The organism is Kribbella lupini (genome assembly GCF_039529595.1).
GTDB lineage: Bacteria > Actinomycetota > Actinomycetes > Propionibacteriales > Kribbellaceae > Kribbella > Kribbella lupini.
The window spans coordinates 335,384-446,649 of record NZ_BAAANC010000002.1; the positions used below are offsets into that span (position 1 = coordinate 335,384).

At 69.2% G+C, this 111,266-nt stretch carries 111 protein-coding genes and 1 other RNA gene (2 of these 112 running past the window's edge); 42 read left to right on the plus strand and 70 right to left on the minus strand.

Annotation, left to right across the window (positions count from 1 at the left end; all coding sequences use genetic code 11):
- Positions 1 to 1,432: the 3' portion of a fibronectin type III domain-containing protein gene (locus tag ABD235_RS14785; RefSeq protein ID WP_344174440.1), read on the plus strand. It extends 80 nt beyond the left edge of the window; only the last 1,432 of its 1,512 coding nucleotides appear in the window; its start codon lies off the left edge, out of view; its stop codon occupies positions 1,430 to 1,432.
- A gap of 112 nt (positions 1,433 to 1,544) precedes the next feature.
- Here the strand turns inward: ABD235_RS14785 and ABD235_RS14790 are convergent, their stop codons facing one another.
- Genes ABD235_RS14790 through ABD235_RS14800 form a run of 3 tightly spaced genes read right to left on the minus strand, consistent with a single transcriptional unit; the run spans position 1,545 to position 4,493 of the window.
- Complete coding sequence (locus ABD235_RS14790; protein ID WP_344174442.1) at positions 1,545 to 1,712, minus strand: hypothetical protein; 168 nt, start codon at positions 1,710 to 1,712, stop codon at positions 1,545 to 1,547.
- Complete coding sequence (locus ABD235_RS14795; protein WP_344174445.1) at positions 1,709 to 3,004, minus strand: hypothetical protein; 1,296 nt, start codon at positions 3,002 to 3,004, stop codon at positions 1,709 to 1,711. Before ABD235_RS14795 ends, ABD235_RS14790 begins: the two co-directional genes overlap by 4 nt.
- A 40-nt stretch (positions 3,005 to 3,044) precedes the next feature.
- On the minus strand, positions 3,045 to 4,493 hold the full coding sequence (locus ABD235_RS14800; protein WP_344174447.1) for a flavin-containing monooxygenase: 1,449 nt from the start codon (positions 4,491 to 4,493) through the stop codon (positions 3,045 to 3,047).
- 66 nt (positions 4,494 to 4,559) lie between these two features.
- Here ABD235_RS14800 and ABD235_RS14805 point away from each other — a divergent pair, with 66 nt between their 5' ends.
- The 5 genes from ABD235_RS14805 (at position 4,560) to ABD235_RS14825 (ending at position 8,646) form a co-directional block, all read left to right on the plus strand.
- Positions 4,560 to 5,183: a TetR/AcrR family transcriptional regulator gene (locus ABD235_RS14805; protein WP_344174449.1), complete on the plus strand. Its 624-nt coding sequence runs from the start codon at positions 4,560 to 4,562 to the stop codon at positions 5,181 to 5,183.
- A gap of 69 nt (positions 5,184 to 5,252) precedes the next feature.
- Positions 5,253 to 6,152 carry an ABC transporter ATP-binding protein gene (locus tag ABD235_RS14810; RefSeq protein ID WP_344174451.1) on the plus strand — a complete coding sequence of 300 codons (900 nt, stop codon included), beginning with the start codon at positions 5,253 to 5,255 and terminating at the stop codon, positions 6,150 to 6,152.
- Positions 6,149 to 6,883: an ABC transporter permease gene (locus tag ABD235_RS14815; protein WP_344174453.1), complete on the plus strand. Its 735-nt coding sequence runs from the start codon at positions 6,149 to 6,151 to the stop codon at positions 6,881 to 6,883. The genes ABD235_RS14810 and ABD235_RS14815 overlap by 4 nt, the downstream gene beginning before the upstream one ends.
- 24 nt (positions 6,884 to 6,907) lie before the next feature.
- Positions 6,908 to 8,041 (plus strand): histidine kinase, encoded by a 1,134-nt coding sequence (locus tag ABD235_RS14820; protein ID WP_344174455.1) that lies wholly within the window; start codon positions 6,908 to 6,910, stop codon positions 8,039 to 8,041.
- On the plus strand, positions 8,038 to 8,646 hold the full coding sequence (locus tag ABD235_RS14825; RefSeq protein WP_344174458.1) for a response regulator transcription factor: 609 nt from the start codon (positions 8,038 to 8,040) through the stop codon (positions 8,644 to 8,646). Before ABD235_RS14820 ends, ABD235_RS14825 begins: the two co-directional genes overlap by 4 nt.
- Here ABD235_RS14825 and ABD235_RS14830 read toward each other — a convergent pair.
- Positions 8,643 to 9,434, minus strand: coding sequence for an aminoglycoside adenylyltransferase domain-containing protein (locus ABD235_RS14830; RefSeq protein ID WP_344174460.1), 792 nt, complete (start codon positions 9,432 to 9,434; stop codon positions 8,643 to 8,645). The two genes, ABD235_RS14825 and ABD235_RS14830, sit on opposite strands and share 4 nt — an antisense overlap.
- 82 nt (positions 9,435 to 9,516) lie before the next feature.
- On the opposite strand from ABD235_RS14830, the gene ABD235_RS14835 reads away from it, so the two are divergent.
- Positions 9,517 to 10,614 (plus strand): sulfite oxidase, encoded by a 1,098-nt coding sequence (locus tag ABD235_RS14835; protein ID WP_344174462.1) that lies wholly within the window; start codon positions 9,517 to 9,519, stop codon positions 10,612 to 10,614.
- A 91-nt stretch (positions 10,615 to 10,705) separates the two neighbouring features.
- Positions 10,706 to 10,921 (plus strand): cyclin family protein, encoded by a 216-nt coding sequence (locus ABD235_RS14840; protein ID WP_344174464.1) that lies wholly within the window; start codon positions 10,706 to 10,708, stop codon positions 10,919 to 10,921.
- A 10-nt stretch (positions 10,922 to 10,931) separates the two neighbouring features.
- Here the strand turns inward: ABD235_RS14840 and ABD235_RS14845 are convergent, their stop codons facing one another.
- The 4 genes from ABD235_RS14845 to ABD235_RS14860 all read right to left on the minus strand — a co-directional run bounded on the left by ABD235_RS14845 (position 10,932) and on the right by ABD235_RS14860 (position 13,664).
- On the minus strand, positions 10,932 to 11,375 hold the full coding sequence (locus ABD235_RS14845) for a hypothetical protein (RefSeq protein ID WP_344174466.1): 444 nt from the start codon (positions 11,373 to 11,375) through the stop codon (positions 10,932 to 10,934).
- A gap of 69 nt (positions 11,376 to 11,444) precedes the next feature.
- Positions 11,445 to 12,872 carry a multicopper oxidase family protein gene (locus ABD235_RS14850; RefSeq protein ID WP_344174468.1) on the minus strand — a complete coding sequence of 476 codons (1,428 nt, stop codon included), beginning with the start codon at positions 12,870 to 12,872 and terminating at the stop codon, positions 11,445 to 11,447.
- Positions 12,865 to 13,272, minus strand: a complete 408-nt coding sequence (locus ABD235_RS14855; RefSeq protein ID WP_344174470.1) for a hypothetical protein — start codon at positions 13,270 to 13,272, stop codon at positions 12,865 to 12,867. The genes ABD235_RS14850 and ABD235_RS14855 overlap by 8 nt, the downstream gene beginning before the upstream one ends.
- The gene (locus tag ABD235_RS14860; RefSeq protein ID WP_344174473.1) at positions 13,269 to 13,664 is read right to left on the minus strand and encodes a DUF1707 SHOCT-like domain-containing protein; all 396 of its coding nucleotides are present in this window, start codon (positions 13,662 to 13,664) and stop codon (positions 13,269 to 13,271) included. The genes ABD235_RS14855 and ABD235_RS14860 overlap by 4 nt, the downstream gene beginning before the upstream one ends.
- A 319-nt stretch (positions 13,665 to 13,983) precedes the next feature.
- Between ABD235_RS14860 and ABD235_RS14865 the strand changes: the two genes are divergently transcribed.
- Genes ABD235_RS14865 through ABD235_RS14875 form a run of 3 tightly spaced genes read left to right on the plus strand, consistent with a single transcriptional unit; the run spans position 13,984 to position 16,345 of the window.
- Positions 13,984 to 14,790 carry an ABC transporter ATP-binding protein gene (locus ABD235_RS14865; protein ID WP_344174475.1) on the plus strand — a complete coding sequence of 269 codons (807 nt, stop codon included), beginning with the start codon at positions 13,984 to 13,986 and terminating at the stop codon, positions 14,788 to 14,790.
- Positions 14,787 to 15,578: an ABC transporter permease gene (locus ABD235_RS14870; RefSeq protein ID WP_344174477.1), complete on the plus strand. Its 792-nt coding sequence runs from the start codon at positions 14,787 to 14,789 to the stop codon at positions 15,576 to 15,578. Before ABD235_RS14865 ends, ABD235_RS14870 begins: the two co-directional genes overlap by 4 nt.
- Complete coding sequence (locus ABD235_RS14875) at positions 15,575 to 16,345, plus strand: ABC transporter permease (RefSeq protein WP_344174479.1); 771 nt, start codon at positions 15,575 to 15,577, stop codon at positions 16,343 to 16,345. Before ABD235_RS14870 ends, ABD235_RS14875 begins: the two co-directional genes overlap by 4 nt.
- Positions 16,346 to 16,374: 29 nt before the next feature.
- Here ABD235_RS14875 and ABD235_RS14880 read toward each other — a convergent pair whose 3' ends face one another.
- The 5 genes from ABD235_RS14880 to ABD235_RS14900 all read right to left on the minus strand — a co-directional run bounded on the left by ABD235_RS14880 (position 16,375) and on the right by ABD235_RS14900 (position 22,761).
- Entirely contained in the window at positions 16,375 to 17,730 is a 1,356-nt protein-coding gene (locus tag ABD235_RS14880; RefSeq protein ID WP_344174482.1) for an extracellular solute-binding protein, read from the minus strand.
- A gap of 7 nt (positions 17,731 to 17,737) precedes the next feature.
- On the minus strand, positions 17,738 to 18,619 hold the full coding sequence (locus tag ABD235_RS14885; RefSeq protein WP_344174484.1) for a carbohydrate ABC transporter permease: 882 nt from the start codon (positions 18,617 to 18,619) through the stop codon (positions 17,738 to 17,740).
- On the minus strand, positions 18,616 to 19,524 hold the full coding sequence (locus tag ABD235_RS14890; protein ID WP_344174486.1) for a carbohydrate ABC transporter permease: 909 nt from the start codon (positions 19,522 to 19,524) through the stop codon (positions 18,616 to 18,618). Before ABD235_RS14890 ends, ABD235_RS14885 begins: the two co-directional genes overlap by 4 nt.
- Positions 19,525 to 19,538: 14 nt before the next feature.
- Positions 19,539 to 21,659 carry an alpha-galactosidase gene (locus ABD235_RS14895; protein WP_344174489.1) on the minus strand — a complete coding sequence of 707 codons (2,121 nt, stop codon included), beginning with the start codon at positions 21,657 to 21,659 and terminating at the stop codon, positions 19,539 to 19,541.
- A 187-nt stretch (positions 21,660 to 21,846) separates the two neighbouring features.
- Positions 21,847 to 22,761 carry a nucleotidyltransferase domain-containing protein gene (locus tag ABD235_RS14900; protein WP_344174492.1) on the minus strand — a complete coding sequence of 305 codons (915 nt, stop codon included), beginning with the start codon at positions 22,759 to 22,761 and terminating at the stop codon, positions 21,847 to 21,849.
- A 58-nt stretch (positions 22,762 to 22,819) separates the two neighbouring features.
- Here ABD235_RS14900 and ABD235_RS14905 point away from each other — a divergent pair, with 58 nt between their 5' ends.
- The 4 genes from ABD235_RS14905 (at position 22,820) to ABD235_RS14920 (ending at position 25,695) form a co-directional block, all read left to right on the plus strand.
- On the plus strand, positions 22,820 to 23,392 hold the full coding sequence (locus tag ABD235_RS14905; RefSeq protein WP_344174494.1) for an ArsR/SmtB family transcription factor: 573 nt from the start codon (positions 22,820 to 22,822) through the stop codon (positions 23,390 to 23,392).
- On the plus strand, positions 23,389 to 24,090 hold the full coding sequence (locus ABD235_RS14910) for an SRPBCC family protein (protein ID WP_344174497.1): 702 nt from the start codon (positions 23,389 to 23,391) through the stop codon (positions 24,088 to 24,090). Before ABD235_RS14905 ends, ABD235_RS14910 begins: the two co-directional genes overlap by 4 nt.
- A gap of 77 nt (positions 24,091 to 24,167) precedes the next feature.
- Positions 24,168 to 24,368, plus strand: coding sequence for a hypothetical protein (locus tag ABD235_RS14915; protein WP_344174499.1), 201 nt, complete (start codon positions 24,168 to 24,170; stop codon positions 24,366 to 24,368).
- Between the two features lie 133 nt (positions 24,369 to 24,501).
- Positions 24,502 to 25,695 carry an SGNH/GDSL hydrolase family protein gene (locus tag ABD235_RS14920; protein WP_344174501.1) on the plus strand — a complete coding sequence of 398 codons (1,194 nt, stop codon included), beginning with the start codon at positions 24,502 to 24,504 and terminating at the stop codon, positions 25,693 to 25,695.
- Here the strand turns inward: ABD235_RS14920 and ABD235_RS14925 are convergent.
- The 10 genes from ABD235_RS14925 to ABD235_RS14970 all read right to left on the minus strand — a co-directional run bounded on the left by ABD235_RS14925 (position 25,688) and on the right by ABD235_RS14970 (position 34,152).
- Complete coding sequence (locus ABD235_RS14925; protein ID WP_344174503.1) at positions 25,688 to 26,476, minus strand: LLM class flavin-dependent oxidoreductase; 789 nt, start codon at positions 26,474 to 26,476, stop codon at positions 25,688 to 25,690. The genes ABD235_RS14920 and ABD235_RS14925 overlap by 8 nt on opposite strands.
- Positions 26,477 to 26,569: 93 nt before the next feature.
- Positions 26,570 to 26,946: a transfer-messenger RNA gene (gene ssrA, locus ABD235_RS14930) on the minus strand.
- An 87-nt stretch (positions 26,947 to 27,033) separates the two neighbouring features.
- Positions 27,034 to 28,965 carry a hypothetical protein gene (locus ABD235_RS14935; protein ID WP_344174505.1) on the minus strand — a complete coding sequence of 644 codons (1,932 nt, stop codon included), beginning with the start codon at positions 28,963 to 28,965 and terminating at the stop codon, positions 27,034 to 27,036.
- Positions 28,966 to 29,046: 81 nt separating this feature from the next.
- Positions 29,047 to 29,607: a DUF1707 and DUF4870 domain-containing protein gene (locus ABD235_RS14940; RefSeq protein ID WP_344174507.1), complete on the minus strand. Its 561-nt coding sequence runs from the start codon at positions 29,605 to 29,607 to the stop codon at positions 29,047 to 29,049.
- 96 nt (positions 29,608 to 29,703) lie between these two features.
- Positions 29,704 to 30,174, minus strand: coding sequence for an SsrA-binding protein SmpB (gene smpB, locus ABD235_RS14945; RefSeq protein ID WP_344174509.1), 471 nt, complete (start codon positions 30,172 to 30,174; stop codon positions 29,704 to 29,706).
- 186 nt (positions 30,175 to 30,360) lie between these two features.
- Positions 30,361 to 31,638 (minus strand): peptidoglycan DD-metalloendopeptidase family protein, encoded by a 1,278-nt coding sequence (locus ABD235_RS14950; RefSeq protein ID WP_344174511.1) that lies wholly within the window; start codon positions 31,636 to 31,638, stop codon positions 30,361 to 30,363.
- 210 nt (positions 31,639 to 31,848) lie between these two features.
- A complete protein-coding gene (gene ftsX, locus ABD235_RS14955) occupies positions 31,849 to 32,760 on the minus strand; it encodes a permease-like cell division protein FtsX (RefSeq protein ID WP_344174513.1) in 912 nt (303 codons plus the stop codon).
- Between the two features lie 19 nt (positions 32,761 to 32,779).
- Entirely contained in the window at positions 32,780 to 33,469 is a 690-nt protein-coding gene (ftsE, locus tag ABD235_RS14960; RefSeq protein ID WP_077013482.1) for a cell division ATP-binding protein FtsE, read from the minus strand.
- Positions 33,470 to 33,610: 141 nt separating this feature from the next.
- Positions 33,611 to 33,775, minus strand: a complete 165-nt coding sequence (locus tag ABD235_RS14965; protein WP_344174524.1) for a hypothetical protein — start codon at positions 33,773 to 33,775, stop codon at positions 33,611 to 33,613.
- Positions 33,754 to 34,152 (minus strand): hypothetical protein, encoded by a 399-nt coding sequence (locus ABD235_RS14970; RefSeq protein ID WP_344174527.1) that lies wholly within the window; start codon positions 34,150 to 34,152, stop codon positions 33,754 to 33,756. The genes ABD235_RS14965 and ABD235_RS14970 overlap by 22 nt, the downstream gene beginning before the upstream one ends.
- Positions 34,153 to 34,248: 96 nt before the next feature.
- Here ABD235_RS14970 and ABD235_RS14975 point away from each other — a divergent pair, with 96 nt between their 5' ends.
- A complete protein-coding gene (locus ABD235_RS14975; RefSeq protein WP_344174529.1) occupies positions 34,249 to 35,295 on the plus strand; it encodes a carbohydrate kinase family protein in 1,047 nt (348 codons plus the stop codon).
- A gap of 4 nt (positions 35,296 to 35,299) precedes the next feature.
- On the opposite strand, the gene ABD235_RS14980 is transcribed toward ABD235_RS14975, so the two are convergent.
- A complete protein-coding gene (locus tag ABD235_RS14980; RefSeq protein WP_344174532.1) occupies positions 35,300 to 36,469 on the minus strand; it encodes an MFS transporter in 1,170 nt (389 codons plus the stop codon).
- 238 nt (positions 36,470 to 36,707) lie between these two features.
- Between ABD235_RS14980 and ABD235_RS14985 the strand changes: the two genes are divergently transcribed.
- The 5 genes from ABD235_RS14985 to ABD235_RS15005 are packed head-to-tail and all read left to right on the plus strand — an operon-like array spanning position 36,708 to position 41,584.
- Positions 36,708 to 37,991 (plus strand): ABC transporter substrate-binding protein, encoded by a 1,284-nt coding sequence (locus ABD235_RS14985; protein WP_344174534.1) that lies wholly within the window; start codon positions 36,708 to 36,710, stop codon positions 37,989 to 37,991.
- Positions 37,991 to 38,911: a carbohydrate ABC transporter permease gene (locus tag ABD235_RS14990; protein WP_344174536.1), complete on the plus strand. Its 921-nt coding sequence runs from the start codon at positions 37,991 to 37,993 to the stop codon at positions 38,909 to 38,911. The genes ABD235_RS14985 and ABD235_RS14990 overlap by 1 nt, the downstream gene beginning before the upstream one ends.
- Position 38,912: 1 nt before the next feature.
- Complete coding sequence (locus tag ABD235_RS14995) at positions 38,913 to 39,761, plus strand: carbohydrate ABC transporter permease (RefSeq protein WP_344174538.1); 849 nt, start codon at positions 38,913 to 38,915, stop codon at positions 39,759 to 39,761.
- Between the two features lie 25 nt (positions 39,762 to 39,786).
- On the plus strand, positions 39,787 to 41,172 hold the full coding sequence (locus ABD235_RS15000; RefSeq protein ID WP_344174540.1) for an FAD-binding oxidoreductase: 1,386 nt from the start codon (positions 39,787 to 39,789) through the stop codon (positions 41,170 to 41,172).
- 4 nt (positions 41,173 to 41,176) lie between these two features.
- The gene (locus ABD235_RS15005; RefSeq protein WP_344174542.1) at positions 41,177 to 41,584 is read left to right on the plus strand and encodes a cytidine deaminase family protein; all 408 of its coding nucleotides are present in this window, start codon (positions 41,177 to 41,179) and stop codon (positions 41,582 to 41,584) included.
- Here ABD235_RS15005 and ABD235_RS15010 read toward each other — a convergent pair whose 3' ends face one another.
- From ABD235_RS15010 to ABD235_RS15045, 8 genes are all read right to left on the minus strand, one after another.
- Positions 41,585 to 42,577 (minus strand): TIGR03842 family LLM class F420-dependent oxidoreductase, encoded by a 993-nt coding sequence (locus ABD235_RS15010; RefSeq protein WP_344174545.1) that lies wholly within the window; start codon positions 42,575 to 42,577, stop codon positions 41,585 to 41,587. It lies immediately after the preceding gene.
- 12 nt (positions 42,578 to 42,589) lie between these two features.
- Positions 42,590 to 43,996, minus strand: a complete 1,407-nt coding sequence (gene hydA, locus ABD235_RS15015; RefSeq protein ID WP_344174547.1) for a dihydropyrimidinase — start codon at positions 43,994 to 43,996, stop codon at positions 42,590 to 42,592.
- A gap of 16 nt (positions 43,997 to 44,012) precedes the next feature.
- Positions 44,013 to 44,852 carry a nitrilase-related carbon-nitrogen hydrolase gene (locus tag ABD235_RS15020; protein WP_344174549.1) on the minus strand — a complete coding sequence of 280 codons (840 nt, stop codon included), beginning with the start codon at positions 44,850 to 44,852 and terminating at the stop codon, positions 44,013 to 44,015.
- Positions 44,853 to 44,983: 131 nt separating this feature from the next.
- Positions 44,984 to 47,350 carry a glycoside hydrolase family 31 protein gene (locus ABD235_RS15025; RefSeq protein ID WP_344174552.1) on the minus strand — a complete coding sequence of 789 codons (2,367 nt, stop codon included), beginning with the start codon at positions 47,348 to 47,350 and terminating at the stop codon, positions 44,984 to 44,986.
- 8 nt (positions 47,351 to 47,358) lie between these two features.
- On the minus strand, positions 47,359 to 48,210 hold the full coding sequence (locus ABD235_RS15030; protein WP_344174554.1) for a carbohydrate ABC transporter permease: 852 nt from the start codon (positions 48,208 to 48,210) through the stop codon (positions 47,359 to 47,361).
- Positions 48,207 to 49,106 carry a carbohydrate ABC transporter permease gene (locus ABD235_RS15035; protein WP_344174556.1) on the minus strand — a complete coding sequence of 300 codons (900 nt, stop codon included), beginning with the start codon at positions 49,104 to 49,106 and terminating at the stop codon, positions 48,207 to 48,209. The genes ABD235_RS15030 and ABD235_RS15035 overlap by 4 nt, the downstream gene beginning before the upstream one ends.
- Positions 49,107 to 49,141: 35 nt before the next feature.
- Complete coding sequence (locus ABD235_RS15040) at positions 49,142 to 50,461, minus strand: ABC transporter substrate-binding protein (RefSeq protein WP_344174558.1); 1,320 nt, start codon at positions 50,459 to 50,461, stop codon at positions 49,142 to 49,144.
- 160 nt (positions 50,462 to 50,621) lie between these two features.
- A complete protein-coding gene (locus ABD235_RS15045; RefSeq protein ID WP_344174560.1) occupies positions 50,622 to 51,416 on the minus strand; it encodes an alpha/beta fold hydrolase in 795 nt (264 codons plus the stop codon).
- Positions 51,417 to 51,561: 145 nt separating this feature from the next.
- On the opposite strand from ABD235_RS15045, the gene ABD235_RS15050 reads away from it, so the two are divergent.
- A complete protein-coding gene (locus tag ABD235_RS15050; RefSeq protein ID WP_344174562.1) occupies positions 51,562 to 52,269 on the plus strand; it encodes an SDR family NAD(P)-dependent oxidoreductase in 708 nt (235 codons plus the stop codon).
- 43 nt (positions 52,270 to 52,312) lie between these two features.
- Positions 52,313 to 52,915 (plus strand): TetR family transcriptional regulator, encoded by a 603-nt coding sequence (locus tag ABD235_RS15055; protein WP_344174565.1) that lies wholly within the window; start codon positions 52,313 to 52,315, stop codon positions 52,913 to 52,915.
- 236 nt (positions 52,916 to 53,151) lie between these two features.
- Here ABD235_RS15055 and ABD235_RS15060 read toward each other — a convergent pair whose 3' ends face one another.
- A complete protein-coding gene (locus tag ABD235_RS15060) occupies positions 53,152 to 53,829 on the minus strand; it encodes a PhzF family phenazine biosynthesis protein (RefSeq protein WP_344174567.1) in 678 nt (225 codons plus the stop codon).
- 123 nt (positions 53,830 to 53,952) lie between these two features.
- On the minus strand, positions 53,953 to 54,147 hold the full coding sequence (locus ABD235_RS15065; RefSeq protein WP_344174569.1) for a hypothetical protein: 195 nt from the start codon (positions 54,145 to 54,147) through the stop codon (positions 53,953 to 53,955).
- Between the two features lie 136 nt (positions 54,148 to 54,283).
- On the opposite strand from ABD235_RS15065, the gene ABD235_RS15070 reads away from it, so the two are divergent.
- From ABD235_RS15070 to ABD235_RS15090, 5 genes are all read left to right on the plus strand, one after another.
- Entirely contained in the window at positions 54,284 to 54,700 is a 417-nt protein-coding gene (locus tag ABD235_RS15070; RefSeq protein ID WP_344174572.1) for an SRPBCC family protein, read from the plus strand.
- Positions 54,697 to 55,242, plus strand: coding sequence for a TetR/AcrR family transcriptional regulator (locus ABD235_RS15075; protein WP_344174574.1), 546 nt, complete (start codon positions 54,697 to 54,699; stop codon positions 55,240 to 55,242). Before ABD235_RS15070 ends, ABD235_RS15075 begins: the two co-directional genes overlap by 4 nt.
- A 185-nt stretch (positions 55,243 to 55,427) precedes the next feature.
- A complete protein-coding gene (locus tag ABD235_RS15080; RefSeq protein ID WP_344174576.1) occupies positions 55,428 to 56,120 on the plus strand; it encodes an Imm52 family immunity protein in 693 nt (230 codons plus the stop codon).
- Between the two features lie 249 nt (positions 56,121 to 56,369).
- The gene (locus ABD235_RS15085; RefSeq protein WP_344174578.1) at positions 56,370 to 57,494 is read left to right on the plus strand and encodes a serine hydrolase domain-containing protein; all 1,125 of its coding nucleotides are present in this window, start codon (positions 56,370 to 56,372) and stop codon (positions 57,492 to 57,494) included.
- A gap of 28 nt (positions 57,495 to 57,522) precedes the next feature.
- On the plus strand, positions 57,523 to 58,182 hold the full coding sequence (locus tag ABD235_RS15090; protein WP_344174580.1) for an alpha/beta hydrolase: 660 nt from the start codon (positions 57,523 to 57,525) through the stop codon (positions 58,180 to 58,182).
- 49 nt (positions 58,183 to 58,231) lie between these two features.
- On the opposite strand, the gene ABD235_RS15095 is transcribed toward ABD235_RS15090, so the two are convergent.
- Positions 58,232 to 59,410: a serpin family protein gene (locus tag ABD235_RS15095; protein WP_344174582.1), complete on the minus strand. Its 1,179-nt coding sequence runs from the start codon at positions 59,408 to 59,410 to the stop codon at positions 58,232 to 58,234.
- 175 nt (positions 59,411 to 59,585) lie between these two features.
- Here ABD235_RS15095 and ABD235_RS15100 point away from each other — a divergent pair, with 175 nt between their 5' ends.
- From ABD235_RS15100 to ybiA, 3 genes are read left to right on the plus strand one after another with little or no spacing between them, the layout of a single operon-like run.
- Positions 59,586 to 60,608: a permease gene (locus tag ABD235_RS15100; protein WP_344174584.1), complete on the plus strand. Its 1,023-nt coding sequence runs from the start codon at positions 59,586 to 59,588 to the stop codon at positions 60,606 to 60,608.
- Complete coding sequence (locus ABD235_RS15105) at positions 60,605 to 61,306, plus strand: TIGR03943 family putative permease subunit (RefSeq protein ID WP_344174586.1); 702 nt, start codon at positions 60,605 to 60,607, stop codon at positions 61,304 to 61,306. The genes ABD235_RS15100 and ABD235_RS15105 overlap by 4 nt, the downstream gene beginning before the upstream one ends.
- Position 61,307: 1 nt before the next feature.
- A complete protein-coding gene (gene ybiA / locus ABD235_RS15110; RefSeq protein ID WP_344174589.1) occupies positions 61,308 to 61,871 on the plus strand; it encodes a riboflavin biosynthesis intermediates N-glycosidase in 564 nt (187 codons plus the stop codon).
- On the opposite strand, the gene ABD235_RS15115 is transcribed toward ybiA, so the two are convergent.
- On the minus strand, positions 61,852 to 62,730 hold the full coding sequence (locus tag ABD235_RS15115) for an EamA family transporter (protein WP_344174591.1): 879 nt from the start codon (positions 62,728 to 62,730) through the stop codon (positions 61,852 to 61,854). The genes ybiA and ABD235_RS15115 overlap by 20 nt on opposite strands.
- Positions 62,731 to 62,803: 73 nt before the next feature.
- Between ABD235_RS15115 and ABD235_RS15120 the strand changes: the two genes are divergently transcribed.
- From ABD235_RS15120 to ABD235_RS15130, 3 genes are all read left to right on the plus strand, one after another.
- On the plus strand, positions 62,804 to 63,712 hold the full coding sequence (locus ABD235_RS15120; RefSeq protein WP_344174594.1) for a LysR family transcriptional regulator: 909 nt from the start codon (positions 62,804 to 62,806) through the stop codon (positions 63,710 to 63,712).
- Positions 63,713 to 63,873: 161 nt separating this feature from the next.
- The gene (locus tag ABD235_RS15125) at positions 63,874 to 65,301 is read left to right on the plus strand and encodes a cellulase family glycosylhydrolase (RefSeq protein WP_344174596.1); all 1,428 of its coding nucleotides are present in this window, start codon (positions 63,874 to 63,876) and stop codon (positions 65,299 to 65,301) included.
- 87 nt (positions 65,302 to 65,388) lie between these two features.
- A complete protein-coding gene (locus tag ABD235_RS15130) occupies positions 65,389 to 66,342 on the plus strand; it encodes a right-handed parallel beta-helix repeat-containing protein (RefSeq protein WP_344174598.1) in 954 nt (317 codons plus the stop codon).
- A gap of 41 nt (positions 66,343 to 66,383) precedes the next feature.
- On the opposite strand, the gene ABD235_RS15135 is transcribed toward ABD235_RS15130, so the two are convergent.
- Positions 66,384 to 67,238 carry a helix-turn-helix transcriptional regulator gene (locus ABD235_RS15135; protein WP_344174600.1) on the minus strand — a complete coding sequence of 285 codons (855 nt, stop codon included), beginning with the start codon at positions 67,236 to 67,238 and terminating at the stop codon, positions 66,384 to 66,386.
- Between the two features lie 113 nt (positions 67,239 to 67,351).
- On the opposite strand from ABD235_RS15135, the gene ABD235_RS15140 reads away from it, so the two are divergent.
- Positions 67,352 to 68,770, plus strand: a complete 1,419-nt coding sequence (locus ABD235_RS15140; protein ID WP_344174602.1) for an MFS transporter — start codon at positions 67,352 to 67,354, stop codon at positions 68,768 to 68,770.
- Between the two features lie 4 nt (positions 68,771 to 68,774).
- Here the strand turns inward: ABD235_RS15140 and ABD235_RS15145 are convergent, their stop codons facing one another.
- On the minus strand, positions 68,775 to 69,500 hold the full coding sequence (locus ABD235_RS15145; protein WP_425553178.1) for an SDR family oxidoreductase: 726 nt from the start codon (positions 69,498 to 69,500) through the stop codon (positions 68,775 to 68,777).
- Positions 69,501 to 69,582: 82 nt separating this feature from the next.
- Here ABD235_RS15145 and ABD235_RS15150 point away from each other — a divergent pair, with 82 nt between their 5' ends.
- The gene (locus ABD235_RS15150; RefSeq protein WP_344174607.1) at positions 69,583 to 70,428 is read left to right on the plus strand and encodes a LysR family transcriptional regulator; all 846 of its coding nucleotides are present in this window, start codon (positions 69,583 to 69,585) and stop codon (positions 70,426 to 70,428) included.
- Here the strand turns inward: ABD235_RS15150 and ABD235_RS15155 are convergent.
- From ABD235_RS15155 to ABD235_RS15165, 3 genes are read right to left on the minus strand one after another with little or no spacing between them, the layout of a single operon-like run.
- Positions 70,425 to 71,201: a pentapeptide repeat-containing protein gene (locus ABD235_RS15155; protein ID WP_344174609.1), complete on the minus strand. Its 777-nt coding sequence runs from the start codon at positions 71,199 to 71,201 to the stop codon at positions 70,425 to 70,427. The genes ABD235_RS15150 and ABD235_RS15155 overlap by 4 nt on opposite strands.
- A gap of 18 nt (positions 71,202 to 71,219) precedes the next feature.
- The gene (gene prfB / locus ABD235_RS15160) at positions 71,220 to 72,341 is read right to left on the minus strand and encodes a peptide chain release factor 2 (RefSeq protein ID WP_344174611.1); all 1,122 of its coding nucleotides are present in this window, start codon (positions 72,339 to 72,341) and stop codon (positions 71,220 to 71,222) included.
- A 51-nt stretch (positions 72,342 to 72,392) separates the two neighbouring features.
- On the minus strand, positions 72,393 to 73,007 hold the full coding sequence (locus ABD235_RS15165; protein WP_344174613.1) for a TetR/AcrR family transcriptional regulator: 615 nt from the start codon (positions 73,005 to 73,007) through the stop codon (positions 72,393 to 72,395).
- Positions 73,008 to 73,076: 69 nt separating this feature from the next.
- Between ABD235_RS15165 and ABD235_RS15170 the strand changes: the two genes are divergently transcribed.
- A complete protein-coding gene (locus ABD235_RS15170; RefSeq protein ID WP_344174615.1) occupies positions 73,077 to 73,901 on the plus strand; it encodes an NAD(P)H-binding protein in 825 nt (274 codons plus the stop codon).
- Positions 73,902 to 73,946: 45 nt separating this feature from the next.
- Here ABD235_RS15170 and ABD235_RS15175 read toward each other — a convergent pair whose 3' ends face one another.
- The 8 genes from ABD235_RS15175 to ABD235_RS15210 all read right to left on the minus strand — a co-directional run bounded on the left by ABD235_RS15175 (position 73,947) and on the right by ABD235_RS15210 (position 80,373).
- Positions 73,947 to 74,741: an SDR family NAD(P)-dependent oxidoreductase gene (locus ABD235_RS15175; RefSeq protein WP_344174617.1), complete on the minus strand. Its 795-nt coding sequence runs from the start codon at positions 74,739 to 74,741 to the stop codon at positions 73,947 to 73,949.
- A gap of 188 nt (positions 74,742 to 74,929) precedes the next feature.
- The gene (locus ABD235_RS15180) at positions 74,930 to 75,394 is read right to left on the minus strand and encodes a pilus assembly protein TadG-related protein (RefSeq protein ID WP_344174619.1); all 465 of its coding nucleotides are present in this window, start codon (positions 75,392 to 75,394) and stop codon (positions 74,930 to 74,932) included.
- Positions 75,395 to 75,711: 317 nt separating this feature from the next.
- Positions 75,712 to 76,128 (minus strand): hypothetical protein, encoded by a 417-nt coding sequence (locus ABD235_RS15185; protein ID WP_344174622.1) that lies wholly within the window; start codon positions 76,126 to 76,128, stop codon positions 75,712 to 75,714.
- A 314-nt stretch (positions 76,129 to 76,442) separates the two neighbouring features.
- Positions 76,443 to 77,069, minus strand: coding sequence for a TadE/TadG family type IV pilus assembly protein (locus tag ABD235_RS15190; protein ID WP_344174624.1), 627 nt, complete (start codon positions 77,067 to 77,069; stop codon positions 76,443 to 76,445).
- Entirely contained in the window at positions 77,066 to 77,263 is a 198-nt protein-coding gene (locus tag ABD235_RS15195) for a hypothetical protein (protein WP_344174626.1), read from the minus strand. The genes ABD235_RS15190 and ABD235_RS15195 overlap by 4 nt, the downstream gene beginning before the upstream one ends.
- 14 nt (positions 77,264 to 77,277) lie before the next feature.
- Complete coding sequence (locus ABD235_RS15200) at positions 77,278 to 78,216, minus strand: type II secretion system F family protein (protein ID WP_344174628.1); 939 nt, start codon at positions 78,214 to 78,216, stop codon at positions 77,278 to 77,280.
- A 13-nt stretch (positions 78,217 to 78,229) separates the two neighbouring features.
- On the minus strand, positions 78,230 to 79,090 hold the full coding sequence (locus ABD235_RS15205; protein ID WP_344174630.1) for a type II secretion system F family protein: 861 nt from the start codon (positions 79,088 to 79,090) through the stop codon (positions 78,230 to 78,232).
- Complete coding sequence (locus tag ABD235_RS15210; protein WP_344174632.1) at positions 79,090 to 80,373, minus strand: TadA family conjugal transfer-associated ATPase; 1,284 nt, start codon at positions 80,371 to 80,373, stop codon at positions 79,090 to 79,092. Before ABD235_RS15210 ends, ABD235_RS15205 begins: the two co-directional genes overlap by 1 nt.
- Positions 80,374 to 80,655: 282 nt before the next feature.
- On the opposite strand from ABD235_RS15210, the gene ABD235_RS15215 reads away from it, so the two are divergent.
- Both ABD235_RS15215 and ABD235_RS15220 read left to right on the plus strand, forming a co-directional pair.
- Positions 80,656 to 81,153: a SigE family RNA polymerase sigma factor gene (locus ABD235_RS15215; RefSeq protein ID WP_344174634.1), complete on the plus strand. Its 498-nt coding sequence runs from the start codon at positions 80,656 to 80,658 to the stop codon at positions 81,151 to 81,153.
- Between the two features lie 17 nt (positions 81,154 to 81,170).
- Positions 81,171 to 82,463: a hypothetical protein gene (locus tag ABD235_RS15220; protein WP_344174636.1), complete on the plus strand. Its 1,293-nt coding sequence runs from the start codon at positions 81,171 to 81,173 to the stop codon at positions 82,461 to 82,463.
- A gap of 37 nt (positions 82,464 to 82,500) precedes the next feature.
- Here ABD235_RS15220 and ABD235_RS15225 read toward each other — a convergent pair whose 3' ends face one another.
- Positions 82,501 to 83,244, minus strand: coding sequence for a GntR family transcriptional regulator (locus ABD235_RS15225; protein WP_344174638.1), 744 nt, complete (start codon positions 83,242 to 83,244; stop codon positions 82,501 to 82,503).
- Positions 83,245 to 83,297: 53 nt separating this feature from the next.
- Entirely contained in the window at positions 83,298 to 84,353 is a 1,056-nt protein-coding gene (locus tag ABD235_RS15230) for a Gfo/Idh/MocA family oxidoreductase (RefSeq protein ID WP_344174640.1), read from the minus strand.
- Positions 84,354 to 84,981: 628 nt separating this feature from the next.
- On the opposite strand from ABD235_RS15230, the gene ABD235_RS15235 reads away from it, so the two are divergent.
- Positions 84,982 to 85,983, plus strand: coding sequence for a Gfo/Idh/MocA family protein (locus tag ABD235_RS15235; protein ID WP_344174642.1), 1,002 nt, complete (start codon positions 84,982 to 84,984; stop codon positions 85,981 to 85,983).
- Between the two features lie 446 nt (positions 85,984 to 86,429).
- Here the strand turns inward: ABD235_RS15235 and ABD235_RS15240 are convergent, their stop codons facing one another.
- The 12 genes from ABD235_RS15240 to ABD235_RS15295 all read right to left on the minus strand — a co-directional run bounded on the left by ABD235_RS15240 (position 86,430) and on the right by ABD235_RS15295 (position 100,421).
- Complete coding sequence (locus ABD235_RS15240; protein ID WP_344174644.1) at positions 86,430 to 87,926, minus strand: CoA-acylating methylmalonate-semialdehyde dehydrogenase; 1,497 nt, start codon at positions 87,924 to 87,926, stop codon at positions 86,430 to 86,432.
- A gap of 163 nt (positions 87,927 to 88,089) precedes the next feature.
- Positions 88,090 to 89,100, minus strand: a complete 1,011-nt coding sequence (locus ABD235_RS15245; RefSeq protein WP_344174646.1) for a Gfo/Idh/MocA family protein — start codon at positions 89,098 to 89,100, stop codon at positions 88,090 to 88,092.
- Between the two features lie 355 nt (positions 89,101 to 89,455).
- Positions 89,456 to 90,301, minus strand: a complete 846-nt coding sequence (locus ABD235_RS15250) for an ATP-binding cassette domain-containing protein (protein ID WP_344174649.1) — start codon at positions 90,299 to 90,301, stop codon at positions 89,456 to 89,458.
- The gene (locus tag ABD235_RS15255; RefSeq protein ID WP_344174651.1) at positions 90,298 to 91,344 is read right to left on the minus strand and encodes an ABC transporter permease; all 1,047 of its coding nucleotides are present in this window, start codon (positions 91,342 to 91,344) and stop codon (positions 90,298 to 90,300) included. The genes ABD235_RS15250 and ABD235_RS15255 overlap by 4 nt, the downstream gene beginning before the upstream one ends.
- Before the next feature lie 8 nt (positions 91,345 to 91,352).
- Entirely contained in the window at positions 91,353 to 92,360 is a 1,008-nt protein-coding gene (locus ABD235_RS15260) for a substrate-binding domain-containing protein (RefSeq protein WP_344174653.1), read from the minus strand.
- Positions 92,361 to 92,441: 81 nt separating this feature from the next.
- A complete protein-coding gene (locus tag ABD235_RS15265; RefSeq protein WP_344174655.1) occupies positions 92,442 to 93,335 on the minus strand; it encodes a TIM barrel protein in 894 nt (297 codons plus the stop codon).
- Positions 93,336 to 95,246, minus strand: coding sequence for a 3D-(3,5/4)-trihydroxycyclohexane-1,2-dione acylhydrolase (decyclizing) (gene iolD / locus ABD235_RS15270; protein WP_344174657.1), 1,911 nt, complete (start codon positions 95,244 to 95,246; stop codon positions 93,336 to 93,338).
- A 72-nt stretch (positions 95,247 to 95,318) separates the two neighbouring features.
- Positions 95,319 to 96,206, minus strand: coding sequence for a 5-deoxy-glucuronate isomerase (iolB, locus tag ABD235_RS15275; RefSeq protein ID WP_344174659.1), 888 nt, complete (start codon positions 96,204 to 96,206; stop codon positions 95,319 to 95,321).
- Between the two features lie 33 nt (positions 96,207 to 96,239).
- On the minus strand, positions 96,240 to 97,112 hold the full coding sequence (locus tag ABD235_RS15280) for a Cgl0159 family (beta/alpha)8-fold protein (protein ID WP_344174661.1): 873 nt from the start codon (positions 97,110 to 97,112) through the stop codon (positions 96,240 to 96,242).
- Positions 97,113 to 97,402: 290 nt separating this feature from the next.
- Positions 97,403 to 98,344 carry a 5-dehydro-2-deoxygluconokinase gene (gene iolC, locus ABD235_RS15285; protein ID WP_344174663.1) on the minus strand — a complete coding sequence of 314 codons (942 nt, stop codon included), beginning with the start codon at positions 98,342 to 98,344 and terminating at the stop codon, positions 97,403 to 97,405.
- Positions 98,344 to 99,399 carry a sugar phosphate isomerase/epimerase family protein gene (locus tag ABD235_RS15290; protein WP_344174665.1) on the minus strand — a complete coding sequence of 352 codons (1,056 nt, stop codon included), beginning with the start codon at positions 99,397 to 99,399 and terminating at the stop codon, positions 98,344 to 98,346. Before ABD235_RS15290 ends, iolC begins: the two co-directional genes overlap by 1 nt.
- Complete coding sequence (locus ABD235_RS15295; RefSeq protein ID WP_344174667.1) at positions 99,396 to 100,421, minus strand: Gfo/Idh/MocA family protein; 1,026 nt, start codon at positions 100,419 to 100,421, stop codon at positions 99,396 to 99,398. The genes ABD235_RS15290 and ABD235_RS15295 overlap by 4 nt, the downstream gene beginning before the upstream one ends.
- Before the next feature lie 265 nt (positions 100,422 to 100,686).
- On the opposite strand from ABD235_RS15295, the gene ABD235_RS15300 reads away from it, so the two are divergent.
- Both ABD235_RS15300 and ABD235_RS15305 read left to right on the plus strand, forming a co-directional pair.
- Complete coding sequence (locus tag ABD235_RS15300; protein ID WP_344174670.1) at positions 100,687 to 101,424, plus strand: GntR family transcriptional regulator; 738 nt, start codon at positions 100,687 to 100,689, stop codon at positions 101,422 to 101,424.
- A 494-nt stretch (positions 101,425 to 101,918) separates the two neighbouring features.
- Positions 101,919 to 102,275: a hypothetical protein gene (locus ABD235_RS15305; RefSeq protein ID WP_344174672.1), complete on the plus strand. Its 357-nt coding sequence runs from the start codon at positions 101,919 to 101,921 to the stop codon at positions 102,273 to 102,275.
- Positions 102,276 to 102,527: 252 nt separating this feature from the next.
- On the opposite strand, the gene ABD235_RS15310 is transcribed toward ABD235_RS15305, so the two are convergent.
- The 7 genes from ABD235_RS15310 to ABD235_RS15340 all read right to left on the minus strand — a co-directional run.
- Positions 102,528 to 107,399 (minus strand): NAD-glutamate dehydrogenase, encoded by a 4,872-nt coding sequence (locus tag ABD235_RS15310; RefSeq protein WP_344174675.1) that lies wholly within the window; start codon positions 107,397 to 107,399, stop codon positions 102,528 to 102,530.
- A 158-nt stretch (positions 107,400 to 107,557) separates the two neighbouring features.
- On the minus strand, positions 107,558 to 107,761 hold the full coding sequence (locus ABD235_RS15315) for a ferredoxin (RefSeq protein ID WP_344174677.1): 204 nt from the start codon (positions 107,759 to 107,761) through the stop codon (positions 107,558 to 107,560).
- Entirely contained in the window at positions 107,758 to 109,008 is a 1,251-nt protein-coding gene (locus ABD235_RS15320) for an NADH-ubiquinone oxidoreductase-F iron-sulfur binding region domain-containing protein (protein WP_344174681.1), read from the minus strand. Before ABD235_RS15320 ends, ABD235_RS15315 begins: the two co-directional genes overlap by 4 nt.
- Positions 109,005 to 109,577: a hypothetical protein gene (locus ABD235_RS15325; RefSeq protein ID WP_344174683.1), complete on the minus strand. Its 573-nt coding sequence runs from the start codon at positions 109,575 to 109,577 to the stop codon at positions 109,005 to 109,007. The genes ABD235_RS15320 and ABD235_RS15325 overlap by 4 nt, the downstream gene beginning before the upstream one ends.
- A complete protein-coding gene (locus ABD235_RS15330) occupies positions 109,577 to 110,482 on the minus strand; it encodes an FAD:protein FMN transferase (RefSeq protein WP_344174685.1) in 906 nt (301 codons plus the stop codon). Before ABD235_RS15330 ends, ABD235_RS15325 begins: the two co-directional genes overlap by 1 nt.
- The gene (locus tag ABD235_RS15335; protein ID WP_344174687.1) at positions 110,479 to 110,757 is read right to left on the minus strand and encodes a hypothetical protein; all 279 of its coding nucleotides are present in this window, start codon (positions 110,755 to 110,757) and stop codon (positions 110,479 to 110,481) included. Before ABD235_RS15335 ends, ABD235_RS15330 begins: the two co-directional genes overlap by 4 nt.
- A gap of 104 nt (positions 110,758 to 110,861) precedes the next feature.
- Positions 110,862 to 111,266, minus strand: the 3' portion of a protein-coding gene (locus tag ABD235_RS15340) for a MarR family winged helix-turn-helix transcriptional regulator (protein WP_344174689.1). It continues 96 nt past the right edge of the window; only the last 405 of its 501 coding nucleotides appear in the window; the start codon falls outside the window, past its right edge; its stop codon occupies positions 110,862 to 110,864.

Consider the following 111,266-nt stretch of genomic DNA (forward strand, 5'->3'; position numbering starts at 1 on the left):
GGCCGCGTCGCCGGGGTTCGGGTCGGCGATCTCGGCCGTGGCGCGGCCGACGTGGCAGACCGACGACAGCGTCAACGCGCTCGCGTCCGCGGGCAACGTCGTGTACGCCGGCGGCCTGTTCACCCGGATCCGCCCCAGCGGCAAGGCGATCGGGCAAGGTGAGGCGATCCGTCCGTACGTCGCGTCGTTCAACCGGACGACCGGCGCGCCGAGCGGCTGGGCCCCGCGGCTGAACGGCGCGGTCTGGGCGATCGCGACCAGCGCCGACGGCAAGTGGGTGGTGATCGGCGGCGACTTCACCAGCATCGACGGCGTACCGCGCAACCGGGTCGCGATGTTCAACGCGGCCAACGGCCGACTCACCAGCTGGAATCCCTCGGTCAGCTACCGGGTCTCCGCGCTCGCGATCTCCGGCAACACCGTCTACCTGGGCGGTTCCTTCGGCCGGGTCGCCGGTACGACGCGCAACCGGCTCGCCGCGGTCTCCCTCAACGGCGCCCTGCTGCCCTGGAACCCGAACGCCGACGACGACGTGCACGCGATCGACCTCACCGACGACGGGAAGCGCATCTTCGTCGGCGGCGGCTTCACGAAGGTCGGCGGCGGCAACCACTACGCGCTGGCGATGCTGAACCTCACCAACGGCCGCGCGTACGCGATGCCCGCGGCCGCCGCGATCCCACCGCCGACCGACGAGTGCGTCAGCCGGGTCAAGGACATCGACACGCTCGGCAACCGCGTCTACGTCGCGAACGCCGGCAGCGGCACCGGCTGCTACGACGGCGTACTGGCCGCCGACGCCACGAGCGGCAAGCTCGTCTGGCAGAGCAAGTGCCTGGGCGCGACCGAGGCGATCAAGGCGCTGGGCGGCTGGCTCTACAAGGGCTCGCACGCGCACGACTGCCGCAAGGACGGCAGCTTCGGCGACGGCGCCGGCATCCGCCACCTGCTGGTCGAGAGCACGGCCAACGGCAAGTTCGGCCCCTGGTTCCCGAACACCGACGTCGGCGGTACGACGGAGGTCGGCCCGCTCGCGTTCGCCTCCGGCGGCAACGACCTGTGGGTCGGCGGCGACTTCACCAAGGTGAACGGCAAGCCCCAGCAGGGCCTGACCCGTTTCACCAACGCCGCCGGCGGCGCCCAGCCGGCCCGCCCGGCCGCCCCGAAGGTCGCCAGCCCGGCCCGCGCCCGGACCACCGTGACCTTCCCGGCCGTCGTCGACACCGACAACATCACGCTGACCTACACCCTGTACCGCGGCAAGACGAAGCTCGGCACCTGGACGCGCAACTCGTACCCGTGGACCCGCCCGACGGTCGCCACGTTCACCGACACCGGCGTCAAGAGCGGCCAGACCCCGTCGTACCACGTGGAGGTCACCGACGGCCGCAGCCGCACCAAGAGCGCGTCCGCGGCCGTCAGGGTCCGTTGACTCAGAAGTCGCGGTTGCTCATCGCGGCACCTCCCTCCCGTCGCGCAGCAGTGTGATCAGCCGCGCGACGGGGGCTCAAGCCTTTCCGGGACCCTCGAAAGGCTTGCCGCCGCTAGCCTCCGCGACGGTCGGCCGGGAGGTCGCCCAGGTCCGCGTCCCAGTCGTCGTCCTCGACGTCGGCTTCGTTGCGGCGGGCGATGCGGACGAACGCGGCGATCAGCAGAACCGGTCCGAGGAACATCGCCAGCTCGGGGATGCCACCCAGGTGCAGCGCGATCATGAGGCGGTCACCAGCGCGATCCCGCCGGCGGTGAAGGCGACCATCGCCGCCAGCATCGGGTACTGCGCGCGCCGCAGCTGCCGGCGCCGGAACAGCCCGGCCGCGCGATCGTGCGCGGACACGACCCCGAGTACGTGTCCGAGCACGATCGCGCCGATCTGGACCCCGGCGATCACCCCGGTCCCCAGCAGGCCGTAGTCGATCCCGGCCTGCCCGGTCCCGAGCAGGTCCCAGCCGCGACCGAACGGATCGGTCGCGAGCAGGACACCATCCTGCCCCTGGAACACCGCGAACGAGAAGTAGTGCGCCACGGCGTACCCGATCGCGATCGGCACCAGCGAGTGCGCGAACGCGCCCGGCAGGCCGGCGTTGCCCAGGGCACCGGGTCGCACCCGCGCGGAACCGGTCGCCCGCGCCGCGCCGACGAACAACGCGATCACGACCGCCACGGCGACCAGCAACCCCACCGTGTGCACGGCAACATGATCGAGCTGCCCGGTCGCCGAGGTCCACACCGACCAGCGCGAGATCCCGTCGAAAGCCGTTGACCCGAGCAACAAACACAACAACCCGACCAGTCCCGGCTCCTGCGGCAGCGTCGCCAGCCCGGCCAGCGGGTTGCGCAGCACCAGCCAGCGATCGGCGCCGCGACCGAGAGGGCTCAGTCGCGCCAGCACTTCGGCGTACACCTCGAAGCTGTCCCCGACCGCGAACCAGCGCGGTCCGTAGACGATGCCTGCGGCAACATTCACCAGCGCGTACGCCGTGACGAAGACCGCGACCACCAGTGGGTCGGATCCCTGCGGGTACGCCAACTCGAGCCAGAGGAATCCGAAGAGCCCGGCCACTGCCGGCCAGTACGCGATCCCGTCCGGCAACTTCCGCGGCGAAGGACGTGGGACGAGCGCCGCGAGCGTGCGCAACGGATTGGCCAGCCGCCACACCGGTCCGCAGAGCAGCGAGACCGGGATGATCCCGACCCAGATCCCCACGTACAGCCAGGTCGGCGCCGGGTTGAGCGTCGGCGACGTACTGCCGAACCACGCGGCGCCGAGCAGGAAGGTCAGCGCGAGAACACCCAGGATCTTGAGGGCCCACCGGACGACTCGGGAATCGACCAACCACGTGAGGGCGACCAGCGGCGTACCGGAAGCCACCTCGAAGCGCGGCTTCGACCAGAACGCCGCCAGCGCGAAGAACGACACGGCGACGGCGGCGGCCGCCGAGTAGATCGCCAGCCACAGCGGGACCGGCAGGTCCCCGCGCCCGCCGATTCCGTGCAACGGGATCATGGTCCCGAATGTAACACGACCTATGTCACATAGCGAGTGTTCAGTTCACCAGGTACTGCTCCCGGTCGAACCGCCGGGTCAGCTGCCGGAACCGGAAGGTGAACGACGGCCAGAGCGTCGTGTTGCGCCCCTGCGCGTCGAGGTACCAGCTCGTGCACCCACCGCGCGTCCACACCGTGTTCCGCATCGAGGAGCGCACGCCGTCGACGAACGCCCGCTGCACCTCCGGCCGCACCTCGACCTGCCGCAGTCCCTCCGCGTCCATCGTCTTCAGCGCGTCGAGGATGTACGCGATCTGCGATTCGATCATGAACACCATCGAGCTGTGCCCGAGGCCGGTGTTCGGGCCGATCAGCAGGAAGAAGTTCGGGAAGCCGGCGACCGCCGTACCGAGGTGCGCCTCCATCCCGTCGGCCCAGGCGTCGCGCAACGACTGCCCGTCCCGGCCGTAGAGCATGTCCATCACCGGCAGGTCGGTGACCCGGAATCCGGTGCCGTAGATGATCGTGTCGACCTCGTGCTTCACGCCGTCGTCGGTGACGATTCCGGTCGGCGTCACCTCGGTGATGCCTTCGGTGACCACCTCGACGTTGGGCCGCGCGACCGCCGGGTAGTAGTCGTCGGAGATCAGCACCCGCTTGCAGCCGAGCGTGAAGTCGGGCGTCAGCTTTGCCCGCAGCTCGGGGTCACGGACCTGCTTCTCGAGGTGCTTCTCGGCCACCTTCTGGGCCTGCTTCATGATCCCGGGCAGCTTGGCGAACCCGAGCACCATCGACTCGCGCCCCCAGTAGATCCCGGTCCGGACCGCCTTCTGCACCAGGGGAAACGCGCGGAAGACCGCCTTCTCCAGGCGGCTGATCTTGCGGTCCGGCCGCGGCATCACCCACGGCGGCGTGCGCTGGAACAGGTGCAGCTCCTCGACCTCCGGCTGGATCGCCGGCACGAACTGGATCGCCGACGCGCCGGTCCCGATCACCGCGACCTTGCGGCTGCTCAGGTCGAGCTCGTGGTTCCACTGCGCCGAGTGGAACACCTCGCCCTCGAACAAGTCGATCCCGTCCAGCTTCGGGTACGACGGCTCAGCCAGCGGGCCCATCCCGGACAGCAGGATCTCGGCGGTGAAGTCGCCCTGGTCGGTGTGGATCAGCCAGTGATCGTCGACCCAGTGCGCGGTCTGTACGGCGTGGCCGAAGCGGATGTGCGGGCGCACCCGGAAGCCGTCGGTGACCTGGCGCAGGTACGCCTCGATCTCGGGCTGCGGGGAGAACGTGCTCGACCAGTCCGGGTTCGGCGCGAACGAGAACGAGTACAGGTGCGAGGGGACGTCGCAGCGGCAGCCCGGGTAGGTGTTGTCCCGCCAGGTCCCACCGACGTCCTGGGCCCGCTCGAGCACCACGAAGTCGTCGTACCCGGCCTGCTTGAGCCGGACCGCCATCCCGATTCCCGCGAAGCCGGTGCCGATCACGACGATCCGGTGGTTCTGCAGCATGGTCTCGCCCTTCGTCCGAAGAACTTACTCCCAGTAAGTTACTCCAGGTCAGTTAGACTCGGCAAGGTGACGACGACCACGGACGGCGTCCCGGTGAAGCGCAAGCGCGACCGGGCCGCGCGCGAGCGTGAGATCCTCGACGCCGCCGAGCGGATCTTCGGCGACCGCGGCTACCAGGGCACCTCGATGGACGAGATCGCGGCCGAGGTCGGTGTCTCGAAGCCGCTGATCTACCAGTACTACGGCTCAAAGGACGGCCTGTTCCTCGCCTGCCTGTCCCGCCTGCGCGCCCAGCTCCTCGATGCCGTCTCCGAGGCCGTCCTCGCCGCCGCGGATGCCGAGCAGGCCATGTACGCCGGGTTCGTCGCGTGGTTCCAGTTCCTCGACGACCACCCCCGCGCCTGGTCGGTGATCGTCGACGAGGGCATGCTCTCGGCCGGCCCGGCCGCCCAGGCCGCCGACGAGGTCCGCGCCGACTTCGTCGAGCTGATCGCCACCATGGTTCGCCTCAACGCGCCGTCGACCATCGACGACGAGGAGATCCAGATCGTCGCCCAGACCATCTCCGGCGCCACCGAACGCCTCGCCATCTGGCGCACCCGCACCGACACCCCGCCGTCGGCGGACAAGACGGCCCGCACCCTGCAGGACCTGCTGTGGCAAGGCCTGCACACGTTGCGCGAGAGCTGACACATGTCATAGGTACGTCGTGACGCTCGATCCAGGGCCGCAACGGCTCCGGACCTGAGCATGGTGAGTATGACGACAACGACTGCGGTCACCCTCAGCGGAGTGACCAGGAGGTACGGCGAAGTGCAGGCCGTGGCCGGGGTGGACCTCACGATCCGGTCGGGCGAAGTCGTGGCACTGCTCGGCCCGAACGGCGCCGGGAAGTCCACCACGCTGGAGATCCTGCTCGGTCTGGTCCGGCCCGACCAGGGCAGCGTCCAGCTCTACGGCCAGTCCCCCGCGGACGCGATCGCGGCCGGCCAGGTCGGCGTGATGCTGCAGAGCGGCGGGATCATCGAGGACGCGAAGGTCGGCGAGCTGCTCGACCTGGTCGCCGGGCTGCACAAGGACCCGCTGCCGGTCACCGCCGCGCTGGAGCGGGCCGGGATCGCCGATCTCGCCGGCCGCAAGCTGAAGGCGCTGTCGGGCGGGCAGAAGCAGCGGGTCCGGTTCGCGATGGCGATCGTCCCGCAGCCCGACCTGATCGTGCTCGACGAGCCGACCACCGGGATGGACGTCGAGTCCCGGCGCGACTTCTGGGCCGCGATGCACGCCGAGACCGCGCGCGGCCGGACCGTGCTGTTCGCGACCCACTACCTGGAAGAGGCCGACGCGTACGCCGACCGCGTGGTGCTGATGCGGGCCGGCAAGATCGTTGCCGACGGCACCGCCGCGCAGATCAAGGCGAGCGTGTCGGGCCGGACCATCCGGGCCACGGTGCCCGGTGCCGACCTGGCCACGCTGGCGACGCTGCCCGGCGTACGGAACGTCGAGACGCGCGGCGACGTGGTGCTGCTGCAGTGCGCGGACTCCGACGACACGCTGCGGTACCTGCTGGCCAACACGCCGGCCCACGACATCGAGATCACCTCCGCCGACCTCGAGGACGCGGTTCTCGCCATCGGCGCCCAGCAGGAGAGTGCGGCATGAACCTCGACTACCTGAAGTTCGACATCAAGCGGACCCTGCGCAACCGGCGCGTGCTGATCTTCGCCGTTTTGATGCCGCTGGTGCTGTTCCTGATCTTCGGCGCCACGCTGCACACGAGCGACTCCGAGGGCGGGATCTCCGCGATCGCCTACGTGATGGTCTCGATGGCCATGTTCGGCTCGATGAACGCGGCGATGAGCAGCGGCGGCGTGATCGCGATGGAACGCGACGGCGGCTGGAACCGCACTCTGCGCCTGACCCCGCTCAAGCCCCAGGCGTACGTCGCGTCGAAGGTCATCCTGTCGCTGCTGCTCGCGGTGCCGCCGCTGCTCGTGGTCTTCGTCGCCGGCATGGTCATCGGCCACGTCGACCTGAGCGCCGGTCAGTGGATCACGGTCGCGCTGGTGTCCTGGCTCGGTGCGCTGCCGTTCGCCGGTCTCGGCCTGGTGATCGGGTACGTCGCCAAGCCGGACAGCGTGCAGCCGATCACCGGTCTGACGACGATGCTGATCGCGGCCTTCGGCGGGCTCTGGCTGCCGATCGAGCAGATGCCGCACCTGATGAAGACGATCGCGCAGCTGACCCCGGCGTACTGGACCGGCCTCAGCTCGCGCAGCGCGCTGACCGAGAGCGGGCTGGACATGCACGCCGTCCTGATCGTGCTGGTGTGGACCGTGGTGCTCGGTGCGATCGGGCTGCGCCGGTTCCGCGCGGACACGGCCCGGGCCTGATCCGAGCGGGTTACCGTGACGACTGTGAGCAGCAAGCAACAGCCCCTGCTGGAATCGCTGGCCGACCGCGACCGGACCCGGAAGGGACGGTCGTGGCGCTGGCTGGCCGGCGGGGTCTGGCTGTTCTACCTCGGCAGTCCGCTGCAGGAGATTCTCCGGCACAGTGACGGCGCCGCCCGGGTGGTCGGCGTGGTCGCGCTGCTGGCCTTCGCCACGGGCTACATGGCCTTCTTCATCTGGATGCGGCAGGTCGCCTGGCGGGAGGGCGGCCTGCCCCTCTGGAAGCGGTACGCGTACCTGGTCGGGCTGCTCGCCCTGGCCTCGCTGATGCTGCCGGCTGCCGGGCAGACAGCGCTGACGACGCTGGTCTACATCACCGCGATCTCGATGGTGATGCTGGACCTTCGGCAGGCGATCGCCGTCACCGTCGTGATCCTGGGCGGTGCGGAGCTGTCGATGCGGCTCGTTCCCGGCTGGCACGACGACAGCAGCTACGGCCTGGCGATCTTCCTCGCCGCGCTGGCCGTGTTCGGGATGCGGCGCGCGATCCAGCGCGGAATGGAACTGTCGGTCGCCCGCCAGGACTTCGCCGAGCTGGCCGTCCAGGAGGAACGCAACCGGTTCGCCCGGGACCTGCACGACATCCTCGGCCACTCGCTGACGGTGATCACGGTCAAGGCCGAGCTGGCCGGGCGCCTGATCGCCGCGAACCCTGCGCGGGCGGCCGTGGAGGTCGCGGACGTCGAGCAGCTCGCCCGCGCGGCGCTGGCCGACGTACGGGCTGCTGTCGCCGGTTATCGCGAGCTGAGCCTGGCCGGTGAGCTGGTGTCCGCCCGGGCCGCTTTGGAAGCGGCCGAGATCCGTGCCGATCTGCCGACGACGGTGGACGATGTGCCCGAGTCCCACCGCGAGCTGTTCGCCTGGGTGGTCCGCGAGGGCGTCACGAACGTCGTACGGCACTCGGAGGCTCGGAAGTGCACCGTTCGGATCAGTGCGCAACACATTGAAGTACTCGACGACGGCCGGGGACCGACGACTTCGCCAGGTGGTCACGGACTGATCGGACTGCGTGAGCGAGCCGACCTGGTAGGAGCGACCCTCTCCGTCGGCCAGGCGCCGGGTGGCGGGTTCCGGCTGGCTGTCAGAGTGGGCCCGTGAGCATCCGACTGCTGATCGCCGACGACCAGGCGCTGGTCCGCGGCGCCCTCGCCGCCCTGCTCGATCTCGAACCCGATCTCGAGGTCGTCGCCGAGGTCGGCCGCGGCGACGAGGTCCTGGAGGCGGCTCGTACGTCGAAGCCCGACGTCGCCCTGCTCGACGTCGAGATGCCCGGTCTCGACGGGATCGAGGCGGCCGCCGCGCTGCGTACCGCCGTACCGGCTGTGCGCATCCTGATGGTCACCACGTTCGGCCGCCCCGGCTACCTGCGCCGCGCGATGGAGGCCGGCGCCGCGGGGTTCGTCGTCAAGGACACTCCCGCCGCCCAACTGGCCGACGCCGTACGCCGGGTGCACCAGGGCCTCCGCGTCGTCGACCCCTCACTGGCCGCCGAGACCCTCGTCGCCGGCACGAGCCCCTTGACGGCCCGCGAGTCCGACGTACTCCGCGCCGCGCGCACCGGCGGAACCGTCGCCGACATCGCCCGCGAGCTGCACCTGTCCGAGGGCACGGTCCGCAACCATCTGTCCTCGGCGATCGGCAAGACCGGCGCCCGGACTCGCGCCGAGGCCGCCCGCATCGCCGTCGACAACGGCTGGCTCTAGCCGACGTACGTCCGGAAGCTCTCCAACGCCTTCACGTCCCACCCATGCCCGTCGGTTCCTCGGTCCTCCGGCGCGACCGGCCGCGCACTCCGATAGCACCTGAGCGCCTGCTCGATCAGCGGCTGGTGCTCTTCGGGCAGGTTGGCGAGCGCCCACTCGCCGCCTTCGTCCTTGCTCACCACCTGCGGCGCATCGCGCACCATCAGTACGCGGCACGCATTGAGTACGCCGTAGTACGGCTCGGCCACCAGATCCACGTCGTCGAGATCAGCTTCGATCGCCCGCAGATACTCGTCGTACGGCACCTCCGCGAACACCTCCACCGCCGGCGGCCCGCTCACGGTCACCCCGCGCGACCTGACGACACTCACATGAGCCGCGAGGTCCGGATCGACGCCCGGCCCGGCGTACTTTCCCGCGAGGATCTTCTCCGTCCAGTAGGCGGAGTAGTGCACCTCGTACTGCCGCGTCCCCTCCGCGGCCTGTTGCTCGGTCAGCACCGACAGCTCCAGATCCCCGAGCATCGGCCGCGCCTTCGACCGCTCCGCGAGCACCCGCGCCGCGCGCTCCCGCTGCCGCGCCGGCAACGTCCCGGGCACCACGACGAGCAGATCCACGTCACTCTTCGCCCGGTAGAAGCACCCCATCGCCAGCGAGCCGTGCACGTACACCCAGCTCGGCTGCAGGCCGGTCGCCGCGATTGCGTCCTCGACGTACTGCCTGAGGTCGGCGTCGCAGTCGGTCCACGACTGCGCACGGTCACGAGGGTGCGGTACGTCGTACGCCATCCTCCGACGGTAGCGAGGTCGTGCTCTTGCGTTTCCCACCGCCGCGCGGCTTAGGCTGATCCCCAGGGGAAGGGAAGTTGCCATGACGATCGAACAGTTCAGTACCAAGGGTCGCCTGGCCGACGTCGGCGAGGGCATCACCGCCGACGAGCTCCAGCTGGCCGCGCGCAACCACGGGATCCCGCTGGAGGCGTTGCGCTACGACCTGACCCCACCGGGGCTGCACTACGTGCTGGTGCACTACGACATCCCGCTGACCAACGCGTACGAGTGGCGCCTGACCGTGGGTGGTTGTGTCGAGCAACCGATCGACTTCGGCCTGACCGAGCTGCGCGCGATGGGTCGCCAGACGGTCCGGGTCACGCTGGAGTGCGCGGGCAACGGGCGCGCGAACCTCGATCCCCGCCCGATCAGCCAGCCGTGGCTGATGGAGGCCGTCGGCACCGCCGAGTGGACCGGCGTACCGCTGGCCGCTCTGCTGGAGGCCGCCGGGATTCGTGAGGACGCCGTCGACGTGGTCTTCACCGGCGCCGACCACGGCGTCGAGCGCGGCGTCGAGCAGGACTACCAGCGCGGTCTGTCGGTCGCCGAGGCCCTCGACTCCAACGCCCTGGTCGCCTGGGAGATGAACGGCATGCCGCTCCCACCCCAGCACGGCTACCCGCTACGCCTGGTCGTCCCCGGCTGGTACGGCATGGCGAGCGTGAAGTGGCTCCGCTCGATCGAGCTCGTCGACAAGCCCTTCACCGGCTACCAGAACGCCGTTGCCTACCGCATCCGCACCGAACCCGACGAGGCCGGCACCGCCGTCACCCGGATCGAGCCCCGGGCGCTGCTGATCCCGCCGGGCCACCCCGACTTCATGTCCCGCCACCGCTTCGTCCCCGCCGGCGAGGTCACGCTCCAGGGCCGCGCCTGGTCCGGCTGGGCCCCCGTCGACCGCGTCGAGATCAGCACCAACGCCGGCGCCACCTGGCAAGACGCCTCGTTGGATGCCTCCAGCAACGAGGACCTGGCCTGGCGCTCCTTCTCCTACGAGTGGCAAGCCACCCCAGGCGAACACGTCCTCACCGTCCGCGCCCACGACAAGTCCGGCCGAGTCCAACCCATCGAGGCCCCCTGGAACCGAGGCGGCTTCGCCAACAACACCGCCCAACGCCTCACTGTCCTGGTTCAGTAAATCCGCGTGTCGCTCCTGGTGTTCGCCACTGCCCGTCACATCATCAAACAGGGCAACGCACCGATTCCTTCTCCCAGGAGTGATCCGCGCGATGAACGACACAGAGCTCCACCTGCACGCCAGAATCTTCCGCACCGGCACAACTTGGTACGCCGACATCGACGACGCCGGCGACCCCCTCCCGGAAGACCCGTACTGGTACGGCCTCTACGACTCCCAACGAGCCGCCATAGACGCCGCCTGCACCCGAATCGCCGCCCTCCACCGAGGAAAGTGCAACCGCCTCAGCCTGAGCAACTCCGCCTGAACCCAGCGGGCTACTCGACCGGTCTGCGGCGGTGGGTGAAGGTGCCGGACAGGAGTGCGGCCAGTGTCAGCGCGGGGAGGGCTGTGGCGGCGAGGGTGGTGGTGTAGTCGAGCCACGTCGGGGCCCAGTCGGCGGTGGTGATGAGGACTTTGGTGCGGTCGTCCGGGTCGACCACCACCGGGACGTAGGTGTTGGCGGCGGGGAGAGCGAGAAGCTTGTCGGCGCCTTCGAGGTTGGTGGGGGCTCCTGTGTCGGGGTGGCGGACGAGGACTGTGGTGAGTTGGGTGTGAAGGGTGGGGGTGTAGACGGCTACGACTTCCACCTCTCGGACCGGCTGGGTTTCGACGAGGTGCTGGTTGTCGTCGAGGTGGGAGAGGGCGATGGGGGTGATGATCAGGCCCGCCAGGAGGACCGCGAGGGAGGCTGCGGTGCGGAGGGCGGACGGGCAGGTCATCTTTCAGGGATACCGCACGACGCCCGGGTTCGCTTGTTGGGGTGGTGGTTCGACACATAATCGATGCGATTACTCCGGCTGGTTGACCGAGGAGATCCGGTACGGCGTACTGACGCCCTCGTACATGAGGTGGGTCATCAGGCCTTGCGACGCGTGCGGGAGGTTGTGGCAGTGGTCCATCCAGACGCCGGGGTTGTCGGCGAGGAAGGCGATCTCGTAGGTCTCCTTGTCGTCGACCTCCAGGGTGTCCACCCACCAAGGCGTCCCTGACGCTGCGACGCCGTTGCGGGACAGGACGACGGCGTGGTGGCCGTGCAGGTGCATGGGGTGGGACTGGCCGCTGGTGTTGGAGATGGTCATCTTGACCACGTCCCCGGACGCCACCATGAACATCGGAACGTCGGGGAACTTGTGGCCGTTGATCGTCCACCACAGGCCGGGGACGCCGTCGAGGAAGGCGGGCCGGCGGCCGATGCGGTACTCGAACGAGCGGTCGGGATGCGCGACGTCGAGGCCCAGAGCGGCAGGCGTTCCGTAGGTCAGCAGATCGATGGTTGCCGAAGACAAAGATCCGCCAGGCGGATCGACACCGGGAGGTGCGATCACCAGTTGCACGCCGCCGGCATCCAGCCGTACGCCGCCGGCGGGGATCACGACTTCGAAGTCCGCTCGCGCGCCCGCGGCCAGTGGGAACGTGTCGCTGGTGGCTGTCGGGCCGTGGAGGTCACGGCCGTCAACGGCGACGACCTTGAACGGCGCACCGACCAACCCCGTGCGGATCAAGGCGTTGTCGGTGTTGACCACGCGCACGCGCAACGCCGTACCGGCGGCGATGTCGACGCGCGACGACCCGGTCGAGCCGTTGATCGTGCGGCGGTCGTCGTACGTGTGGATGGCCGCGACGAGATCGCGCCCAGGCGATCCGATCACGATCGTCCCGAACAGCCCGTTGCGCACCTGCTCGCTGGAGACCTGGTGCGAGTGGTACCAGTACGTGCCGGCCTGATCCGCCTTGAAGCGATAGACATGCTTGCCACCCACCGGTACGGCGTCCTGCGTGACCCCCGCGACGCCGTCCTCCGCGTTGGGGACGTCGATCCCGTGCCAGTGCAGCGTCGCGCCGTCGGGCACCGACTCGTTGACCAGCGTGACCTCGACCAGATCGCCGACGGCAGCCCGGATCAAAGGCCCGGGCGAGGAGCCGTTCAGCGTGTACCCGTCGACGGACTCACCGGACGCCAACGTGAACGACGACTTCCGTGCGGTCAGCGTCACCGCGACATCTGCGACACCCGTGCGCGGACCCGTGAGGTCCGCGACGCTCGTGCCGCCGTGATGCTGATGACCCGACGCCGCGCCGCCGCCGTAGTCGGCGTACCCCATCTCCACAGCCGAGTACGACGACGGCACGAGGCTGGTCGCCCAGAGGTACGCCAGCGGCACGAGGACCGCCAGCGCCACCCCCAGCGCGATCAACCGCCCACGAAACTCACGCACCGGCAACCACCGGCGTCGAAGCCCGGCGCGACGCCGCACCCGCCACTCCCGCGATCGCCAACCCGTTGATCCCGTGCAGAATCCCCAGCGCCGGAATCCCGAACGACACCACCGCCAGCAGGAACTGCAGCACCACCAGCCCGACCACCACCCCAGCCAGAAGACGCCCGCGCGGTACGTCGGTGAGGAACGAGACGATCAGGAAGATCAACGCGAGCAGCCCGATCGCCGTACCGGCCATGCTGTGGTAGCTCTCGCCGAAGTTGCTGTAGTCGGCCCCGATCGTGGCACCGTCCTCCGCGTCGGCCGCGATGGTGAATCCGGCCAGCGCGATCGACGCCACCTGGAGCACCACCGCGAGCGCGATCAGCGAGGCGAGCGCCCGGTACGCCGTCCTCATGCGTGGCGCCGCTTCTTCACGAACACGACCGCCGCGACGATCAGCAGCAACGGCAGCACCGGCGGATGCCCGCCGCCGACCGCACAGCCGACGGACAGGAGAACAGCAAGAGCCGCCAGAGCCATCAGCAAAGGCAGAGGAACCTTCCGGAAAGGACCCTTGGAAGCCCACGGCGGTCGCTGAGGCGGTTCAGCCCGTACGTCGGCCCGCTGCTGCTCCCCCGGCAGGTCAGCGAACAACCCCGCCAGATCCGCCGCCGTCCTCGCCTGCAGCGCCTGGCTGATCCGTTCGCTGTGCTCCTCGGCAGTCAACCGTCCGGCCTCGTAGTGCTCGCCGAGCCGTCTGACCGCCTCCTCCCGTTCCTGGTCCCCGATCCGCATGTTCTCGTTCATGACACTCCCTCGGTGGTTTGTTGATGCCACCGATCGTGTCCTCCGAGCACCCCTCACCGCGTCGCCTCGGCGGCGACACCTGATCTACCTCCGACGGAGCACAGCAGCCCCCTGACGTAGTACGGCGTACTCCCCAGGGCGTACGCCGACTCAGGGCCGTGCCCAGGGGCGACCCCCGAAAACCCCAGGCGCCCGACGACCGCCCGCGACTAAACTCGTCCGCGGCCGCCCGCCGTCATGTGGGCCGGCTGCCGGCAGACTCCGGCTGCTCCATCGACCCGGCTCCCCAGTCTGCGTGGGCCGGCCCTGGAGGCGTGGCATGTCCGCGATCACCGCGACCCGACTCACCAAGGTCTACAAGTACTCCGAGCAGGAACCCGGGATGAAGGGCGCCCTCAAAGGCCTCGTCAAGCCCGTACGCCGTGAACGCACGGCCGTCGATGCCATCACCCTGACCGTGCCGAAGGGCCAGGTGATCGGCCTGCTCGGCCCGAACGGCGCCGGCAAGACCACCACGATCAAGATGCTCTGCGGCCTGCTCCGCCCGACCGCCGGCGAGCTCGAGGTCCTCGGGCACCAGCCGCACCGACGGTCCTTCGACTTCCTCAGCCGGATCTCGGTCGTGTTCGGCCAGAAGTCGATGCTCTGGTGGGACGTCTCGACGTACGACTCGCTGCTGATCCACCGCGAGATGTACGCGATCCCGAAGGCGACCTTCGACGCGTCCGTCGCCGAGCTGACCGAGCGGCTCGACGTCGCGCACCTGATCAACATCCCGGTCCGCAAGCTCTCACTCGGCCAGCGGATGCGTTGCGAGCTCGTCCTGGCCCTGCTGCACGGCCCGGACCTGCTGTTCGCCGACGAACCGACCGTCGGCCTCGACGTCGTCGCCAAGCTTGCCTTGCGCAACTTCCTGGCCGAGCTGAACCGTGACCACGGGACGACGATCGTGCTGACCAGTCACGACATGAGCGACGTCGCCGCCCTGTGCCAGCGGATCGCGCTGATCGACCACGGCGTGATCGGTTTCGACGGCGATCTCCAGCAGCTCAGGCAGCAAAGCGGACAGCACGAGGACGCCGACCTCGACCAGGTCCTCGCCGCGATGTTCCGGAGCCGCTCGTGACCCGGCAGTTGCGGCTGCTCCGCATCCTGACCGTCCAGGAGGTCCGGATGATGATGAACCACCGCTGGTGGCTCTTCCTGCTCCAGATCGCCAACGTGCTGCCGCCGGCGATCGCGCTCCTGGTCTGGCACGGAGCCATCGCCCAGGGCGCCGACCCGCCGGTCTCCACGTCGTACCTCACGAGCTACCTGGTCCTGGTCAGCGTCGTCGCGATGGTCACGTCGAGCTGGACCTCCGGCTTCCTGGCGTCCTCGATCCGCCTCGGCGGCCTCAACTCCTGGCTCGTCCGGCCCTGCTCGACCCACCTGTCGTACCTCGCCAACAACTCCGCCGAGAAGTTCCTCAAGCTCGGCCTGCTGGCTCCCCCGGTCGTCGTGCTCGGTCTGATCTTCCGCAACGACCTCCGCCTGCCCGGCGAGCCGCAGCGCTGGCTCCTCTTCCTGCCGGCCCTGGTCATGGCCGCCGCGATGACGTTCGCCTTCGACATCCTGATCGGCTCGCTCGCCTTCTGGATGGAAGACATCGCGGCGATCGACCGCCTGCGCTACCTCCTGGCCCGGCTGCTGTCCGGAGGACTGGTCCCGCTCGCGCTCTTCCCGGCGGTCTTCCAGCCGTTCCTCGCCGCGCAGCCTTTCCGCTTCCTCATCTCGTTCCCGCTCGAGGTCCTGCTCGGTACGACGCGCGCAGTCGACTACGCCTACCAAGCGGGCTGGTTCGTCGTCCTCGTCGGCGGCGCTGTCCTGGTCTGGCGACGCGGTCTGCGCGACTACCAAGGAGCCGGAGCATGACGCCCCGGCTGTTCTGGGCCTGCCTGAAGCAGGCGATCCGCCGGGACCTGCAGTTCCGCAGCCAGACCGCGATCAACGCGTTCTCGTCGATCGGCGACCTCGTGCTCGGCGTCGTACCGGTCCTGATCCTGACCGGCGCCGGCGGTGCCGCCTGGACCGGTCCGCTCGCGGTCGTCGTGGTCGGCATCTTCGGCATCTCGACCGGTCTGATGGACTGCTTCGTCCGGCCGAACCTGGCCAAGATGCACGGCTACGTCCGCCAGGGCGATCTCGACCTGATCCTGATCCGCCCGGTCAACGCGCAGGTCTTCGCCACGCTGCGCTGGATGGAGCCCGCCGAGCTCGGCCGCGTCGTGTCCGGCGCGGCGATGGTCGCGGTCGGCCTGCACCTGGCCGACGTCAGGCCCGACGCCGATCTGGTCCTTCAAGCGGTCGCCTGGGCGGTGATCGGCTTCGTCGGGTTCAGCCTGCTCTGGGCCAACCTCGCCTACTCGGCGTTCTGGTTCGAGAGCGCCGAGCCGATCAACGAGATCGCGGCGCAGGTCCGCGAGGCGGGCAAGTACCCGATCAGCTACTTCACCGGCGCCGCCCGGCTCGCCTTGATGACGCTCGCCCCGGCCGGCCTGGTGGCCGCGGTGCCGGTCGAGACCCTGACCGGCACCGCGTCACCTCTGCTGCTCGCTCTCCCGGCGCTCGCCGCCGGACTCCTGCTCACCAGGCTCCACTGGCATCTCGCCAGCCGCCGCTACAGCTCAGCCAGCAGCTGACACAGCGTTTCAGAGGCTGGTACGCCGTTTCAGCTCGCCGCCGAGAGGATCTGGTTCACGTCGTCGTTGGCCTCGGCCAGCGACGCAGGATCCTTCTCGAACGCCATCACCGCGTCCATCGCCGGCACCATCACCGCGCTCACGTCGGCCGCGTTCGGGTTCGCCGGGTACGGGAACACGTCACCCGCCGCCACCGGCTCCAGGAACGGCGTGACGTCCCACCCGTCGGCCTCGAACGCCGCCTTCGCCAGCGGCAGCGACGCCGTCACCGCGGGGAACACGACCCCGGCCTTCGCGACGATGTCCTGCGCCGTCTGCGACCCGAGGAACTTGACCCACGCCCAGGACGCGTCCTTGCGGGTGGAGTCGCCCCAGATCGTGTCCGCCAGCCCGTTCATCATCGACATCCGCTTGCCGTTCGGCCCCTGCGGGAGCCGCGCGAGCTTCGTCTTCACCTGCTTCAGCCCGGCGTACGTCTCCAGCATCCAGGACCCGTTCGGCGTGATGCCGTACTTGCCGGCCCCGAACGCCGTCGTCACGTCGACACCGGACTTGGCCTGCGCGTACGTCGGCATGTAGCCCTTGCTGATCAGCCCGCGCCACCAGGCGATCGTCTCGGTGAACTTCGGGTCGCCGTAGAAGAACTTGGTCCCCCACGGCTCGCCCTCGGAGTACTTCCAGTCGTTGGTCGCGGCGTACCAGCTCCAGCTGGTCTGGCCGTCGGCGCCACCGGCGTCGCCGTACCCGAGCCCGAAGACCTTGATGTTGTCCTTGTCGAACCCGGGCTGGTCCCCGCGCCGGCCCTTGGAGTCGACGGTCAGCCGCGCGACGATCTGCTCGAACGTGCCGCCGTCCTTCGGGTTCCACGTCATCGAGTTCAGCTGGTCGGTGCTGATCCCGGCCGCCTCGGTCAGCGCCGAGTTGTAGAAGTACACCTCGGTGTCGAAGTCCTTCGGCAGTCCGTACCGCTTGCCGTCGGCACCGATCCAGCGGTCGGCCAGACCCTTCTGGTAGATCGACAGGTCGACCCCGTCGCGCTCGACGTACTCGTCCAGCGCGAGCACCTGGCCCTTGTCGGCGAACAGCGGGTACTTCGCCGAGTGCGAGGTGAACACGTCGGGCGCCGTACCGGAGATGAACCCGGTGACGAGCTTGTTCCAGTAGTCGTTCCAGCCGTACTGCTCGATCTTCACGCTGTACTGCGGGTTCTGCTCGTGGAACACCTTCGCGCACTCGGTGTACATCGGCAGCTGGGCCGAGTCCCACAGCCAGTAGATGACCTCGCCGTCGCCGCGGGAGGCGGCTCCGTTGTTGCAGCCGGCCACCGCCGAGGCGGCCAGTCCGGCCAGCGTCCCCTTGAGCAACGTGCGTCGTGAAATGTTCATCCGACCCTCACTTGATCCCGGAGAAACCGATGGAGTTGGTGATCCGCTTGGCGAAGGCCAGGAACAAGATGATCATCGGCAGCGCCGCGATCAGCGTCGCGGCCATCAACCCGGCCCAGTCCGGCCCGCCCTGCGGAGTCTGCGACCGGAAGACCCCCAGGGCAACGGTCAGCACCCGGACGTTCTCCTGCTGCCCGACCAGCAACGGCCAGAAGTAGTCGTTCCAGGAGTTGATGTAGGTCAGGATCGCCAGCGTCGCGATCGGCGCGGCGCTGATCGGGATCACGATGCCGAAGAAGATCTTGCGGTGCCCGGCGCCGTCGATCATCGCCGCCTCCTCCAGCTCCCGGTTGATGCCGAGGAAGAACTGGCGCAGGAAGAAGATCGCGAACGGCGTCATGAACGCGCCCGGCAGGATGATGCCGGCGAAGCTGTTCAGCAGCCCGAGGTTCTTGATCAGCACGAAGTTCGGCAGCGTGGTGAAGATCGGCGGCACCATCAGCGCGGCCAGGAACAGCGCGAACACCTTGTCCCGGCCGGGCCAGCGCAGCCGGGCGAACGCGTACGCCGCCATCGCGCTGAAGAACACCTGGCAGACCGTCGTCACGGTGGACACGATCAGCGAGTTGCGCAGGTACAGCCAGAAGTTGACCGCGGCACCGGACCCGCCCTGGGCCTGCGCCTCCTCGACCGTCGACAGCCCAAGCACCCGCTTGAAGGCGCCGAGCGTGGTCTCCACCGGGAGCAGCGAGCTCGGGTGCCCGGCCAGCTGCGTGTTGTCCGACAGCGCCGTACGGAGCATCCAGTAGAACGGGAACAGGGTCAGCAGCATCAGCACGATCAGGGCGACCCAAGCGGCGGTCCGGCCCGGAGTGAGCGACTTCCTCATGCCAGATCACTCTCCTTGGCGCGCAGCAGCCGCAGCTGCAGCAGCGAGACGACCGCGAGGATCGCGAACAGCACCAGCGCCATCGCGGAGGCGTACCCGAAGTCGAACCGGGTGAAGGCCCGCTCGTAGATGTAGTAGTAGATGACCCGGGTGGCGTTGATCGGGCCGCCCTGCGTGGTCACCGCGATGGTGTCGAAGATCTGGAACGAGCCGATCATGGTGACCACCAGGACCATCACCAGGACCGGCCGCAGCAGCGGCAGCGTGATCCGCCAGAACGTCTGCATCTCGCTCGAGCCGTCCACCTCGGCGGCCTCGTACACGTACGACGGAATGGTCTGCAGCCCGGCGAACACCAGCAGCGCCGTGTAGCCCATGTGCCGCCAGATGTTGATCCCGGCCACGGTCGGGATGGCCCAGTGCGAGTCACCGAAGAAGGCCACCGGGTCGATCCCGATCAGGTTCAGGCCCTGGTTCACGATGCCGACCTGGAAGTCGAGCATCCAGTACCAGACCAGGGCGACCACGACGTTGGCGATCAGGTACGGCAGCAGGATCACCGCGCGGACCGTGATCGACTTGGTCAGCCGGTACATCAGCATCGCGATCAGCACCGCCAGCACGGTCTGCAGGCCGATGTTGATCACGACGTACTCGACCGTGACGACGAGCGCGTTCCAGAAGAAGCTGTCGTGGATCATCCGCTCGTAGTTCTGCAGCCCGTTGAACTCCGGCGGCTGCAGCAGGCTGTACTCGGTGAAGCTCAGGTAGGCGCCACGCAGGGTCGGCCAGATGTAGAAGACCACGAACCCGAGGGTGGCCGGGGCCAGGAAGATCATCGCGACCTTCAGGTCCCCGAGCCTTCGTCGTTGTCGCTTCGGTGGGGCACTCGTCGTCACGGTCACAGCCGATCTCCTCCTCAGTCGATGGCTTGCACGTCCAGCAGGATCGCGTTCTCGGGCCACTGCGCCGGGGTCTGGACCCCGACCGCGGCCAGGGCGGCGCCGTTCAGCTCGACTCCGTCGGCCCACCACGGAGCGGTGTTGCGCGGCTGCGCGCCGGGGGTCGCCAGCTTGGTGACCCGGTACGTGCGCGTGGCGTCGAGCCCGGGCAGCCGGACCCGGCCCACGTCGGAGGTGATCGACTGGGTCAGCTGTACGGCGCTGAAGACCGCGCGGGACCCGTCCTGCGCGACGACGCCGTGCAGCAGGAAGTCCTCCGGGCCACGGTCGGCCCGAACCACCCGGCCGGTGTGCAGCAGCGGCCGGAGCTCCTTGTGCAGCGCGACCCAGCCTGCCAGCTCCTCGCGCTCCTCGGCCGAAGCCGCGCTGATGTCCCACTCGATGCCGAAGTGCCCGAACAGCGCCGTCGTCGCCCGGAACGCCAGCGTCTGGCTCCGGCCGGTGGTGTGCGCCTTCGGCGGGCCGACGTGGCAGCCGATCAGCTCCGGCGGGAGCAGCAGTTGCGTGTAGCGCTGGATCTTCTGGCGCTCCAACGCGTCGTTGCTGTCGCTGCCCCAGACCCGGTCGGTGCGCTCCAGTACGGCGAGGTCGACGCGCGCGCCGCCGGACGAGCAGGACTCGATCTCCAGGCCGGGGTGCCGGCGCTTGAGCTCGTCGATCAGCCGGTACAGCGCCAGGGTCTGGGCGTGGATGCCCGCGGTCCCGGTCTGCTGGTTGCCGCCGTCAACGAAGTCGCGGTTGTGGTCCCACTTCAGGTACGAGATGTCGTACTCGTTCAGGATCGAGTCGAGCCGCTCGAGGATGTAGTCGTACGCCGCCGGGATGCCCAGGTTGAGCCCCTGCTGGTGCCGCGCGGTCGGCGGCATCCGGTTGCCGGTGGCAAGGATCCAGTCCGGGTGCTCACGGGCCAGGTCGGAGTCGGGGTTGACCATCTCAGGCTCGACCCACAGGCCGAACTGCAGCCCCAGGCCGGTGACGTGGTCGACGAGCGGGTGCAGGCCCTTCGGCCAGATGCCTTCGTCGACGTACCAGTCGCCGAGCCCGGCGTGGTCGTCGCGGCGGCCGCGGAACCAGCCGTCGTCGAGCACGAACCGCTCCGCGCCGACCTCGGCGGCCGCGTCCGCGAGCGCCTTCAGCTTGTCCAGGTCGAGGTCGAAGTAGACGGCTTCCCAGGTGTTCAGCACGACCGGGCGGTCGGTGGTGGGGTGGGTCGGGCGGGCCCGCAAGTACTCGTGGAAGCGGGTCGACAGCTGGTCCAGGCCCACGCCGTACGAGCCGTAGATCCAGGGGGTGCGGTAGGTGCCCTGCGGCTCGAGGCGCCCCTCGCCCGGCAGGAGGAGCTCGCCGCCGCCGATCACGGCGTACCCGCTCATCCCGCGCTCGGCGTACGAGCGGTGGTTGCCGCTCCAGGCGGTGTGCACGCCCCAGACCTCGCCGGCGCCGAAGCCGAAGTTCTGGGTGCCGGCGATCAGCAGCAGCGTCGCGTCGGCGCCGGTGCGGCCACGGCGGTTGTCGCGGATGTGCGCGCCCTGCGTGAAGGCGTGCCGCTGCGGGTGCCGCTCACCGATGTGCCGGCCGGTCATGTCGAACAACTCGGTCGCCTCGGTCGGCACCGGCAGGGCGAGCACCAGACCGTCGACCGTGTACGGCGTACCGCCCGTGTTGGTCAGATCGGCCTTGGCCTTCACGAGGCCGGAGTCGGTCAGCTCGATCGTCAGCGCGAGCGTGAGCTGCGCGCCGGCGTCGGCGGCCCGCACGGTCACCGTGTTGCCGTCCTGCTCGACGCTCTGCAGCTGGAACGACGCGGAGAAGTCCTGGCCGTCGCGGTGTCCGTTGAGCCCCGGCAGCCCGAACCAACCGGCGGAGTACTCGGGCACGATGGAGACCGGCAGGTTGTCGTCGAGCCCGTTGCCGGTCTGCACCGCACCGGCCCCACGCCTGAGATCAACCAGAGCGTTCTCGCTCAGCTCACCGAGATCCGCACCCCAGTGCAGAACCGACGGAAGGGCCGGACCGGAGCAGTCCAGCACCAGACTGACACCCGCCGAGCGGAGCTGCAGCACCTTGATGTTCGACACTGTTGATTCACTCTGCTTTCTGATTGATTTCAGGACGGAACTATTTACCCTGACACGCCGAATGTCAATGCTTCACACAGTTAAGTAAGTACCCTAAGCCCCTACTCCGGGCACTACAACGTGAGAACGCCCGATCACCGAGGTGATCGGGCGTTCTGATGAGCTGTGATGGACGCGCGCCGGCGCGTCAGGCGTCGATGCTTCTCCGACGGACCGACCTGAGCCAGGCGTCGACCTTGGCGACGTCGGGCGTCGCAGGCAGCACGGTTTTCTGGAGCGCGCGGTCGAGTTCCTCGTGCAAGGCAAGCCGCCAGCGTTCGACCTCGTCCCACGGGAGGGCGCCGGCCTTCACGGCGAGGAGGCGGTCCCGGTCGTCGCCCACGTCGACGACGAGCTTGCCTTCGGTGAGCAGCGTGCGAGCAGACAGCAGCAAGCGGATCAGGTGCATGACGTGCTTCCACTTCGGGGCGCCGTCGCGCCGGAAGTCCGCCTCCAGCTTCTTGAACTGGCTCAGCACGTAGCCGGAGTAGGTCTGGTAGGCGAGCTGGGAAAGAAAGGCCGCGCGCAGCTCGAGCAGCTCCTCGCCGAGCGGGGTGATGGAGACGACCAGCGGCGAGTGCAGCACCTCGAGCAGGTTCGGGTTCGCCTTGAGGGCGAGTTCGCAGAAGCGTTCCACCTCCCACGAGAACCACTCCGGCTCCGGCCCGTCCACGTGCGTCGGCGGCTTCGCCAGCGACCAGAACGCTTCGGTCGGGGCGACGTACACCCCACGCGTGTCGGTGTCCGACTGGTCCGTGTCGAGCCCGAACGCCCGCGACCCGACCACCGCCGCGTAGATCGTCCGCTCCCGCACCAGCACGTCCCCGTCCGGCGCCTCCACCCCGATCGCCTCGTCCTGGTACGCCGTACGCAAACTCAGCTGATCCCGCCGAGCCGTCGTCGACCGCCCATCCACCAGCCGCACGTCGTACCGGCCGTCGGCCGTCACCCCGCTGATCCGCCCGGTCGCCCCACGCTGAGCGGTCCCGCCGACGTCGTCCGGCCCGGCCACCCGCAACACCACCTGAGTCCCCACCGGAAGCTGCGGCCCCTCGATCGCCATGGCGTCATCCTCTCGCAGCCTCTTGACAAATTAATCTGTCAATACGACGCTGATCCGCATGCAGCGTTACCTCGACGAGCCCGAAGCCGTCCGGATCGCGCTCTCGCCGATCCGTCGTCAACTGCTGGACCTCCTGCGAGAGCCGTCCTCGGCGACCCAACTGGCCGCGGCACTGGAGCTCCCTCGGCAGCGGGTGAACTACCACCTGAAGGAGCTCGAGAAGGCCGGCCTCGTCGAGCTCGTCGAAGAGCGGCAGCGCCGCGGGTTCGTCGAACGGATCCTGAAAGCCTCGGCGACGATCGTCGTCGACCCCGGCGTGATGGGTCAGGCCTTCACCGCGATCCACGACCAGTACGCCGCCGAGCACCTGGTGGAAGTTGCCGCCGGCACCGTTCGGGACGTGGCCGGGATGCAGCGCAAGGCCGATGCCGCGGGCAAGCGTCTGCTCACCTTCACGCTGGAGACCGAGGTCCGGTTCGCCGAGCCGGGCGACGTGCACCGGTTCACCGACGCGCTGACCGAGGCGGTCCGGCAGGTGGTCGAGTCCTTCGACACCGCCGGCGGCCGCCCGTACCGCCTGATCGCCGGCGGGCATCCCGCCGTACGCCGTACCGAAGGAGAAGACGCATGACCGAGCAGACCCCGCAGATCGTGGTCACCGTCGCCGCGCCGGTCGAGGCGGTGTGGGAGGCGCTGCGCGACAAGGACAAGATCCGGCACTGGCACGGCTGGGAGTACGAGGGCGCCGAGGGAACCCTCGACCAGGAGATCGACCTGATCTACTTCGAGCACGTCGCGGTCGACGACGCCGAGGCGCACGTGCTAGACATCCAGGGCGGCGACAAGTTCGCGGTCGAGCCGCACGAGGGCGGCGCGAAGATCACGCTGACCCGGGCGGCGCGCGGCGACAACCCCGACTGGGAGGCGTACTACGACGACATCACAGAGGGCTGGACGACGTTCCTCAACCAACTCCGGTTCGCACTCGAGCGTCACCCGGACGAGCCGCGCCGCACGCTCTTCTACTCGGGCACCGGGACCGAGCAGTTCAAGCTCCCGGACCTGCCCGCCGGTACGCCGTACGGGCTGGACCTGGTCGGCGAGCGCGTCACCGGCACGGTCTGGTTCGTCTCCGAGAACCAGCGCGGCCTGACCGTCGACAGCTGGGGCGACGGCCTGCTCGTCCTGAGCCACGTCGGCCCGAACGAGCAGAAGCCCGAGGGCGCCGCGATGGCAGTGCTCAGCCTGTACGGCGCGACCGATCGCGACGAGCTCGACAAGCGGTGGACCTCCTGGTGGGCCGCTCATTACTCCACACCGGAGGCCTGACGGGCCGATAGTGTCCAGCCATGTCACAGAACGGGCGAGGGGCCAACGCAAACTCCCAACGAGACAGGCGGCTCAGCATGACCGGCCTCATCCTCGGAGGCGTGCTGCTGGCCGGGGCCGTCCTCGTCCTGGTCCTGCTGGCCGCGCTCTTCGTGCTCGGCGGCGGAGGCGACTCCACGCGGTTCTCCGTGGTCACCCGTCAGTTCGTCACGGTCAGCATCACGCTCGGCGTGGCCGGACTCGCCAGCTTGCTGGTCGGGATCCTCACCAGGAAATGACGCAACGGTGACACTGCGCAAAGATGTCAGTACTCTCGGTCTGTTCTGACTGGTTTACCGGGGAGTACATTCTCGCTGCAACGGCGACCGCTCCGAGCGGTCGCCGCTCCTCCGGCGAGAAAGGCCACCGCCCATGAGCCTTCGTCTGTCCATCGCTCTGACCGCCGCGCTGCTGACCACCGCGACCGTCGTCACCACCGCTCCCGCCTACGCCGACGGACCGGGCACCGGTACGCCGTACGTCGTGACCGTCGGCGACTCCTACATCTCGGGCGAGGCCGGCCGCTGGGCCGGCAGCTCGAACAACTCCGAGGCGCCCGCCGACGCGCTCGGCGCGCACGCCTACCACGACAACGCGGCCGGGACCGGCGAGCAGATCGCCAAGTGCCACCGCAGCAAGTCCGCCGAGGCTTACATCGGCGGCGGGGTCGGCGGCCTCAACCTGGCCTGCTCCGGCGCCCGTACGGCGACCTCGAACGGCGACGACTTCAAGCCCGGCCTCGACTTCTTCGACAACGGCGCCGGCCGGCTCGGTCAGGCCAAGCTGCTGCAGCAGTTCGCGACCACGCACAACGTCAAGCAGGTGGTCGTGTCGATCGGCGGCAACGACTTCAACTTCGCGTCGATCGTGCAGTCCTGCGTGACCGACTTCCTGCTGTCGCCGTCCTGGTTCCCCGACTACTGCAAGGACGACTCGTCGGTCGTCGCCAACTTCACCGCCGCCAACGTCACCGCCGTACGGGGCCGGATCGCGACGGCGTTCCAGAACGTCGCGACGGCGATGCGCAACGCCGGGTACGCCGACTCCGCGTGGACCCTGCTGGTCCAGACCTACCCGTCCCCGATCCCGGCCGGCAGCGGCTTCCGCTACGGCCAGTCCGGCTACACCCGCCAGAGCGTCGGCGGCTGCGGCTTCTGGAACACCGACGCCGACTGGGCCAACGCCACCGCCCTCACCACCATCAACAACACCGTCCGCGCCGCGATCGGCCAGTCCGGCCTGACCAACACCCGTCTGCTCGAACTCCAGTCCACCTTCAACGGCCGCCGCCTCTGCGAGAAGACCGTCGGCCTGTACGAGGAAGTCGGCCTCACCTCCTGGACCCAGCCCACCGCCGTCGACCGCACCGAGTGGATCAACCAGATCCGCACCGTCACCACCGTCGGCTCGAACTACTTCATCCAGGAGTCCATCCACCCCAACTACTGGGGCCAGCTGGCGCTCCGCTCCTGCGTCCGCCAGACCTACCTCCAAAACCGAGGCGGCACCTGCACCATCGCCGCCCCGGGTTTGCAGAACGGCGAACCTCGCATGATCCTCAACTGATCCGAGCCTGGAGTTCAGCGGCCTGCTCGTAATCGCGCTCCCACCCAGCACCACTGGGAGCCAGGATCAGCCGCTCGACTCCGGCCTCGCCGTACGCCGCCGCCTGAGCCGGGTCAGGCGGCGCAACGATGCTGACACTCGGCCGCGGCCGCTCGTACCGATCGGCCAACTCCTCCAGCAACTTCAACCGCGCCGGTACGTCGGCCAGGCTCAGCCCGATCGACACCCAGCCGTCGCCGAACCGCGCGGCCCGCTCGATCGCTATCTCGCCATCCCCCGCGACCAGAATCGGTGGCACCGTAGCTCCCGGCGCGATCGCCGCCTCGAAGTCCTCCGCGACCCGCGCCGGACGCCCGGCGATCAGATCCCGCAGCACCAGCAACCCCTCGTCGGTCCGCCGCCCCCGGTCCTTGTACGTCGTACCAGCAGCTCGCCATCCGACGTCGCCATGGGCCGGGTTTCCCGTCCCCACGCCCAGCAGCACCCGGTCGCCCGACACGTGCTGCAACGAACTCACCTGCTTCGCCGCCCAAGCCACCGGCCGCAGCGCGAGCAGCATCACGCCGTACCCGATCTTCACCCGCGAAGTCACCGCCGCCGCCGTAGCCAGCACCACCGTGCTGTCCAGCATCGGCGCACTGGCAATCAGGTGATCGGTCGACCAGACCGACTCCACCCCAGCCGCCTCCGCGGCCCGAGCCGCCGCTCCCACATCCCCCAGCACCGGCCGCGCAGGATCCGGCGTGGACGTCGGCAGAATCAACCCCAGCTTGATCGTCATACCTACCCGCAACCCACCGGGCGGCCGGGGTCTTCCCCGGAACGCGAAGAAGGGCGGCCCCGAGGGGCCGGCCTTCTTCAAACTCGCAAGGGGTGGTGGAGGTGGCGGGAATCGAACCCGCGTCCTTCGGCGCCGACCCAAGACTTCTCCGGGCGCAGTCTGAAGTGTCGTTTTCTCAGTCCCAGCGCTCGTACAGACACGTCGCTGACAGACTCAGTCGCTGTAAATGTCCCGCGCCAACCCCGCGACCGGGTTGACGAAGCAAGCTTCCTAGCTGAGGCCAGGAACCGGGTCGGAAGCACTCCCGGGCTGACCGCTTCTTATGTGCTCAGGCTGTCAGGCAGCGAGAGCGAAGCTCTGACGCGTATTAGCGGCAGTTATTGTTTTCCAGAGATCGTTAACGAGATAACCCTGGATCCTCGGCCCGCTTCTCTTGGAACGTACGTCCAAAGTCGAAACCGTTCACCCCCTGTTGAGTTGTCAAACTCCTACGGGCCCGGGGGCCCGCAGAAGACCAACACTACCAACTCCAACGCACCGACCGCACCTGACATTCCTCAGCGCGGCAGCGGAGCGAGCCGGACCAGCTCGTCCGGGCCGATCCAGGCCACCTTGCCGTCCGCGGCGTCAAAGACACCCCAGCCCGCCAGCGAGCCGATCGTCGAGACCGGGGAGCCAGGACGCCACACGTGCAGCTCAGCCCCGGATCCCATCGCCGCCAAGGTGGTGTAGACCAGTTGTCCGGCCGAAACCCGGACACCACTGACACCGGAGGCCGCGCGCTCGACCGGAGCCGCGGTCGTCGCCAGATCTCGTACGACGAGCGTCGAGTCGGCGCAGCCACCCCAGTCGTTCGTCGTGCAGGTCGCCCACCCCAGGACCGAGCCCTCGAGATCCAGGCTCTTGACCGGCGGTCCGGCCGCCCTGAGCTCGCTCACCGTCCCGTTCCGCAGATCCCGCTGCATGATCCGCCACGCACTGTCGGTGTAGACGAGCCGGTCCCCGGCCAGCGCCACCCTCGCGCCGAGGGTGAGTGGACCGATCTCCGTGCTCGTCCCGGTCCGTACGTCGTACACCATCATCCGCTGGTCGTCGTAGATCCCCTCGCAGCCCCACGGCCCACACATCTGGTCGGTCAGCAGTGCCTTGATCCACAGCAGCCGGTTCCCGCTGAGCTGCAGCGGGCCGACGACCTTGTCCGCGCTGGACCTGTTGTCGTAGACGCGCGTGCGCGTGCCGTCGGACCGCCAGAGCCACAGGTCGCCGCTCGGCACCGGTTCCACGTACGCCGTACCGGCGCTCCCCTGTGCGGGACCGATCGCGGCCACCTCCCCGGCCGACCGCTGCGGCCCGAGCACGAGCCCGCCCGAGGTCTCGACAACCCTTCGGCGCTGCAGCGACTGCTGCCCGGTCCCCTGGTTGTCCCGGTACGCGACGAACCCGCCCCCGAGGCTGACATCGAAGCTCTTCGGCGGGAGCAGCCCGACCGTCACCAGCCTGGTCCGCGGCAGGCCGTCACCCACCACAGCCATCGCATCGACCCCGGGCGCCTGTCCGTACACGTCGACGACGTACCGCTGCCCGTGGACGCCGATCGTCTCGCTGTTCTTCAGCTCCGTCACAGCACCCGAAGCGCTGATCGAGCCCGCCGAGCAGCGATCCTCGACGACGCTGTCGTCGCAGCCCGCCCAACCGGTGCCCGTCCCGTTGATCGCCGTCTGCTGCACCACCTGCTCGACCCGGGTGACCCGCGCCGGTCCACCGGTGGTCGTCGAGCGGACGACATACGACGTGTGCGCGACCGGCTCGGTCGCGTCGTAGCTGACCCAGCTGATCTGGTCGCCCTCGAGGTCGATCGCGGTCGGGTACCTGTTGTGCCCGCCGTCCTGGATCCGCACCGCGGTCGCGGGATCGGCGTACGAGTGGTACTCGAGCTCGACCAGTTCGTTGTCGGTCCCTCCGCGCAGCACGTAGCCCTGCTCGTCGGCGGCCATCAGCTTGTAGTCGAGAATTTCCGGCCCGGTCCCACCGACCTGACAGCCCGCGGCAGACACGTGGATCCGGCGTCCGCCGGTGCCGATCCAGCCGAAGGAGGTGTACGCGGCGTCGATCCAGGTCCACGTCTCCAGCGGCGCCAGATCCGCCGCGCAGCTCTGCTCCTGCGTCCGCCCGATCACCAGGTACCGCCCGCCTGGCGCGTAGACCTTGTCCCCGCGCAGCACGTGGAAGTCGTTCGAGACCTCGTACGCCGCCCGCCCGGCCGGCTTCACCCACGTGATCGTGCGCCCTGACGCGGACCGTGGGCTGGCCCGGTACAGCACCCCGTACGGCGAAGCGCCCACCACCTTGATAGCCGGCTGTAGCACCGGCACCCGGTTGACCTCGACCGTCCCCGGTGGATCAGCCGCACCGGCCGTTCCGCTCGACACTGCGAGCACGGACACCACCGCGGTCGCCAGTCCGACAGCTCTTCGTCCCCAGAACCCCATCAGCCGTCCACTCCTCTTCCCGGTCACCAGAAGGCATCGACGAACCACTCGATGCGACCGGCCGGAGAAAAGTTGCGGGGGCTACTTGAGCAGGCGCAGCGTGAACGGGTACTTGAACTCCGAGCCGAGCATCGCCGCCAGGCCGCCGATGCCAGTCAGGACGAACCAGACCAGCCCGACGAGCGGGAACAGGAAGCCGGTGAAGCCGTCGGTGATGCCGGTGACGATGCCGAGCAGCGTGAACACCGCCAGCGCGCTGATCTGGAAGTTCGTCGCCTCGACCGCGTGCTTGCGGATCACCGGGTTCTCCTTGCCGGCCGTCGCGACGATCAGCGCCGGGCCGACGAAGAACGTCGGGTAGCCGAGCCAGTGCGAGATCGTGCCCATCCCGCGGCCCTTGCCCTGGTAGGTCTGCAGCGGCGCCGGGCGGGTGAACGCGGCCGGCGCGTAGGTGGGGACCGGGCGGGCCAGCAGCCCGTCGAACGAGCCGTTCAGCTCGGCGCGGGTGCGGGCCTTCAGCGCCAGCTCGAGCCGGGAGTCGAACTCGAGGTGGGTCAGCCGGCCGTCGGCGTACATCTCTTGCAGGATCTCGACCGCACGGTCCCGTTGGGCCGGCGTCACCAGCAGCTCTGAAGTGGACATGCATCCACTCTCCCGCCGAAAACCCGTCCGCCCCATCGGGTTCCGCCCGGAACCACCCCTGACCCGACCCCAGGGTCGGCTCAGCCAGTACGACGCTCAGCGCCGGCTGCGGTCCGACAGTGCCCGCTGCGCCTCACGGTTCGCCTGGCGCTCGGCCAGCGCGTGCCGCTTGTCGTAGTCCTTCTTGCCGCGCGCCGTGGCCAGCTCGACCTTCGCGTACCCGTCCTTGAAGTACAGCGACAGCGGCACCAGCGTGACGCCCTGCTGCTCGACCGCGCGGATCAGCTTCTCCATCTCGTCGCGGTGCAGCAGCAGCTTGCGGGTCCGCCGTGGCTCGTGGTTGGTCCAGGTGCCGTGCGTGTACTCCGGGATGTGCATGTTCTGCAGCCAGAGCTCCTTGCCGCGCACGGAGCCGAACGCGTCGACGAGGGAGGCCCGGCCCAGCCGCAGGGACTTCACCTCGGTCCCCGTCAGCACAAGGCCGGCCTCCACCACGTCGTCGATGTGGTAGTCGTGTCGCGCCTTACGGTTCTGCGCGATCGGCTTCTGGCCGGTCTGTTTCACCATCAGACCAGTATCCCAGACGACTGGCGGTCCCTCCCGGGATTTACGCCAGACCCGGCGCCGTCCAGGTGGGTGACTCGCAAGGCGGAGGGGAAGCCTCGATGCGGGTTTCATCGTGGCTTCCCCTCCAACGCCGCGAGGCGCCCGCCTGGGCGGCGCCGGGACGGCGTAAATCCCGGGAGGGACCGCCTAGAGGTACTTCATCGGGTTTGTCACGCGGCCGTCGCGGTAGACCATGAAGTGCAGGTGGCAGCCGGTCGAGTAGCCGGTGGTGCCGACGTACCCGATCACCTGGCCCTTCTTCACGTGCTGGCCGACCCGCGCCTTGTAGCGCGACAGGTGGTTGTAGACGGTGGTGATCGAGTCGCCGCCGATGATGCCGTGGTCGATGAAGATCCGGTTCCCGTAGCCGCCGTTGTAGTAACGGTCCGTGACGGTCCCGCTCGCGGCGGCGTGGATCGGCGTCCCGCAGCCGGCGCCGAAGTCGGTCCCGTCGTGCAGCTTCCAGTAGTGCAGGATCGGGTGGAACCGCATCCCGTACGGCGAGGTGATGTAGGTGTTGATCGGGAAGCTCAGCCCGCCGTCGGTGTCCGGCGGGTCCGGGACGTGCTTCGGCGGGCGGTGCTCCTTCTTCGCCTTCGCCCGCTCGGCCGCCTCGGCGGCGGCCTTGCGCCGGGCAGCGGCGGCCTTCTCGGCCCGGGCCCGCGCGATCAGGATCTGCTCGACCCGGGACCGCTCAGCGACCAGCGACTGGTAGTGCGCCAGCTCGGAGTTCTTGTCCTTCTCGGCCGCCTGCTGGGCGACCAGCCGGGTCGCGGTGACAGCGGCCGCCGCGGCCTTCTGCGTCGCGACCTGCTGGGTCAGCGCGGTGACCTCCTGGACGGTCCGCGCGGCCTCGGCCCGCTGCTCCGCGACGATCCGCTCGGCCTCGGCCAGCTTGGCCTGCTTGTTCGCCAGCTGCGCCTGCGCGTTGTTCAGGTTGGTGATCGCGTTCCCGGTGATCCCGAAGACGTTGCGCTGCACCTGCATGCCACTGGCCAGGTCGGCCGGTGACGCCCCGCGCAGCACGATCGAGAGCCCGACCAGCGGGTTCTGCTGCTGGTACGCCGAACGCACCGCGCGACCGGCGAGCGCCTGCTTGGCGGCGATCTCCTTCTGGCCCTCGGCAACGTTCGCCTGCGCCGTGGTCAGCGCCTGCTCGGCGGCCTTGAGCTTGCTCGCGGCAACGACGTCGGCGGCCTTCGCGGCCGCCAGCTTGCCCTGGACGGCGGCGTACCGGGCCTGGACGGCCTGGTACTGCGTCTCCGCCTGGTTGTAGGCGGCAACAGACTTCGACAGCTGGTCGTAGGACTCGTGCAGATCGGCCTTGGACTGGTTGATCTGGCTGTCGAGCTGCTTCTTCTGGGCGTTCGGATCAGGTGGATCCGCCTGGGCAGACGGAACCACCGCCAGTGCTCCGGCGGTCATGGACAGGACAACGCAGCAAGCGGCGACAATCGTCTGCCGGGCGGCCGGTCGCGGGCGCGACCGATCGCTCGATGTGGCGGTGGCGCCGATGCTGTCGTCTCGCTTGATGCGTCCCCGCTCACGCGGGTTCGCACCGGGGAAGTGCGGGACCACAGTCGACCCCTTGCTCTGGGTTGAGTTGTCGTGCCTTTGCACGATAAGTCACCCGGGTCAGACTTTGAGGTATTTCCGCGTCGTCAGGAATGTCGGGACCACGGCGAGGATCAGTCCGACCACCACCATGATCAGCGTCGCCTGGAAGGTTTCGGCCGCGCCGACCCACTGCCAGACCCGGAACGTCTCCTGCGCCCGCTGCATGACGACGAAGTACACGCCGACCCACAGGGTGCCGCAGGCAAGGACCGCGCCGATCAGGGCCGCCAGCACCGCTTCCAGCAGGAACGGTAGCTGGATGTAGAAGTTCGAGGCGCCCACCAGGCGCATGATGCCTATCTCTCTCCGTCTGGCGTACGCCGCCAGCCGGATCGTGTTCGAGATCTGCATCAGCGCGGCGACCAGCAGCAGGGCTGCCGCCACCAGGGCGCCGACTTGCAATCCGTTCAGCGCCTTGAAGAGTGGATCGAGATACTGTCTCAGGTCCTGCACGGTGTCGACGCCGGGCAGGCCGGCCACCGCGCTGACCAGGTTCTGGTAGCGCTGTGGATCCTTCAGCTTGACCCGGTACGACTCCTGCATCTGGTCCTCGGTGACCGTGGAGACGATCGGCGAGTCCTTGTAGAGCTTCTTGAACTGCTCGAACGCTTCCTTCTTCGTCTCACCGAAGACGCCCTCGGGCGCGGTGTCCGGGCTGGACTCGATCACCTGCTTGATCCGGTTCTTCTGCTCCGTGGTCACCTCGGCGCCCGAGCAGCCGCGGCCGCCGGAGTCCTTGGTGCAGAGGAAGATCGAGATCTGGATCTTGTCGTACCAGTTGCCCTTCATCAGGTCGACCTGCTCGCGGGCGAGCAGCGCGCTGCCGAACAGCGACAGCGAGACCCAGATGGTGACGACGACCGCGATCGTCATCGACAGGTTCCGCTTCAGACCGATACCGAGGTCGGAGAGGATGTAGTTCAAGCGCATAAGTCAGTAGTCCCTGGTCTCAGTGCTGGTAGCCGTAGACGCCGCGCGACTCGTCGCGGACGACATGGCCGTTCTCCAGCTCGATCACGCGCTTGCGCATCTGGTCGACGATCGAGACGTCGTGGGTGGCCATCACCACGGTCGTCCCGGTCCGGTTGATCCGGTCCAGCAGCTTCATGATGCCGACCGACGTGCCGGGGTCGAGGTTTCCGGTCGGCTCGTCGGCGATCAGGATCATCGGCCGGTTCACGAACGCGCGCGCGATCGCGACCCGCTGCTGCTCACCACCGGACAGCTCGTCGGGGAGCCGGTCCTCCTTGCCGTCCAGACCGACCAGCTCGAGCACCTCGGGCACCGTCTTGCGGATGTGCGAGCGCGGCTTGCCGATCACCTGCAGGGCGAACGCGACGTTCTCCGCGACGGTCTTGTTCGGCAGCAGCCGGAAGTCCTGGAAGACCGTGCCGATCTGGCGGCGCATCTGCGGGATCCGCCAGCTGGCCAGCCGGTTCAGGTCCTTGCCGGCCACCATGATGTGGCCCTTGGAGGTCCGGTGCTCACGCAGCACGAGACGAAGGAACGTCGACTTGCCGGACCCGGAGGTGCCGACCAGGAAGACGAACTCGCCCTTCTCGATCTCGACGTTCACGTTCAGCAGGGCAGCCTTGGACTGACCCTCGTACGTCTTGGAAACATTCTCGAAGCGGATCACGGGACATTCCGGCCGTGGTCGGGAACAGGGAGCGACGTGTCGGTGAGCACCACAGCACCGTACGCCACCGGGAGCGGCCGCCGATCAGTCTAGGGGCATCCGGCCGGCGATCCGGCCAGGCGTGCCGCCCGACCAGGGCGCTCAGGCGGGAGCAGGCGCCGTACCGCTGCCGTTCTCCGGCCGGGCGTCCGCAATCCGGGCGACTCCGGGCTCCGGTTTGCGTCCGGCGCGGCGGGCCGCCTCGACGTGCAGCCGGGCCAGCTCCACGGCCTGACGGGAGACCTTCACGGTCTTCTTCTCAGCCATCGGCGGGCTCCTTCTTCCTCGACCACCTCGATGTCGGCGTCGGCAAGTTCAGCGTACGTCGTCTCGCCGACCCGGTCGATGGCGACGGCGGCGGTCAGCGCGGCGACCAGCTCGTAGTCCTCGGGCTGCAACAGTTCGGAACGCATCAGTGAACGCAGCGTGACCACGCCGGCGTCGGTCCCGGTGTCGTCGTCGTTCAGGATCTGCTCGACCGACCAGCGGACCATCCGCATCGTCTCCTCGCGGTGCCGCCAGGTGTCCAGCTCGCGGTCGGACTTGCGGGTCAGGTACGCGCCCAGGGCGACGCCGCCGAGCGCCAGCAGCGGGCTCAGCACGGTCATCACGACCCCGACGACCGAGATCCAGGTCGGGATCACGAACACACCCCCACAGCGCCTCCCAAATTGCTGGTGATGACCGGTCGATGATGTTACGAAGGACAGCAAACCACTCACCACCGACAAGGACGTCACGTGGAAGATCCGGACGGCTACGACGTGTTCGTCCAGGGCACCGTCTTCATGGACATCGTGCTCACCGGACTGGAGTCCGCCCCGACGACCGGGACGGAGATCTTCGCCGAGGGCATGGGCTCGTGCCCGGGCGGGGTCGCCAACTTCGCGATCGCCGCGAGCCGGCTCGGGCTGCGCAGCGGCCTGGCCGCGGTCTTCGGCGACGACGTGTACGCCGACTTCTGCTGGCGGACCCTGGCCGAGCAGGAGAAGGTCGACCTGTCGCACTCGCGCCGGATCGGCCACTGGCACTCCCCCGTCACGGTCTCGATGTCGATCGACCGGGACCGGGCGATGGTCACCCACGCGCACGAGGCGCCCGGCGACCCGAGCAAGCTGGTCGGCCCCGGGCTCAACACCCGCTCGGCGATCGTGCCGGTCGCCGAGGAACTGCCGAGCTGGACGGCCGAGGCCCGCGAGTCCGGCGCCCTGCTGTTCGGCGACGTCGGCTGGGACCCGACCGACACCTGGTCACCGGCTGTGCTCGACGTCCTGGACGGCTTCCACGCCTTCACGCCGAACGCCGGTGAGGCGATGGCCTACACCCGGACCGACACCCCCAAGGCCGCGCTGCACAAGCTGGCCGAGCGGGTCCCGCTGGCCGTCGTGACCAACGGCTCGGACGGCGTACTGGCGATCGACTCGGCCACTGGGGAGGAGGAGCACATCCCGGCGCTGCCGGTGCGGTCGTACGACCCGACCGGTGCCGGTGACGTGTTCCTGGCCTCCCTGGTGCTCGGGACGCTGCGGGGCTGGCCGCTGGCGCACAGGCTCGCGTTCGGCAACCTGTGCGCCGGGCTGTCGGTCCAGCACTTCGGGGGCTCGCTGGCGGCGCCCGGGTGGGGCGACATCATCGACTGGGTCCGCGACCACAGCCGCCACCGGCCGGGCGGCGTCGATCCCGACATCCTGCGGCACTACACCTTCATCGGCGACGTCCTCCCCGAAGGCCCGGTCCCGATCGTCCGCCGGGCCGGCGCGACCATCGCCCGACTCTCGGACGCCTGACGACTCACTTCGTACGCCGCAGCAGCACCACCGCGGACACCAACACCAGCAGCACCCCTCCGGCCAGGAACCCGTACGACGGCCCGGCCCGGTCGATCAGCAGCCCGGTCAGCGACGCTCCGGCGGCGCTGCCGAGGTTGTTGGCCGTGTTGATCCAGGTGCTCGCCTCGGTGCGCTGATCGGGCGGTGTGAGGTCGTCGGCGGCCAGGTACGACGACACGAACAGCGGCGCGACCGCGACCCCGAACACGCACATCACCAGGCCCAGCACCAGCAGGTGCGAGACCAGCGATGCCGCGAGCAGCCCAGCCGCCAGTACGCCGATCAGCCCGGCCAGGTGCGTCTCGTGCGACCTCGTGTGCTGCCGGCGCCCCCACGCCAGGCCGCCGACCACACTGCCGAGGCCGATGCCCGCCTCGACGAACCCGGCGGTTCCCGGCCGGCCCTGCGCCTGCGCGACACCCGCGACACAGAGGTACGCCGTACTGACTCCGGCTGCCGTGACCAGGATGACGATCAGGATCCTGCGCAGCCCGGCGTTGGTCAGTGGGCCGAGCGGGTGCCGGGCCGGACTCGGTGGGGTGGTCCGGCGGGCCAGTGGTGACGTGACCATCAGACAGGTGCCCACGGCAAGCAGTACCGCCGTACAGAGGAGTGCTGCGGGTGCTGACCAGAGACTGATCAGCAGACCCGCCAGCAAGGGACCGGCCAGGTAGAGGGACTCCTCGCAGATCGCGTCCAAGGCATAGGCGCGTTCCTTGAGGCTGGTCTCCTCGGTGATGAGCCTCCAGTTGGAGCGCATCGACGGGCCGAGTGGCGGAGCGAAGAGCCCGGTCACGGTGACCAGAGCGATCAGCACGGCCGGCGTACTCAGGAAGGTGGTGACGACGAGCCCGAGCGCACAGGTGAGAGCCAGGGGTGGCAGGACCCGGCGCTGGCTGTAGCGGTCGACCAGGCGGGCCTTGTACGGCATCGACAAGGACGCGAGGCCGAAGCCCGCGCCGGCCGCTCCGGCGACGGCGAACGAGCCGGTCGCGTCGTGGACGGTGAACAGGGTGGACAGTGAGAGCAGACCGTAGGCCAGCCGTCCGGCCAGCGCGGGCACGAAGGTGCGCAGCGCGGACGGCAGCAGGAGGACAGCACGGTAGCTCCCAGCACGCGTGGTGCTGGACATCAGAAGGCGCTCCTAGAGAGTCCCGGCCTCGACGAGGCGGGGAACGAGAAATGGGCTCGGCAGCGAGCCCTCTCTAGTGCGGCATGCGGCACATGGCGGTCACCCTACAGCGCGAAGCCGGGCGCGCCACGCGATTTATCACCAGCCGAAAAGGGGCACCGGGGAACCCGGTCGGTCGTAGGGTCGGACCAGGGTCGCGCGGGTCGTGGGACCGCGCCTGAGCTGGAGGTACGTCGGGATGTCGGGTGCAGACGGGTTCAACCGCAGGAGCTTCCTCGCGCTCGGAGGTGGTCTCGCCGCGATGGCGGTGGCCGGCTGCGGATCGAACACCGGCCGTTCGGACTCCGGTGGTGGCGCCTCGGGTGACAAACCGGCGCTCGCGCAGTGGTACCACCAGTACGGCGAAGCGGGCACCCAGCAGGCCGTCGAGCGGTACGCCAAGGAGTACCCGGACGCGACCGTGACGGTCCAGTGGTCGCCCGGCGACTACGACAAGAAGACCGCGGCCGCGCTGCTCACCGACGGCGGGCCGGACGTGTTCGAGTACGGCAACGGCCCGTCGATCGACATGATCAAGGGCGGACAGGTCGCCGATCTGACCGACCTGCTCGGCGACGCCAAGAGCGACTTCACCCCGTCACTGCTGTCCCGGGTGACCTACCAGGGCAAGCTCTACGCGATCCCGCAGGCCACCGACATGCAGCTGCTGGTCTACCGCAAGAGCATGCTCCAGCAGGCCGGGGTGCAGCCGCCGACCACCGTCGACGAGCTGATCGCGGCCGCGAAGAAGCTGACCACCGACAAGGTGAAGGGCCTGTTCGTCGGCAACGACGGCGGCGTCGGCATCCTCGGCGGCCCGGCGCTGTGGGCGGCCGGCGTCGACTACCTGACCGAGGACGGCCAGTTCGGCTTCGACGACCCGGCCGCGGCCGAGTCGCTGCGCAAGCTGCGCGAGCTGTTCACCTCCAAGGCGTTGTTGCTCGGGGCACCGACCGACTGGTCCGACCCGTCGGCGTTCACCCAGGGACTGACCGCGATGCAGTTCACCGGCCTGTGGACGTTCCCGGTGATCCAGAAGGCGCTGCCGGACGACTTCGGCGTCCTGCCCTGGCCGAAGCTGGACGCCTCCACCGGCGCTCCGAGCGTCCCGGTCGGCGCGTACGGCTCCTCGGTCAGCACCAAGTCGAAGAACGTCGACGCGGCGAAGAAGTTCGTCAAGTGGCTGTGGGTCGACCAGACCGACAAGCAGCTCGACTGGGCGCAGAGCTACGGGTTCCACATCCCGGCCCGCAAGAGCCTGGCCGAGAAGGCCGACAAGCTGAAGTCCGGCCCGGCCGCCGACGCGGTGAAGTTCGTCAACGAGAACGGCCACGCCCAGACCCCGTTGCTGTGGACCCCGAAGGCCGGCACGGCGTACTCCGACGCGGTCAGCCGGATCGTCAAGAACGGCAGCGATCCGGCCACCGAGATCAAGGCGGTCAAGGCCGTCGTGGAGGCTGAGCTCAAGCGCATCGCCGGCTGATGCCGGCCCTCGCCGCGCGGCTGCGGGGCCGCTACGACCGCAACCTGTGGTTCGTGGTCTTCGTCGGCCCGTTCGTGCTCGGGCTGGTGGTGTTCGTCTACGTCCCGATCGTCTGGTCGGTGGTGCTGAGCTTCTTCGACGCGCACAACACCGTCACGCCGACGAACTTCGTGGGCCTGGGCAACTACCTGGACATGCTCCGGGACTCCGCGTTCCGGTCCAGCCTGTTCACGTTCGTGCTGTTCGCGCTGTTCATCGTGCCGACCACGTTCGTGGCCTCGCTGGGTCTGGCCCTGCTGGTCAACCGGACCCGGTTCGCGAAGACCTTCTTCCGGTCGGTGTTCTTCCTGCCGACCGCCTGCTCGTACGTCGTGGCGTCGCTGATCTGGAAGCTGTCGATCTTCAACGGCGTCCGGTTCGGCCTGGCCAACACCGTGCTCGGCTGGTTCGGCGCCGAACCGGTCGCCTGGCTCTCGGTCACCCAGCCGCCGTGGTACTGGCTGGTGATCGTGTCCGCGCGGATGTGGCTGCAGACCGGGTTCTACATGATCCTGTTCCTGGCCGGGCTGCAGCGGATCGCGCCCTCGCTGTACGAAGCGGCCGCGATCGACGGCGCGACCGGCTGGAAGGTGCTGCGGTACATCACGCTGCCGCAGTTGCGGGCCACGTCGACCGCCGTCCTGCTGCTGCTCCTGATCAACGCGTTCCAGGCGTTCGACGAGTTCTACAACCTGCTGTCGAGCTCCGGCGGCTACCCGCCGTACGCGCGACCGCCGCTGGTCTACCTGTACTACGCGGCGCTCGGGCAGGGCCAGGACTTCGGCCACGGCAGCGCCGGCGCGGTACTGCTAACTCTGTTGATCGCGTTGGTCGCGCTCGTGCAGGGTAGGTTCCTCGGGCTCGGCAAGAGGGAGGACTGAGATGGCGAACATCCAGCGCTCCCGCGCGGACCAGGCCGGCTCGGTCGTCCGGTACGTCGTCCTGGTGGTCGGCGCGATCCTGTTCCTGCTGCCGTTCTACCTGCTCGTCCGCAACGGCCTGTCGACCGAGCAGGACATCACCTCGCCGGACTGGAAGCTCTTCCCGTCGTCGCTGCAGTGGCACAACATCGTTGACCTCTTCAACGATCCGGCGGTGCCGATCGGGCGGGCGCTGCTCAACTCGCTGGTGATCTCGGTCGTCCAGACCGTCGGCGTCCTGGTGATCTCCGGACTGGCCGGGTACGGGCTGGCGCGGATCCCGTTCCGGTACGCGAACGCGGTGTTCTACTTCATCGTCGCGACCCTGCTGATCCCGGCGGCGGTGACCTTCGTGCCGAGCTTCGTGCTGGTCTCCACGCTCGGCTGGGTGAGCACGCTGCGCGGGCTGATCGTGCCCGGGCTGTTCCAGGCGTTCGCGACGTTCCTGTTCCGGCAGTACTTCCTGAACTTCCCGCGCGAGCTGGAGGAGGCCGCGCAGCTCGACGGTACGGCGTACTGGGGGACGTTCTGGCGGATCGTGGTGCCGAACTCGACCGGTTTCGTCGCCGCGATCGGGACGATCACGTTCATCGGGTCGTGGAACGCGTTCCTGTGGCCGCTGGTGATCGCGCCGGACCAGAGCGCCTGGACGGTGCAGATCGCGCTGTCCACGTTCCTGACCGCGCAGACCATCAACCTGCCACAACTCTTCGTCGCCGCCAGTGTCGCGATCGTGCCGCTGGTGGTGATGTTCGTCTTCCTGCAGCGCTGGATCGTCGAGGGGGTCGAGCGCTCGGGCATCAGTGAGTAAACCTAGTTCCGGAGGGGGCACCATCATGATCGACCAGTTGCGCACGGAGGTCTCGGGACCTGTGCTCGCGCCTGCCGACGACGGCTTCGCGGCCGAGGTCGTCGCGCAGAACACCGCGACCGTGCACACGCCGGACGTTGCCGTCGGCATCGCGTCGGAGGAGGACGCGGCGGCCGTCGTACGGATCGCTGCTGCCGCGGGCGTGCCGGTCCGGGTGCTGGCCACCGGCCACGGTTCGGCGGTGCCGGTGACCGACGGCATCCTGGTCACGACGCGGCGGCTCGGCGGGGTGGTGGTGGATCCCGAGCGCCGGATCGCGACGATCGGCGCCGGCGTGCGCTGGGCCGAGGTGATCGCCGCGGCCGCGGAGCACGGTCTCGCGCCGATCGCCGGCGCGTCCGACAACGTCGGCTGCATCGGGTACACGACCGGCGGCGGACTGGGCCCGCTCGCGCGGAACTTCGGCTTCTCCTCGGACTGGGCCCGCGGCTTCCGGCTCGTCACCGCCGACGGCACGATCCGCACGGTCAACGCCGACGAGAACGCGGATCTCTTCTGGGCCCTGCGCGGCGGCAAGAGCGGCTTCGGCATCGTCACGTCGATGGAGTTCGAGCTGGTCGAGCTCAGCACCCTGTACGGCGGAACGCTGTTCTTCGACGCCGACCAGATCGCGCCGGTCTTCGGCGCCTGGGTCGACTGGACCAAGACGCTGCCGCGCGAGGCGACCTCGTCGGTGGTCGTCCTGCGCCTGCCGCCGCTGGAGTTCATCCCCGAACCGCTGCGCGGCAGGACGGTCCTCGGCCTGCGCTTCGCCTACGTCGGCGATCCCGCCGGCGGCCGGTCGCCGCACGTGGACGTCGCCGAGGGCGAGCGCCTGCTCCAGCCGATGCGCGACGCCGGCACCGTGCTGATCGACGCGGTCCAGGAAATGCCCGCCGCGCGCATCGCCGACATCCACAACGACCCGCGCGACCCCGGCCCCGGCTGGGACCGCGGGCAGCTGCTGACGGACCTCGACGCGGACTTCGTCGAGACGTTCCTCGGCGTCGCGGGTCCCGCGCAGCAGATCCCCTTCGTGGCGGTCGAGATCCGCCACCTCGGCGGCGCGGTCGCCAGGGACGTCCCCGAGGGCAGCGCCGTCGGCGGCCGCGGTGCGTCGTACACGCTGATCCTGATCGGCGCGCCCGACCCGTCGCTGTTCGCCGGTGTCCTTCCGTCCGCGGCCGAGGCTGTCCTGAAGCCGCTCGAGCCCTGGAAGTCCCCCGAGCACAACGTCAACTACGCCGGCGGCCTCACCGTCCCTGGCTCGTACGAAGCCTGCTGGCCCGCCGAGACGTTCCAGCGCCTCGCCGAGATCCGCACGACCTACGACCCGGCCGGGATCTTCCCGTACGGCCCGCCCGAAAGGTAGCCACGTGCTCGACCTGCACCCCCTGACCGCCGCCGACGAGGAGCTGATCGAGCTGGCCCGCCGGACCGTCGACGCCAACACCGACGGTCCGGACGGGATCTACACGATGGGCGCCGCGGTCCGCGCGGTGGACGGCCGGATGTTCGCCGGGATCAACCTGTACCACTTCCTCGGTGGACCGTGCGCGGAGCTGGTCGCCCTCGGCCGGGCCCGGGCCGAGGGCGCCCGGGAGCTGACCACGATCGTCGCCGTCGGCAACGAAGGCCGGGGGCTGTTCGCCCCCTGCGGCCGGGACCGCCAGATCCTGGTCGACTACCACCCGGGCATCCGCGTGATCCTGCCCAGCGAGAACGGCCCCGGCAGCATCATCGCCACCGATCTCCTCCCCGGCGCCTTCCGCTGGACCCCGTGATCACAGCGCAGGAATGATGTCCCGTCCGTAGGCCTCCAGGGTCTCCTGCTTCGCGTCGTGCTGGAGGTAGACGGCGAACTGGTCGACGCCGATTGCCTGCAGCTCGCGGAGCCGGGTGAGGTGGTTCTCGACCGGGCCGAGGATGCAGAACCGGTCGACCACCTCGTCGGGGACGAAGCTGGTGTGGCTGTTGCCGGCGCGGCCGTGCTCGGCGTAGTCGTAGCCCTCGCGGCCCTTGATGTAGTCGGTCAGCGCGGGCGGGACGGTCCCGCTCGCGCCGTACCGGGCGACGATGTCGGCGACGTGGTTGCCGACCATCCCGCCGAACCACCGGGTCTGGTCGCGCTGGTGCGCGAGATCGTCCCCGACGTACGCCGGCGCCGCGACGCAGAACTTGATCGCCGCGGGATCCCGGCCGGCCTCCTCCGCCGCACTCCGGACGGCGGAGATCATCCACGCGGCGATGTCGGGATCGGCCAGCTGCAGGATGTACCCGTCGCCGACCTGCCCGGTCGCCGCCAGCGCCTTCGGCCCGTACGCCGCCACCCACACCTCGAGCGCGCCGTTCTCGACCCAGGCGAACTTCAGCTGCTGCCCGCGGTACTCGACCGTGCGCCCGCAGGCCAGCTCGCGGACCACCTCGACGCACTGCTTCAGCTCCGCGATCGTCCCCGGCTTCGCGCCGAGCGTGCGCAGTGCCGAGTCACCGCGACCGATCCCGCAGACCGTCCGGTTCCCGAACAGCTCGTTCAGCGTCGCGAACTGCGACGCGATCACAGTCCAGTCCCGAGTCCCCGGGTTGGTCACCATCGGGCCGACGACGACGTGCTGCGTCGCGGCGAGGATCTGCGGGTAGATCACGAACGGCTCCTGCCAGAGCAGGTGCGAGTCGAACGTCCACACGTGGCTGAACCCGGCCCGCTCGGCCTCGACCGCCAGCTCCACCACGGCCGAGGCCGGTGGATCGCACTGGAACACCACTCCGAAGTCCACCGGATTCCCCCTTCAGACCAGGTACGACGACAAGCCGCGCCGCAGGTACCGCCCGTGTCCCTTCCGCCCATGGTAGTTGCCATCGGCCACGATCACCGCGCCGCGCGAGATCACCGTGTCGACATGTCCCCTGATCTCGAACCCCTCGTACGCCGAGTGGTCCATGTTCATGTGGTGCGTCTCGACGCTGATCCGGGTCGTCCCGTTCGGGTCGTAGACCACGACGTCGCCGTCCGCGCCGGGCTGGATCACGCCCTTGCGCGGGTACAGCCCGAACATCCGCGCCGGCGTGGTCGCGATCGTCTCCACCCAGCGCTCCAGCGACAGCTGCCCGTCGACGACGCCCTGGTAGACCAGGTCGACCCGGTGCTCGACCCCGCCGATCCCGTTCGGGATCTTGGAGAAGTCGCCGCGGCCGAGCTCCTTCTGGTCCTTCATGCAGAACGGGCAGTGGTCGGTCGACACGATCGCGAGATCGTTGCTGCGGAGCCCTTTCCACAGGTCCCTGGCGTGCGACTCGTGCTTGCTGCGCAGGGGCGTCGAGCAGACCCACTTCGCGCCCTCGAAGCCGGGCGCGCCGAGCTGGTCCTCCAGCGTCAGGTACAGGTACTGCGGGCAGGTCTCGGCGAAGACGTTGCGGCCCTTGTCGCGCGCGGCCGCGACGGCTTCGAGTGCACCGCTGGCCGACAGGTGGACGATGTAGAGCGGGCAGTCCTCGGCGACCTCGGCGAGCGCGATCGCGCGACTCGTCGCCTCCGTCTCCAGCGCGGGCGGCCGCGTGATGCCGTGGTAGATGGGGTCGGTCTCACCACGGGCCAGCGCCTGCTGGACCAGGACGTCGATCGCGATCCCGTTCTCGGCGTGCATCATCACCATCGCGCCGTTCGCGCGGGCGGTCTGCATCGCGCGCAGGATCTGGCCGTCGTCGGAGTAGAAGACACCGGGGTAGGCCATGAACAGCTTGAAGCTGGTGATCCCCTCGTCGGCCACCAGCTGGTCCATCGCCTTCAGCGCGTCGTTGTCGACCCCGCCGAGGATCATGTGGAACGCGTAGTCGACGTGACAGTTGCCCTCGGCCTTGGCGTGCCAGGCCGCGAGCCCGTCCTGGACCACCTCACCGGTTCGCTGGACAGCGAAGTCGATGATCGTCGTCGTCCCGCCCCAGGCCGCCGCCCGGGTCCCGGTGTCGAACGTGTCGCTGGCCGCCGTACCGCCGAACGGCAGCTCCATGTGCGTGTGCGCGTCGATCCCGCCCGGGATCACGTACTTGCCCGCGGCATCGATCACCTCGTCGGCGGTGACCTGCGCGCTGTGCTCGGGGTCGAAGAGCGCGACGATCTTCTCCCCCTCGATCAGCACGTCCGCCGGGTGCGCCCCGGTCGGCCCGACGACGGTCCCGCCCTTGACCAGCAACGACATCTGTGGCGCTCCTTCGTTACGGCTTGGTCAGGTCCCCGTAGGCGTCCGGCCGGCGATCGCGGTAGAACTGCCACCGATCCCTGACCGTGTCGAGCAGGCTCAGGTCGAGGTCGCGGACGATGAGCTCGGGGTTCTGGTCGTCCCCGACCTCACCGACGAACTTGCCCTCGGGATCGACGAAGTACGACGTCCCGTAGAAGTCGTTGTCCCCGTACTCCTCGACGCCGACCCGGTTGATCGCCCCGACGAAGTACTCGTTGGCCACCGCGGAGGCCGGCTGCTCCAGCTTCCACAGGTACGACGACAGGCCGCGGCTGGTCGCCGACGGGTTGAAGACGATCTTGGCCCCGGCGAGCCCGAGCGCCCGCCACCCCTCCGGGAAGTGCCGGTCGTAACAGATGTAGACCCCGATCCGCCCCACCGCGGTGTCGAACACCGGGTACCCGAGGTTCCCCGGCCGGAAGTAGAACTTCTCCCAGAACCCCTTCACCTGCGGAATGTGGTTCTTCCGGTACTTCCCCAGGTACTTGCCATCAGCATCGATCACCGCGGCGGTGTTGTACAGCACGCCCGGCTGCTCCTGCTCGTACACCGGCAGCACCATCACCAGGCCCAGCTCTTCGGCCAACGCCTGGAACCGCTCGGTCGTCGGACCCGGCACCGACTCGGCGTACTCGTAGAACCCAGGATCCTGGACCTGGCAGAAATAGGGCCCGTAGAACAGCTCCTGAAAGCAGATCACCTTCGCCCCTTGGGCGGCCGCCTCCCGCGCATACCCCTCATGCGCCTTGACCATCGACTCCTGGTCCCCGGTCCAGGTCGTCTGCACCAAAGCCGCCCGCACGATCTCCGCCATCGCGAACCTCCCGCTAGCCGAGCACCCATGCTCCGCCCGACAGCCACCCGGAGTCAACGGATACAGCCGGCCAGAGGCGGCTGGGGCCCCGTCGGCGGGCGCAGAGGCTGCGCCCCCCGACGGGAAGTTGTTCAGCCGACGGCGCCCAGTAGCTCGATCAGGGCTGAGCGGACTGCTTCCGGGAGGTTGACGGCGGTGAGTTCGGCGATGCGTTCGGCCGCCGAGCGGTCGGCGTTGACGATCTCCCAGGCCTCCAGCTTCTCGGGGTTGCCGGTTTGGGCTCGTTCGAGCAGCTCCTGGATCGCGTCCAGCTGGGAGGTGCCGACGCGCAGGTCGCCGTCGACGTGGACGACCGAGTTCTCGCCGGAGCGGGCGCTGAAGGTGACGCTCCACCGGCCGTCGGTGCCGGTGGGGTCGACGGGCTTGCCGTTGGCGGTGACCTCGCCGGTGGGGAGTTTCGCGAGAAAGGTGATGGTCCACTCGCGGACGGCGGGCACGACCTCGGCGCGACCAGAGATCGCGTCGATCTGGAAGTCGCCGGTCTCGGGGTTCCAGCGCAGGGTCGTACGGGCTGCCGGGCCTCCGTCGGGGCCGATGACGCGGTCGTCCTCGTCGTCCTCCGCGAGGACGAACTCGCCTGCTGCCGACGGTGCCACCAGCACCTCCAACGCGGCGGGGTTCCGGGTCGCGTCGAGGTTGTTGGCGAGCGGGAGGATCCCGCCCTCGCGGAGCAGCACCGGGATGGACGCCGTTGAGCGGTGCAGCTCGACGGCGCGGTCGCCGTGGTAGACGGTGCCGGTGAAGATGTCGGTCCACGTGCCGGCCGGCAGCCACGCGCGCACGCTCCCGCGCAGGGACGACGGGCTGCGCGGCTCCGTGATCGGCGCGACGATCAGCTCCGACCCGAACGCGTACTGATTCGGTACGCCGTACGCCTCCGACCGCCGCGGCTCCAGGTGGTACATCGGCCGCACCAGCGGCGTACCAGCCGCGGCCCGGTGGTTCATCGTGTGCAAGTACGGCACCAACCGGTGCCGGAACCGCAGCGCCTCCCCCATCGCGTCGCGGTGCTCGGCCGGGAACGCCCACGGCTCCTTGCGGATGAACGGGTTGTTCGCCGAGTGCAGCCGCGAGATCGGCGAGAACACCCCGAACTGCACCCAGCGCGTGGCCAGTTCGTCGTCGCGGACGCCGCGGGTGTGGCCGCCGATGTCGTGGCTCCACCAGCAGTACCCGATGTTGGCGGCCGTCGCGGTGAACTCCGGCTGGAACGCCAGCGACGCCCACGACACGACCGCGTCACCCGAGAAGCCCACGGCGTACCGGTGGCTTCCCGGACCGGCGTACCGCGAGAAGGTCATCCCGGGTCGCCCGTCGCGCGCCGCGTCGAGGTGGTGGAAGTGGTTCAGCAGCCACAGCGGGTCGATCCCGACCACGTTCGAGCTGGAGCCCTGCTGCCAGTCGATCCACCAGAAGTCGACGCCGTCGGCCTCCAGCGGGTGGTGCAGCTGCGCGAAGTACGCCCGGAGAAACTCCGGATCCGTCGGGTCGAACGGGATCGCCGCGCCACTGTCCGGATCCACGCCGACCGCCCGCGCGACCTCCGGGTACGCGTCCTCGAACGCCCGTACGCCGTCCGCCGGGTGCAGGTTGAGCGTCGTCCGCAAGCCCCGCTCATGCAGGGCGCGCAGGAACGCCGGCGGATCCGGGAAGAGCGAGCGCTCCCACGAGTACCCGGTCCAGCCGTTGCCGTACTCCGGCGGCACCGAGTCGACCCGGTGCCAGTCCATGTCGATCACCGCGACCGAGAACGGGAGCTCCTCGTCCCGGAACCGGTCCATCAGTGCGAGGTACGAGTCGGTCGTGTACGGGTGGTACCGGCTCCACCAGTTGCCCAGGGCCCATCGCGGCAGCCGCGTCGGCGCCCCCGAGACCGCGTAGAACGCCTCGACGGCGGCCGCGTAGTCGCGCCCGTAGGCGAACACGTACAGGTCACGCCGCCCCGGCTCGCGCGTGCCGATCCAGCCGTCGTCCTCGAACAGGAACGACTCGGAGTCGTCCAGTACGGCGACGCCGCCCGGCGCCACGACTCCGGGTCCGAGCTCGGCGCGGCCGTCGACGTCGTCCAGCGTCCGCGTCGTCCCGCCGAGGTCGTTGGCCGGTTCGCCGTAACGCCAGCGTCCGCTGTCGCGCCCGAGGCACTCGACGAGCAGCCCATGGGTGGAGAACTGCTCCCCGTCGTACCGCAGTCGCGCGCGCTCGGTGGTGATGACGACACCGCGCTCGTCGCGCTCGACGGTGAAGTCGACCGGCTCGACCTCACGCCGTACGGCGAACGTCGAGACCCGGTCCTCGAACGCGCCGTCGTCGGACCACTCGATCCGGAACAGGCCGGCGCCGAGCACCGTGACCCGCCAGTGGTCGCCGGTCACCTGACGGTCGGCGTGGGCGCGCGGCGATGCCTCCGGCAACGGCCTGACAACGGGAAGGTCGGTCACGGTTCTCCTCAGCTCTTGACGGCGCCCTGGGTGACGCCGCTGATCACCCAGCGCTGGGCGAACAGGTACACGATGATCGTCGGTGCCATCGTCATCAGGTAGGAGGCGAAGGCAACGTTGTAGTCGGTGCCGAAGTCGCTCTGGAAGATGTTCTGGACCACCGGCAGGGTCTGCAGCTTCGGGTTCGCGGTGATCAGCGACGGCAGCATGAAGTCGTTCCAGGAGGCGAGGAAGGCGAAGATGCCGACGGTGGCGTTCATCGGCCCGAGCAGCGGCAGCACGATCCGCCGGAAGATCTGCCAGGTGGACGCTCCGTCCATCCGGGCGCTCTCCTCCAGCTCGGGCGGGACCGTGCGCAGGTACGCCGTGTAGAGCAGCACGCTGAACGACAGCTGGAACATGGCGTGCAGGATGCCGACGCCGACCGGGTTGTCGAGCCCGGTCAGCGCGGTCAGCTTGATCTGCGGCAGCGCCACCACCGGGAACGGCAGGAACATTGCCGCGAGCAAGTAGATGAACGACCAGCGGAAGAACCGGCGCGACCAGTTGCGGGAGATCGCGTACGCCGCCAGCGAGCTGAGCAGCAACGTGAGCACGACCGTGATCGCCGCCACCGCGACCGAGACGCCGAAGGCGACCGGGAACCTCGTGAGCGTCCACGCCTCGGCGAAGCTGTCCGGGTTGAACGGTTTCGGCAGGGCGAAGGCGTTGCCGTCGACCGACTGGCCGCTGGTCTTGAACGCCATCGACAGCGTCACGTAGAGCGGCGCGAGCACGGTCAGCGACGCCAGCGCGAGCACGATCGTGACAGGCCAGTTGGTACGCCGCTGCCGGCGCGGCGCGGTCTGCAGGGCGCTCACAGCCGAACCATCCTTCCGCGGGTCGCGACCAGTTGGACGACCGAGATGAGCACGGTCAGGACGAAGAAGATGGTGGCGTTCGTCATCTGGTAGGCGTAGTCGCCGCCGGTGAAGCCGCCGAAGATCGTGATCGCGACGCTGCGGGTCGCCGTACCGGGACCGCCGCCAGTGAGGCCCACGATCACGTCGTACGCACCGAGATAGCCCTTCACGCCGAGGATCGTGTTGATCACGATGAAGCCGCTGATCAGCGGGACCGTGATCGATCGGAACTGGCGCCACGCGCCGGCGCCGTCGATCGCGCTGGCCTCGTACAGATCGGCCGGGATCGCCGTCAGGCCGCCGATGTAGACCAGCATCGCGCCGGGAATCGTCTGCCACGCGGAGACGATGACGATCGAGAGCCAGGCGAGGTCCGGGTCGCCGAGGATGCTCTGCTCGAGCGGCGCGAACCCGGCCGACGTCGCCAAGGCCGGGAGCGTGTTCGAGAACAGGAAGCTGAACACGTACGCGACGACGATGCCGGACAGGACCATCGGGAGCACGAACACGCTGCGGAGCGTGGTGGCGGCCCGGATCTTGCTGGACAAGCCGACCGCCAGGGCGAGGGCGATCACCTGGGCGATGACGACGGTGACGGCGGCGAAGCCGATCGTGAAGGTGTACGACTCCAGGATCGCGGGGTCGTCGAACAACGCCTGGTAGTTGCGCAGGCCGAGGAACGACCAGTCGCCGACGCCGATGTAGTCGGTGAAGCTGTAGAAGATGCCGACCAGGGCCGGCCCGACGACGAACGCGGTGAACAGCACGAGCGTCGGGACGAGGAACAGGTAGTAGATCGGCTCGACCCGGCGCGGGCGCCGCTTTCCGACGGCGGGGTGCGCCTCGGTCGTCATCGTTCTGCCTTTCGGATGGACGGTGGCCGGCGCGGTCATGTGGTCGCCCCCCGCCGGGCCAGGCGGCGCCAGTCGGCATCGAGATCCTTGAGCAGCCCGTCGAAGTCGCCGCTGCTGATCGCCGACTGCAGGTAGTTGCCGAGCGGGACCGAGGTCGGGATGAACGTGCCGGCGCCCTGGTAGAAGGCGCCGCGGTCGACGTACGTCTGCAGGCCCGCCAGGCGCGGGTCGCGCTGGGGCGGCGCGTCCTTCGTGGTCGCGTAGGCCAGGTTGTCCTGGTTGTAGGCGTTGATGATCTCCGGCCGCATCAGGAACTCGACGAGGTCCTTGGCGGCCTGGACGTCCGCCGAGCGCTGCGGGATGTAGAGGCCGAGGTCGACGTTCACCCGGGCCTTGCGGTCCTTCGGGTCCTCGCTGACCGGGAGCGCGAACGTACCGAGGTCGAGCTTGGGGTCGACCAGCGCGATCTGCCCGATCGCCCACGGGCCCTGCAGGTACATCGCCGCCTGCCCCTTGCCGAAGGCAAGGTTTCCGTCCTCGTACGAACGGACCGCGTGGTCGGGGTTGAAGAAGGTGGAGATCGTCTTCGCGCGTTCCATCGCTGGTGCGAACGTCTTCTGGAACGACACCTCCGAGTTCGGGCCGACGTCGGCGCCGATCTCGTTCATCTTCGCGAAGAACGCGGCGGTGTCGACCAGGCTGCCGACGGAGTAGTCGAACAGTCCCTGCCAGATGGTCCAGGTCGTCCGGCCGGTCGCGTAGACGGGGACGATCCCGGCCCGCTTCAGCTCGGTGCAGACGGCCACGAACTCGCTCCAGGTCGTTGGCACCGGCAACTTGTGGTCGGCGAAGATCTTGCGGTTGTAGATGACGCCGGCCGCGGCGAGCGAGTACGGGAGCACCGCCGTACGGCCCGGGTACGTCGCGTACTGGTCGGTCAGGCCGCCGATGTCGCTCCGGATCCGTTGCGCCGACGGCAGGTGCGACAGGTCGCTCAGCTGACCACGCTTGATGTAGCGCGCGAGCTCGAGGTTGTCGTTGAAGCAGCCGACGTCGGCCGGTTCGTTGCGCACGAACTGCGGCGCGATCGACGAGGTGGTGTCGTGGACGACGGTCAGGCCGGGGTGCTCGGTCTCGAAGGCGCGCAGCAGCTTGTCGAAGTACGCGATCACTTCCTGCTTCTGCTCGAAGAACCGCAGCGTGCGGTTCGGCTGTTGCGCAGAGCAAGAGACACCGAGCGCACCCGCGGCCGCGATCCCGCCGACCCGCAGGAGAAACGACCGCCGTCCGAGTGTCGCGGCCCGGCCGCCCAGGCCTGCGAGACGTTCGCCTGCGTGCCGGACGTCAGAACCCACGGGCCATCTCCCCAGAGTGACGATGCATTGGCGCCTGAAGTTTACAACGTTGCAAATCCACGTCAAGACAAAGGTCGGAGTGTCTCGGGATGCGGTTTCCCAGGCCGGTCGGGTTACGGATCAACGGCGCCAGGGCACCGGCTGGAAGCTCTCGGACGCCTTATCCGGCGAGGAAGTGGACAAGGTCCCTGACGACTCGTTCCGGTTCTGCGAGGTGCGGACCGTGACCACATCCCTCGTAGACGACTTGCCGGGCATCCGGGATGTCGCGAAGGAGGATTGCCTGGTCGCCGGCGACGAAGGCGTCTTGATCTCCCCAGATCAGCAGGGTCGGTGCCGTGATCCGCTCCAGGGCAACTGGCAAGTCCGCATCGATGAGCCCGCGCAGCGTCTCCTTCCAGACGCGGGCCGGGATCTTCTGGCTCTCACCGACGAGCACACGGACCAGTTCATCGGGTACCGATGCGGGAGACGTGGCGAGCACGAACTCCTCGACGAATGCCGGGTCGACGGGGTCCTCGAGTTTCGCGATCTCCTCCCACCTCGCGATGACACCGGGCTTGTCGGCGAGGGCGACCGGCGCGGAGAGGAGCACCAGTGCTGAAACCCGGTGCGGCTGGCTGCTGGCGACCAACTGTGCGACCAATCCTCCACTGGAGGCGCCGACGATGGCCGCACGCTCGAGCCCCACCGCATCGAGGAAACCCAGGACATCCGCGGCGAAATCACCCGGCGCGTATCCACCCGGGCCATCCGCGCCTCCGTGACCACGCAGGGTCAGGGCGTAGCCATGGAGCGCCGGCGGGAGGTGCTCGAGAACGAGTTCGAAGTACCGCCAGGACTCGACGTAGCCGTGCACGAAGACAACGGGGATGCCTCCGGGATCGCCTGTCTCGGCGAAGTCCACTGAAAGCCCGCTCGCCAGGGTGACCGTCTTGGCACTGATGGTGTGCACGATCGAGTCTCCGTCCCCTGCCTGCCGATGCTTCCATCATCGCTGAGCGGCGCCCTTCCATTCGTATGTCACTAACTATTGATTTACTTAGCGGCCGGGTGCATGCTTGTAACTGTTCAGTTAGATACAGCTTCAAGGAGGAGACATGACCACCACACTGATCACCGGAGCGAACAAAGGACTCGGCTACGAGACGGCTCGCCAACTGGTGGCTGCGGGGCACACGGTGTACGTGGGGGCTCGCGACGCCGAGCGCGGTGCTCAGGCGGCCGAGCGGCTGGGGGCGCGGTTCGTTCAGCTCGACGTCACCGACGACACCTCGGTCGCCGCGGCGGTCAAGCAGATCGAGGCCGACGGTGGACTGGACGTGCTGGTCAACAACGCCGGGATCGAGGAGCGTACGGCCGACGGTGGGTTCGTTGCGGCCGCGGAACTGACGGCCGACAACCTGCGGGAGGGTTTCGAGACCAACGTCTTCGGCCTCGTTCGCGTCACCCACGCGTTCCTGCCGCTGCTCCAGCGGTCGGCAGCACCGGTCGTCGTGAACGTGAGCAGCGGGCTCGGACTGACGCGGGACCTGGCCTCGTCCGACGCGCCCGCGCATTTCTACCCCGGGATCACCTACCCGGCGTCGAAGGCGGCGGTCAACATGGTCACGGTGCAGTACGCGAAGGCGTTCCCCGGCATCCGCATCAACGCCGCGGACCCCGGATTCACCGCCACCGATCTGAACCACAACACGGGAACGCAGACGGTCGAGCAGGGGGCCGCGAGCATCGTCCGCCTGGCGCAGATCGGACAGGACGGCCCGACGGGCGGCTTCTTCGACGCCAACGGGCCAGTGGCCTGGTGACGACCTGCCGGAACCGGACTCGCCCGCAGGTAAGGTGATCAGCATGTCCGAGGCGGCCGCGCGGAAACCACGTCCGCGCAACGCGGCGGCGACCAAGGCCTTGTTGCTCGAGGCAGCGACCGCGGAGTTCGCCGAGTACGGATTCGCCGGCGCGCGGATCGACCGGATCGCCGAACGCGCCGGTGCCAACAAGCGCCTGCTCTACGTCTACTTCGGTGACAAGAACCAGCTGTTCGACGCCGTCGTCCAGGAGCAGACTGAGGCGGTGCTCGAGGCCGCTCCGATGGACGAGGGTGACCTGCGCGCGTTCGCGATCGCCCGCTTCGACTACATGCTGGCCAACCCCGACGCCCGACGGCTCGCTGCCTGGCGCGCCTTCGAGCAGACCAAGCCGTCGGACGCCGAGCGCGGGGCGTTCCGGGCACGCATCGAAGCAGTCGAGAAGGCGCAACGCGCCGGGCGAATCCGGACCGACATCCCGGCGGCGGACCTGTTCGCGTTCGTCTTGCGGATGACCGAGAGCTGGCTCAGCGCCCCACCCGCGCTCCTGGCCGCCGGCGGTGGCGACCCGCTCTCGGCCAAGCGGATACAACAACACCGTGCCGCGCTTGAGGCCGCCGTACGCAGCCTCGTCGAACAGCCGTAGGCGTACGCCGAGAACCACACCGGCCGTACGCGATCAGCGCAAGACCGCACGTGCAGGTACTGCTATTGCCGACGTCCGCTAACCGGAGCTGACCGGAAGAACTCGGCGATGGCCTGGCGACGCTCGCGAGATGCCGGCGGCAGGTGATGCTGGGCCTTCGACCGACACAGCCCGGCCGACGCCTTCGACCGGTACGGCGCGGCCGAGTCCTCCGGTGCGGCGGACCGCCCTTCGGCTCAGTAGGTGATCGTGCGGCTGGGGGCCGGGAGGACTCGGCCGCCTACTGTGGTCCAACCGCCGGAGAGATCGGTGGTGAGGAGTTCGGAGCCGGCGCCTTGGGTGATGTGGAGCGAGCGGCCAAGGCGGGCAGTGAGTTGGGTGGCGGCTGAGCCGGTGGCCTCGTCTTCGGGGATGCCCATCGCGGGAGCGAAGACTCGCGCGCGGATGCGGCCCTGGGGCTCGTCTTCCCAGGCCCAGAGGTACGTGTGACCGGCTGGGTAGGCTGCGGGGTCTGCGGCGACTACGTCTGCGGGGGTGTCGAGCTGGCGCCAGTCGAACGTGCTGCCCCAGGAGGAGTTCGCGCGTACGGCGGTGATGTCGTTGGTACGAATGATCGAGACCTCACCGGCCGGCACCCGCAGTACGTCGACCTGCCGGCCCTGCGCGTGCAACCACCACGCGACGCCAACGGTCGGGTGCCCGGCGAACGACATCTCGCCGGTGGGACTGAAGATCTGGATCACACCGGCGGCCGGGTCGTCGACGAAGACGGTCTCGCTGTAGCCGAGCCGAGCAGCCATCCGCTGCCGCTCCTCGCCGGGAACCAGCGTCCCGTCGACGATCCCGAGCGGGTTGCCGAAGGCACCGGAGGGGTCGACGAAGACCCGTACGACGTGAACGTCCACGGTGGTCATCCGTTCACCCCGCGATCTCGCAGCGACGGCGTCGTGCGGTCACCGCTTCACACACAAGTGGCCCGGTCGGCGCTGCGCGACGACGTCGCGGCGCGGCACTTCGCCGTACCGGGAACTGCTCGGTCAGAGGACGAGGATCGCGGCGACGACGGCGATCAGGACCACGACGGCGCCGACAACGGCCAGCATGCGGCCGTTCATCTTCGGCTCCTCGGCGGCGTGGACCTCGCCCTCGCTGACGAAGGCGCGGAACATCTGGGTGCTCGCGCCCGGGTCCTGCTCGTTCTCGGTGGCGTGGTTCGTGTTCTGGTCGGCCATGGCGAAGACCCTACCGGCGGCACCGGATCGTCAGCACACCGCAATCGCCGATCTGACCCGACTCTTACCGTCCGTGCACACAGCGTCGACGCTCGGCTGATCGACGACCACGGACCGCGCATGTACCATTTGGTACATGCGCTTCGATCACTCCACCACCGTCAACGCCCCCGCCGAACGCGTCTGGGCGGTCTTCAGCGACGTCGCCCACTGGCCCGACTGGACCCCGACCGTCGAGTCCGTCGAGCGCCTCGATGGGGGCGACCTGCGCGTCGGCGCCCGGACCCGCATCCGCCAGCCCAAGCTCCCGGTCGCCGTCTGGGAGGTGACCGAACTGAAGGACGGCGAGTACTTCGAGTGGGTCTCCCGTGCGCCAGGCATCAAGACCACCGGCGGCCACCGCGTCGTCAGCACCCCGGAAGGCACGGTCGTGACCGCGACGATCATCCAGGAAGGCCCGCTCGGCTGGATCTTCGGCAAGCTGTACGCCAAGTTGACCAAGGAGTACATCGCAACCGAGACCGCGTGCCTGAAGAAGGTCACCGAGGCGTGAGCCGCGAGTCCTTGCTGACCGAGGCCGTCGAGCACTTCGCGAAGAACGGGATCGGGGATGCCAGCCTGCGGGCGATCGCGGCGTCGATCGGTACCAGTCACCGGATGCTGATCTACCACTTCGGTTCGCGCGAGGGATTGCTGGCCGAAGTGGTTCGCACGGTCGAGCAGCAGCAGCGTGACCTGCTGGCGGAGCTCGAGGATCTGCCGCTGGAGCAGCAGGCCGAGCAGTTCTGGCGCCGTGTGACCGAAGCGGCGTTGATCTACGGCCCGTTGTTCTTCGAGCTGTCCGCGCACGCGATGCAGGACCTCCCCCACACCGAGGCGCTGAAAGCTGACCTAATCAACGTCTGGCTCCCTCCGCTGGTACGGCTCTGCGTGAAGGCAGGAATCCCCGAGGACCAAGCGCCGGCGTACGCACGCCTGGGCCTGGCCGCCTCCCGTGGGTTGCTCTTCGACCTCCTCCTCACCGGCGATCGCGCCGGCGTCGACGAGGCCTCCGCCCTCCTCAACCGTCTGTTCTCCCCGGAGGAACTCCGCTGACCGGCGCACCGAGCCGTCGGACCTGACCTTGCAGTGCTGAACTGGTACCGCGGGATGCAGGAGTACCGGGAACTGCAGGAGCGCCTCGAGCCGCGGTTGTGTACCAGGGCGGGCGTTCTGGCCTGGCGCGTCCAGTCGTGAGCAGACGAAGGCGAGGTCGTCCCGCGGCGCGATAGGTTCATCCCGTGGACGAGCCGCTCATCACACGGGGATTCTGGGGGCCGCGGCAGGAGACACCGGATCAGGTCGCCGACAGGTTGCTCACGTTTCTCGCAGGGCTGGACGAAGTGGTCGGGGAGAGTGTTCGGTGGTCGTCGCCCGAGTCTCCGGGGCAGTCGCTCGCCGAGCCGGGACATGCTCGGCGGGTGATTGCCGACGCGTTTCGGGCGAACACCGATGCTCCGCAGCTCGGGATCAATCAGGCGTACGACGGGAGCGGGCAGCGGGTCGGGAAGTTCCGGATCAGCATGGGCGTGGGGCGCTACTCCGAATCCCCGAACGCGCACAACTCGTTCGTGGTGCGGTGGGTCGGAGCCGAGGCGCTCGCGGACCCGATCCTGCGCCGGGTCGTCACGGCGTGGGATCCCGACTGGGGCAATGTGACCTCGAGGTCCCTCAGGGACGCTCTGGCCGGGCTGCAACCTGCCGGCAAGCCGGGGCCGGACATCGGATACCTGACCTACCTCTCCGAAGGCAGGGCGCGGGCCATGCCGGGCGGCTTGGGCCAGCAGGTGGTTGAGCTCGACGGCGGCGGCGTCATTATCGGCTCGAGTGAGAGCAGCGACCTCCTGTCAGTGGAGAAGACCGCCCAGCTCGCGGAGGTGCTCAGGCCCAGCCCGGCCTTCGCCCCGACGCCGACTTCCCGCAGCAAGTTCTAGCCGAGGCCTACCTCGATGGCGTCGACGCCGTGCATCGCTGGCGTCGACCCCCTGCATGGCGCTGGCGTCGACGCCCTGCATCGCTCCTGTCGAGGTCCCGCATCGCTGGCGTCAAGGCCCTGCATCGCTGGTGTCGAGGTCCCGCATCGCGAAGCGGTGGTGCCCCACTCCGACCTGTGTCCATGCCGAAATCGCAGCCGGCCGCGAGTCCTTGCATCAACTGCGAGGACTCCCGTTGAATGTGCTGCGATGACGCTCTTTACGTCGGTGGTGGACTCGGTCGAGAAGCTGGTTCTGGGTGGAGAGGTTCCCGGGGCGGTGGTTGGGGTCGCCGATGGGGAGCGGCAGTGGATTCAGGGTGTGGGGCTGGATCGTCCTGGTGGTGGTGCACTGCAACCTGACGCTGTGTTCCGGATCAGCTCGATGACGAAGCCGATGACCGCCGCGGTGACTCTCCAACTGGTCGACGACGGAGTGCTCGCGCTCGACGATCCCATCCATCGTTGGCTTCCTGAGCTGAGTGGGCAGCGAGTTCTTCGACAGCTCGACGGGCCGCTCGAGGACACCGTTCCGGCCGACGAGGCGCCGACAGTGGAAGACCTGTTGCTGATGCAACTGGGGTTTGGGTTCGCCTTCGAGGTGGACAAGTGCCCGGTCGCGGAGGCGGCGTTCGCGGCGGGGCTGGGCATGGGGCCGCCGATGCCTTCTGCGATCCCGCACTCGCCCGACGAGTGGGTACGCCGGTTCGCCGAGCTGCCGTTGATGGAACAGCCTGGGCGGCACTGGCGCTACGAGTTCTCGTACGCCGTCCTCGGGGTCCTGCTCGCCCGCGCGGCCGGCACTGATCTGCCGACGTTGTTCAGCGATCGCGTCTTCGATCCGCTGGGCATGAACGACACCGGGTTCAGCGTTCCGTCGCACGCGCGCGACCGGCTGATCCCTTGCTTCACCGATGGGACAGCGCTTTTCGACGACGTGCCGGACAGCGACTGGCTCACTTCTCCGGTCTTTCCCAACGCAGGCGGCGGCCTGGTCTCCACCGCGGCGGACTATCTGACCTTCGTGACCAGCTTGTCGACGGTCGATCCACAACGGGGAGACGCGATGGCGGTCGATCGGCTGACCGCTGAGCAGCGGTCGGGGCCGTCCGCGCAGATCTTCCTGGACGGCGAGGGCTGGGGGTACGGCGTGCAGACGCGCCCGGGCGGCCCGGGCACTCCCGCTCGGTACGGCTGGGGTGGAGGGCTCGGCACCCTCTGGTACTCCTACCCCGAGCACGGCATTTCCGCGGTCCTCATGACTCAGCACCTGCCTCCGTCTCCCGCGACCATCGCTGCCCTGACCGACCCACTCGACGCAGTTCTTTCCACCTGACGCGATCACTTCCACCGAGAGGTTCGACATGGACGAACTGGCCGGAGAGCCTGTCACCGAGAGCTTCCCGTACGACGACGGGCGGCAGGTCACCGTGTACGTGCCGCCGGAGCCGCCCGAGGCTGTCGTGTTCGCCGGCGACGGGCAGTTGATCTCCGGGTGGGGTGAGCAGCTCGAGGCCGCGGACGTGCCGCCGACGATGATCGTCGGCGTGCACCGGACCGATGCCGAGGACGAGATGGTGCGGATCAAGGAGTACTCGCCGTCGTTCGACGCGGAACGGTTCGCCGCGCACGAGAAGTTCTTCGTCGAGGACGTCGGGCAGTGGGTGCGGTCGCGCTTCGGAGTGGCGTTGCCGGCTGAGCGCACCGCGGTGTGTGGGGTGTCGGCGAGTGGAGAACTCTCGCTGGCGATGGGGATTCGGCACCCGGACGTCTACGGTGTCGTCTTCTCTGCCTCGCCGGGCGGGGGTTATCAGCCACCGACCGAGCTGCCGGGTCCGTTGCCGCGGACCTATCTGGTCGGCGGCACCTTGGAGCCCTGGTTCCTCGAGAACGCGGCCCGGTGGGCGGACGCGCTGCGCGACGCCGGTGCGGACGTCGTGCTGACGGAGCGAGTGGGCGATCACGGCGATCCTTTCTGGGCAGAGGAGTTCCCGCTGATGGTGGGCTGGGCGTTCGGAGGTTGATCGGCCTCACCGGTCCCGGGCCGACCGACCGGTTCCGGCGGGACGCCGGCTACTCGGGTTCGGTCGGGGTCTGGATCCAGCCGGTGACCACCGGCAGACCGGTCGGGCGATGAACCGCGGTGAACGCGAAGGGATGGGTCAGCGCGACCGCCAGACGAGGTGAGCTCGGCATCAGCGCCGCCGTTCGGGTCATCCCGATGGCGGTGATCGCGGCGGCCTCGAAGCCGGTGGCGTGGAAGCGGGCGAGGACGGACTGATTGGCCTGGCCGACGGCCAGCGGGTCCGGGCTGATCGCGGAGAAGTGGCCCTGCTCACCAGGGTCGGTGCTGACTGTGGTGAGACCGAAGAGCGATCGGAGTGCCAACAGGTCGTGCTCCGCCGAGACGGAGAAGGACGGCAAGGCGATCGTCAGGTCAGGCGCGGCCGCGGTGGTCTGGGCGAGGGTCAGCGCGGGCGCCAACTGCTGCCCGGGCTCGGCTTGACCGATGAGCGCACTGCCGGGGCGTCCACCACCCGGATTGGCGATGGCGTCCAGGAGACCCGCCAGGACGTCAGCTTGCGGCGTACCAGGGGCGGCGACGCCGAGGACGACATCGACATCGGCGTCACCCGCGACGGTGATCACCGTCAGACCACCGGCCTCTGAGTCGTGGACCCGTACTGCGTCGAGGTCGGAGTCGGTGCGGTCCAGCCAGTGCCACGAGCCCGCCCACTCGCCTTCGTGGATGTGCTTGATCTGTTCCCGGAAGGGGCGGACCCAGGTGGTGTGCAGGGAAAGCGCCGAGGCGAGCACCAGCGCCAGGTCGGGCGTGAACTCCAGCGGCATCTCACGGATCAGCCCATCGGTGTGCTCGGCGGCCCAGGCGTCCAGGTTGGCCTTGTCGACCGCGGCATCGCCGACGAGCGTGCCGGTCAGGTCGGTGGGCAGCACGCTGTCGAACGACTCGCTCAGCTTGAGCTGCTGATGCACCCACAGGCCCAGGGCGGCGTGGAGATCCGACGCCTCGTCGAGCGCACCGATCAGCTCCACCGCTTGGGAAGCGGCAGTGGACGGGTCGACGCCGGCGGCCTCGGCCAGCTCGGCGCGGCCTGGTTCGTCGGCGGCAGCGGACAGCAGAGCGAGCAAGGGCCACAGGCCCAGCCCGGAGATCACGGTGTTGCCGGGGGCGAGCGTGCGCACCCAGCGTGAGGTGAGGCTGTTGACCGCGGTCACGACGTTGGCATCCATGCGTTCCACCCTGCCATGGCGAAGAAGGCCTCAACAGGAACCGAGGACGCACTCTCCAGGCATTTCCCGAGCACCACAGTCCGAAGGCCAGTTTCCAGCGGGACGACGGTGATTTTCATTTGCGAGCACGGACGGTAGTCGATCCCGTGCGGAATGCTGTGGTTTGATGCCGCCCATGAGTACGCCGGAAGTGACGGAAAACCCCGTTCTGACGCCCCCGGAAGAGCCGCCCCAGGAGCCCACCGGCTCCTCGATCGCGTTCACGATCACCCTCGTCGTCCTGGTCGGCCTCGCCCTGTTCGGCCGCAAACTCTTCGCCGGCCTGTTCACCGACGACGGCGTCCGCACCTGGGCCACGATGTTCGTCGGCGTCACGGTCCAGGCGCTGCCGTTCCTCGTCCTCGGCGTACTGCTCTCGGCGGCTCTGACCGCCTTCGTCCCCGCCTCGTTCTTCGCCAAGGCCCTCCCGAAGCACCCGGCCCTCGCCGTCCCGGTCGCGAGCGCGTCGGGCGTGATCCTCCCCGGCTGTGAGTGCGCCTCGGTCCCGGTCTCGGCCGCGCTGATGGCCCGTGGCGTCACGCCGGCGGCGGCGATCGCGTTCCTCCTCTCGGCCCCCGCGATCAACCCCGTCGTACTGGCCTCGACCGCGGTGGCCTTCCCAGGTCAGCCCAAGGTCGTCGTCGCCCGGGCGCTGACGTCGATAGCGGTCAGCATGGTGCTCGGCTGGCTCTGGCTGCTGACCGGCAAGGGCAGCTCCTGGCTGCGGATGCCGAAGAGCCGGCACGCCGAGGGCACCGCCAAGCTGGAGGTCTTCCGCTCGTCGATGCTGCACGACTTCCTGCACGCGGGTGGCTTCCTCGTGATCGGAGCGGCCGCAGCGGCGACGCTCAACGTCGTGGTCCCGCGCGAGTGGCTCGACCACGTCGCGAGCAACCTGCTGCTCTCGGTCGTCGTCCTGGGTCTGCTGGCCGTGCTGCTGGCGATCTGCTCGGAGGCCGACGCGTTCGTCGCGGCCAGCCTGACGCAGTTCTCGCTGACCGCGCGGCTCGCGTTCATGGTGGTCGGGCCGATCGTCGACGTGAAGCTGATCGCGTTGCAGGCCGGGACGTTCGGGCCGAAGTTCGCCGTACGGTTCGCGCCGGCCACCTTCGTGGTCGCGATCGCGGCCAGTCTTCTCGTCGGATGGTGGTTGCTGTGAAGCGCAACGTCGCGGGTCTCGTGGTCGTCTTCGTCGGAGCGGCGATCGTCCAGCTCGCGATCTCCGACACCTACCTGCGGTACGTGAAACCCGGCATGCGCTCGATGCTGCTCGCGGCCGGCATCATCCTGATCCTGCTCGCCGTTGCCGACGTTCTCGCCGACACCCGCTCCACGAAGCAAGACGACGGTCACGACCACCACGGCCTCCCCCGCGCCGCCTGGTTGCTGCTGATCCCGGTCTTCGCGCTGCTCGTCGTCGACCCGCCCGCCCTCGGCGCGGACGCCGCCCAGCGGCAGTCCCCGGTCGCGTCCAAACCGGTCGCGCCGAAGGGCAACTCCTGGCTCGCCGACAGCGCGCAGAACGTCGGACCGGTACCGTTGGCGGTCAGGGACTACGCCGTCTGGGCCGTGTGGGAGAAGGAGAGCATGAAGGGTCGCGACTTCCAGCTCACAGGCTTCGTCACGCCCGGCAAGAACGGCAGCTGGTACGTGTCCCGGATCGGCCTGACCTGCTGCGTCGCCGACGGTACGGCGTTCATGGTGGAGGCCCGCGGCCAGGCTGCCCCGCCGAAGAACCAGTGGGTCACCGTCACCGGCGAGTGGGCCGAGCCGACCAAGCGTTCCGATGGGGACGTCGCCGCGCTGACCGTCTCCGAGGTGAAGACCGTGACCGCACCCGCCAACCCGTACGAGTGAGATGACCACACCCCGGTCCACCGCTGACCTGCTCGACGGCCTGTCCCGCAAGAAGCGCTACAAGTACGTCTTCTTCTGGGGCGACACCCCGCGCCGCGACGGGCAGGTCGACGCGAGCTGCCTGAGCCAGTGGTTCCACGCGCCGTTCACCGTGGACGGCGTGCGCTACCCGACCGCCGAGCACTGGATGATGGCCGGCAAGGCCCGGCTCTTCGGCGATCGCGACGCCGAGCAGGCCGTGATCGCCGCGGGACATCCGCAGCAGGCCAAGGCGATCGGCCGCCAGGTGAACGGGTTCGACACCGAGACCTGGCAGCGTCACCGCCTCGATCTCGTTGTCGAGGGCAACATCCACAAGTTCGCCCAGAACGACGCGCTGCGCGACTACCTGCTCGGGACCAAGGACCGCGTCCTGGTCGAGGCCAGCCCGGTCGACCGCATCTGGGGCATCGGCCTGGCCGCCGACGACGACCGCGCCGAGCACCCGGCCCAGTGGCGCGGCCTCAACCTGCTCGGCTTCGCCCTGATGCGCGCCCGCGACCAGCTCACCCAACCGGAGCAGTAACCCGCTCACGCGGCCGGATCACCGTGCAGGCCATCCCACCCATGATCAGTACGGCGGCCACAGCCTGCTGCAGGCCGACCGCCTCGCCGTGCAGCAGCCAGGCCGCACCCATCCCCACCACCGGCACCAGCAGCGAGAACGGCGCGACGGTGCTGGCGTCGTACCGGCCGAGCAGGAAGCCCCAGGCTCCGAAGCCGAAGAGCGTGGCGGCACCCGCCAGGTAGAGCAACGCGGCAGCCCCACCCAGATCGATGCTGCGCAAAGCATCGAGATCAGCGCGCGGCCCCTCGACCAGCAGCGACAGGACAGTCAGGGGCAGTACGGCGACGGCGCTGACCCACACCATGAAGCGGAGCATGTCCTGCGGCTTGGCGTGCCGGGTCACCGTGTTCGACACGCCCCAACAAGCCCCGGCCGCGATCACCAGCAGCAGCGCACCCAGCGGCGACGCCAGTCCTCGGTCGAGCACGATCAGCAGCAGCCCCAAGCAGGCGACCCCGATCCCGAACAGCTGCGCCCGCCGCGGCCGCTCCCGCAGGACCAGTACCGCGAACAGCACCGTGAAGATCACCTGTGACTGCAGCACGAGCGACGCCAGCCCAGCCGGTACGCCGTGATCCATCGCCACGAACAGCAGCCCGAACTTCGCCACGCCCAGCGCCAGCCCGACCGCGATCACGTACCGCCAGGCAACCCGCGGCCGCCCCAGGACGAAGATCGCCGGCACGGCCGCCAGCAGGAACCGCAGCGCCGAGAACAGCAACGGCGGGAACTCCTCCAGCCCGACCTCGATGACGACGAAGTTGATCCCCCAGACGAGGACGACGGCGAGCGCGAGCAGCACGTGACGAGGGTTCATACGACCAAGGATGGGCCGCGCTACAGTTAAGGACCAGCACGGATTGCTACCGTGCACGATGTAGGAGCGCTACATGATTGATCTCGGCCGCCTGCGCGCGCTGCACGCCGTCGCCCTGTACGGATCGGTCGGCAGCGCGGCCGACGCGCTCGGTTACACCCCGTCCGCGGTCTCCCAGCAGCTCGCCAAGCTCGAGCGCGAGACCCGGACGACACTGCTGGAGAAGCGCGGTCGCGGCATCGTCCTCACCGACGCCGCCCAGGAGTTGGCGGCCACGGCGTCGAAGGTCCTCGAACTCGTCGAGGACGCCGAGCTCCGCCTCGAGGAGCAACGCGGCCAGGCCATCGGCGAGCTCGTCATCGCCGCGTTCCCCACGGCCGCGCGCGGCCTGCTCCCGGTCGCCCTGCCGGGGCTGATCGACGGCAACCCCGCGCTCGACGTACGGGTGGTCGAGATGGATCCGTTCGACGGCGTCGCGGCGGTCCAGCGCGGCGAGGTTCACATCGCCGTCGTGCACGACTGGGCCAACACCCCGCTCACGCTCACCGAGGACCTGTCCCGCACCAAGCTGGGCACGGATCCGGCCGACGTCCTGGTCCCGACCACGCATCGACTGGCCGACAAGGAGACCGTCCGCCCGGCCGACCTCGTCGGCGAGCGCTGGATCTGCCAGCCACCGGGCACGATCTGCCACGACTGGCTGGTCCGGACGATGCGCAAGGCCGGGGTCGAGCCCGACGTCGTCTACTCCGTCGCGGAGTACCAGACCCAGATCGCGATGCTCGACCGCGGGCTCGGGATCGGCATGATCCCCCGCCTCGGCCGCGGGCCGCTGCCGGAGAACGTCACGGCGATCCCGCTCCAGCCGGCACCGAGCCGCCGCCTGTACGCCGTCTGGCGGACGGCGACCGCCCGCCGGCCTGCCGTCGCTGTCACTCTCGGCGCGTTGAAGACCGCCTGGCGGGACCGCAGTACCGCCTGAACACCTCTGGTGGAACCTTTAGCGGTAACTGACAGCGACCGATTGACAGCGGTCGGCATCCCCGCTAGGTTCCCCGGAACCGTTAGGAAACCTTCCTATTAGGTCCCGATGCAAGTCCTCACTCCGTCCACCGCCCCCGGCGAAGTAGGAGGCAATTCGCGATGACGCGTACCCGCCGCTGGTCAGCCGTGGCCGCCAGTACCGCACTGGCCGCCACCGCCCTGGTCACCACGAGCGCGAGCACCAGCTCGGCCGCTCCCGTCCGCTACGAGTCCGAGAACGCCACGATCTCCCAAGGCGTCGTCGAGTCCAACCACGCCGGCTTCACCGGCACCGGGTTCGTGAACTTCGACAACGTCACCACCAGCTCGCTCGAGTACACCGTGACCGTGCCGTCGGCCGGCCCGTACTCGCTCAAGTTCCGGTACGCCAACGGCACCACCACCAACCGCCCGCTCGACGTCGCGGTGAACGGGACGCTGGTCGCCAACGACCTCGGCTTTCCCGGAACGGGCGCCTGGACGACGTACCAGACGATCACCGCCACCGCGAACCTCGTGGCCGGGACCAACAAGATCAGGACCACCTCGGTCGTCGCCGAGGGCGGCCCGAACGCCGACTCGCTGACCGTCGACACGGTCACCGCCGCCGCGACGCCGGTCGCGATCAACGGTCAGCTCCGGGTCTGCGGCCTGAAGCTGTGCAACCAGTACGGCAAGCCGATCCAGCTGCGCGGCATGAGCACGCACGGCATCCAGTGGTTCAGCCAGTGCGTCAAGACCGCCTCGCTGGACGCCCTGGCCGGCGACTGGAACGCCGACGTGCTGCGGATCTCGATGTACATCCAGGAGGGCGGCTACGAGACCGACCCGCGCCGCTTCACCGACCTGGTGCACGGTTACATCGAGGAGGCCACCCGGCGCGGGATGTACGCGCTGGTCGACTGGCACCAGCTGACGCCGGGTGACCCGAACGCCAACCTGGCCCGGGCCAAGACGTTCTTCACCGAGATCGCCGACCGGCACAAGGACAAGAACAACATCATCTACGACATCGCCAACGAGCCGAACAACGTCTCCTGGGCCGGCATCAAGTCGTACGCCGAGCAGATGATCCCGGTGATCCGGGCCAAGGACCCCGACGGCGTCGTGTTCGTCGGCACCCACGGCTGGGCCTCGCTCGGGATCTCCGACGGCCGCACCGAGGCCGACATCGTCAACAACCCGATCAACGCGACGAACTTCATGTACACGTTCCACTTCTACGCGGCCTCCCACAAGACCGAGTACTTCAACGCGCTGTCCCGGGCCGCTGACAAGCTCCCGCTGTTCGTCACCGAGTTCGGCACCCAGACCGCCAGCGGTGACGGCGGCAACGACTTCACCAACGCGCAGAAGTACCTGGACTTCCTGGCCGCCAAGAAGATCGGCTGGACGAACTGGAACTTCTCCGACGACTTCCGCTCCGGCGCCGTCTTCAAGGAAGGCACCTGCGCCGGCAACACCTTCGCCGGTACGTCGGTCCTGAAGCCGGCCGGGGTCTGGATCCGCGACCGGATTCGCACCGCGGACGACTTCCCGACCAGCTGACCAGCGCCCGGGCCGGTCCTTCCCGCCCCCGAGGACCGGCCCGGGCCCCTCCCCTGAGTCCTCACCGCCCCCTCGAAAGGACAACTCATGGGACGACCACTCCTGACCCTTCCGCTCGCACTCGGCGTCGTCGCCGCCGGCCTGGTGGCCGGTCCGGCGCACGCCGCGACCATCGACGTCAGCACCGCCGCCCAGCTGAAGACCGCGCTGGCCGGCGCGAAGCCGGGCGACACGATCAAGCTTGCCGACGGCACCTACACCGGCAACTTCAAGACCACGGTCTCCGGCAGCTCGTCCGCGCCGATCACGCTGACCGGCAGCGCCGCCGCCGTACTGACCGCGGGCGGTGGCTACGGACTGCACCTGAACGGCGCGTCGTACTGGCAGGTCAAGGGCATCACCGTGACCGGTGGCCAGAAGGGCATCATGATCGACTCCGCCACCCGGGTGGTGATCGACGGTGTCACCGTGCACGGCCTGGACATGGAGGGCGTGCACTTCCGCAACTCCAGCACGTACGGAACGATCCGCAACTCGAAGATCTACGACACCGGCAACGACGGCCGGGGCATGGGCGAAGGCGTGTACGTCGGCAGCGCCGGCGGGACGTCGGACAAGTCCGACCACGTCCAGATCCTCGACAACACGATCGGCCCGGACGTCGGTGGCGAAGCGATCGACCTGAAGGAGGGCACCACCGGCGGACGCGTCGCGGGCAACTCCTTCGACGGTCGTGGCCTGACCGGCGCGAACTACGACGACAGCTGGATCGATGTCAAGGGCAACAACTACCTGATCGAGAACAACACCGGCAGGAACACCACCAACAACGGTTTCGAGACCCACACCCAGCAGTCCGGGTGGGGCTGCGGGACTGTCTTCCGCAACAACCGGTCGGACCTGACGGGGGCCACCGGCAGTGGGCGGTACGCGTTCAACATCACCAACTACGACGCGGCCGGCTGCAAGGTCACGATCGACCGCAGCAACACCGTCACCGGCGGGAAGGGCCTGGCCAACCCGGGCATCCCGATCGGCTGAGTGACCGGGTTTGCCGGGGGCGCCTTGGACGCCTCCGGCCGTCACTCGCCGTCGACGAGGATCCGCAGCTTGGTCTCGGTGTCCTCGTCGGCGGCGGTGTAGATCGTCACCCGGGTCCGGCCGAGCCGGTTGAACCACATGTTGACCGGTTCGACCGCGAGCCGCCCGACGCGGGGGTTGTCGACCACCTTGACCTTGTTGCTCGGCGCGGCGACGTCGTACCGGTTCCACAGGTCGGCGAACTCGGCCGACTCGGCCAGCAGCCGCTGCGTCATGTCCTGCCAGCTCGGCTCGCCGAGATGGTCGGCGGAGGCGGCGCGATAGCCCGCGACCATGTGCAGCTTCATCGACTGCGCGTCCTCGAACGAGCACTGCCACTGCTTCGACACGAAGCTCAGCCAGAGGATGTTGCGCTGGTGCTCCGGGACCTGGGTGAAGTCGAGCATCACCTTGCAGTACGCGTCGTTGAACGCGAGCACGTCGTAGCGGGCGTTCAGGACCAGCGCCGGGTACGGCGAGGCGCGGTCGATCATCTTCTGCACCGATGGCGGCAGGGCGACGCAGTCGCCGCTCACCGGCCCGGTCGGCAGCCCGGCCAGCGTGTACAGGTGGTTGCGCTCCAGCCGGTCCAGGCGCAGCGTCCGGGAGATCGCCTCGACCACCTGAGTGGACACGTTGATGTCGCGGCCCTGCTCGAGCCAGGTGTACCAGGTCACGCCGACCCCGGCGAGCTGCGCGACCTCCTCGCGGCGCAGGCCCGGCGTACGGCGACGGCCGCCCGGCGCGAAGCCGACCTCCTCGGGCTGGATCCGCTCCCGGCGGCTCCGCAGGAACTCCGCCAGCGCACGCCGGCGTTCGGCCGGACCACTGGGACGAGTCACCGACACAACGCTCATCTCTCCATGGTGGTCCAGCGCGCGAGCCGGCGAAAGGCCCGTGCCAGGTGGTGTGAATACCAGGATAACCAGGCTCTCACTACCCGGATAAGAACCGGCGCAGGCTGGTCACCATGACACAGACCTCCGCTCCGCCGACCGGCGCGCCCGCCAAGTCGCCCCTCGGGCCGGTGGCACTCACCACGCTGCTCTTCGGCGCCTTCCTGCCGATGCTCTCCTTCTTCATCATCAACGTCGCGCTCCCGGCGATCGGAACCGACCTGCAGGCCACGCCGGGCGAGCTCCAGCTCGTGGTCGGCAGCTACGGCATCGCCAACGCGACGCTGCTCGTCGTCGGCGGACGGCTCGGCGACGGTTTCGGCCGCAAGCGGCTGTTCCTGGCCGGTCTGATCGGGTTCACCGTGACCTCGCTGCTCTGCGCGATCGCTCCGACGATCGGCGTCCTGCTGGCCGCCCGGGTGCTCCAGGGCGCAACCGCTGCGGCGATGACTCCGCAGGTGCTCGCGTCGATCAGCAGCCTGCTGACCGGTGAGCACCGGGCGCGGGCGCTGGCCATGTTCGGTGTCGTCGGCGGCGCCGCTGCGGCGCTCGGGCAGATCCTCGGCGGCGTACTGGTCGAGGCCGACGTGTTCGGGCTCGGGTGGCGCGCCGTCTTCCTGGTGAACGTGCCGGTGGGTGTCTTCGCGGTGGCAGCCGCTGTGAGGCTGCTGCCGGAGACACGAGCCGACAAGGCTCACCGGGTCGACCTGGTGGGCGCCGGGCTGCTCGCACTGACGCTGGTACTCCTGCTGCTGCCTCTGACCGAGGGGCGCCCGCTCGGCTGGCCGCTGTGGACGTGGCTGTCGCTGGCGGCCGTCGTACCGGCTCTTGGTCTGCTCGGACTGCACCAGCACCGGGCGGAGAAGGCCCAGCGAGCACCACTCATCCCGCCGTCCGTCCTGCGCCTGAAGGCGATGCGGATCGGGCTGCTGCTGGCGATGGCGTTCTTCACGACGTTCGGCGGGTTCATGTTCGTCTTCGCGCTGGCCACCCAGGGTGAGGCCGGCATGTCCCCGCTGGAAGGCGGTCTGAGCCTGCTGCCGATGGCGGTCGGCTTCCTGATCACCTCGATCTACGGACCGAGGCTGCAGGCCCGGTACGGCGCCGGCCTGATCGTCCGCGGCTGGCTGATCCAGGCCGTCGGGTACGCCGTACTGGCTGCTATCGCGCTGGCGCTCTGGCCGGAGGTCACCCCGTGGACGCTGGCCGTACCGATGCTCATCGCCGGCTTTGGCAGCGGACTGGTGATGGTGCCGCTGATGGGAGTCGTCATCGGTCAGGTGCCGCCTGCGCAGGCCGGACTCGGCAGCGGGATCCTGCTGACGAGCCAGCAGACCTGTCTGGCGCTCGGCGCGGCCACGGTCGGTACGGCGTACCTGTCACTGTCCGGTACGTCGTGGGGCCAGGGCGGCTCGCTGGCCGCGGTCGCACTGGCCATCACGGCGATCTCGCTGCTGATGACTCCGGTGACTCGTCAGCTGCGGAAGTCCTGACCGGTCACCAGGGGACGGTGCCCTCGTCGTCGAAGAAGCCGCCGCGCGGACCGTCGTCCGGCAAGGTGGCGAGCCGGACGACGATCGCGGCACCTTGCTCGGCGGTCCGGGGTGCGTTGAAACCGGTGAAGTCGGTGGCGACGTACCCCGGGCAGGCGGCGTTCACGATGACGTTCGTGTCGGCGAGGCTCCGGGCGTACTGGACGGTGATGCTGTTGAGCATCGACTTCGACGGCGCGTACGCGGCCAGGACCGGACCGGTCTGCAGCGTCAGCGAACCCATGTTGCTCGACAGGTTGACGATCCGCGGTGACTCCGCACGACGCAGCAGCGGCAGCATCGCGTTGGTCACCCGGACGACCCCGAAGACGTTCGTGTCGAGGACGGTGCGCAGGACGTCGAGGTCGAGGGTGGTCGGGTCCTGCGCGCCCCCGTCGGTCCGGCCGGCGATGCCGGCGTTGTTGACGAGCACGTCCAGCCGCCCCGCGGTCTGCTCGATGGTGGCCGCCGCCGTGGCGACGCTCTCGTCGGAGGTGACGTCGAGGGCGACTCCGAACGCGTCGATGCCTTCGGCCTTCAGTTGGTCGACCGCCTGGTTCCTCCTGGTTTCGTCGCGGGCCCCCACCGCGACCGTGAAGCCGATCGCCCCGAGGCCCCGAGCGACGGCAAAGCCGATTCCCTTGTTCGCGCCGGTGACCAGCGCGGTCTTCGTGGTGTTCACGCCCTCCATGCTGGGTACGCCGGGCATCCGGAGTCCAAGACCGATTGGGTACGCCGTGATACTCCCCAGGTATCGGCCTAGGCTTTCCGGCGTGGACGATCTCGAGACCCGTGAGCTGCGGTACTTCGTCGCCGTCGCCGAGGAACTGCACTTCGGCCGCGCCGCCGACCGACTCGGAATCGCCCAGCCACCGCTCTCGCGCGCGATCAGTCGGCTCGAACGACGGCTCGGTGTCCAGCTGCTCGACCGGGACCGTCGGGGCGTCACGCTCACGGCCGCCGGCCGGGTGCTGCTCGTCGAGGCCGAAGCGGCCCTCGGCGCGATCGCGACCGCCGTACGCCGGACGCAGCTCGCCGGGAGTCCGCAGCTGCCGCTGGTGCTCGCAACGAAAGCCGGGGCGTCCCACGAGCTGCTGCAACAGCTCCTGGACGCGCTGGCCGCCGATGGCCAGTCGGTCGACGTCCTCCTGTGCGAGGTCGGCGAACAAGCCGGACTGCTCCGCCGTGGACGCGCCGACCTGGCGCTCATGCACATCCCGTACGACGACCTCGCGGGCTTCGAGACCGAGGAGCTCTTCGTCGAAGGCCAGGTGGCGATTCTCCCCGCGGCACACCCGCTCGCGGCCCGCGATCAGCTGACCCTGGCCGACGTCAGCGCCGTACCGGACCTGCCGATCGCTCGCTGGCCGCGACTCGACGGGACGTACCCGGACGGCCCGGGTCCCGAGGTCCACACCCAGTCGAAGCTCGCCCAGCTCGTTGCCCTCGGCAAGACGCTGCTCGTCATCCCGGCGTCCAGCCGGGCCTGGCAGTGGCCCGAGCACGTCGCGGTGCCCGTCGTCGACGCACCGGAGGTCACCACGGTGATCGCCTGGCCGTCGGACAGCCACTCCGACGAGGTCGCGTCGATCGTGCGGTCCGCGGTGAAACTTCTCTAGCCCCAGTGATCGGGGCGCAGCAGACTGCTCGGGATCCTGGTGTGGCTGTCGCCTTGCGCGGCGTTGACCTGTGACTGCGTGACGAAGAGCGCGTCGGTGAGGTCGGCGCCTTGGAGGTCGCTGTCGCGGAGATCGGCGCCGATCAGATCCGCCTTGCGGAGGTCGGCGCCGGCCAGGTCGGCCGCGATCAGGTAGGCGCCGCGCAGGTTGGCCCGGCTGAGGTCAGCCTTGCGGAGCTTGGCTCCGATGAGGTCGGCGCCGCGGCGTTCCTTCTTCTTGGGCTGCTTGCCGCGGACGAGCCGGCTGGTGGTCAGGAGCAGCTCGTTGACCTGGGCACGTTCGTTGCCTAGATCAACTTTGAGGACCGGCTGCTGGGTCAGAGCTTCGACGTGGTCGGCGCTTTGCTGAAGCTCTGCGCGGATCGGCGCGGTCTCCGGGCGCTGCTGCGCGTCGTACAGGTACCAGAGCAGTTCGTGCAGCTGCCGCATGATCGGCAGCGCAGCGAACATCTCCTGGCCGGGCTGCTCGCGCCAGCTCGTCCCGGCCTGTGCCGAGATCTTCTGGCCGGCGCCGAAGCAGTCGTAGACCGTGCAGCCGTTGAAGCCCTTGACGCGCAGCTTCTGGTGGATTCCGCAGCGGAAGTCGTCCTGCAGGTTCGGGCACGGCTCACCGGCCGGTTTGTCGATCGCGAAGTCGGCGGACCGCGCGAACGTCAGCGCGACGCAGCACAGGCCGAAGCAGCTGCCGCAGTCCGCGCGGAGCTCTTCCTTCACTTCAACAAGTTCTGTACGTCAGTTCTGGTCGGCGACCGTCTGGCCGGTCCGGCGCCAGCGGATACCGGCCTCGACGAACTCGTCGATCTCCCCGTCGAACACGCCCGAGGTGTTGCCGGACTCGTACTGCGTCCGCAGGTCCTTGACCATCTGGTACGGGTGCAGCACGTAGGACCGCATCTGGTCGCCCCACGAGCCCTGCACGTCGCCGCGCAGTGCGTCGATCTGAGCCCGCTCCTCCGCCTTCTTCAGCGCCAGCAGCTTGGCCTTCAGGATCACCATCGCCGAGGCCTTGTTCTGCAGCTGCGACTTCTCGTTCTGGCAGGAGACCACCGTGCCGGTCGGGATGTGGGTGATCCGGACCGCGGAGTCGGTGGTGTTGACGCTCTGGCCACCCGGACCGGACGAGCGGTACACGTCGATCCGCAGTTCCTCCTCCGGGACGTCGATCTCGTCGGTCTGCTCCAGCACCGGGACCACCTCGACCGCGGCGAACGAGGTCTGCCGGCGGCCCTGGTTGTCGAACGGGGAGATCCGGACCAGCCGGTGGGTGCCCGACTCGACGCTCAGCGTGCCGTACGCGTACGGCGCCTTGACGCCGAAGGTGGTCGACTTGAGCCCGGCCTCTTCGGCGTACGACGTGTCGTAGACCTCGGTCGGGTACCCGTGGCGCTCGGCCCAGCGCAGGTACATCCGCTGCAGCATCTCGGCGAAGTCGGCGGCGTCGACGCCACCCGCACCGGAACGGATCGTGACCAGGGCCTCGCGCTCGTCGTACTCGCCGGACAGCAGCGTGCGGACCTCGAGGGACTGGATCGACTTGGCCAGCGCGGCGATCTCCTTCTCCGACTCGGCCAGACTGTCGGCGTCGTTCTCCTCGCGGGACAGCTCGATCATCACACCCAGATCGTCGATCCGGCTGCGCAGGCTGGTCACCCGCTCCAGGTCCGCCTGCAGGCTGGACAGCCGTGACGTCACCTTCTGCGCGTTCGCCTGGTCGTCCCACAGGTCGGGCGCGGCCACCGCCTCTCCGAGGTCGGCGATCTCCCGGCGCAACGTGTCCAGATCGAGCACCTTCTCGATCGAGGTCAGGGTCGCGTCGAGTTGCTTGAGCTCCGCGTCAAAATCCAGTCCAGCCACAACCAAGTAGCGTACCCGGTCGGCGTGCCCCGCCGGGAATCCGTTGTCCGGTCACCAGGCGCGACGCAGGGCGGCGAAGACCTTCCCGGTGGCCCGCTCCAGCTCTGCGTTGGCAGCTGTCAGCTGCTCGGGCCTCGCCTCAGCCGGCATGATCCGGGCCAGTTCGTCCTCCAGCACCTTCTGCGCCGCGGCGAACTGGGCGGCCACGAGCCTCGCTGTGAGCGGCTCCATCTCCGGGTCGCGCTCCTGCAGCGCGGCAGCGAGCGTGCGCTCCATCTCCTCGGCGATCTGCCGACGACGAGCGAGCAACGCCTGACTCTCCGCCATCGTCCGGCTGAACTCGCGCCAGGTTTCGAGGTGGCCATTTGCCAGCCGTCCGCGGACCACAGCCAGGTACTGCTGTTCCAGGGTGTCGATCGGGTTCTGCTCCGGCGGCGCGTTCCTGATCGCCTCGGCCGGGCCCAGCCACCAGCCCGTCTCGTCGAAGAACAGGTCTTCCTTGGTCGGGAAGTGGTTGAACACGGTCTGCACGGCGACGTCGGCCGCCTTGGCGACCTCGGCCACGGTGACCGCGTCGAACCCGCGCTCGAGAAACAGCCGCGTCGCCACGTCGGAGATCACCTGACGGGTCTGCTGCTTCTTCCGCTCCCGGCGGCCGATCTCCATGGACACATCCTAGAGCGTCATGCTTTACTTCTTCCAATCTTGTAGTTACTACATCTTTGGAGTTCATCCATGACCATCTTGATCACCGGCGGCCGCGGCAAGATCGCTCGCGCAGTCACCGCCGGCCTCATCTCCGCCGGTCGCGACGTCCGGATCGCCAGCCGTTCGCCGGAGGACCTGCCGGGCTCGGTCGGGTGGGACTTCGACGATCCGTCGTCCCTGGCCGCCGCCCTCGACGGCGTCACGCAGGTCTTCCTGTACGCCGAACCGTCGACCGCCGGACTCTTCGCCGCGGCAGCCGACGCGGCCGGCGTACGCCAGGTCGTGCTGCTGTCGTCGATGTCGGCGCAGGCCGGCAACGACGAGGCCGCCTCGGATCCCCACGCGCAGACCGAGGCTCTGGTCGGCAGCGGCCCGTACGCGACGACGTACCTGCAACCCGGTGCGTTCATGAGCAACGCGATCTACTGGTCGCACTCGATCCGCGCGACAGGTCAGGTCCGGCTGCCGTACCTGGACGCGGAGGAGGCACCGATCCACGAGCAGGACATCGCCGATGTCGCCGTGCGGGTGCTGCTGGACGGTCCCGGTGGTGAGCACGACGGGCGCGGGTATCCGCTGACCGGTCCGGAGTCGATGACCCGGCGTGCGCAACTGGCTCAGCTCGCTGAGATCACCGGCGCTACTTTCGAGGCCGTCGACCTCACCGCCGACGAGGCGCGCGTGGAGATGAGCGCGATGGGGCGGCCGGCCCAGATCGAGGCGCTGCTGGCGTACTGGGCCTCCCGCGTCGGCAGCCCGCACCCGATCGAACCGGCCGTCGAAAAGCTGACCGGCCACTCGGGCCGCACGTTCCGCACGTGGCTCGCGGACCACCCGGGCGTGTTCGCCTGACCTGGCTTGGCGCCGCCGCCGCGGCCGCTCGGGCTCGGCCTCTGGCTACGGCAGGATCGAGTCGATGTAGCCGCCGTCCACGCGGACGGCGCCGCCGGTGGTGACGGAGGCCTGCTCGGAGCTCAGGTAGACGACCATGTTGCCGATCTCGTGCGGTTCGATCAGGCGCTCGATCAGCGAGTACGGCCGGTGCTCCTTCATGAACTGACGTTGCGCCTCGTCCCACGGCAGGTCGTCGCCGACCAGTTCTGCGACGAACTCCTCGACGCCCGGCGTGTGCGTCGGCCCGGCCATCACCGAGTTGACCGTCACGCCGGTCCCGGCCGCCGCCTTCGCGAACCCCCGCGTCACCGCCAGCAACGCGGTCTTGGTCACGCCGTAGTGCACCATCTCCAACGGCGTCACCACGGCCGAGTCGCTGGCGATGTTCATCACCCGCCCGAACCCGCGTTCCATCATGCCCGGCAGGTACATCCGGATCAGCCGGACCGCCGACAGCACGTTGACCTCGAAGTACCGCCGCCACTCGTCGTCGTCGATCTCCAGCACCGGCTTCGCCCCGAAGATCCCAAGATTGTTCACCAGAATGTCGAGCTCGCCCGCTCTCGCTTTGAGCGACTCGGCCCCCTCAGCAGTGGCAAGATCCGCCCCCACCGGGATCACCTCCGCCGACGGCACCTCCTTCACGATCGCCTCAGCAGCCTTCTCGGTCTTGCCCTGATCCCGCCCGTTGACCACCACACTCGCCCCCGCCCTGGCCAACTCGGTGGCAATCGCCTGCCCAATCCCCTGGCTGGATCCCGAAACCAGCGCCCGCCGTCCTGTCAGATCGATCCGCATGACTTCATGGTGCCCATTTCAGGTTGCCCCAGACAACGTTCGGCCCACCGGAGCAGCAGGCGGCAGCCGGCGTCCGGCGCGGTCGGCCATGGTCCACAGCCACAGGTCGACTACTGGAAGCCTGGGATCCTGCAACTGAACGACAAATTCGTCACCCAGCCGGACGCGGTCGGTGCCGCGGCGGAGCTTCACCGCACGGGAACGACCGCTGACGCACTGGACGCGATGTCGGCGTTCCCCTGCCACCCCGGTGGGCTGAACGGTAGTTCCACACTCGACGTCAGCTCCACCGTCACCGTCGTACCGGTCACGTCCGCCGACCAGTCCAGCCCGTCGAACCGCTGACTCGCCGACACCGTGTCGAGGTAGTCGGCCGCCAACCGCCGAGCCTCATCCGGATCGATCTGCGCGTTCCCCCCGCTGCCGCTCTGCGCGTAGATCGCCGCCAGCCCGTTGGCCGCGGCCAACACAGCACCATCCGCCGTCGAGTCCAAATCCCGCCGCACGAGAAACACTTTGGAGATGTCAGTCACCACCACAACCATCAACAACACAATCGCAGCAAACCCGACGATAAGCACGGTCATCTGCCCGCGTTCATCCCGCTCCCGCCGCACGTCCCGCCCGCTCGGCTGCCACGGCTCACGCTGCACGTCCCGCCCGCTCCGATCACGCCGCTCGCCCCGCCGGCTCGGCTCCCCCCGCTCGTCCCGCTGCTCCCGCTCATAGCGCTGGGCCCGCTCGTTTCGCCCCGTCCGCGCCCGCCACTCGTCCCGCCCGTTCGCCTCACACCGCTCGTCCGGCTGCTCCCGCTCGACACGCTCGCCCCGCTCACGCGACTCGCCCCGTCCGCTCCGCTCACCCCGCCAACACGGCTCATCCCGCTGGATCCGCTCGATCTGCCGGAATCGCTCGGTTCGCCCGCTCGCCTCGCGCCGCTGGCTCGCGACGGCGCGCTGCCCTGGGCTGCTCACGGCGAGCCCTTTGCTTCGCGGTAGTCGCCGTACGGCTCGGTGTGGGACGCCGACACGTGGACCGCCGGGCGCTCCCCGCCCAGCGCCTCGGGGATGAACGGCAGCGGCACGCTGTAGTCCAACGCGACGGTCACCGTGGAGCCCGGTTGCAGGCACTCCGGATCGCAGGTGATCTTCAGATCGCCGGACTCCAACTCGATCCCCTGATCCTTCATCGCCAACCGCGCCGCCTCGAACGCTCGCGCCCGCGCGTCGTCCTCGGTCAGCCCCGACGGCACGATGATGAACGCCCGCCCAGCAGCCCGCGTCGCCGCCGTCGCCCCGTACGACGCCCGCTGCACGTCGAAGACCCCGAGCATCACGTAGATCAACGGCACCAGCAACAACAACGCCAACCAGGAGAACTCGACCACCGCACTCCCCCGCTCACCACGCGGCGTCGTCGCCGGTCCCTCCCCAACCGCAGTCCGTCTGGCGGATCGATCGGGTCCGGGCTCACGTCGGAGGCTGGTCGAACCGGAGTGACGCGGAGCAGTCCGTCTGGTGGACCGATCGGGCCGGGGCTCACCTCCGGGGCTGGTCGAACCGGAGTAACGCGGAGCAGTCCGATCGCGTGGCCCGGACGGAGCAACCGCAGGAGGTCGAGCGGGCAGTGTCGCCGCCCGCAGTACCTCCGGTCGGTGCGCAGGTTGCCGCGCTCTCGTCGCCGACCCCTCCGGTCCCCGCCTCATTCGCCGGTTTCCTTCACCGCGTGGCCTTCGACGCTGAAGTCGATGCCGGGACCCCACAGGCCCAGTGCCGGCATGTGCGCAGAGATCGCCACGCGGACGACCGGCTGGCCGTCGATCTCCGTCTGCTCGGCCGTGACCGACTCGATCAACTCGTCGCGAACGATCCCGTCCACCAGTTCCCGCGTCCGTGCCTCCCCGTCGGCGGTGTCGCGGTTGAGCACGGCTGCGTACAAGGCGCCCTCGGACGCCGCCGCGGTCATCGTGTTCCGGATGTAGAGGAACAGCCCGACCTGCAGGATCCCCAGGAACAACGGCACGACGATCATCGTCACCAGCACGAAGTCAACAACCGCCGACCCGCGCTCGTCTCGCCGCCCGGGCAAGCAGCCGACCTCATCGCGACGCCCGGGTAAGCAACCGCGCTCGTCGCGACGCACAGGTAGGCAGCCGACCTCGCCGCCGCGGCCAGGCAGGGAGCTCCGGACCAGGCCGTCGTGCCCCTTGCGCACCTGCCCGACCAGCGCACCCGTGCCCCGCCGCCCGTCGCCGATCGTCAGCGGCCGGCGCTGCTCGTACTGCGAGAAGCTCCGGCGCCGCCGTTCGTTGCCCTGGGCCCGGGTCATTTGCTGCCGACGGAGTCCAACGCTCGCTCGAGCATCGACTTCAGCTGATCTCCGGCGAACTGCCACAGCGCGACCACCAGGCCGGCCGTCATCACCGTGATCAGCACCCAGCCGGGGACGTCGCCGCGCTCCTTCTCGGCCGGGCGTGGTTTCAGGACCACGGTCAGGAAGAGTCTGGTCATCAACAGGGACATGGTTTCTCCTTGTTTCATCCGGCGATCAGCCGGATGCCGACAGCGCCTGGGTAGAAGGCGAACAGGATGGTGACGGGCAGGACCAGGAAGACAACGGGCACCATCATCGCGACTTCGCGACGCGCGCCCGACTCGATCAGCTCACGCCGGCTGGCCTCGCGAATGTCGCCGGCTTGCGCACGCAGTACGTCGGCCAGCGGGGTACCGCGTTCGAGTGCGACCGCCAGGCCGTCGGCAAACCGCGACAAGGCAACCAACCCCGTCCGGTCCGCCAGACCGTCGAGCGCACGGACCAGCGTCGACCCCGCGCGAGTCTCCGCGAGCACCCGTTGCAACTCGTCGGCCAACTCCCCCTTGCACGACCGCGCCACGCGATCGAGCGCCGCCGCCGGGCCTTCGCCGGCCGCGACCGACAGCGCCAGCAACTCGGCGACCGTCGGCAGCTCCGCCAGCAGTCGCCGTTCCCGGTTGCGCACTTGAGTGCTCAGGTAGGTGTCCCGCGACAGCACCCCCAGTACGGCGAGGATCGCGCACAGCACCAGCAGGCCGACCGGATTCCCGTACCCCAGCGACAGCATGACCAGCGCGAACAGCAAACCGGCACCGAACGCCGCCGTACCCCACAGCACCTGCTCGATCCGGAACTCCTCGACGCTCCGATCGATCCCCGCTCGAGCCAGCCTCCGACGAATCGACACCGCGCCGCCGAGGATCCGCTCCAGCCGAGCGGCCCCCGCGCGCAACGACGGCCCGAACATCCGCAGGATCGCGTGGAACGGCGATCCGGAGTCGACCACGCCGGAGAACACGTCGGCTCCGGCGAGATCCCGCAGGTACGGCCCGATCCGGTCGTCGACCGTCGGCTTCCGCAAGAACGGCAGCCGCCGAACGACCAGCAACAAGCTCGCGCCGAACACCCCACCCAGCAGTGCCCCCAGCACCAACGGGTTCATCGTCTCCTCCACCTCATCGCAGCACCCGCTCAGGCTCCGGGAGACGACCGATCCGCAGCATCACCCGGTAGGCGACCACACACACGACAGCCCCGATGCCGATGACCAGAGCCCCGACCGGCGTGTTGTACCGCTGGATCACATCGCCCTGGAACGACAGCAACCCGAGCACCAGCCACGGCGCCGCCACCGCGACGCGAGCCCCGTTCACCGACCAGGACTGACGCGATTCCAACTCCGACCGCGTCCGAGCGTCGTCGCGCAGAAAGCTCGACAGCGACCGCAGCAACCGCCCGAGGTCACCGCCACCAACCTCCCGAGCGATCCGCAACGCCTCCACGACCCGGTCACCCACCGGATCCGCCAACCGCGCCTTCAACCGATCGAGCGAGTCCGCGAACCGCCCGGTCGACGCGTAGTCAGCGCCGAACCGCCGGAACGGCTCGCGCAACGGCAACGGCCCACGCTCCCCGACCTGCGCCAAGGCCTCCGACAACGACAGCCCAGCCCGTACGGCGGAAGCGATGTTGTCCACCACGTCCGGCCACAACTCCCGGAACTCGCCGAGCCGTTTCCGCGCCCGGCTCTTCAGCAGCGCGACCGGCACTCCACCGGCCATCAGTCCGAACACCACGCCGACCGGCAGCGCCGCCGACACCACGAACATCAGCACGAACGCGACGAACCCCGTCACGAAACAAGCCCCGATGAACGCACCCGGCGTCACGCCCTCCACCCCGGCCCGCGCCAGCAGGTCCCGGCTGCGTGCCGTCAACCGCCCGTCGGTCTTCGGCTTGTCCTCGTACGGCGCGACGAACGACCAGACGACCAGCAGGATGCCGATTCCGAAGAAGAGCCCGAGCAGCAGTCCCATCAGTTCACCCCGCGCGGCAGCTCGGTCAGCAGCCCGGCCGGCGAGTACCCCGCCTGCTGGAACCGCTCCGGGTGCGGCAACTGGCCCTCGGCCCGGCGCAGCATCCCGTCGTGCAGGCCGAACAGGGTCTCGGTCTCGATCGTCTGGTCCTCGATCCGGCCGCTGACCGCGACGATCTCGCGCACCCGGCGCTGCCCGTCGCCGCCGATTCCGAGGTGCACGACCAGGTCGACGCAGCCCGCGACCGTCGGCAGCACGAACCTCGACCCGATGTTCTCCCCCGCGAGCAGCGGTAGCGTGCACATCTTGGTCAGCGCCTCACGCGCCGAGTTCGCGTGGATCGTGCACATGCCGGGGAGGCCGCTGTTCAGAGCGAGCAGCAGATCGAGACACTCCTCACCGCGGACCTCGCCGACGATCAGCCGGGACGGCCGCATCCGCAGCGACTCCTTGACCAGGTCCCGCAGCCGCACCTCGCCGGTGCCCTCCAGCCCGGCCTGGCGAGTCTGCATCGACACCCAGTCGGGAATCGGCAGCTTGATCTCGAACACCTCTTCACAGCTGATCACCCGCTCCCGGCCCGGGATCGAGCCGGCCAGCGCGTTCAGCATCGTGGTCTTGCCCGCCTGGGTGCCTCCGGCAACCAAGATGTTGAGGCCGACGGCGACCGACGCGTCGAGCACCGCGGCCGCGTGCGGCGTCATCGACCCGAGCGCGACCAGGTCGGTCAGCTTGCTCGCGCGCACGGTGAACTTCCGGATGTTGATCGCCGCGTACCGCTGGGTGATGCCGCCGAGCACGATGTGCACCCGGCTCCCGTCGGGTAGGCGGGCGTCGGTGAACGGCTGCGAGACGTCGATCCGCCGCCCGGTCGTCTTCAGCATCCGCTCGACCAGATCGGAGACCTCCTCCTCGGTCAGCACCGTCGTGGTCAGCTCGTGGCGGCCCTCGCGGGCGATGAACACCCGGGAGGGCTCGTTGATCCAGATCTCCTCGACCTTCGGGTCGTCCAGGTACCGCTGGAGCGGCCCGAAGCCCGCGACCCGGTCGTGCACCTCACGGCTGACCGCCTCGACGTCGCCGATCGGCGGGACGATCCCGGTCAGGCTGCGCTCGTCGTACTCGCGGACGACGGTGGCCACGATCGTGCTGACCGCGCCGGGGTCGCGCAGGGGGTCGATGCCCTCGCGCCGGACGACGTCGCGCACCTGCGCGTCGATCAGCTCGACCGCTCCGCCCCGGTCGAACCCGTTCCGGCGCGCGGCGACCCTGTCCGCTGTCATCGTCTCCCCGTGTCCGTCGCTGTTCCGGCGGCGACCGTTCCGTCACCCTGCGCGATCATTGTCCCAACCCGGAGGGCACCCGCGCCAACCCGATCCGCCCGGCCTGTGGACAACCAACCGGCGGGCAGAGGCCGCCCGACCGTAACCATCCGCTCACGCTCCGGTCCACCCCGGTTGCAGCTTGTTGCAGAAATCCGGCCGTACGGCGTACGCGGGAAGCTGCTGTAACCAAATCAGCGCGTGGTGGCGTCGTACCCAGTGAGACCACGACGAAGGGCAGTGATGGGATCGACGACGGACGATTTCGAGGAGTTCGCCAGAGCGCGAACCCCACAGCTGTACCGGACGGCCTGGCTGCTCGCCGGGGACCGGCACCACGCCGAGGACCTGGTGCAGGAGACGCTGGCCAAGATGTACCGGTCCTGGTGGCGGATGCAGCGGATCGAGAACCCCGCGGCGTACGCCCAGACCGTCCTGGCCCGGACGTTCGTCTCCCAGCGGCGCAAACGCAGCTGGAGCGAGCAGCCGACGGCCGCCGTGCCGGACGGCGTCCACCAGTCCGGTGACCTCGAACTACGCCTCGCCCTGCGAGACGCCCTGGCCGAACTGGCTCCCCTTGATCGTGCGGTGCTGGTGCTGCGGTTCTTCGAAGATCGCAGCGTCGAACAGGTCGCGCTGGATCTCGGCAAGAACGCCGGTGCGATCAGGACCCGGACCTCCCGTGCCCTGGACCGCCTGCGTGCGGTGCTCGGCGACGACGTCCACCTGATCGCTCTCTGACTCGCAGGAGAAACTCGATGAACAACCTGAACGACAGCCTGCCCGACCTGATGCGCCGGGCGACCGACGACCTCGAGCCGGAGTCGAACGACCTGGTGGAGCGTGGCATCCAGCGCGGAGTCACGTTGCGCCGCCGCCGTACGGCGATGCTCGGCCTCAGCGGCGCGGGCGCCGTACTGGCCACCGCCGGCATCATCGTCGGTGGCACCCACCTGTTCGCCGGCAGCACGCCGGAGCCCACCGTCGCCGGCCCGTCCGCTCCGGCGACCCCGTCAGCCCCCGCGACCCCGTCGGACCCTGCGACTCCGTCGGCCGAGCCGTCGGCGAAGGCCACGTCCCCGGCCCAGACCCTCGCCACACTCCGCGCTCTGCTGCCGTCGGGGTTGAATCAGTCCGCACCTCGCAGCGAAAAGGACAACGGCCTGTTCAGCGCCCATGTGGTTCTCGACGACGGCAAGGGCGCCTCGCTGGTCACCGTCAAGATCGTCACCACCAAGCCCAACCGGGACTGCGCGGGCCTGCACGGAACGTGCCAGGTGCGGCCGGACGGCTCGGTGATCCACTCCTACGCGAACGAGTCGATCGTGCCGTTCGCCCCCGAGCGGGACCCCAACGGGATCAGGAACACCGTGGTGGAGGTCTTCTACCCCGACGGCCGCCTGATCAGCTTGTACAACTACAACTCGCCGAACCCGATCGTGGCGCACACACGGACCAACCCGCTGCTGACGGTCAAGCAGCTCACCGCCATCGCGAACAGCGACCAGTGGGTCTACCCGCCGGCCGTGACCGGACTGGACGAAGCGGGGCTCCCGCCCAACGGCAAGCCGACCGTGCCGCTGGAGCAGACGCAGCAGCAGCTGAAGAGCGTGCTGCCGCGCGGACTGCAGTTCACTCGGCCCGAGACCTGGGGCGGTGGCACCAACGGGTTCAACGGCGCGTCGTACGTGGTCAACGACGGCAAGGGCGCGGCCCGGGTCGACGCGTTGGTGCAGTACGAGACGAAGCCGGTGACCAAGTGCACCGGTGAAGGACCGCAGCACTGCAAGGTCAGGTCCGACGGCTCGGTGATCGGCTGGTCGAAGAACGAGCCCTCGTACGGCGACGAGCGGCAGGCGATCAACGGCGTACTGGCCAACCGCGTCGAGATCCACTACCCCGACGGCCGGATGATCAGCATGACCAGCTACAACGGGCCGTCGGAGAAGAACGACAAGCACACCCGGGCGAAGCCGATGTTCAGCACCGACCAGTTGTTCGCGATGGCCGGAAAGCCTGGCTGGAAGTTCCCCGGAACTGGTACAAAGTAGGGCTCTCTCGTCCGCCGCCGGCTCTCTGAGGGGTGGGTCAGCGGTGGACGAGGGTGTGCTCGAAGGCGTAGCGCGACGCGCGGAACAGGTGTGAGCCGTACTCGACGGCACGCCCGTGGTCGTCGTACGTGATCCGCGTCGTCGCCAGCAACGGATGGCCCGCTTCCTCACCGAGGAGGCGGGCCTGTTCCAGTGTGGCGGGCTGAGCGGAGATGGTCTGGTGCGCGACCTTGAGGCGGACGCCCTCGGCGCGGAGCAGCTCGTACAGCCCGCGCTCGGCCAGGGTGCTCGGATCCGTGTCCAGCATCTCCGGCGGCAGCCAGTTGCGCATCAGGGCCAGCGGCTCGCCGTCAGCGCGGCGGAGGCGCTCCAGCCGCAGTACGCGGTCTCCGGCCTCGCACTGCAGTGCAGCCGCCACATCAGGACTCGCAGGTGCGATGCCGAAGCGCAGCACCTCGGTCTCCGGCTTGCGGTGCGCAGCGGCCAGGTCGTCGTACAGGCTGGTGAGCTCCAGCGAGCGCCGGACCTGGCCGGAGTTGCCGACGACCTGTGTGCCGACACCGCGCTTGCGGACCAGCAGGCCTTGGTCGACCAGCCTCGCGATGGCTTGCCGCACCGTTGGACGGCTCAGCCCGTACGCCTCGGCCAGGTCCACCTCGTTGCTGAGCCGGGAACCGACCGGGAGGTCACCGCCCTGGATCGCCGCCTCCAGCTGCTGAGCCAGCTGGACGTGGAGCGGGGTGCGGCTGGTGCGATCGACGCTGACCTGGACGGTGCTCATGCGCACATCTTGGGCTGTCAGGGGCCCACCGTCGAGTCGGTGTGCAGATTTGATCAGATGTCTTCCTTTGTGAGGCGGTCGTTTCGCGTGATCTGGATCGGGCTGTGCTGCTCATAGGAGCGCATCGCGGCAAGCGCGATCGTCAACGCGCGCCGGGCGTCCTCGCCGGTGACCGGCGGCTCGGCGTTGCCGCGTACGACCTCCGTGAAGTCCACCAACTCCTGCACGTACGCGTCGCCGAACATCTGCTCGTCGCTGCGCATCGTCTGCTGGTGCAGGCCGCTCGCGTCGTACTGCACCGCTGTCGTACTCGGCAACCGGCCCGCGACGACCATGCCCTTGCTGCCGAACACCTCGCCGCGGACGTCGTACCCGTAGAGCGCGGAGAAGTTCGCCTCCGCGGTCGCGATCGCGCCGTTGTCGAAGGTCAGTACGACGACCGCCGTGTCGATCAGCCCGTCGGCCTTGAACTGCGGCGCGACCAGCGCGTCGCCGCGCGTGTAGACCTCGACCACCTCGGCGCCCGGGTTGAGCCAGAGCAACGTGTCGAAGTCGTGGATCAACGTCTCGCGGAAGATCGTCCACGGCCGGACGCCGCCCGCGTTGGACAATCCCGCCGGCCAGCCCGGGTCGCGGGTGATCGACCGCATCAACTGCGGCGTGCCGATCCCACCCGCGTCGATCGTCGCCCGCGCTGCCGCGAAGTCGGCCGCGAACCGCCGGTTGAACCCAACCTGGAACGGAACCCCGGCGGCCTTCGTCGCCGCGATCGCTTGATCGATCTCCTCGACCGTCAACGACGCCGGTTTCTCGGACCACACCGCCTTGCCCGCTTCGGCCGCCCGCACGATCAACTCCGACTGCACAGCGGCGATGGAGGTGATCAGTACCGCGTCGATCTCGGGATCCGCCAGCAACTCGTCCACACCACAGGCCCGCGCGCCGTACTTGTCCGCAAGCTCGCGCGCCGCCTCGACCCGGGGATCCGCCACCGCCACCAACTCCGCGCCGGGAACTCGCCGCGCCACGTTCCCGGCATGCATGGATCCGATCCGCCCGGCCCCGAGCAGCCCCAACCGGACAACCTGCAACCCGTGATCAGTCCGCATGTCCCCGCCTCTTCGGTCGTCGTCCAGGTCCGGGGTGATCTCATCACGGCGCGAGGGACGTGGGGAAGGGTGCCTTCGGCAAGGGGTTGGAGGTGAACGGGGTGGATCGGGGAGGTGAAGGTCCGGCGGTGGGTGGCGATCACGGGGGCGAGGGCGGACGGCGCGTTCTACGCTGCCGACGTGCACACGTTGTCAGTCGCTCCGAGGGTGGTCGCGCTGGGTGATCGTGGCCGGGCCGGGGAGGCGTCGCGGGCTTGGCGCGCGTACGGCGTGCGGTCGTCCGAAGTCCGTGGCCGGAGCGCCTCACGGCCTGTGACCGACGGCTCGAAGCACACGGTACGGACAGTTCCTGAGCGGGTCCGGATGGCGGTCACGGTCTACCGGGTGCTGCCTGAACTCGGGCACGATGTCGCCTTCGATCCCGACAACGTCATCGCCGACCGGCGAGGACTACGCTTTTCCGGTTCGGGCTTGTCCGGCCGGCTCTGGAGCAGGACCGGCCGCTCCGCGCTCCTGGCGGACCACTCCGCTGCGCGACTCGACGGAACCAGACCGGCCGACCACCCCCGGCAAGCCCTCGACCAGCACGCCGTACCCCGGCGTACGGACGAAATCTGAAGGAGAAGGCATGGAACCGCTGCGCATCGGCATCCTCGGCGCCGCCCGGATCGCCGGCCGGGCGATCGCCGAACCGGCCCGGCTGACCGGCGCCCGGCTGGTCGCGGTCGCGGCCCGGGACACCGAACGGGCCGAGGCCTTCGCCGCCGAGCACGGCGTCGAGCGGGTGCACGCGTCGTACGAGGACGTCATCAACGACCCCGAGGTCGAGGCGATCTACAACCCGCTCGCCAACGGCCTGCACGGCCCGTGGAACCTGCGCGCGATTGCCGCGGGCAAGCATGTGCTGACCGAGAAGCCGTCGGCCAGCAACGCGGCCGAGGCCGCCGAGGTCCGCGACGCCGCCCGCGAGGCTGGTGTCGTGGTGATGGAGGGCTTCCACTACCTGTTCCACCCGGTCACCAAGCGGCTCCAGGAGCTGCTCGCCAAGGGCGAGCTCGGCGAGCTGCAGCACGTCGAGGCGACGATGGTGATGGGGCCGCCCGCCGACGAGGACCCGCGCTGGTCGCTGGCGCTCGCTGGTGGAGCGGTGATGGACGTCGGCTGCTACGCGCTGCACGCCCAGCGGATGCTCGCGCCGTGGGGTGGCGGTCAGCCCAAGCTGGTCAGCGCCCGCGCCGGTGAGCGCAAGCGGCTGCCCGGGGTCGACGAGTGGCTGAACGCGGACCTGGAGTTCCCGAACGGCGCGACCGGCGCGGTGCGGACGAGCATGGCCGCGGAGGAGCTCGATTTCAGTCTCAAGGTCGTCGGCACCCGCGGTGAGGCGTTCGCGCCGAGCTTCGTCCTCCCGCACCTGGACGACCGGGTGATCGTCACGACGAAGGAAGACCACTGGGTCGAGCAGCTCGGCCGCAAGTCGTCGTACACGTACCAGCTCGAGGCCTTCGCCGCCCACCTGCGCGACGGCGCCCCGCTCCCGATCGACGCCGACGACGCGGTCGCCACGATGGAGCTCATCGACGCCTGCTACACCGACGCCGGCCTGCAGCCGCGCCCGGTGACCCAGATCTGATCGGCTGAGCCGGTACGGCGTACGCCCGGTACGCCGTACGTCGCTCGCCCCGGCAATCGCCGACTTCGGCCTCCGGGCTCAGGGCTCCGGACTCGCCTTGGCTCCGGCTCCGGTTCCGGGCTCCGGCTTCGGCTCCGGCTCCAACACCGAAACGCCGGCCGCCGCGCTCCTCGAGGATGCGTGGCGGCCGGCGTTCTCATCCGGTCACTGCCCGGCGACTACTTCCGCGCCTGCTTGGTCGGCGGGATGATCGCGCTGTCGGCGGGGCTGGCCTTCGGCTGTTTGGGTTGTTTCGGCTTGCGGACTTCGCGTCCGCCTTTGTTCTTGGACATGACGCACTCCAGGGCTGGGTGTCTCGGCGCTACGGACGGCTCGGCTGAGCCTGGTTCGCCGCGGTACTCCTCGTGCCCCGGGGGTTCTTCTTGACGCTACACCTCAGATGCGAATCAGTCGTGGGTCGGGAAGCCCAGGTTCAGCCCACCGTGACTGGGGTCGAGCCAGCGCGAGGTGATCACCTTCCCGCGGGTGAAGAAGTGCACGCCCTCGGTCCCGTGCGCGTGGGTGTCGCCGAACAGCGAGTTCTTCCACCCGCCGAACGAGTAGTACGCCATCGGCACCGGGATCGGGACGTTCACGCCGACCATGCCGACCTCGACCTCGGTCTGGTACCGCCGTGCCGCGCCGCCGTCGTTGGTGAAGATCGCCGTGCCGTTGCCGTACGGGTTCGAGTTCACCAGGTCCAGCGCCGCGTCGTACGACGGAACGCGGACCACCGACAGCACCGGCCCGAAGATCTCGTCGGTGTAGATCGACATCTGCGGCGTCACCTTGTCGAACAGCGTCGGCGCCAGCCAGAACCCGTCCTCGCCGCCGGCGAACGGTCCGTTCCGTCCGTCGACCGCGAGCTCGGCACCGGCTTCGACCCCCGCCTCGACGTACCCGACGACCTTGTCCCGGTGCTCGCCGGTGACCAGCGGACCCATGTCGCAGCCGCGCGTGCCGTCCCCGGTCTTCAGCGTCGCCATCCGCTCCTTGATCTTGGCGATCAGGTCGTCCGCGACCGGCTCGACCGCGATCAGCGCGGAGATCGCCATGCAGCGCTCACCGGCCGACCCGAAGCCCGCGTTGACCGCGGCGTCGGCGGCCAGGTCGAGATCGGCGTCGGGCAGCACGACCATGTGGTTCTTCGCGCCGCCGAGCGCCTGGACGCGCTTGCCGTTCGCCGTACCGGTCTCGTACACGTACCGCGCGATCGGCGTCGACCCGACGAACGAGACCGCCTTGATGTCCGGGTGCTCGAGCAGCCGGTCGACGGCCTCCTTGTCGCCGTGCACGACGTTCATCACGCCGTCCGGCAGACCGGCTTCCTTCCACAGCGCGGCGACCGCGTTCACCGCCGACGGGTCCTTCTCCGACGGCTTGATCACCACGCTGTTGCCGCAGGCGACCGCGATCGGGACGAACCACAACGGCACCATCGCCGGGAAGTTGAACGGCGAGATCACCGCGACCGCGCCGAGCGACTGCCGGATCGAGTACACGTCGACGTTGGTCGAGACGTTCTCGCTGAACCCGCCCTTGAGCAGGTGCGGGATGCCGCAGGCGAACTCGACCACCTCGAGCCCGCGGGTCACCTCGCCGAGCGCGTCGGACAGCACCTTGCCGTGCTCGGCGGTGATCAGCGCGGCGATGTCGCCCTTGCGCTCGTTGAGCAGCTCGCGGAACGCGAACAGCACCTGCGCACGCTTGGTCAGCGACGTACGCCCCCAGGCCTTCGACGCCTCGTGGGCGACCTTGACCGCCTCGTCGACGGTCGCCGCCGAGGCCAGGTCCAGCGCGCCGGTCACCTCGCCGGTGGCCGGGTTGTAGACCTTGCTGGTGCGCTCCGAGACACCCGTCCAGGGCGTCCCGCCGATCAGGTGGGTGATGCGTTCAGTGCTCACAGCTGTATCCCTCGCGTCGGTCCTGCGGTGATCTCGTGGTGGTGTGTCGGTGCGGTACGCCGGGCGCTCGCGCTGCCGTCGGTGCGGGCTCGGGCGCTCGGGTTGCCGTCTGCACGGGCTCGGGCGCTCGCCGCGCTGCCTTCGGTACCGGCTCGGGCGTCGGTCATCCGAGCACCTCGCTCTTGCGGGCCATCTCGACCTCGACCGGCCGGCCCTCCTGCAACGACTGGATGCCCGCGGTGCAGACGGCCGCCGCGGCGTACCCGTCCCACGCGGTCGGCCCATCGATCTCGCGCCGATGAGTCGCGTCCACCCAGCGCTGCACCTCGACGTCGTACGCCGTACCGAACCTGACCCGGTAGTCCTCCGGCACGGCGCCGCCCCACTGCCCCGCGCGCTTGGTCAGGACGTCGACGCCGAGGCCGATCGTCGCGCTCCCCTTCTCCGCGACGGCCTCGCAGCGCACTTCGTACCCGACCTGGAAGTTCACGAACACCTCGACGTCGGCGATCGCGCCGTTGGCCATCTCGAAGATCGCGAGCTGCGGGTCGAGTGCGCCGTTCGCGACCAGGCTCGTCGGCTTCGGCGCGTGCACGGTGATCCGGGCGATCTCGTCGTCGAACAGCCAGCGCGCGACGTCGACCTCGTGCACGAGCGAGTCGCGCACGATCATCTCGCTGCGGAAGGTGTCCGGGACGGACTTGTTGCGGTGCACGTTGTGGAGCAGCAGGGTCCGGCCGAGCTCACCGGAGTCGAGCAGCTGCTTGAGCGCGGCGTACTCCGGGTCGAACCGGCGCATGAAACCGACCTGGATCAGCTGCCGGCCCAGCTTGTGCTCGGCCTCGACGACGCGTAGCGAGGACTCGGTGTCCATCGTCAGCGGCTTCTCGCAGAGCACCGGTTTCGCGTGCTCCAGACAGGCCATCAGCTGCTCGGCATGCGCGAACCCCGGCGACGCGATGATCACCGCGTCGACTCCCGCGTCCCCGATCAGCGCCAGCGGATCCTCGATCACCCGGATCTCCCCCAGCGACTCGGCCAGGGCGTTCGCCCGCGGCAGGTCCGGGTCGGAGACCGCGACCAGGCGCGCACCGGAGATCCGTCGCACCACCCGCTCGGCATGATCGGCGCCCATCTGACCGACCCCGATGATCCCGATCCTCAGGTCCTGCATCTCCACCAACTCTCTGACGACGTTGTACGACGACTGCCCGCGCCGCACTCCCGCGACCGCCGGCTCCCGGCGATCACCACCGCACCGCTTCCTGCGACCCCGGTCTCCCGGCGTCCACCGCCCCGCTCCACCACCGGCGCCTGCCAGCTGTCCTTGGTAGGCACCGCCCTGCTCCACCACCGGCGTTTGCCAGGTCACCCTGGTAACCACCGCCCCGCTCCACCTCCCGTGATCACCGGTCCCCCGGTAACCACCGTCCTGCTCCGATGCCGGTTGCGCTAGCTGCCGACCCCTTCTTCCTCCGACGGGTTCCGGTCGGCCCGTTCAGGCCGACCGGCTTCCGCCGTACCAGCTCCTACTTGTCCTGCGGCGTGACCACCCGCTCCGGGTCGAAGCCGCGCAGCTCGTGGCTGAGCGCCTCCAACTCCGAGCCGCCGGCCATCTCCGTGGTCAGCTGCTCGAGCGTGATGTCCGACCGGTGGGTGTCCAGCGCGACCCGGCCGAGCTTGAGGATGACGAAGTGGTTGCCGACCAGGTACGCGTGATGCGGGTTGTGGGTGATGAAAACGACCCCGATCCCCGCGTCGCGCGCCTTGACGACGTACTTCAGCACCACGCCCGACTGGTTCACGCCGAGCGCCGCGGTCGGCTCGTCCAGGATCAGCACCTTCGCGCCGAAGTGGATCGCCCGCGCGATCGCGACGCACTGGCGCTGACCGCCCGACAGCTTCCCGACCGGTTGCTCCAGGTTGGGGACCGAGATCCCCATCTTGGTCAGCTCCTCCTGCGCGACCCGCTTCATCCGGGCCGAGTCGAGCACCCCGAACGGGCCCTTGGTGAGCTCGTTGCCGAGGAAGAAGTTGCGCCAGACCGACATCAGCGGCGCCAGCGCCAGGTCCTGGTAGACCGTCGCGATCCCGCTGTCCAGCGCCTCCCGCGGCGAGGAGAAGTGCCGTTCCTCGCCGTTCACCGACATCGTGCCGGAGGTGTAGTCGTGCAGGCCGGCGATGATCTTGATCAGCGTCGACTTGCCCGCGCCGTTGTCGCCGAGCACGCAGGTGATCTCGCCCTGCCGGACCGACAGCGACACTCCGCGCAGCGCCTGGATGTTGCCGTAGCTCTTGCCCACGTCCTCCAGGTGCACGATCGGCGTGGTCGGGCTCGCGCTCGCCTCGCCGGCGAAGCTCTTCGTCGTGCTCATCGGGCGTCCGCCTTGTTCTTGACGACCAGGTTCACGATCGTGGCCAGCAGGAGCATCGCGCCGAGGAACGCCTTGAACCAGTCCGGGTTCCAGCCGGCGTACACGACGCCGAGCTGCACCATGCCGAAGATCAGCGCGCCGACCGCGCCACCGACCACGGAGCCGTAGCCCCCGGTCAGCAGGCAGCCGCCGACCACCGCGGCGATGATGTACAGGAATTCCTTGCCGACGCCCTCACCGGACTGCACGACACCGTTCTGCACGAACAGCAGCTGCATCCCGGTGAACCAGGCGAAGAACCCGACCGTCATGAACAGCCCGATCTTCACCTTCTTCACCGGTACGCCGACCGCCCGCGCCGACGCGGCGTCGCCACCGACGGCGAAGATCCAGTTGCCGATCTTGGTCCGCAGCAGCATCCAGGCGGCGATCGCGACGAACGCGATCCACCAGACGATGATGATCTTGATCGTCACGCCGCCCAGCTTGAACTCCGAGGCGAATACCGCCTTGGCCGTGCTGAACCCGTCCATGTCGCTGATCGAGTTCGACGCGACGGCGCCCGACGTCAGCCGGGTCACCGCGACGTTCAGGCCCTGCAGGATGAAGAACGTGCCGAGCGTGACCAGGAAGCTCGGCAGCCCGGTCCGCATCAGCAACCAGCCGTTGAACAGGCCGATAGCCAGGGCGAAGACGAGCGCGACCGCCATCCCCACCCAGACGTTGACGCTGAACTGGTAGGCGAAGATGCCGGCGGTCAGGCCGCTGGTCGTCACCGCCACACCGGCCGACAGGTCGAACTCGCCACCGATCATCAGCAGCGAGACCGGGACGGCCATCACCCCGATCAGCGCGGCCTGGTACAGGATCGTCCCGGTGTTGTTGATCTGCCGGAACGGCTCCGCGGTGATCACGAAGAACACCAGGATCACCGCCGCGCCGACCAGCGACCCGATCTCCGGGCGGCTGAGCAGCCGGGCGCCGATCGAGCGCGCCGAGACGCGGTCGTCGGCGTCGGCGGGGGTCGCGATCGTCGATGCCATCGCTGACCTCAGCGGGTCCCGGCCGCGGCGTACTTCTCGACGGCCTCGATGTTGGACTTCTCGACGAACGACGGCCCGGTCAGCGTGGCCTCGCCACCACCGATCGAGTTGCCGTTGGTCTTGGCCAGCCAGATCGCGTCGACGGCCAGGTACCCCTGCAGGTACGGCTGCTGGTCGACGGCGAACTGCACGGTGCCGTCCTTGACCGCCGTGGCCATCTCCTTGCTCATGTCGAAGCTGCCGATCTTGGCCGAGGACCCGGCGTCCTTGGCGGCCTGGACCGCGGTCAGTGTGACGCCGGCGTTCAGACCCACCAGGTAGTCGACCGACTTGTCCTGCTGCAGCTTCGAGGTGATCGTCGCCTGCGTGCCGGGCTGGTCGGCGCCGTCGACGTTCAGGTTCTCGACGGCTCCGAACTTGTCCTTGATGCCCTGGCAGCGGGCCTCGAGGCTGACGTTGCCCTGCTCGTGCACGATGCAGAGCACCTTCTTGGCGCCGAGCTGCTTGAGCTTCTCACCGGTCGCCTCGCCGGCGATCCGCTCGTCCTGGCCGAAGTAGCCGACCGCACCGGACTGCTTCCAAGTGTCCAGGCCGCCGTTCAGCACGGTGACCGGGATACCGGCCGCGACGGCCTTCTTCACGTTCGGGATCACCGCGTCGGGCTTGTTCAGCGTCACCGCGATGCCGTCGACCTTGGAGTCGATCGCGGTCTGCACGAGGTTGGCCTGGGCCGCTCCGTCGGGGTCGGAGGAGTACTGCAGCTCGATGTTGTCCTTCTGCGCCGCCGCCTCGGCGCCACGCCGGACGATGTCCCAGAAGGTGTCACCCGGCTTGGAGTGAGTGATCAGGGCAACCTTCATCCGCGGCGTGGTCGCCACGTTTCCCGACCCGCCGTCGGCCTTCTGCTCCTCCTGCTTGCCGCCGGACGAGCTGCAGGCCCCCACCGCGAGCACCAGCGCGAGAGCCGCGCTGGTGACGACGGCCCTGCGCTGGGCCTTCCTTTGCCACCGAACCATGACCACAACCAGCCTTTCCGAGTTCCCCGCGGTGACGCCGCGGCGTTGCTAGTGACCAGAGAGTGCATCCTCTCGTGGCCGTCAGGCGGATGCACCACCCCCGTGGCTGTTCAGGTACGCCAGGGTGCGTCGCGCGATCGGCAACGGCACGTCCGGGGCCACCGGGTACAGGTCCTGCTCGACGATCGCGAACAGGTCGACGTCCAGGCCGGCCAGGGCTTCCAGCACCGGCGGCAGCTCCGGTACGCCGCCCGGCGGCTCCGTCATGACGCCGCGCTGCACGGCCACGTCGAAGCTGATCCCTTCGGCCTGGGCCTGCGCGAGCACGACGGGGTCGACCTGCTTGAGATGGACGTACCCGATGCGGTCCGGGTACTTGCGGATCAGCTCGAGGTTGTCGCCTCCGCAGTAGCTGATGTGCCCAGTGTCGAGGCACAGGTTCACGTGCGCGCTGTCGGTCTCGGCCAGGAACCGTTCGACGGTGTCCTGGGTGTCGACGTGCCCGTCCGCGTGCGGGTGGAACTGCGTCCGCAGCCCGTACTCCTCGAAGACCCGGCGCCCGAGCTCGGTCACCTGCCGGCCGTGCCGAGCCTGCCCCTCGTGATCCAGCCGCGGTTCGACGATCTCGCCGTCGTCGCCACGCCACATCGACGGCATCACGACGAGGTGCTTCGCACCCATCGCGGCCGCCAGCTCGGCGGTCTTCGCCACGTCGCGCCAGGTCGAGTCGAACGAGTCCTCGCGGTGCAGGTGCTCGAACGTCGTACCGGCGGTGACCTCGAGTCCCCGTCGGTCCAGCTGGTCCTTGAGCTCGGCGGGATCGGTCGGAAGGTAGCCGTACGGCCCCAGCTCGATCTTCGTGTACCCGGCCTCGGCGACCTCGTCGAGGAACCTGGTCCACGGCGTCTGCCGCGGATCGTCGGCGAACCACACACCCCACGAGTCGGGTGCGCTGCCGATCGTCACCTTGCCCATCTATCGACCTTCCACCGGGGAGTAGTAGGGACGCTGCGCCTTCTTCGACTCCTCGTACGACGCCGAGGCCGCGCGGGTCGAGTCGAGGTCCGAGACCTGGCTCACCGGCACGTCCCACCACGCGTCGCTGTCCGGCGCACCGACCAGCGGATCGGTCGTGACGTGGATCGCGATCGGTCCGTCGGCGGCCTTCGCCGTGTGGATCGCCTTCTCCAGCTCGTCGCGGCTCGTCACGTCGATCACGTCGACGCCGAAGCTGCGCACGTTGGCCGCGAGGTCCACCGGCAGGTAGTCGCCGTCGAGCCGCCCGTCCGCGCCGCGCTTGCGGTACGCCGTACCGAAGCGCTGTGAGCCCAGGGACTCCGACAGCGCGCCGATCGAGGCGAAGCCGTGATTCTGCACCAGGACGACGATGATCTTCACGTTCTCCTGGACGGCGGTGACCAGCTCGCTGGACATCATCAGGTACGACCCGTCGCCGACCAGGACGAAGACGTCCCGGTCCGGGGCCGCCAGGCGGACACCGAGACCGCCGGCGATCTCGTATCCCATGCAGGAGTAGCCGTATTCAACGTGGTAGCCCTTCGGGTCGCGGGTCCGCCAGAGTTTGTGCAGGTCGCCCGGCATCGAACCGGCCGCACAGACAACGACATCAGACGGCGCCGACAATTCGTTGACGGCACCGAGGACCTGGCCCTGGGTGAGCACTCCTTCGGCGAGCTTTCCGGTCACGTCCGCAGGCGGGTTGTAGTGGTTATCCACAACCTCGTCCCACTGCTTCGCCAGTGCAACGGCCGAATCCGTGTACTTTCTCTGCACGGACCATCCGCCGAGCGCGGAGCCCAACGAAACAAGGGCTTCCCGTGCGTCAGCCACCACAGGGAGACCAGCATGCTTACCACCGTCGAACCGCGCCACGTTGATGTTCACGAACTTCACGTCCGGGTTCTGGAACGCCGTCCGCGACGCCGTCGTGAAGTCGCCGTAGCGGGTCCCGATGCCGATCACCAGGTCGGCGTCGCGGGCCAGCGCGTTCGCTGCCGTGGTTCCGGTCGAGCCCACCGCGCCGACCGACTGCGGGTGGTCGTAGCGCAGCGATCCCTTGCCTGCTTGGCTTTCCGCAACCGGGATGCCGGTCGCCTCCGCGAAGGACCGCAGTGCGTCCTGCGCCTGCGAGTAGGCGACGCCACCGCCGGCCACGATCAACGGGCGCTCGGCGGAGCGGATCAGCTCGGCCGCCTTCTCGATGATCGATGCTTCAGGCAACGGCCTGGCGACGTACCAGGTCCGCTCGGCGAACAGCTCCTCCGGCCAGTCGTAGGCCTCGGCCTGGACGTCCTGGGGCAGTGCGATCGTGACCGCGCCGGTCTCGACCGGATCGGTCAGCACGCGCATCGCGTTGAGCAGTGCCGACGGGAGCTGCTCGGGGCGCCAGACCCGGTCGAAGTACTTCGAGACCGGGCGGAAGGCGTCGTTCACCGAGACGTCACCGGCCGAGAAGCTCTCCAACTCCTGGAGCACCGGCGACGCCACGCGGGTGGCGAAGACGTCCGAGGGCAGGATCAGGACCGGCAGCCGGTTCACGGTCGCCAGCGCCGCGCCGGTGACCATGTTGGTCGAGCCGGGCCCGATGCTGGCCGTGCAGGCGTAGATCTGCAGGCGGTCCTTGGCCCGCGCGTACGCGGACGCGCTGTGCACCATGGCCTGCTCGTTGCGAGCCAGGATGTACGGCAGGGCCGCCGGGTCCTCGAGCTCGGCCTGCAGCAGCGCCTGGCCCAGACCGGCCACGTTGCCGTGCCCGAAGATGCCGAAGCAACCGGCGAAGAGCTTCTGCCGTTCGCCGTCGCGCTCCGAGTACTGGACGCTCAGGAATCGCACCAGCGCCTGGGCGACCGTGAGACGTACCGTCATCGCTGTCCTCCGAAAGGTAGCCGCGGATCAAAGCTGACTGTGGTGATCGTTGCCGGGGTCATGCCGTGCCCGTCACTTGTCGCCGAACGGAAGGCGGGGATCGATCTGCTGACGGTCCCACAGCTGCCGGACCCAGCCGTGCTGCGGGTCGTCGCTGATCAGCCAGGCGCGTTCGGTGCCCGGACCGGCCATCACGTTGAGGTAGTACATGTCGTAGCCGGGCGGTGCCATCGCCGGGCCGTGCCATCCGTGCGGCACGAGGACGAGGTCACCGTCACGGACCTCGGCCAGGACGTCGATCGGCCGGTCCTCGGTCCCGTAGACCCGCTGGTAGCCGATCGGATCGTTGCCCTTGACATCTTCCGGCGCGTCTTCGGAGAGCTGCAGCTCGAAGTAGTAGATCTCCTCGAGCACACTCTCCTTCCCCGGCTTGTGCTCGTCGTGCTTGTGCGGCGGGTACGACGACCAGTTGCCGGCCGGCGTGAGCACCTCGCAGGCGATGATCGAGTCGGCCTCGAGGACGCCGGGCGTGCCGAAGTTGCGGACCTGCCGGGACGAGACGCCGGCGCCTCGCAGCTCGGTCTCCACCTGCTCGGTGCCGATCCGGCGGAACGGGTAGTCACTCGCGGCCTTGGCGTGTGGGAAGGCGATCCGGGCTCCGCCTGCGCTGACGACCGCCACCGTGGTCCCGCGCGGGACGTAGGCGAGATCGGTCGGACTGGCGAAGACGTCCGCCCGGCCGCCGAGCGGCACTGTCTCGCCGTCGACGATCACTTCGGCAGAGCCACTCAGCGGGAGCACCAGGTACTCGCAGTCCCCGGTGTCGAACTCGACGGACTGTCCGGGCTGCAACGTCCGCACGGTCAGGCCTGTGTGGTGCCAGTCCTGCTCCCCGGGCCGGACGACCAGGTCGTAGCCGTCGCGCGCGGTGGTCCCGGCCGGTCTGAACCACTCAGTCATGCGTACCTCCGTGGATCTGCCTGGTGGTGTTCGTCATGCGGCACCTCCGTGCACCAGCGTGGCGGCTTGGTCGACTGCGGCGGCCACGTCGCCGTCCGGCGGGAAGAGCAGCGCGCGGCCGACGACGAGTCCGCGGACGGACGGCAGGCTCAGCGCCTTGCCCCAGGATGCATAGGTTTCCTCGGGCGCGACAGTCGGATCGCCGCCGAGCAGCAACGTCGGCAGCGTCGTCGCCTCCATCACCCGTTCCAGCTCGTCGACCACCGGCAGCTTGAGCCACGTGTACGCGCTGGTCGCGCCGAGCCCGGCGGCGATGTGCACCGACCGGATCACCGAGTCCGGGTCCAGCAGGTTGCTCACCCGCCCGTCGGTCCGCGTCGACCAGAACGGCTCGACCATCGCCATCAGCTTGCGCTCGGCCAACTCGGTGACGGCCTGCGCGCTGCTCTCCAGCGTCGCCACCGTGCCCGGGTCGTCCAGGCAGATCCGGGTCAGCATCTTTCCGCCGTCCAGCCGGCGCGAAGCGATGTCGTCCGCCGACCGGTACGCCGTGAACCGGTCGTCCAACTCGAAGGAGGAACCTTGCAACCCACCCCGGTTCATCGAACCGACGACAACCTTGCCCTCCAGCGCTCCGAGCAGCAGCAAGTCCTCCAGCACGTCCGGAGTCGCGAGCACGCCGTCGACACCAGGCCGCTGCAGAGCAGTGCACAGCCGCTCGATCAGCCCTGGCCGGCTGGCCATCGCCATCCGGTCATCGCGTACCCCCAACGCACCACGCGCGGGGTGGTCCGCGGCGACGATCAGCAGCCGCCCGTCCTCGCCGACCAGTTCGCGCCGCCGGCGCTGCTGCCAAGCCTCAGCAACCCGCTCCGGATGCCGGACCCGCAACTCGGTCAGATCCACGCCGGTCCCGGCTCCCCACTCGAAGCCGCGCCCCCGGGGACCGGGCCCGCTCAACCGCCCGGCGGTGCTCGGCCCGTCGGCGGCACGCGCCGGAGCCTCGGTCCGACCGCCAGCCGCCGTACTCAGTCCGCCAGCGCTGGCGAGCGCCGCAGCCTCGGACTTGCCGCCTGCCGCTGCAGTCGGGTTGCCAACAGCAGCGGGCCGCGCGGCATCCGTTCCACCGCCGGCCGCTGCACTCGATTTCTCTCTGTCTCCCGGCACGACTCCACCGGTTCCGAGATGTTCCGTGCTCATGCGTCCTCACCCATCAGAGCCAGGACCTCGGCCTCGGTCGGCATGGCCGTCGAGCACTCCAGCCGCGACGCCACGACGGCCCCCGCGATGTTCGCGAACCGAATGATCCGCTCCAGCGGCCACCCTGCGAGGAGACCATGACAAAGCGCCCCACCGAACCCGTCGCCGGCGCCCAGCCCGTTCACCACCTCGACGGGGAACGGCGGCACCTCCACCCGTTCGTCCCGCGTCCGCGCCAGCGTGCCCTTCGGCCCCTGCTTCACGACGGCCAGTTCGAGCCCCCGGTCGAGGAGCGCCTGCGCAGCCTTGTCCGGATCGGTCTCGCCGACCGCGACCTCGCACTCCTCCCGGTTGCCAACGGCAACCGTGCAGTACTCGAGGGCCTTGCTGACCTGCGCGTGTGCCTCACTCGGATCCGCCCAGAACATCGGCCGGTAGTCCAGGTCGAGCACGGTGATCGGCCGGCGTTCGCGCGCCTCCCAGGCGGCGAAGTGAGCCGAGCGGCTAGGTTCGGCGGACAGGCCGGTGACGGTCGACCAGTAGATCTTCGCGTCCTTGATCGCCTGCAGGTCCAGCTCGTCGGGGTTGATCACGAGGTCCGGCGCCTTCGGGAACCGGTAGAAGTACAGCGGGAAGTTGTCCGGTGGGAAGATCTCGCAGAACGTGATCGGCGTCGGCAGCCCCTCGACCGGCGTGACGAACCGGTCGTCGACGTTCAGCTCGCCAAGCGCCCGGTGGATGAACGTGCCGAACGGATCGTTCCCGGTCCGGCTGATCACCGCCGCCTTGCGCCCGTGCTTGGCCGCCGCCACGGCGACGTTGGTCGCACTCCCGCCGAGGAACTTCCCGAAGCTTTCGACGTCCTCGAGGTGCGTCCCCGTTTGCAACGGGTACAGATCAACCCCGATCCGCCCGATCGTCAGCACGTCGTCCACCATCAGACCACCCCGCCCTCGACCGATCCCGCGGCACCGGTGCGCACCCCGTCAGCAGCACTGCTCCGGCTGGCGCCGTCTGCCGCTTCGCCCACGATCGGCCCTACGCTCGGGGCTCCCGCGTTCGCCTCGTCGACCGCTTCGGCCCGGGCGGCCACTCCGCTCGCCGCGGCGGCGTCGGCTGCGCCTGCGAGGTGGCGGAGGTGAGCGATGCTCGAGCGCACGTCGACGACGGGACCTTCGTCGGTCGGGCGCGACTGGAGGATGGTGTCCTGCTCGAGGACATACCAACCCTGGTAGCCGGCCGACTCCAGCGCACCGACGATGGCGGCCAAGTCAACGTCGCCCTGACCCAGCGGGCGGTACATGCCCTCTCGGACGGCTTCGGTGTAGCCGACCTCACCGGACTGGACCTTCGCGGCCCACGCCGCATCGACGTCCTTCAGGTGGGTGTGCTTGATCCGGCCCGTGTGCTCCAGCGTGAGCGCGACCGGGTCGACGCCACCGATCATCAGGTGGCCGGTGTCGAGCGTCAGACCGATGGCCGATCCGTCGAGCACCCGGCGTACGTCGTCCGCGTTCTCCACCATCGTGCCGACGTGCGGGTGGATCGTGGCGAGCACGCCCTGTGCTGCGGCGACCTCGGTCAGCCGGTCGAGGTTGGCAAGCAGCGTGGACCAGCCGGCATCGTCAAGCACCGGCCGGTCGTCGTAACCGTCCTGCCCGGTCGCAGCGGCGATCACGAGAGTCGTGGCGCCTGCGGCGACGAACCCTTCCAGCGCCCGCGCGACCTCGGGGACCGGGTCGTGCGACGGCTCGTGCAGGACCACCGGCACGAACCCACCGACCGCCCGCAGCCCGACGTCCGCGAGCGTCTTCGCCTTCTCCGCCGGGTCCTCGGGCAGGAAGCCGTCCGGCCCGAACTCGGTCGCCGCGATCCCAACGTCGCGCATCTCGGCCAGGACCGTCTCCGGGTCGTACTGCCAGCCCCAGCCGGGTACCTCGCAGACACCCCACGAGATCGGGGCTCCGGCGATCCGGGCAGCTACGTCACTCATCGGCCGATCTCCTCCAGAAGGACAACGCGGTTCTCAGAACGGGACAGTTCGCAGGCATCGGCGATCCGGAAGGCCTGCAGGGCATCGCGGACGGTGCACGGGACGTCGCGGGTGCCGGCGACGACCTCGGTGAACGCGGTCAGCTCGGCGACGTACGCCGGGCGGAAGCGGTCCATGAAGGTGGTGTGCGGGTCGCCGCCGGGGAAGGTCACGCCGGCTTCCATCGAGCGGAGGGCAGTGTGCTCGTCCAGGCCGACCGCGATCGAGCCGAGGCTGCCGAGCACCTCCATACGGACGTCATGACCGGCCGCGTTGTAGCGGGTTCCGCTGACGGCGGCGAAGGTGCTGTCGTCTAGCGTGAGCAGCGCGGCGGCCGCGTCGACGTCGCCGTACTCGCCGAAGAAGGCCTCACCGCGATTGGCGCCGGTCGCGTAGACGCTGACCACCTCGCGGCCAGTGACGTACCGGATGATGTCGAAGTCGTGGACCGTACAGTCGCGGAAGAACCCGCCGCTGGTCGGGATGTACCCGGCGGGCGGAGGGAAGGCGTCGTTGGTGTTCGCCCGGATGTGGTGGATGAAGCCGAGCTCGCCGGACCGGACTTGCTGAGCGGCGGCCTGGTAGCCGGCGTCGAAGCGGCGCTGGAAGCCGATGTGCACCGGGACGTCGGAGCCCTCGACCAGTTCGACGACCCGCTGGGTCTCGGCGAGGTCGAGCGCGACGGGCTTCTCGCAGAAGGTCGCGATGCCCGCGGCGACAGCGGCCTCGATCAGCTCGGCGTGCGCGGAGGTCGCGGCGGCGATGACCAGCCCGTCGATCCCGCTCGTCAGCAGCGCCGGGACGTCGGGCGCGAATTCGGCCCCGAGTTCCTTGGCGGTCAGCTCGGCCCGGCTCGGGTCCGCGTCGGCCATCACCACCTGCTCGACCGCCGGCAGCCCCTTCAACGTCGCGGCGTGAAACGCGCCGATCCGCCCAACCCCGACCAACCCGATCCGCATCCGCGGCCGCCCTCTCGTCGTCACCTGATTCGCCCCTGCGGCAGCAGACCGGCGTCAGCACGCGCTCGCACCCCGCCGCTCGCCGGTCGTCCGCCGCTCGCCGGTCGTCCGCCGCTCGCCGGTCGTCCGCCGCTCGCCGGTCGTCCGCCGCTCGCCGGTCGTCCGCCGCTCGCCGGTCGTCCGCGCCGATTGCCGTGCCCAGCTTTCCGGGCCGACCAAGGAGAGTCAATACTTTGTAAGCACATTTTCACGTCGGCACATTCACACCTTCCTCCTGTACCATCCGCCCATGGCCGCCCTGCCGATTCAGATCGATCGGACCAGCCCGGTGCCGCTGTACCACCAGCTCGCCGAGCAACTGACGGCTGCCATCACCGACGGGGTGCTGCGCCCCGGCGACCCGTTCGAGAACGAGATCGCGATGTCGGACCGCCTGAGCCTGTCGCGACCGACCGTCCGGCGAGCGATCTCCGAACTGGTCAACAAAGGCCTCCTGGTCCGTCGCCGCGGTATCGGCACGACCGTCGCCAACCAAATGGTCCACCGCAAGGCGGAGCTCACCAGCCTGTACGACGACCTGGAACGCGAAGGCCGCACGCCGCGTACCGAGGTCCTCTCCCTCAACTGCGCGGCGCACGACGACCGAGCCGCCGAGGCCCTGGGTCTGCCGCCCGGTACGCCGCTGGTCGCGATCGTCCGCCTCCGCTACGCCGGCGACGTCCCGCTCGCGATCATGCGGAACTGGTTGCCCCCAGCAATGAACGACCTCACCCAGGAGCAACTCACCACCGAAGGCCTGTACGCCGTCCTCCGAGCCCGAGGCATCCGCCCCACGGTCGCCCGCCAGCGCATCGGCGCCCGCAACGCCTCCGCCGAGGAACGCCGCACCCTGCACATGTCGAAGGCCGAACCCCTGGTCACCATGACCCGCAGCGCCTACGACGCCGACGGCTCAGCCGTCGAGTTCGGCGACCACTGCTACCGAGCCGACCAGTACTCCGTAGAAGTCATCGTCTCCGACCGGTGAGCACCCCTCAGCCCGACCCGACGCCACCCAACAGCCGCCAACCGCCCGATTCCCAAGGGCGGCAACCCGACCGGACAGACCGTCGCCCACCTGGCGGCGACGCACCGGCAAGCGACCTCGGCGGTACGCCCCAGCCGCCGAGCGACGCCGGCAGTTCGCTGACACGCGACGCCGGTAGTCCGCCGCCCGAGCCGACACCCGACGCCGGTAGTCCGCCGCCCGAGCCGACACGCGACGCCAGCAGTCCGCTACCACGGTCGACAGACGACGCCGGTGATCCACCACGGCGGCTGGCGGATGAAGAGGACATCAGACCCTTGGGAGGACAACGCGCGCGCGGTCGCCAACGGGTGCAACTGCGTGGGCGGTCACGCTCGGACGGTGAACGTGAGCGCGGTCGCCAGCGGGTGCGGCTGCGTGGGCGGTCACGCTCGCACGGTGAACGTGAGCGCGGTCGCCAGCGGGTGCGGCTGCGTGGACAGGAATGGTTTCCCGTGCGCTCCGATCGCGAGATCGCCGAGATGCTGGCCGAACGTGAGGACCCTACCGAGGTTGGTACTGGCGACAAGGTCTACGCGATCTTCTACCTCGCCTCGGTCGTTGCCGTCCCGGTCGTCGTCCTGTGCTGGGCTTTCGAGCTGCTCGGCAGTCGCGAGGTCTACTACGCGATCCCCTTGTTCGCCGCCGGCGCTACGCCTTGGCTATTGATTTCGGATCTGTGCGAGTCCCACGACCGGTCGCCGTATTCGCTGCTGGGCTTGAGGACCCAACTCTGGCTTCACCTGGGCGGCGCGCTCCCCTCAGCGCTCCGCACCCTCCGCGGCGTGCGGGCGGCGGTCACACGCCGCTAGCTAACCGGCGGCATCAGCACGTCCGCCCGGCCCACCGACCGCTCGCCATGCGAGGCGGGGATCGCGGACACGCCGACCCGGTTCGACTAGCTGCAGACTTGCCGGCCGACAAGCAGCAGCCGCTCCCACCCTCCACCAACTGACTCCGGTGCAGGATCTCCAGCAACGCGTCGATCTCCAGGCGGCGCACGGCTGTCGACACTTGCAGGTGGGCCGGGTTCGTGAGGACCGGCCCACCACGCGTACGGCGTACTAGGCCTGGTTGACCATCAGGGTTCGGACCAGGCGGAGGCCTACTGAGAGGTGGGCCAGTTCTGGGCCTTCGGTCTCTACGATTTCTTCGAGCATGGTGGCTGCTCGGGACAGGGCTGCTTCGTTCTGGTCCTGCCAGGAGATGACTCGGTCCTCGGGTTCGGCGGTGGGGTCGGTGGTGGCGAGGACCTGGGCGGTGAGGCGGGCGTGGACGGTGTGGAGGTCGTCCCGTAGGGCGGCCCGGGCCATGGTCTGCCAGCGGTCGGTGCGCGGGAGCGCCACGATGCGCTCCAGGAAACGGCCCAGTTGCAGGCGCTCGCCGAGGGCGAAGTGGACCTTGGCGACCTCGAGGATGTCGAGGTCGTCACGTTCGGCGGTTTCGACGATGCCGAGGCCGGCGTACGCCGGGGGCAGGACGGCGATCCGGGTGGCGAAGTCGGCGGGGACGCCCTTGTCGACCAGGGCCTGGCGGCGATGTTCGAAGAGGGCGAGCTCGCGGCCGCGGAGGACCTCGGGCAGGGCCGTCGTGAGCTTGGCGATGCCGGGCGTGAAGTACTCGATCAGCTCGGCGATGTCCATCGGGGGGCGCCGGTTGCTGACCAGCCAGCGGGTGGCGCGTTCGACCAGGGTGCGGGTCTCGAGGCGCATCCGGGTCTGGGTCTCGGCGTCGACGACGTTGTCGAGGTCGGCGTTGAGGGCCAGCAGGTCCGGCTGCGCGAAGATCCGCGACGCCGCCAGGTTGGCCCGTACGACGTCCTCGGCGGTGCCGCCGGTCTCCAGGGAGAGCCGGTGGAAAGCGGTGATGCCCGAGGAGTTGACGAACTCGTTGACGACCTGGGTGGTGATGATCTCGCGGCGCAGCTGGTGCGACTTCATCGGTTCGGCGAAGCGTTCCTGGATCGCCCGCGGGAAGTAGCTGACCAGCTTGTTCGACAGGAAGTCGTCGTCGGGCAACGAGGTCTTCAGGAGCTCGGCCTCGAGCACGATCTTCGTGTACGCGATCAGCACCGACAGCTCCGGCGAGGTCAGCCCACGCCCTTCGGCCTTGCGCCGCTTGAACTCCGCGACGCTCGGCAGGAACTCCAGCTCCCGGTCCAGCAGGCCCTGCTTCTCCAGCCGGCGGACCCAGTCCTGGTGGACGTGCATCAGCGCGGCGGCCTGCGCGGACGCGTTGGCCAGGCCGATGTTCTGCCGGTAGTTGCTCTTCAGGACCAGCGTGCCGACTTCCTCGGTCATCGACGCGATCACGTCGTTGCGCTGCTTCTCGGTCAGGTCGCCGTCGGCGACGACCTTGTCGAGCAGGATCTTGATGTTCACCTCGTGGTCGGAGGTGTCCACGCCGGCCACGTTGTCGATGAAGTCGGTGTTGATCCGGCCACCGGCGGCGGCGTACTCGATCCGGCCGAGCTGGGTGAAACCGAGGTTGCCGCCTTCGCCGACCGCGCGGGCGCGCAGGTCGGCGCCGTTGATCCGGATCGCGTCGTTGGCCTTGTCGCCGACGTCGGCGTGCGTCTCCGACGCGGCCTTCACGTAGGTGCCGATACCGCCGTTCCAGAACAGGTCGACCGGCGCCTTGATGATCGCCTGCATCAGCTCGGCCGGCGTCAGCGTCGCCGGGCTGCCCTCCAGGCCGAGCACGGCGCGGACCTCGGGCGAGATGGGGATCGCCTTGTCCGTGCGCGGGTAGACGCCACCACCGGCCGAGATCAGCGCGGTGTCGTAGTCGGCCCACGACGAGCGCGGCAGCTCGAACAGCCGCCGCCGTTCCACGAACGACGACGCCGCGTCGGGCGCCGGGTCGAGGAAGATGTGCCGGTGGTCGAACGCCGCGACCAGCCGGATGTGCTCCGACAGCAGCATGCCGTTGCCGAACACGTCACCGGACATGTCGCCGACGCCGACGACGGTGAAGTCCTCGTTCTGGCAGTCGTGACCCATCTCGCGGAAGTGCCGCTTGACCGACTCCCACGCGCCGCGGGCGGTGATGCCCATCGCCTTGTGGTCGTACCCGACCGAACCGCCCGAGGCGAACGCGTCGCCGAGCCAGAAGCCGTACTCCTTGGCGACCCCGTTCGCGATGTCGGAGAACGTCGCGGTTCCCTTGTCCGCGGCCACGACCAGGTACGCGTCGTCGCCGTCGTACCGGACGACGTCGCGCGGCGGGACGATCTCGCCGGCGACGATGTTGTCGGTGATGTCGAGCAGTCCCGAGATGAACGTCTTGTACGACGCGATGCCCTCGGCCATCCAGGCGTCACGATCGGCCAGCGGGTCAGGCAACTGCTTGGCGTAGAAGCCGCCCTTCGCGCCGACCGGCACGATCACGGAGTTCTTCACCATCTGCGCCTTGACCAGGCCGAGCACCTCGGTGCGGAAGTCCTCGCGCCGGTCCGACCAGCGCAGGCCACCGCGCGCGACCGCGCCGAAGCGCAGGTGCACGCCCTCGACCTGCGGCGAGTACACGAAGATCTCGTACGCCGGCCGCGGCTGCGGCAGGTCCGGGATCGCCTTCGGCTCGAGCTTGAAGCTGATGTAGCCGCGCGGCTCCCCGTCCGGGCCGGGCTGGTAGTAGTTGGTCCGCAGGGTCGCCTTGATCACGGTCAGGTAGGACCGCAGGATCCGGTCCTCGTCCAGGCTCTTCACCGTGTCCAGCGCGGCGCCGATCTCCTTCTCCAGCTGGGAGATCGACTCACGGCGTACCGGATCGTCAGCAGCACCGCGGGCAGGGTCGAAGCAGGCCTCGAACAGCTGGACCAGCAGGCCCGCGATGTCGACGTGGTTCAGGAAGGTGTTCTCGATGTAGTCCTGGCTGAACGGCGTACCGCCCTGGCGGATGTAGCGCTGGTAGGCGCGCAGGATCGAGACCTGCCGCCAGCTCAGGTTGCCGCGCAGGACCAGCGCGTTCAGCTTGTCGGACTCGGCCCGGCCGTCCCAGACCGCGCGGAACGTGTCGGAGAACAGCGCCCGCAGCTCCTCGCGCTCCTCCGACTCCGCCGGCGCCCGCAGGCCGAAGTCGTAGATGTACGCCGTGCCGTTGGGTCGGCGGATCTCGTACGGGCGCTCGTCGATCACCTCGACGCCCATGTGGGTCAGGTGCGGCAGCACCTGTGACAGCGACAGCGGCGACCCGGTCCGGTAGACCTTGAACCGCCGCTCGCCCGGCCACTGCTGGTCGATCGGCGAGTACAGCGACATCGCCAGCCCGTTCTCGGCCGGAAGCTGGTCCAGGACCGTGGCGTCCTTGACCGCGACGCGGGCGTCGAAGTCCTCCTTGTACGCCTCCGGGAACGCGCCGGCGTACTGGTTGTTCAGCCGGGTGACGGCGCCGTCGCCGCCGAGCGCGTGCAGCGCCACGGCGAAGTCGTCCTGCCAGGCGCGGGTCGCCTCGACCACCCGCTGCTCGAGCAGCTCGGCGTCGTACTCGCCGACCGTCTGGCCCTGCTTCATCCGGACCACGAAGTGCACCCGGGCCAGCACGGACTCCGTCACGTGCGCGGCGTAGTCCACCGAGTCGGCGCCGATCGCGTCCTTGAGGATCTGCTGCATCTTCAGCCGGACCGCGGTGGTGTAGCGGTCACGCGGCAGGTAGACCAGGCAGGACAGGTAGCGGTTGTAGACGTCACGCCGTACGAACAGCTTGACCGCGCGGCGCTCCTGCAGGTGCAGCACGGTCTGCACGATCGGTAGCAAGTCCTCAACCGGAGCCTGCAGCAGCTCGTCGCGCGGGTAGGTCTCCAGGACGTCGAGCAGGCCCTTGCCGCTGTGGCTGTTCGGGTCGAAGCCGGTCAGGCGGAACAGCTCCAGCGCCTTGCGCCGCAGGACCGGGACCTGCATGACGCTCTCGGTGTACGCCGTGGACGACAGCAGCCCGATGAAGCGGCGCTCGGCGACCGGCTCGCCGTTCTCGTCGAACGACTTGATGCCGACGTAGTCCAGGTACGTCGAGCGGTGCACCGTGGAGCGCGAGTTCGCCTTGGTGAGGATCAGCAGCTTCTTCTCGCGGGCCTTGGCGCTCACCTCCGGCGGCAGCAGCCCGGCGTTCTCGCCCTGGGCCGGGTCGGGCCGCAGGATGCCCAGGCCGGTCCCCGGTACGCCGCGCAGGACGCCCTGGTCGCCGCGCATCGTGAACGCGTACTCGCGGTAGCCGAGAAACGTGAAGTGCTCGTCGGCGAGCCACTCCAGCAGCTCGCGGGCCTCCTCGACCTCGGTCGCGCCGACCGGCAGGCTCGCGCCCTTCTCGGCCAGGTCGTTGGCGATGCCGACGGCCTTCTCGTGCATCTTCGGCCAGTCCTCGACGGCCTCGCGGACGTCACCGAGGACCCGCTGCAGCGCCTTCTCCAGCTCGCGGTGCTCGGCCGGGTCGGCGATCCGCTCGACCTCGAGGTGCATCCAGCTCTCGCGGACCAGGTCGTGCGCGTCCGGCGAGCTGGCGTCGTCCAGGACCTCCTGCAGCGTGCCGGCGACGTCACGGCGTACGACGAACTGGGGGTGGATCAGCAGCTGCAGCTCCAGGCCGCGGTCGGTGACCACCATCGCGGCGCTGTCGACCAGGAACGGCATGTCGTCGACCACGATCTCGACGACCGTCCGCCCGTTCGCCGACCAGCCGTGCTCCTCCACCGTCGGCGTGAAGACCTGCACCTTGGCCGTGCCCTGCGGGCGCGAGGTGGCCGACTTGTAGTGGTGCTTGGCGGCGCCCAGGCAGTCCTGCGGCTGCCGCTCGGCCACGTCCTCGGCGGCGACGTACCGGTAGTACCGCTCCAGGAAGCTCCTCAGCTTCCCGGGGTCCACCGACTTGTCGTGCCCGTGCGATCCCGCAGCCACTGCCTTGGCGAGCACATCGGCCTTCTGGACGTCCAGCTTGCTCTGCATTCCCCACCGTTCCACACGTGATTTCAGCGCTCCGAGCGCCCGGCCGCACGCCTTTGTGCGGTCCCTCAGAGATTAGTCCACTTCGGTCACTGGTGTGATGGGGGGACGGTCCTTTCGGGTGCCTTACGAGTCACGTTTAACAGCTGGACCTGCGGGGCTCAGCTCCGTTGCAGCCGCAGGGCCAGGGCCGGGCAGGCCAGTACTGCGCGGCGGGCGTTCGTCAGCTCACTCGGAGTGACGCGGCGGCCCCGGAGAACCGGGAAGCCCCACTCGTCGAGAGTGACGTCGTCGGGCAGCAAGGTGGCGCAGAGGCCGTGGGCGTCGCAGCGGGTCCAGTCGATCTCCAGCTGGTGCTCGGTCACCACGCACCTCCCGGAACAGGCAGGACACCCTGTACGGCGCGGCCGCACGTGCCGGTGGTCAGGTGCCGCTGGAGGTCGTCGGTGAAGATTTCCAGCGCCGATGCCAGGAAACGGGCCGAGCCGTCGGGGTGTGCGCACGCCCCTCGGCCCGGGACCAGCCCGAGATGGCGTTGCGCGTCCTGCCAGCCGGTGGGGTCGCCTTGGAGGAGTCGGGCGAAGTCGTCGACCAGTGCACCGAGTCCGAACAGGCAGGGGCCGCACTGACCGGCTGACTGGCTCGCCAGCCACTGAGCGACGCGGTGTACCTCGCCGAGCGGACAGGTGGTCGAGCCCAGAGCCAGGACGATGCCGGCTGAGACCTGTGGACGGCTGAGGGTGACGCCGTCGGTCTGTGGCAGCCAACGGCCGTGATAGCCGCCGACGAGCACCGGACCGGGCTCCGCACCGGCGTACTGCAGGACGGTGTCCAGCGGGATGCCGGTGGGAGTCTCCAGTACGCCGGGGCGCTGGACGGCACCGGCGATCGTGAGGAGCTGGGTGCCGGGTTCACCGCGGAGGCCGGTGGCGCTGAACTGGCGGGAGCCGAGTCGGGCGAGTACGGCGAGCTGCGCGAAGGTCTCGACGTTCGAGAGGAACGTCGGTCGGCCGTCGAGGCCTTGGCGGGTTGGCAGAGTACGCCGACCGGGCGGGACTGCCGGGCCGCCACCGAGGATGCTGAGAACCGCGCGCGCTTCGCCGGCGACGAACCGGCCTGGAGTGTCGGCGATCTGGATGTCGAGGCCGTCGCTGCGGTAGCGGTGTTCTGCCTCGTCGGTGACGCGCTCGGCGAGAGCTGCCCGGAGAGATGCTGCGGCGGTGGCGTCGTGGACGGCGACGACGACTCGGTGCGCTCCGAGTGCTCGGGCCAGGCCGGTGGCTCCGTCGAGGACCAAGTGGGGCGCCAGGGTGAGGAGGAGGCGGTCCTTGCGGCTGACCGGTTCGCTCTCGGAACCGTTGACGACTACGGCCTCGATGCCTTGGGCCGGGAGGTCGGCGAGCTTCCGAGTGACCGGGAAGCCTGCTCCGCCTCGGCCTTTGAGGCCTGCCTCCTCGGCGAGAGCGGCGTAGGCCTCCCTGGTCAGCTGTGGCTGCTCGCCGTGGGTCCAGAGGTGGCGGACGAGGTCAGCTCGGCCCCTGTCGAGTCCGGCGAGCAGGCGCGCTTCACCGATCACCAGGAGCTGCTGCGGGATCTCCTGAAGGATGGTCATCGGGTTCTCCCGGCTCGGGCGAGGTTGAGTGGCGTACTGGCTCTGGCTGTGCGGCTGGTGAGGCGGACTGCGGCTGCTGCGCCTACTGCGGCCAGGCAGGCCAAGGTGAGCGCGAGCATCCAGGGCGTACCGCGGTCGGTGCCGGCGAGCAGGCTGTGGCCGATCGACAGGAGCCAGCCGACGGAAGCGGCGACGTGGATCGGGCGCCAGCGCTTGGTGAAGGCGTGGAAGCGGGCCAAGCGGCCACGGGCTGCGCCGACGACGGCTGCCAGCAGTACGGCGTACAGGGCCAGCACTCCGACGGTGATGGCGAAGGGGCGGTAGCCGGAGGTGAACGGGAGGATCAGAGCCGACGTACTGATGTCCACGTGCGCGTCAGTTAGTACTGCGATGACGTGGGTGCCGAGGAGGACCAGGCCGGTCGCGGAGGCCGAGCGATGGACGTACTGGAGCCAGAAGCGCTGCTCCGGCTTGCGTCCGCCTGCTGCGAGGAGCCCGAGCGCGGCTGCGACGGTGAAGAGGACCAGGGCAGTGACTCCGGCGGCTCGGGCCAGGTACCAGAGGGTCATCAGGCGGCCCTGCTCGCTGCGGGCCAGCCGGCGAGCTCAGTGACCTCGCCGTCGGCGTCCACGAGGCGTGCCGGGTGGCGGGCCAAGGTGAGTCGGCCCAGCGCGGCTTCACCGGTGGCGATGATCGCCGTGCTGAAGGTGTTCGCTCGTACGGCAGTGGGCGCCCAGATAGAGGCTGTGCGGTACGGGCCGTCTGCGGGCCGGCCGGTGCGCGGGTCGATGACGTGGTGGGCTGTGCCGGTCTCCGTCTCCCAGGTGCGCGCCGTACGGGTGGAGGTGGTCAGGCCGCCGTGCGCGAGGGTGACGGCGACGGCTGGGTCGCCTTCGCGTTCGGCGACCTTGATGACCCACGGTTCAGCCGGCGTACCGGCAGCGCGGAGGTCTCCCCCGATCTCGACCAGCACTGCGCAGTCGTAGCGCTTGCTGAGGACCAGTGCGGCGCGGTCGGCGGTCCAGGCCTTGGCGGTCGCGCCGAGGTCCAGTGCGGTGCCTTCGGGGATGCCGACCAGGGCCTGCTTGCGGTTGAGCTGCACGCGCTGCCAGCCGGGCACCGTCGGTGGGATGAGGTCAGGCGCTGTGTGGCGGCGGACCTCCTCGATGTCGTCGTCGTAGCCGGCCGCTATGACTGCCGCGCCGACCGTGGGGTCGACTGCGCCACCGCTGAGGGAGGCGGCGACCAGGCTGACGTCGACGAGGTCGACCAGGAGGCGGGAGACCGGGACCATCTGGCCGGCGCGCTGGTTCAGGGTGGACAACTCGGAGTCGCTGCGGAACCGGCTGGCGGCCTTGTCGACTCGGTCCATGAGCGCCTTGAGGGCTCCGCAGGCCGGGGAGAGCGCGGCGGGGTCCTCGACGGTCAGGCGGACCGTGCAGCTCCAGGCCGTCCAGGTACGGGTGGCGGTCATGAGCCGTGGCTCCCGCCCTGCGCCGGGGCGTCCTGGTCGGCCTGGCCGAGTCCGCCCGTGCTCTGGTCGCCGGTGGTGCCCTGGTTGTCGCTTGGGCTGCTGGCCGTCGTACCGGAAGTGTTGCTGACGCCGGAGGGGTCTGGCTGGCGTGCTGTCAGTACGGCGACCGCCAGGCCGGTGCCGCCAAGGCCCAGTACGGCGGTCGCGACGGCGGCGGTACCTGCGCGCCGTAGCCAGCGGGTGCGGGCGAGGTGAGGGACTCCTGTGGTGACCATGACCGCAGCTTCGCGGCCATCGGCTCAGGCGCACGCCAAGAGAACCTCAAGGCCCGATCAAGTCCTGCTGAGACTCTGCTGAGAGCGCCTCTCAGCAGGGTCGGTCAGTACTCGCCGCGGACCTCCGGCGGACAGGTGGTCTGGCGGTGCTTCTCGATCGCGGTCGCCACCTCGGCACCGGCGTCGCCGAGCGAGACCAGGCGATCAGTCCCGAGCGTGTCGACGACCAGCTCGCGGATCAGCGCGGCGTGCGCCGGCGCGCAGGCCCGGATCGCTTCCAGGCCCTGCTCGGTGATCGCGATCTCCGGGTAGCGCGCGTCACAGGCGACCTTCGCGATCAGCCCGCGCTTCTCCATCCGGGTCAGGTGGTGCGACATCCGGCTCTTCTCCCACTGGGTCGCCTCACCCAGCTCGAACGCGCGCATCCGCCCGGTCGGAGCCTCCGACAGGTTGACCAGGATCTCGAAGTCCGACGCCGACAGCCCGTACTCGCGCTGCAGGTGCCGGGC

What these genes read in the sequence shown, in the direction of transcription:
- ABD235_RS14790 (WP_344174442.1), bottom strand. Translation starts at nt 1,712, where the DNA reads ATGATCGCGCTGCACCTGGGTGGCATCCCCGAGCTGGCGATGTTCCTC.
- ABD235_RS14795 (WP_344174445.1), bottom strand. Translation starts at nt 3,004, where the DNA reads ATGATCCCGTTGCACGGAATCGGCGGGCGCGGGGACCTGCCGGTCCCG.
- ABD235_RS14800 (WP_344174447.1), bottom strand. Translation starts at nt 4,493, where the DNA reads ATGCTGCAGAACCACCGGATCGTCGTGATCGGCACCGGCTTCGCGGGA.
- ABD235_RS14810 (WP_344174451.1), top strand. Translation starts at nt 5,253, where the DNA reads ATGACGACAACGACTGCGGTCACCCTCAGCGGAGTGACCAGGAGGTAC.
- ABD235_RS14815 (WP_344174453.1), top strand. Translation starts at nt 6,149, where the DNA reads ATGAACCTCGACTACCTGAAGTTCGACATCAAGCGGACCCTGCGCAAC.
- ABD235_RS14830 (WP_344174460.1), bottom strand. Translation starts at nt 9,434, where the DNA reads ATGGCGTACGACGTACCGCACCCTCGTGACCGTGCGCAGTCGTGGACC.
- ABD235_RS14835 (WP_344174462.1), top strand. Translation starts at nt 9,517, where the DNA reads ATGACGATCGAACAGTTCAGTACCAAGGGTCGCCTGGCCGACGTCGGC.
- ABD235_RS14840 (WP_344174464.1), top strand. Translation starts at nt 10,706, where the DNA reads ATGAACGACACAGAGCTCCACCTGCACGCCAGAATCTTCCGCACCGGC.
- ABD235_RS14845 (WP_344174466.1), bottom strand. Translation starts at nt 11,375, where the DNA reads ATGACCTGCCCGTCCGCCCTCCGCACCGCAGCCTCCCTCGCGGTCCTC.
- ABD235_RS14855 (WP_344174470.1), bottom strand. Translation starts at nt 13,272, where the DNA reads ATGAGGACGGCGTACCGGGCGCTCGCCTCGCTGATCGCGCTCGCGGTG.
- ABD235_RS14860 (WP_344174473.1), bottom strand. Translation starts at nt 13,664, where the DNA reads ATGAACGAGAACATGCGGATCGGGGACCAGGAACGGGAGGAGGCGGTC.
- ABD235_RS14865 (WP_344174475.1), top strand. Translation starts at nt 13,984, where the DNA reads ATGTCCGCGATCACCGCGACCCGACTCACCAAGGTCTACAAGTACTCC.
- ABD235_RS14875 (WP_344174479.1), top strand. Translation starts at nt 15,575, where the DNA reads ATGACGCCCCGGCTGTTCTGGGCCTGCCTGAAGCAGGCGATCCGCCGG.
- ABD235_RS14880 (WP_344174482.1), bottom strand. Translation starts at nt 17,730, where the DNA reads ATGAACATTTCACGACGCACGTTGCTCAAGGGGACGCTGGCCGGACTG.
- ABD235_RS14885 (WP_344174484.1), bottom strand. Translation starts at nt 18,619, where the DNA reads ATGAGGAAGTCGCTCACTCCGGGCCGGACCGCCGCTTGGGTCGCCCTG.
- ABD235_RS14900 (WP_344174492.1), bottom strand. Translation starts at nt 22,761, where the DNA reads ATGGCGATCGAGGGGCCGCAGCTTCCGGTGGGGACTCAGGTGGTGTTG.
- ABD235_RS14905 (WP_344174494.1), top strand. Translation starts at nt 22,820, where the DNA reads ATGCAGCGTTACCTCGACGAGCCCGAAGCCGTCCGGATCGCGCTCTCG.
- ABD235_RS14910 (WP_344174497.1), top strand. Translation starts at nt 23,389, where the DNA reads ATGACCGAGCAGACCCCGCAGATCGTGGTCACCGTCGCCGCGCCGGTC.
- ABD235_RS14915 (WP_344174499.1), top strand. Translation starts at nt 24,168, where the DNA reads ATGACCGGCCTCATCCTCGGAGGCGTGCTGCTGGCCGGGGCCGTCCTC.
- ABD235_RS14920 (WP_344174501.1), top strand. Translation starts at nt 24,502, where the DNA reads ATGAGCCTTCGTCTGTCCATCGCTCTGACCGCCGCGCTGCTGACCACC.
- ABD235_RS14925 (WP_344174503.1), bottom strand. Translation starts at nt 26,476, where the DNA reads ATGACGATCAAGCTGGGGTTGATTCTGCCGACGTCCACGCCGGATCCT.
- ABD235_RS14935 (WP_344174505.1), bottom strand. Translation starts at nt 28,965, where the DNA reads ATGGGGTTCTGGGGACGAAGAGCTGTCGGACTGGCGACCGCGGTGGTG.
- ABD235_RS14940 (WP_344174507.1), bottom strand. Translation starts at nt 29,607, where the DNA reads ATGTCCACTTCAGAGCTGCTGGTGACGCCGGCCCAACGGGACCGTGCG.
- smpB (WP_344174509.1), bottom strand. Translation starts at nt 30,174, where the DNA reads ATGGTGAAACAGACCGGCCAGAAGCCGATCGCGCAGAACCGTAAGGCG.
- ABD235_RS14950 (WP_344174511.1), bottom strand. Translation starts at nt 31,638, where the DNA reads ATGACCGCCGGAGCACTGGCGGTGGTTCCGTCTGCCCAGGCGGATCCA.
- ftsX (WP_344174513.1), bottom strand. Translation starts at nt 32,760, where the DNA reads ATGCGCTTGAACTACATCCTCTCCGACCTCGGTATCGGTCTGAAGCGG.
- ABD235_RS14965 (WP_344174524.1), bottom strand. Translation starts at nt 33,775, where the DNA reads ATGGCTGAGAAGAAGACCGTGAAGGTCTCCCGTCAGGCCGTGGAGCTG.
- ABD235_RS14980 (WP_344174532.1), bottom strand. Translation starts at nt 36,469, where the DNA reads ATGTCCAGCACCACGCGTGCTGGGAGCTACCGTGCTGTCCTCCTGCTG.
- ABD235_RS14985 (WP_344174534.1), top strand. Translation starts at nt 36,708, where the DNA reads ATGTCGGGTGCAGACGGGTTCAACCGCAGGAGCTTCCTCGCGCTCGGA.
- ABD235_RS14990 (WP_344174536.1), top strand. Translation starts at nt 37,991, where the DNA reads ATGCCGGCCCTCGCCGCGCGGCTGCGGGGCCGCTACGACCGCAACCTG.
- ABD235_RS14995 (WP_344174538.1), top strand. Translation starts at nt 38,913, where the DNA reads ATGGCGAACATCCAGCGCTCCCGCGCGGACCAGGCCGGCTCGGTCGTC.
- ABD235_RS15000 (WP_344174540.1), top strand. Translation starts at nt 39,787, where the DNA reads ATGATCGACCAGTTGCGCACGGAGGTCTCGGGACCTGTGCTCGCGCCT.
- hydA (WP_344174547.1), bottom strand. Translation starts at nt 43,996, where the DNA reads ATGTCGTTGCTGGTCAAGGGCGGGACCGTCGTCGGGCCGACCGGGGCG.
- ABD235_RS15020 (WP_344174549.1), bottom strand. Translation starts at nt 44,852, where the DNA reads ATGGCGGAGATCGTGCGGGCGGCTTTGGTGCAGACGACCTGGACCGGG.
- ABD235_RS15035 (WP_344174556.1), bottom strand. Translation starts at nt 49,106, where the DNA reads ATGACGACCGAGGCGCACCCCGCCGTCGGAAAGCGGCGCCCGCGCCGG.
- ABD235_RS15050 (WP_344174562.1), top strand. Translation starts at nt 51,562, where the DNA reads ATGACCACCACACTGATCACCGGAGCGAACAAAGGACTCGGCTACGAG.
- ABD235_RS15055 (WP_344174565.1), top strand. Translation starts at nt 52,313, where the DNA reads ATGTCCGAGGCGGCCGCGCGGAAACCACGTCCGCGCAACGCGGCGGCG.
- ABD235_RS15060 (WP_344174567.1), bottom strand. Translation starts at nt 53,829, where the DNA reads ATGACCACCGTGGACGTTCACGTCGTACGGGTCTTCGTCGACCCCTCC.
- ABD235_RS15065 (WP_344174569.1), bottom strand. Translation starts at nt 54,147, where the DNA reads ATGGCCGACCAGAACACGAACCACGCCACCGAGAACGAGCAGGACCCG.
- ABD235_RS15070 (WP_344174572.1), top strand. Translation starts at nt 54,284, where the DNA reads ATGCGCTTCGATCACTCCACCACCGTCAACGCCCCCGCCGAACGCGTC.
- ABD235_RS15085 (WP_344174578.1), top strand. Translation starts at nt 56,370, where the DNA reads ATGACGCTCTTTACGTCGGTGGTGGACTCGGTCGAGAAGCTGGTTCTG.
- ABD235_RS15090 (WP_344174580.1), top strand. Translation starts at nt 57,523, where the DNA reads ATGGACGAACTGGCCGGAGAGCCTGTCACCGAGAGCTTCCCGTACGAC.
- ABD235_RS15095 (WP_344174582.1), bottom strand. Translation starts at nt 59,410, where the DNA reads ATGGATGCCAACGTCGTGACCGCGGTCAACAGCCTCACCTCACGCTGG.
- ABD235_RS15100 (WP_344174584.1), top strand. Translation starts at nt 59,586, where the DNA reads ATGAGTACGCCGGAAGTGACGGAAAACCCCGTTCTGACGCCCCCGGAA.
- ybiA (WP_344174589.1), top strand. Translation starts at nt 61,308, where the DNA reads ATGACCACACCCCGGTCCACCGCTGACCTGCTCGACGGCCTGTCCCGC.
- ABD235_RS15115 (WP_344174591.1), bottom strand. Translation starts at nt 62,730, where the DNA reads ATGAACCCTCGTCACGTGCTGCTCGCGCTCGCCGTCGTCCTCGTCTGG.
- ABD235_RS15120 (WP_344174594.1), top strand. Translation starts at nt 62,804, where the DNA reads ATGATTGATCTCGGCCGCCTGCGCGCGCTGCACGCCGTCGCCCTGTAC.
- ABD235_RS15125 (WP_344174596.1), top strand. Translation starts at nt 63,874, where the DNA reads ATGACGCGTACCCGCCGCTGGTCAGCCGTGGCCGCCAGTACCGCACTG.
- ABD235_RS15130 (WP_344174598.1), top strand. Translation starts at nt 65,389, where the DNA reads ATGGGACGACCACTCCTGACCCTTCCGCTCGCACTCGGCGTCGTCGCC.
- ABD235_RS15135 (WP_344174600.1), bottom strand. Translation starts at nt 67,238, where the DNA reads ATGAGCGTTGTGTCGGTGACTCGTCCCAGTGGTCCGGCCGAACGCCGG.
- ABD235_RS15140 (WP_344174602.1), top strand. Translation starts at nt 67,352, where the DNA reads ATGACACAGACCTCCGCTCCGCCGACCGGCGCGCCCGCCAAGTCGCCC.
- ABD235_RS15145 (WP_425553178.1), bottom strand. Translation starts at nt 69,500, where the DNA reads ATGGAGGGCGTGAACACCACGAAGACCGCGCTGGTCACCGGCGCGAAC.
- ABD235_RS15165 (WP_344174613.1), bottom strand. Translation starts at nt 73,007, where the DNA reads ATGGAGATCGGCCGCCGGGAGCGGAAGAAGCAGCAGACCCGTCAGGTG.
- ABD235_RS15170 (WP_344174615.1), top strand. Translation starts at nt 73,077, where the DNA reads ATGACCATCTTGATCACCGGCGGCCGCGGCAAGATCGCTCGCGCAGTC.
- ABD235_RS15175 (WP_344174617.1), bottom strand. Translation starts at nt 74,741, where the DNA reads ATGCGGATCGATCTGACAGGACGGCGGGCGCTGGTTTCGGGATCCAGC.
- ABD235_RS15190 (WP_344174624.1), bottom strand. Translation starts at nt 77,069, where the DNA reads ATGACCCGGGCCCAGGGCAACGAACGGCGGCGCCGGAGCTTCTCGCAG.
- ABD235_RS15195 (WP_344174626.1), bottom strand. Translation starts at nt 77,263, where the DNA reads ATGTCCCTGTTGATGACCAGACTCTTCCTGACCGTGGTCCTGAAACCA.
- ABD235_RS15200 (WP_344174628.1), bottom strand. Translation starts at nt 78,216, where the DNA reads ATGAACCCGTTGGTGCTGGGGGCACTGCTGGGTGGGGTGTTCGGCGCG.
- ABD235_RS15205 (WP_344174630.1), bottom strand. Translation starts at nt 79,090, where the DNA reads ATGGGACTGCTGCTCGGGCTCTTCTTCGGAATCGGCATCCTGCTGGTC.
- ABD235_RS15210 (WP_344174632.1), bottom strand. Translation starts at nt 80,373, where the DNA reads ATGACAGCGGACAGGGTCGCCGCGCGCCGGAACGGGTTCGACCGGGGC.
- ABD235_RS15215 (WP_344174634.1), top strand. Translation starts at nt 80,656, where the DNA reads ATGGGATCGACGACGGACGATTTCGAGGAGTTCGCCAGAGCGCGAACC.
- ABD235_RS15220 (WP_344174636.1), top strand. Translation starts at nt 81,171, where the DNA reads ATGAACAACCTGAACGACAGCCTGCCCGACCTGATGCGCCGGGCGACC.
- ABD235_RS15225 (WP_344174638.1), bottom strand. Translation starts at nt 83,244, where the DNA reads ATGAGCACCGTCCAGGTCAGCGTCGATCGCACCAGCCGCACCCCGCTC.
- ABD235_RS15230 (WP_344174640.1), bottom strand. Translation starts at nt 84,353, where the DNA reads ATGCGGACTGATCACGGGTTGCAGGTTGTCCGGTTGGGGCTGCTCGGG.
- ABD235_RS15235 (WP_344174642.1), top strand. Translation starts at nt 84,982, where the DNA reads ATGGAACCGCTGCGCATCGGCATCCTCGGCGCCGCCCGGATCGCCGGC.
- ABD235_RS15245 (WP_344174646.1), bottom strand. Translation starts at nt 89,100, where the DNA reads ATGCAGGACCTGAGGATCGGGATCATCGGGGTCGGTCAGATGGGCGCC.
- ABD235_RS15250 (WP_344174649.1), bottom strand. Translation starts at nt 90,301, where the DNA reads ATGAGCACGACGAAGAGCTTCGCCGGCGAGGCGAGCGCGAGCCCGACC.
- ABD235_RS15255 (WP_344174651.1), bottom strand. Translation starts at nt 91,344, where the DNA reads ATGGCATCGACGATCGCGACCCCCGCCGACGCCGACGACCGCGTCTCG.
- ABD235_RS15260 (WP_344174653.1), bottom strand. Translation starts at nt 92,360, where the DNA reads ATGGTTCGGTGGCAAAGGAAGGCCCAGCGCAGGGCCGTCGTCACCAGC.
- ABD235_RS15265 (WP_344174655.1), bottom strand. Translation starts at nt 93,335, where the DNA reads ATGGGCAAGGTGACGATCGGCAGCGCACCCGACTCGTGGGGTGTGTGG.
- iolD (WP_344174657.1), bottom strand. Translation starts at nt 95,246, where the DNA reads ATGACGGTACGTCTCACGGTCGCCCAGGCGCTGGTGCGATTCCTGAGC.
- iolB (WP_344174659.1), bottom strand. Translation starts at nt 96,206, where the DNA reads ATGACTGAGTGGTTCAGACCGGCCGGGACCACCGCGCGCGACGGCTAC.
- iolC (WP_344174663.1), bottom strand. Translation starts at nt 98,344, where the DNA reads ATGGTGGACGACGTGCTGACGATCGGGCGGATCGGGGTTGATCTGTAC.
- ABD235_RS15290 (WP_344174665.1), bottom strand. Translation starts at nt 99,399, where the DNA reads ATGAGTGACGTAGCTGCCCGGATCGCCGGAGCCCCGATCTCGTGGGGT.
- ABD235_RS15300 (WP_344174670.1), top strand. Translation starts at nt 100,687, where the DNA reads ATGGCCGCCCTGCCGATTCAGATCGATCGGACCAGCCCGGTGCCGCTG.
- ABD235_RS15310 (WP_344174675.1), bottom strand. Translation starts at nt 107,399, where the DNA reads ATGCAGAGCAAGCTGGACGTCCAGAAGGCCGATGTGCTCGCCAAGGCA.
- ABD235_RS15320 (WP_344174681.1), bottom strand. Translation starts at nt 109,008, where the DNA reads ATGACCATCCTTCAGGAGATCCCGCAGCAGCTCCTGGTGATCGGTGAA.
- ABD235_RS15325 (WP_344174683.1), bottom strand. Translation starts at nt 109,577, where the DNA reads ATGACCCTCTGGTACCTGGCCCGAGCCGCCGGAGTCACTGCCCTGGTC.
- ABD235_RS15330 (WP_344174685.1), bottom strand. Translation starts at nt 110,482, where the DNA reads ATGACCGCCACCCGTACCTGGACGGCCTGGAGCTGCACGGTCCGCCTG.
- ABD235_RS15335 (WP_344174687.1), bottom strand. Translation starts at nt 110,757, where the DNA reads ATGGTCACCACAGGAGTCCCTCACCTCGCCCGCACCCGCTGGCTACGG.